Below are 115,343 nucleotides of genomic sequence, written 5' to 3'. Positions count from 1 at the left end.
CGGCGGCGACGACGGCACCCCCGCCACCCGGGCACCGAACGGTTCGGTGAGCCCGGGGCGTTGTAGCAGGCACGGTAGACGTAGGTGCGACAGCCGAGCGCGGTGACGTCGAGGTCGCGGCGGACCACAGAGACCGGTTGCGACTCATCGCCGACGCGTCACAAGCTACGGTGCTACAGCCGGTTCGGCCGTCGACACCCGTACATAGCACACGAAACGTGACGTCTTCGGGTATCACCGGGACCGTCGCCACGAGTTCAGCCGCCGCCGCCACGGCGTCGCCGCGTAGGCTCCCAACCCGATGGCGAGTATGGCCGCGCTGAGTAGGAGCGATGCAAGGTCATCTCCTGGGCGTGCGGTGAACTCCCACCAGATGTACTCGCCCTGCCGGGAGGTGCCCCAGTAGAAGAGGATTACGGCTACCAGCGCCGGCCCTGTCCATGCCAACCGCCAGCCGAGCCACAAGCCGGATAGAAGGGCCAGGCCGGTCCAGGCGAGCCAGGACCGTGCGATCATCAGTAGAACGACTGGGCTTGTCGTCAGTGCTGAGATCCCAAGATAGGCAATTGCGCATGTGATCGTGGTGCCGCAGAGATATCCGCGCTGCCAGCGCCGAAAGCGTCTGGTCGCGACCGCTTCTAGCGTGGAGAGGTGGCTATGCAGGCCGAGAACGGGAAGTGTCGCGGCTGCCATGGCCAAGAAACGCCAAATCGGTACGGTGATGCTTCCATCCCGCGTGGCCGTTGGTAGCGCTGTCTCGTAGTCGCCGAAAGTAGCAGCAAGTGCGGCTAGTATCGTCGTAGCTGTAAGGACATGGCTGAGACGTCGAGCGGCGAGGAAAGCGCGTTCAGGTGCTGCGGTCGTGAATTTCTCACGAACTCTTGTCGCAGTATCCTTCATGGATTTCACCTACCTCCCGCCGAGCCCAGTCGAACTGCTGATCCTGTCTGAGATCGTTAGCGATCGCGCGTCCGGCCGCGAATGCCTCCTGCATGTGGTCAGGGGCGTTGGTTTGATAATCGGGCTGTCCGTTTCCTGCTAGGTAGGTTTCCAGCCAGGCGTTCAGAGTGGAGAGGCGGGCCTGGTCTGCGGAGGTCATTGAGTCCCAGATGCAGGCTGCCCCGGAGTGGCCCGGGAAAGTGGCCGTGACGATGGCATTTGCGATGTCGCTTGCATATGACCACGGGCTGCCTTCGAGTATGTAGAAGTGGGGCGAAGCCTCCTCGATTTCGTATATCACTCCGTCGTCGATGCGGACTGTGCGCTCCACCCCGAATTGGATGATACGTTCCGGTCGCTCAAACTCCGCCGGCAACTGATCGATTCGAGCGCTGATATTAGTAATCGATGATAAATACTTCTTGTGTTCGGGCCAGATGCATATCGTGACCGTTCCGTTGGTGCAGAGGGCGTTCCTCCCTATCGGCTCGCGGTCGATAACCAACGGTCTTGCTACTGCCACGCCGATGACCATAAGAATTGTGGTGAGTAGTGCTGCGGCGACGGGAAGGCGAGTGCGGGAAGGCTTGGTTGGAATCCAGGCCAACCCAACAATGAGTGCTGCTATGGTCAGCATTCGAAATGTGATACCGAGGGGGTCGATCATGGTATTCGGATGCCCGCTTACCACGATGAAGCCGCCCGCTCGATCCAACAGGGCGAGAAGGAACAGGAAACCAACAGAGGCGGTCATGGCTGCGAAGACGGGGGTGAAGAGCTTGCCGATCAGCCAGCCTATCGCTGTGGCAAACAGGGTGACGAAAACGCCAAGAAGGAAGTATCCGGCCCAGACTTGTACGCCAGGTGGAAATGATCGGGCGGTTATTGTAAATGCAACTGCCTGCCCGGTTAAATAGGGGGTTAGCAGGATGATCGTTGTCGATCAAAGTCGGTATGCCTCCAGCCTATGGGTGCGAACTGAAGCGGTCGAGATTTGTTCGTCCAGCCCGTGCCTGTTCGTTGCGCTCGCTGCCCATGCTGCGGCACCTGCGCCAAGTATGCCGACGAGATAAGCGGGCACCTGTGCTGCGGCGCCGGTCTCCGGCCAGGAGCCAATCCAGAAGTTGCTACGCAGAAACAGCACCGCCAGGTCTAGTGCAATCAGAATGGGCACAGCCACCCGGATCGGTGAGTTGCGAATATGGAGCCACAGGATTCTCATATCCGCTGCTCTCCCTCTGGCAGCAGGTGTATGTATGCGCGTTCAAGCGCGGTATGTCCTGGGAGATCCGCGCGGTCCATACGTTCGAGTTCGGCAACTGTGCCATCGAACCTGGCTGTCCCGGCATAGAGCACGACAACTCGGTCGGCGGTTGCGGCAACGTCATCAATCAGGTGAGTGCTCAGTAGCACGATGGTATTGCTAAGTCCGGTGATGATCTTTCTGAAGTGCAACCGTTGGCGTGGGTCGAGTCCGACGGTGGGCTCGTCGAGCAAAACAAGGCGTGGTTGCCCGACGATTGCCCATGCGATGCCGGCCCGCTGTCGCATCCCACCCGACAGTTTTCGCATCCGGCTCCGCCGCTGGTCGGTCAGGTCAACCTGTGCTAGCGCTTGATCAACATGTCGGCTTAGATCAGTTGTGGAAACACCGCGAAGCCACGCAGCATAGGTCACAAAATCAGTGACGGTCATCTGAGGATCGAAACCAAAGTGCTGAGGCAGGTACCCAATTCGATCACGGACGGTGCGGGCCGTTCGTTCGGAGTCGATCAGGACTTCGTCGATGCGGATGGTTCCCGAGCGCGGTGGCATGATGGTCGCGAGGGTCCGGAGCAAGGTCGTCTTTCCGGCGCCGTTCGGGCCGAGTAGGGCTGTTATGCCCGGACGTAGTGTCAGGTCAAGCCTGTCGATGACGGTCTTCCTGTCATACCCCTGCACCAGTGAATCGAGAACCGTAGTCACAATATGTAGATCCTTAACCACACTGAGGCGGGGAGTGCGAATCAACGCACTCCCCGCCATTGATCTGGTTTGTCAGTGAACGTTGATCGTTCCCCTGACTGCGCTGAAAGTGCAGTCAGCGCCGCTGTGAGTCGTCGTGTTGCCCTGTGTGCGGTAGACGGGAAGTGACCTGAGGCCCTGTGGACTACATTCCATCACCGACTGATAGGTCGTGCTGTAGGAGGCTCCGGACGGGGGATCGCACTTCTGTGCCCACGCGGTGTTCCACCACTGGGTGTAGCAGTTTCCGGCCTTGCTGGACGTACCCGCTGCTGATGCGGGACCGACAGTGAGGCCGACCGCTCCGGCGGCGAGCACTCCCAAACACCGCTGCTTGCGCGAGCTGTACGCGTAGGCGTGACTTGGGCCGACTCGTGGTTGGGCGCACGACATCCTCTCAGGTCGGGGAGTGCGCGGCCTCGGCAAGCGCTGAGGCCACCTTGGACTTTAGATGTCGGCGGTCTGTCGAGTCAACGTCGAGGGAACTTCGTAATTGATATGTCGGACACAGGATGGGCGAGTGCGCAGATTTTTGGATGTTCCGCCTGCTCAGGCGTGCCTACCCGCACTTTTTCCGGCGATTGATCGTTGGGCACTGACCACCTCATGAAGCTGACGTAGAGACGCCGACCGGCTGACAGTCGAGAGTGCACCTTGCCGGCGCGGGCCGTACGCGGTTGGATCAGGCTGCCGCCCCAGCTGGCCTGCTCGTCGATGACGACCACGCCAGCGGGCGCGCCTGGTACCGCTTCGACTCCGGCGGCGGCTCACCGTGGGTGGCGCGGGACGCGCCCGGTTCGTACGCGGTGGAGCTGCCCGCCTCGGCCGCCCCGACGCAGACCACGTTCTACCAGATCACCGCCTACACGTCGGCGACTGTGAAGTGCAAGGTGGACTCGTACCTGGCGGGCGGGATCGCCCGGGTACGGTGCCGGGACGCTTCCGGGGCCTTCGTCGACTCCCGGTTCACTATCACCTGGACCGTGCACAACCTGCTGCAGCAGATTGCGCCGACGGCGCTGGCGACGGTCGGCGACACGTACCCGTCGGGTGGGTCGGCGCCGGCGATCACCTGGACCAACGACAGCTCGGTGAGCGGCGACTACGCCGTGACCCGGACGGGCACCGGGCGGTACGAGATGCACTTCCCGCAGATCATCGACTACTCCGGGCACGCCGTGGCGTACGCGACCGGCTACCAGGACGCGCACTGCCACGTGCAGTCCTGGTATCCGGTCGGCACCACCGACATGACGGTCGGCGTGACCTGCGTGAACAGCGCCGGCAGCCCGGTCAACACCCCGTTCATGGTCGGCTTCACCTGGTAGCGCAGACCTGGCACGGAGTCACCTACTGCTGGTTCTTCGACTTCGCGCCCCTGCACCCTGCCGTGCGCCGGGGTGTACGCGCGTCCGCTGGAATCCGGCGTCATCCGCTCCGGCGACCCGGTCGAGTTTTGCTGACCGTACCCGTACCCGGTGGTTCAGCGCGCGCGGCGGTAGTGCATGGCCACCGCGCCGTTGCGCAGCGGCTCCGCTGAGAGCAGTTCGAGCTGGCGGGTGTCGGGCAGCCCGCCCTGGTACAGCGTCGGCCCGTGGCCGGCGATCCTGGGATGGACGAGCAGCTGGTACTCGTCGATCAGGTCCAGCCGGTCGAGTTCGGTCGCGAGCATGCCGCTGCCGAGGAGGACCCCGGCCGGGTTCGCGTCCTTGAGCTTCTGCACGCCTTTACGCAGATCGCCGGCGATGTGGTGACTGTTGGTCCACGGGAAGTCGGTGCGGGTCGACGACACCACGTACTTGGGTTTGGCTTCCAACTTGACCGCCCACTCGCGTACGGCCGGCGGTGCCTCCTGGTCACCGCGGGCGACGGCCGGCCAGTAGCTCTCCATCATTTCGTAGGTGACGCGGCCCCACAGCATCGCCCCGGCCTCGTCCATGAGACGGGTGAAGAGGGCATGCGTCTCATCGTCAGCGATTCCCTCCTGGTGGTCGACGCAGCCGTCCAGGGTGACGTTGAGGCTGAAGGTGAGAAGGCCCATGGCCGGCGAGTCTAACGCCGCTACAGTGTCGCGCCCTGCGACTCTGACCTCGGGATGTTTCTGGAGGAGGCTGGGATCATGCTCGTGCGACGGGACGTGCCCCATATCGAGGGCTGCGGACGGTTGCAGTTGATCCGACAGACACCCAGGCGGGCGTCAGGACTTCCGGAGTCGGCGTAGCCACTCGACACCGAGCCGGTGGCCGTCGGGGAACTGGTCGTCGCGATCCCAGCGCCACGTCGTGATCATCGCCAGCACGAGCGTCCGGCAACCTCGGAGCACGTGTTGATCGACGCCCGGGTACAGGTCGCCGACCTCGTCGGGTGCGTGGGCCAGGTCGAACTCGATTGGCCCCCGGCAGCACGTCTCGAAGTCGATGAAGAGCAGGCCGGTCGGGGTCGAGAGCAGGTTGCCCGGGTGCGGTTCGCCGTGCAGGAGTTGTTCGGGCCGGCCGCTGTCGCTGACCGCTCGGCGCAGGCGATCCAAGGTGTCCGCCAGGAAGATCCGGTCCGCGTCGGCCAGCCTCGGGGTCCGGTCGTGGTCCGCCACGATCGTTCGGGCCTCGGAAACCCGGTCGGTGAAGTGCGGGGTGGGCAGGTCGACCCGGCGCATTCCGGCGTGCAGACGTCCGAGCGCGTTGGCGTAGTCCGCAGGTGGGATCGCTTGAGCCACCGGCTCGTAGTAGGTCCACAGCGTGACCACGTAGTCGTCCCAGGCGAAGATCTCGGGCGTTTTCAGCGCGGCCACCGGGCTGCCGACCTCGAACAGTCGCTGAGCGATATCCACTTCACGCTGGGCGCACCGGTGCGCCGCCGGTGCCACCTGTGCCAGCACGTCGCAGGGCTGCAGACGCAGGGTGAGCTTGTTCGAGTTGTGCAGGACGGCGGCGTCGTGGGCGGTCAAGCCGAGTGATGAGGCGATCCACATGGCCGCCTGCGTCGCCCGCTGGGCCGCCTCCGCCTGCATCGGACCACCGTAACTCAGCGTTCTCGGTGCAGCAGCCGCGCGAGCGAGCTGTAACCATGGCGTGGTGGTGCCGGTCGAGGAGAGTGTGCCGTTCCGGTGGGACCTGGTCACGCCGGACCAACTCGGAACTTTGCTCGACGGTGCCGTACCGCCGGACCCATCGGCGTACAGCGACTTCGTCGGCTGCCGCTGTCGTTCCAGCGTCCGGCGGTCACGCGCACCCGACAGGCCCTCGCCGAGGCCGCCGCGCTGGTGGCGTACGGCCGCAGTCGGGCCGGCCGGCACGCCGTCGCCCGCGCCGTCGGACGAGGCCACGCACTCGCGCAGCCCTGGCTACGCACCCTCGTCACGAATCTCACGAGGAGCTGACCGACAGCGTCAGATCCTTCGGCTAGGGTTCCTGGGCATGGGCCACGATCGTCAGGTGGGCAGGGTTCGGCAGCTGTCGCGCTACCCGGTCAAGTCGATGCTCGGGGAAGATCTGGACCAGGCGTACGTGGACGAGACGGGCATCGCCGGCGACCGGGCCTTCGCCGTGCTCGACTGTCTCACCGGCAAGGTGGCCAGCGCCAAGAACCCGCGCCTGTGGCGGGACATGCTGACCGTACGGTCCACGTTGCTGCCTTCCGACGCCACCGGTGCCCCGGCGGTCCGGCTGACCATGGCGGACGGTACGACCGAGACCGTGACGGTGACCGGCCACCGCGACCCGGCGCTGTCCACGATGCTGGGCCGGGACGTGCGCCTGCTCGACCGGGCCGCGCCGGGCGCGACCATCGAACGGATGGACCCGGCCCAGGTACGTACGGAGGACGATCTTTCAAGCGCGCAGACCGGCAGCTCCGTGCTGGCTGCCGGCTCCCCACCCGGTACGTTCTTCGACTTCGCGCCCCTGCACCTGATGACGACCGCGACGCTGGCCGGCCTCGCGGCCCACTCGGGTCGGCCGGTCGACGCCGGCCGTTTCCGGCCCAACATCGTTGTCGAGGTGCCCGACCCGGGCGCCGGCTTCGTCGAGAACCTCTGGCCGGGGCGTCGGCTGCGGATCGGCTCCGACGTGGTTGCCGAGGTCGTCGTCGCGACCCCACGGTGTGTGGTTCCGGCGCTGCGGCATGGTGAAGGCGAGCCGGATGTCGCGCTGTTGCAGGTGCTGAGCCGACACAACCGCCTGCGTCTGGCAGGCGTCGGCGTTCTGCCGTGCGCCGGGGTGTACGCGCGCCCGCTGGAGTTCGGCGTCATCCGCTCCGGTGACCCGGTCGAGTTTTGCTGACCGTTCCCGTAGTGACCTGCGTGGACAGCGCCGGCAGCGCGATCAACACCGTTCATGGTCGGCTTCACCTGGTAGGACCAGGGCTACGGGCTCGCTGGTCCAAGATTCGCCAGGTACACCTTGATGATCTATAGGGGACTGTGACTGCTGTCACAAGTATGGGACTTTAAGTTGGCGCCTCACAAGGGTGCCACCTGCGCGTCCACAGCTGGCTCCAACATCATCCGGTAGCGGTCCGGTGACCCAGGGTTGACGAACCCAAATAGGTCGTTGACTATGGCAATGGCGGTTCAACAAGCAGGGTGTAGGCCACCGGCCGCGCCGAGCCGCTGTTGTCAATGCTGCTGTTCTCGCAGCACCAGCCTCCGTCCTCGCTATTCCAGAAGTCTGGAAATGACGCGTGGATTCGAAAGCAACCGGAATGGTTGCTCGACAAAGAGGAGTTTGCCGCATGGGTGTGCCTGGTAGAACCCGTATTCCCCGGGGTGCTCGGCGCCTCGGTGTCATCGCGCTGGCCGTGGCTGTCGCGCCCGTCCTGTCCGCCACCGGGGCCACTGCGGGTCCGGCCGAGGTGGAGACCAAGCCGACCCGGGTCGCCGGCTCAGATCTGGGCACCAGCAGCTCGCTCGCGCCGGTGCAGCTGCCGGGTGACAAGACCGCCCGCACCTACTCGCCCGCGCAGCTCAAGGCGTTCGAGCGCACCGGCGGAGACCCCGACGTGCTGGCGTACTGGACACCGGAGCGGATGAAGGCGGCCAAGCCGTTGGACGCGCCCGGCGACGCCGTGTGGGTCGAGAACACCGCGCGGGCCATCGCCAGCAAGACGCCCACGGTCGCGACCAAGCCGGTGGCCGCCACCATCGCGACGAAAGAGATCGCCGCCCCGGATCCGGTGACGAACTTCTCGGTCACCAACGGCAAACTGTTCATCGGTGGCTACGAGAGCGGCTCGTGGTGCTCGGCGTCGGCGGTCGCCACCTCGTCCAAGCGGGTGTTGATAACTGCCGGCCACTGTGTCCACAGCGGCCAGGGTGGTGACTGGCTGAGCAACCTCGTCTTCGTGCCGAAGTACAACGCCTTCAACGCCGACCACGACCCGGTCGGTCGGTTCCAGGCGTACCGGTTGCGGACGTTCAACGAATGGATGAACAACAGCAACCTCAACCGGGACGTCGGCTGGGTGACCACGTTCTCCGGTGGCGACTGGAACACGACGGTCGTCGCCACCGTCGGCGGGCACGGCCTCGCCTACAACGGCGGCACCGAGTTCGACGTGTCGATTTTCGGTTACCCGAGCAACCGCGACGGCGGGGACAAGATGTGGGCCTGCTGGGGCACCGCCGTCGACAACAGCATTTTCGACGACCGGTCGAAGATCACCTGCAACTTCGGCGGCGGTTCCTCGGGTGGTCCGTGGATCTGGAACTACAGCAACGCCAACGGCCTCGGCTATGTCCGATCGGTCATGTCCACCGTTGACGGCAGCGGAGTGAACCGGGGGCCGTACTTCGATACGGCGGTCCTCGACGGCACGAACGCCGCCAACGGCGACTGGTAATCTGAGTCGATGCTGACGCGACGACCGCCTCGACTGACAGCCGTACTGCTGGTCGGGGCGGTCGTCGCGCTGAGCGCCTGCGGCCCGGCGGCCGAGCCCGGCGACGACGGCGACGGCGACGGCACCACCGCCACCCAGGCGCCGGACGCCGCAACGAGCCCGGGGGCGCTGCCGGTCCGCGACGACCTGATCGCGCCGCAGGTCGTCGCCTGGCGCACCTGGCGCGCCGTTGACGACCGTACGCTCGAATTCACCGTGACCGCCGGTCCCGTCGACTGCTACGGCGCCGAGCCGCAGGTGCAGGAGAGCGAGACGGCGGTGCGCGTCCAGATCCGGGTGGGCCGGCTGCCTGAAGCGGCCGACCAGGAGTGCCCGGCGATCGCCCTGGAATCGGCCGTCCTGGTACGCCTGGCCGCCCCACTTGGCGACCGCGAGGTCGAGCAGCTGGACTGACACCCGCTCCCGTGCCCCGGGTCGTCGCGCGTGGCGGCCGGGTCGAAGGCCGGGCCTACCATCGGGGCCATGGCACTGACGGGGGACGACGTCGACCGGTTCGAGGCGGCCCGGCCGCGCCTGGCGGCGATCGCCTACCGCCTGCTCGGCTCCGCCAGTGAGGCCGAGGACGCCGTACAGGAGACCTTCCTGCGCTGGCAGGCCGCCGACGTCGACCGGATCGACGTCCCCGAGGCGTGGCTGACCAAGGTCCTCACCAACCTGTGCCTCAACCAGCTGACCTCCGCGCGGGCCCGCCGCGAGACGTACGTCGGTCAGTGGCTGCCGGAGCCGCTGCTCGCCGGCGACCCGCTGCTCGGCCCGGCCGACACCGCCGAGCAGCGCGAATCCGTCTCGTACGCCGTCCTCACCCTGATGGAGCGCCTGACCCCGCAGGAGCGGGCCGTGTACGTCCTGCGGGAGGCGTTCGACTACCCGCACCGCGACATCGCCGGCATCCTCGGCGTCTCCGAGGCCGCCAGCCAGCAGCTCCTGCACCGGGCCCGGCGGCACCTTGCCGACGGCCGGGCCCGCACCGAGGTCGACCGGGTCGCCGCCCGGCGGGTCGTCGAAGAGTTCCTGGCCGCCGCCACCAGCGGTCGGATCGAGCCACTGGTACGCCTGCTCACCGGCGACGCCGTCTCGATCGGCGACGGCGGCGGACACGTCCCGGCCCGCGCTGTGCCGGTTGTCGGAGCCGTCGCGGTCGCGAAGTTCCTGCGCGGCCTGTTCACCCCGGGTGCGGCAAAACGCGCCCTGCTCGGCGGTTCACCTGAGGTGTACGCCTGGACTGCCAACGGTGACCCGGCGGTCGTGGTCGTCATCGACGGCCGGGTCATCGGCGTCATGTGCCTGCAGGTCACCGCCGACGGTGTGGCCGTGGTCCACAGCCAGGTCAACCCCGACAAGCTGCACCGGGCCACCGCGTCCTGGACCGCCGCCGATCACGGGGAACCGCTGTTCACCGCCTTCTGACCACCGTGTGAGGTGCTTCACGCCGCTGTCGCGTCAGCAACCGCGGGGCTGCCCGGTTCAGGTGGTGTCACACCCCGTGCAGACAGACAGGAGCAGGACATGCGGCACCGCATCGTCGTCCTCGGCGCCGGATACGCCGGCGCCATCGCCGCCGGCCGCCTCGCCCGGCGGCTCGACCCCGCAGACGTCGCCATCACCGTCGTCAACGCCGAGACTGACTTCGTCGAACGCGTCCGGATGCACCAGCTGGCGACCGGCCAGGACCTCAAGCCCCGACCGCTGCGGGAGATGTTCGCCGGCACCGGCGTCGAGCTGCGGATCGCGAAGGTCACCGGTGTCGACGTCGACACCAGGACGGTCACGGTCGCCGCCGGCGGCAGCACCGGTGGCACCGACGAGATCGGCTACGACACCCTTGTCTACGCCCTCGGTAGCGGCTGGAACCCCGGCGACGTCCCCGGCGTCGCCGAGCACGCCGCCGAGATCGCCAGCCGGCCCGGCGCGCTGCGGCTGCGGGACCGGCTGGCGCGGCTTGCCGCCGGTCAGTCGGTCGTCGTGGTCGGCGGTGGCCTGACCGGGCTGGAGGCCGCGACCGAGATCGCCGAGGCCCGCCCGGATCTCGATGTCGCCCTCGCCGTGCGCGGCGGCCTCGGCGACACCCTGTCGCCGAAGGGCCGCGCGCATCTGCGCAAGGTCCTCGCCGGGCTCAACATCACCGTGTACGAGCACACCGCCGTCACCGGCGTCGCCGCCGACCGGGTCACCACCACCACCGACGGCACCATCGCGGCCGCCGTCACCGTCTGGACCGCCGGCTTCGCCGTCCACCCGATCACCCGTACGACCGGATTGCAGCTTGCCGACAGCGGCCAGATCGTCGTCGATGGCACCATGCGCTCGGTGTCGCATCCGGACGTGTACGCCGTCGGCGACGCGGCCTGGGCGACCGGATCCGGCGGCAAGCCGCTGCGGATGTCGTGCGCCTCGGGCACCCCGATGGCGTGGCAGGCCGCCGACTCGATCGCAGCCCGGATGACCGGCGGGAAACTGCCGAACGCGCCCCTGCGCTACTTCAACCAGTGCATCTCGCTGGGCCGCCGGGAGGGCCTGATCCAGTACGTCACCGCCGACGACCGCGCCAGGCCGGCGGTGCTGACCGGACGCCTCGCCGCCGGCTACAAGGAGCTGGTCTGCAGGGGCGCCGCGTGGGGCGTCGCCAACCCGACGCTCGGGCTGCCGACCCGTCGCCGCCCCACCACCCACCGCGCCACCCACCCCGGTGCCGCCGCCGGCTCCGTGGTCGACACCTCGGCGTGACGCCACACGCCCCCGGGACGCTCACCGGGTAGCGGTGCTGTCCGGCCGCCCGGCGTAGTGAGTCGGCGCGGCCGGGCGGGCCAGGCGGGCGCGCACGGCGGCGGCGTCCGGATGACCGGCCTGCTCCATCAGCACCAGCGCCGCCGTCCAGCTTTCCCGGGCCGGGTCGACCTCGCCGCAGGCGTACCGGACGTCGCCGAGGTCGACCAGGGTCTCCGCCTCACCGCCCCGGTCACCGATCGCGCGGAACAGCCGCAACGCCCGCTCGTGGCAGTCGACCGCCGGGCGATGCGCACCCGCCGCCGCCTCGGCGCAACCGGCGGTACGCCAGTTGGTCGCCGCCCCGTGCCGGTTGCCGAGCTCGGTGTTGATCGCGAGCGCCTGCCGGCACAGCTCGCGGGCCTGGTCGGGCTCGCCGAGCCGGATCCAGGTCCAAGCGATGTTGTTCATCGCCCGCGCCTGACCGGTCAGGTGCCCGGCCTGCCGGTACAGCTCCAGCGAGCGCAGGTCATACTCGAGGGCCTGCGCGTCGTGGCCCTGCCGCTCCCGCAGCCGAGCGAAGTTGACGTTGGTCTGTGCCTGGTTCGCCCGGTCCCCGACGGCCATGAACCCGGCCAGCGCCTGCGCCAGATGCTGGGCCGCCTCGTCGGTGCGGTTCAGCTGGGTCAACGCCCGACCCAGGTTGCGGTGCAGGTGCGCCTGCGCAGCCGGGTCGCCCAGCCGCACCGCCGACGGCAAGGCGGCACCCTGCACGGTCAACTGGTCGTGCCAGAGTGCCCGCAGGTTGACGTAGCTGGTCAGGCTCCAGGCCAGCTCCCAGGCGTGCCGGTCCCAGCCGTCGCGGGCCGCCAAGTCGACCGCGCCGACCAGCACCCGGTGTTCGGCCACCAACCAGCGCATCGCCGCGGCGCCGTCGGCCAGCGCCGGCACCACCACCCCGTCAGCCGGGCAGTCCAGCAGGATCGGGTCCCGGTGCGGGTACAGCAACCGGTCGGCGGCGTACGCGGTGTGCAGCAGGTGGTCGAGCAGCCGCCCGGTCGCGGCCCGCCGCCGCGCCGCCGGTTCCCGCGCATCGGCCAGCTCGGCGGCGTACGCCCGCAGCAGGTCGTGCAGCACGTACCGGCCGGGGGAGTGCTCGGTGACCAGGCTGGCGCGGGTCAGCTCGGCCAGCAGCCGCCGGGCGGCGGGCACCGGGACACCGGCCAGGCTCGCCACCGCCGGCACCGTCAGCTCCGGTCCGGGATGCAGCCCGATCAGCCGGAACAGCCCGGCGGCAGCCGGGTGGAGCGCCCGGTACGACCAGGAGAACACCGCCCGTACGTCGGCGGCCGGGTCGCCGCCGTCGAACGCGTCGAGGCCGGGACCGGCCTCGGTCAGCTCGCCGGCCAGGTCGGTGAGGGTGACCGCCGGATTCACCATCACCCGAGCCGACGCGACGGCCAGCGCCAGCGGCAGCCGGGCACACCGGGTGACGATCTCGTCGGCGGCGGACGGCTCCGCCCGTACCCGGGCCTGCCCCAGCCGGGTCGCCAGGAACCGCCGCGCCTCGGCGGCGGTGAACAGGTCGAGAGCGACCGGCCGGGCCCCGTCGACGGCGACCAGCCCGGTCAGCTGGCCCCGGCTGGTCACCACGGTGACGCAGCCCGGCGCGCCGGGCAGCAGCGGGCGGACCTGTTCGGCGTCGCGCGCGTTGTCCAGCACGATCAGCATCCGCCGGCCGGCGACCAGGCTGCGGTAGCGGGCGGCCTGCGCGGCCAGCCCGATCGGCATCCGCTGCGGTGCGACACCGAGCGCGGCCAGGAATCCGCGTACCACCTCGGCCGGGTCCAGCGCCGCGCCGGCCGGGTCGAAGCCGTGCAGGTTCGCGTACAGCTGTCCATCGGGGAACCGGGCGGCGGCCCGGTGCGCCCAGTGCAGCACCAGGCTGCTCTTGCCGACCCCGGCGGTGCCGGCGACCACCGCCAGCGGCGTCCGATCCTGGTCGTCGATCGGCAGCGCGTCCAGCTCGGCGAGGGCGGCGACCCGGCCGGTGAAGCAGGCCGGGGCGGCCGGCAGCTGGCACGGCACGTCGGCCGCCGGCTCCTTCGCCGCCGCCGGCTCTCTTACCGCCCCCTGCCCCGGCGCGGCGCGTGGGGCCGGAGGCAGGGCCGCCGGGGGTGCGGTCGCCGTCCCCAGCGCCGGGTCCGCGGTCAGGATCCGGTGGTACGTCTGCCGCAGCGCCGCCGCCGGGTCGGTGCCCAATTCATCGGCGAGCCGGGTACGGACCACCTGGTAGTGCCGCAACGCCTCGGCCTGCCGGCCCGCCCCGTACAGCGCCCGCATCAACTGACCGGCGATCCGCTCGTCGAGGGGATGCTCGGCGGCCAGCGCGGTCAGCTCGCCGAGCAGGTCGGCGTGCCGACCTGCCGCCAACCGCAGGTCGATCAGGTCCAGCTGGGCGGCGAGCCGGTCGGCGGCCAGCGCGGTGCGTACCGTGTCGAGCCAGGCCGACTCCAGGGTGCCGAACGGGGTACCGCGCCACAGCGACAACGCCCGGGCCAGCAACGCCGCCGGATCTTCGACGGTAACCGACGTCCCGCCGGTCCGCGCGGCGCTCGTGCCGGCCCTGGCCCGTCTGACCAGCTGGCCGAACAGGTGCAGGTCGACCAGGGCCGGATCGACCCGCAGCAGGTAGCCGCCGGACCGGCGGACGATACGTACCGGTTCGGCCGGGGCCAGCACCTGCCGCAGCCGGGACAGGTAGCCGGCGAGCGCGTTGCGGGCCCGCTGCGGTTGCCGGTGCCCCCAGACCCGGTCCAGCAGCCGGTCGGTGGGGACCAGCCGGTTCGCGTCGACCAGCAGTGCGGTCAGGACGCAGCGTTGCCGGGCGTGCCCCAGGTCGATGTCCCGGCCGCCGACCCGCACCGTCACCTCACCGAGGACCCGCAGCTCGACGTCGGTCTGTGCAGTGTCCACCTCGGCAGGATGCTCCGTGTTTCGTGGCTGAGCAGCCTATTTAACGACTACCGAAACAGTTCCGAAGGTCCATCGGTCACTGTCTGGATCGACGGCACACGCCAGTCATCTCGATCAATCCGAAAAGAGGAGCGATGAACACGAAACACCGTCGCACCGGTCTGCGCGTGGCGGCGCTGCTCGCCACCCTGACCGTCGGTGCGGCCGCCCAAGTCGTCGCGACCGCGCCAGCCGCTGCGGTCAGCGGCCTGTTCCGGACCACCCACCTGGCCACCGCGACGGACTCACAGTCACCGAAGTTCCGGGCCGCCGAATGCCCGGACGACACCCGGGTGATCGGTGGCGGGGCCCGGGTGAGCGGGCCGGCCGCCGGATCGATCCGAATCAGCGCCCTGCAGCCGGTCAGCGGCCCCGGCCAGACCGACCGGTACGAGGTCTGGGCGGACGAACCGCCGGGCGGCGTCAGCGGCAACTGGGCACTGGAGGGGTACGCCATCTGCGCACCGGCGGACTCGGTGCCCGGCTACACCATCGTCCCCGGCAACTCCACCTACTCCTCGTCGCCGACCCGCAGCACCGCCGCGGGCTGCTCGGGCAACTGGCGGGTCACCGCGTACGCCATCTGCGCGAGCCCGGTGGGAGCGGCGGCCGAAGGGTCGGTGCAGACCGGGGTCGCCTCGGCGAACCACACCTGCTCGTCCAGCACCGAGGACGTGCATTCGGTCGGCGCGGCCACCGGACCCGGTGCCTCCGGGCAGACGTTCCTGAGCTCGCTCTACCCGAACGCCGGTCTCAGCACCGTCAACCTCACCCTGACCGGTGTGCCGACCGATGGTCTGGCGATTCAGGCGATCTGCGCCTGACCCGACGGCCACGGTGACCCCGGGCCGGCGGAGCCGACCAATCTCACCGGACGAACCGAACCGATGGGCCGCAGGAGGCATCCGCCGCCTGCGGCCCACCAGGGATCCCTCGTATTTTCCTCAGCGCCACCTCAGACGTCATTGGGAATCTACGGAGGTATCACCCAAGCGAAGTGACGGTCGCGGTCGCGGTCGAGCGACGGAGTAGGCTGCCGGCCCGTGAGCCTCTTGCGCAAGTCGGGAGTCCTCGACCGGGATGTCCCCGTCACCTCGGATGACCATCCGAGCACGGTGACGGAGAAACCGGATCGGCCCGGCTGGCTGCGACGGCACCGACGTTGGTGGTATCCGCTGGTCGTGGCGCTGCTGCTGGGGCAGATGGCGGTCGCGATGGTCACCACCGCGGTGGCGCAGGCGCCGACCATCGACGAGCCGGTGTACGTGGGTGCGGCGGCGCTCTACCTGCAGGGCGGCGGTCTGCAGGTCAACCCGGAACATCCGCCGCTGGGCAAACTTGTCATCGGGGCCGGCCTGGCGTTCGCCGACCCGTACATCGAGCCGTCCTTCCAGGGCAACCAGACGGACCTCGGGCGGCACGTGCTGTACGAAGCGGGCAACGACGCCGACCGGCTGCTGCTACTGGCCCGGCTGCCGATGATCGGGCTGACCCTCGCGTTCGGGCTGGTGGTCCTCGCGTTCGCCCGCGACATCACCGGCCGGGCCGGTGCCCTGATCGCCCTGGCGGTGTACGCGTTCACGCCCGACGTGATCGCGCACGGCTCGCTGGCCACCCTCGACGTACCCACCGCCGGGTTCCTGCTGACCTCGGCCTGGCTGCTGTGGCGGGCCCGGCGCCGACCGTGGCTCTACCTGCCGTTGGCCGGCCTGGCGCTCGGCGCGGCGCTGGCCACCAAGATGAGCGCGTTGGCGGCGGTGCCGGTGCTGCTGGCGCTGGCCGCCTGGTCGGTCCGGCACGCCCGGCCGGTCTGGCCGCCCCGTCCGTCCTCGCCCCGGACCCGGCGGTTCGTCGTCGCCGGCGCGGCCGCGACCGCGATCGGACTCCTCGCGTTGCTGACCGTGTGGGTGAGCTACCTCGTCGTCGACCCGCGGCTGCAGACGGTGCCACCTGGCTCGGTGCCGACGATCGGCGGGCTGCGCGGAACAGTGGTCGACTGGCTGCCGTTTCCGGAGTCGTTCCGCGACGGCATGCGGATCCAGTTCGGCTTCGAGGACTGGAAATGGGGCGGGTACCTGTTCGGTGAGACGTACTCCGGCCACCGGTGGTACTACCTGCCGGCCGCGCTGCTGGTGAAGACGCCGCTCGGAGCACTGGCGCTGTGGCTGGTCGGCGCGGCCGCGATGCTCTCGGTGCCCCGGCTGCGCCCGGCCGCCGGCTACCTGCTGGCACCAGCGGCCGTACTGCTGGCCGTCGCGATGACCGGCTCCCGCGACCTCGGCGTCCGATACGCGATCGTCGTCCCGGTCTTCCTGGCCGTGGCAGCGGCGGCCGTGACCGCCGTGCGGTGGCCGGCCGCCGCCGCTCGGTACGCCCGGCCGGCCGCGGTGGCGCTGGTCGCGCTGGTCGCGGTCAGCTCGGCCCGCGCGTTCCCGTTCTACCTGCCGTACGCCAACGAGGCGTTCGGTGGCCCGGCCCGCACCTACCACCACCTGCACGACTCGAACGTGGACTGGGGGCAGGACCTGGCGCGGCTGGCCGACCGGCTGCGGCAGCGGTACCCGGACGAGCGGGTGTGGCTGGCCTACAAGGGTGCCGGCGTGCCGGAGTACTACGGCATCACCGCCACTGATCCGCGCGAGGTGCCGCCCGAGGAGGTACACGGTCTGCTGGTGGTGTCGAACACCTGGGTGGCGACCACCGGCGGTGAGTTGCGTGAGCTGATCGACAGCAGCGAGCCGATCGACCAGGTCGGTCACTCAATCACCATCTTCCGCCGCTGACCCGGCGACCACCTGTCCCGATTCCACATCACCGATTGGCGAACGTCACTGCATCTGGCGCTGATCGTCCGTACGGCCTCGGAACCAGCGCCGAACGGCGGAGGTGTGGCGCCGGTGTTCTTTCCTCTATGTTCGATCGGGTGGTCCAGCGTCGAAAGGAAACCGTATCTTGACGTCCTCTGCGGCGAACCGCCTCGATCGGGCGGTGCGACTCTTCGAGTTCCTGGCGCGGGCACAGCAGTCGGTCGTCTCGGCGCCCCGCACGGTCGACAGTTACGAGGAGGTTGCCTGGACGCGGAGGATGCCACGACACTCCGCCGTGCACTTCGCGCACTGGGACGCCACGCCAGAGCCTGGTGACGAGGTCGGCCACATCGATCGGATCGATGTGGTCCGGCCGCCCGCCGTCGGCGAGGCGCTGCGCCGCTGGTTGACCCCGGGCATCGACGATCCGCAGATCACCCCGCAGCTCAGGGCGGAGATCCCGGATCCAGGCGGGGAGCCGGACGAAGACGGCAACCCTGCGGTGTCTCGTCTGGCTGAGCACCCCGACATCGAGGACGCCTACCGGTCATGGCTGATCCGCTGGGAGACTTGGTCGGAGCGGGAACGTGTCGATCAGCCGGTGCGTGAGGCGTACGGCACGCTCTTCTCGATGCAAGCAGCGGCGGCGAGCAATCCCGAAGAGAAGGAGCTGGTCCTCGCCGTCGGATGCCTCACCTGGAAGCCAGCCGACCATCCGGCCGTACGGCGGCACCTGCTCACCGTACCGGTCACGATCGACCTCGACCCGGTGACCGGCACACTGCACGTCAACGCCGCCGAAACGGCCGACCCGCTGCGCCTCGAACTCGACATGCTGGATTCGCACCTGACGCGATCACGGCACATCGGCGAGGTCCGGGAATCTACCCGGACCTTCGCCGACCATCCGCTGAACGTGGCGACGATCGGCGAGCTGTTGCAACGCGTGGCGCACAGCCTCGACCCGGACGGCGGCTACCTCGAGACGGAATTGCCCGGCAGCGGCGGTCCCGCGCGGCCCGAGGTGACCCTGGCGCCCGCGATCGTCCTGCGTCGGCGCAGCCACGGGCTGGTCGAGGTGCTGGAGCGCATCCGCAAGCAGTTGATCGACGCGGCTTCCGTGCCGGAGGGGATCCTGCCGCTGGTGGATCCGGATCACCGTCCGGCGACCGAGACCGACCCGACGCCCGGCGCGGTGGTCGCCGTCGACGACGAGTTCTACCTGCCGCTGCCAGTGAACGACAAGCAACTGAAGATCCTTCAGCAGGTGGATCGGCACGCGCAGACCCTGGTGCAGGGCCCGCCCGGCACGGGCAAGACACACACCGCCGCCGCGTTGCTCAGCCATCTGCTCGCCCAGGGCAAGCGGGTCCTGGTCACCGCGCAGACCGATCGTGCGCTCAAGGAGGTACGCACGAAGCTGCCGGAGGCGATCCGGCCGCTGTCGGTCGCGGTCGTCGGCGCGTCGAGGGAGGACATGGCGGACCTGAAGGTCGCGGTCAACACGATCTCGCAGCACGCCATCGACTTCGACGCCGACGAGTCCGACCGGACCATCGCCCGGCACCTCGACGCGATCGACCAGCTCCGGCGTCAGCGTGCCCAACTGCACCAGCGGCTGGTCGACGTGCGGGCCGCCGAAGTCGCCCGGCACGAGCAGGGACCGTACCGGGGCACGCTGGCCGCGATCGCCGAGGCGCACCGTCACGCCGGAGAACGGTACGGGTGGATCCACCCGTGGGCACCGGCAGCACCCGGGGACGAGCCCCCGCTGACCCGGACCGAGATCACCGAGTGGTTGCGGCTGCTGCGCGACCAGCAGTTGATCGCGGACGAAGCGTCGTCGCGGGCCACGCTGGCCGACCCCGCGCGGTTGGCCCCGCCGGCGGACTTCGCCGCTGCCGTCACCGCCGAACAACAGGCCCGCGCCGCCCACGACGCGCGGCACGACAGCCGGCAACATCCGGCGTACGTGGTGGTCAGAGCGCTGCCTCCGGCGGCCCGGACCGCGCTGCAGCAGGATCTGCACCGCCTCGCCGACACCGCCGACGACCTGGCGCGACGACGCGAACCGTGGATGGCCGACGCGTTGGCCGATATGACCTGCGGCCGGGGACAGCTGTGGCACAACCGGGCCGCGCACCTGCAGCAACTGGTGGCACAGGCCGAACCGCAGGTGCGTTACCTCGGCATCACCGACGTGCAGGTTATCGGCGTGCAGGACGGCGGCGTGCCCCAGGCCGGGCCGGACGTCGCCCAGCTCGTGTCGCTCGCCCACCACCTGCGCGAGCACCTCGCGGCCGGCGGCAGGGTCAAGCTCGCAGCCGACGGCACGCCGGTGCTGAACCTGCTCGCCGCCAAGCCGGTCAAGGCGGCTCGGGAGCTGTTCAGCCGGGTCCGCGTGGACGGTCGCCCGCCGACGACGGCCGAGGCCGTCGACGCGTTCCTCGCCTGGGCACAGGCCACCCGGCTGCTGACCGCTGCCGACCGCGCCTGGCCGGCCACCGTCGTCGTCCCGCCCGAGGACACCTTCCAGGAACGGCTGACCTGGCACCAGACCGAGCTGAGTCAACTGCAGCGAGTTCTCGCGCTCGGTGCCGGGCTGACCGACCAGGAGCACCGGCTGGCGGCCGCACAGCTACCCCGCCCACAGTGGTCGGATCTTTCGGCGGTACGGGCCTACGCCGCGTTGGTGGACTCGGCCGCCGCCGACGACCACCTGGCGCGGACCCGGACCGCCGTGGACGCCATCGGGGAGCCGGTCGTCGCACTGAGCCATCAGCCGACCGCCGCTGCACCGCTGCGCGAGCTGGTGGAGGCGGTCGCCGCCCGGGACGTGGGCAGGTACGCCGCCGCTGTCGCTCGGCTCACCCGACTGACCCAGGTGCGTGAGCTCGTCGACCGTCGGGACGCGCTCGGTTCCCGGCTGCGGGCGGTGGCGCCCCGCCTGCACGACGCCGTCGTCACCGACTGCGCCGACGACAGATGGGACGAGCGCCTCGACGGCTGGGACGACGCCTGGGCCTGGGCGGTCGTCGGCGCGTGGCTCGCCGACCGGCAGATCACCGATCTCAACCGGCTGCAGTCCGAGATCGGTGAGCTCGAGGGCCGGATCCGGGGCCACGTCGAGGAGCTGGCCGCCGCCCGCGCCTGGCGACATGCCGCCTCGCCGGACCGGATCAGCGGCTCCGCCCGGGCCAACCTGCAGCAGTACGGCCAGCTCGTGCGAGGGCTCGGCAAGGGTACCGGCAAGTACGCCCATCAGCGTCGCGCCGAGATCCGCCAGGCCATGGACCGCTGCCGCCCGTCGGTACCGGTCTGGATCATGCCGATCTACCGGATCGCGGAACAGCTGCAGGTGCAGCCGGACATGTTCGACGTCGTCGTCGTGGACGAGGCGTCACAGGCCGGGCTGGCCGCAACGTTCCTGCAGTACCTGGCGCCGAAAATCGTGGTGATCGGCGACGACAAGCAGGTCTCACCGAGCGGGGTCGGCGTCGACCAGCAACATCTGCGCGACCTCGCGGACCAGTACCTCGGCGACGACCCGTACCGGGCGTCGTGGCAGGACCCGAAGCGGAGCCTGTTCGACGAGGCCAAGATGCGGTTCAGCGGCCTGATTCCGTTGACCGAACACCGCCGCTGCGTTCCGGAGATCATCAACTTCTCCAACCGGATCGCGTACGAGCCGGAGAACATCCGGCTGATCCCCGTCCGTCAGTACGGGGCCGACCGCCTCGAACCGATCCGGCCGGTGCACGTCGGGAACGGTTATGTCAGCGGCACCAGCAACAAGGTCAACCCGCCGGAGGCCGAGGCGGTCGTCGCGCAGATCGTGGCCTGTGCGCAGGACCCCCGCTACGACGGTCTCACCTTCGGCGTGATCTCGCTGCAGGGAGTCCATCAGGCCAAGCGGATTGAACGGCTGCTGCTGGAACAGCTCGATCCGGCGGAATGGGAGCGCCGGGAGCTGCGGTGCGGCGACTCCGCCGATTTCCAGGGATCCGAACGCGACGTCGTGTTCCTCAGCATGGTCGCGGCGATGGAGGACGGCGTACGGATCGGCGCCGCCACGGCCGAGATGTACGTGCAGCGCTACAACGTCGCCGCCTCCCGCGCCAAGGACCAGATGTGGGTCTTCCACTCGGTCCGACTCAGCGACCTTGGTAATCCCGAGGACATGCGTTACCAACTGCTTGACTATTGCTACGGCGTGACTGCCCGCCCGAGCGAGCACGACGGCACCCCACTGCCGACCGAGGTGCCCGAGGACCGGCCGGTCGCACCCTTCGACTCACTGTTCGAGCAGCGTGTCTACAATCGGCTCGTCGCCGCTGGCTTCACCGTCGTGCCGCAGTTCGAGGCGATCGGCTATCTCATCGACCTGGTGGTGATCGGTCCGAACGGACGGCTCGCGGTCGAGTGCGACGGCGACGCCTGGCACGGGCCCGACCGCTACGAGGCCGACATGGCCCGGCAGCGGGAACTGGAGCGCTGCGGCTGGGAGTTCTTCCGTATCCCGCAGTCGTCGTTCGTCGTCGACGAAGCGGCGGTGTTGCAGGATCTGCGGGCGGCGCTGGACCAGCGGGGTATCCGCCCGTCCGGCTGGGCGGCGGCAGCCGAACCGGCGCGCGAACCAGTCAGCCAGGCGGGACCGGACGAGCGGGCGGAACCGGTCGGACTGGCGGAACCGGTCGGACTGGCGGAACGGGTCGAGCGGGCGGAACCGGTCGAGCGGGATCTGGACCCGGCGCCTGGACTCAAGCCGTACGAGATCTTCCAGGGCGCCGCCCCGCGCGCCGAGACTCCGCCGCCGCCGGGGATGCAGGAGGCCATACTCGCCATCGTCGCCTGCGAAGGCCCGGTGACCGGCGGGCGGTTACAGATCGCGTACGTCCATGCAGCCGGTGGTCAGCGCGTCAGTCGGGCCTCGGCAAGTGCGATCAACAAGGCGGTCACTGCAGCGGTACGCAGAGGTCTGCTCGTCCGGGACAGCCCCCTCGGCGAGACCGGAGTCCAGCCGAGCACGTATCGGCTCGCCCATCAACCGCCGGCACTGCCCCGGGCGCTCGGTCCACGCACCTTGGAGGAGGTGCCGCCCGCCGAACTCGCGCAGGTCATGACCGGGCACGCCAGCGTCCTCGGCTGGCACCAGCCGGAGGCCGTCTACCGGGCCACCCTGCAGACCTACGGCGGTAAGGCGCTGACCGCCACCGCCTCGGCCCGGTTGACGAAGGTTTCGCCGCTGGCCCGCTTGGTCACCCGTCGCTCGTCGGACAGCTGAGCAGCCCCGTTCGATGATCAATGAAGGTCGTGAGCGACCCGGGCGACCGCCAGCCCGGCCGGTGACGTCGCGTCCCGCCGCCACACCAGCTCCAGATCGGGGGCGGGCAGCTCGTCGGTCAGCCGGAGCACCACCCCATCCACTGTGGGTAGCTCGGCGAGTGATCGGGGCACCAGGGCGAAACCGTCAAGGTCCGCCAGCCCGATCCGGCGCCACCCCAGCTGCTCGCAGTCGACCACCTCGACGGCCACACCGGCGCGGGCGCAGGCGGCCAGGATCGCCGACCAGTAGCGGGCGTCAGCTCCTCCGGTGGCAGACTCAGCTGGCCGTCGGCCAAGTCGGCCAACCTGACGGTGTCCGTCCCGACCGCGTCCGACCCCACCGTGGTACGCCCGGCCAGCGGATGCCCGGCGTCGACCACCGCTACCGGAATGCGGGCCAGTGCTCCGGCCTTCAGACCGGGGGTGAAGGCCCGCGCTGGGAGGGCCGCCAGGGCCCGAGCAGTGCCCTGAGCCAGACGGTTCTGCCGCTCAATGTACTGCTTCACGATGCTTGGTGGCGCGCCGCCGACGGAGCCGGCGAAGTACGAGCCCGACCAGAACTTGTTGGCCCGGTGGTAGTGGCGTGCGAGGTCGGGGAACTCCTGCCGGAGGCGGCGCGACGAGACGCCCTTGAGCGAGTTGGTCACCCCGGACCAGCGGTATCTGATCGTCGCGGCCCCCGGCTGCACGGCCCGTCGACGGCCACGACCTGCTGTTGGTCAACTTCCAGTACGGGGCGACCGATCCGGTGCTGCCGTACACGGTGGTCCGGATAACCGCTCGCTGGTGACGATCCGCCGCCCGGCCCCACTCCCGTACCACCCGGCGTGGGACCGGGCGGTCCGTCGGGTCCACGCACCAGGTCAATAGATAGACGTCCATATATTCTGCCGGGTATCGGGCGAGGCTGACTCCGCGCGTCGCTCCGCCTGATCACGAGGGCGGCTTCACGGCAGGTCCGGTCCGGGAGGTAACGCGGCGGCGACCTGTTCGGCGTACCGCCGGGCCTCGACGTCGTCGGCGTAGCGGCGGCGCGGCCAGAAGAAGCCGCGCAGCCCGTCGCCCCTGGTCCGGGGCACCACGTGGGTGTGCAGGTGCGGCACCGACTGGGACACCCGGTTGTTGATCGCGACGAAGGTGCCGCCCGCGTCCAGGCCAGCCTCGACCGCCGCCGCGACCCGCTGCACCAGTGAGAAGTACCCGGCCAGATCGGCCGGCGGCAGGTCGGTCAGGGTGACCACGTGCGGGCGCGGGCTGACCAGCACGTGGCCCGGGAACACCGGCCGGGTGTCCAGGAACGCCACCCCGGCGGGGGAGTCGGCGACCCGCCACGCGGGGGACTCCCCGGCGATGATCCGGCAGAACACGCACCCGTTCACCGGCGCAGCCTAGCCCGGCTGGTGCTCGACCAGCAGGTTCCACCGCACGTCCGCGCCGGCCTCGACCCGGATGGTGGCCGGGCCGCCCGGGTGGTCCTGGTCGACGTTGCGGATCTTCGTCACCTCGTCGGCGGGGCACTGCAGCTCGAACCGCATCCCCGGGTCGAGGAACACCGCGAGGTCGGCAGCTCCGCTGGCGGCGGCGGCATCCCCACGGCCGCCGCTGACGCAGTCGAGGCTGACCGACAGCAGGCCCGGCGGGATCTCGACCGTGCCGACCGAGACCGGGCCGCTGGTGGCGGCCACCGAGGCGACGGGCCGGGCGTCGGCCATTGGGTCGGGCAGCGGCGCGATCGGCGGTGCGGGCGCGACCGGCGGCGGCTGTGCCGCTGACCGCTGATCGACCGGGTCGGCGCTGGTGGCGGACGGGCCGGTGTCGGCTTCCGACGGATCGGCGGTGCAGGCTGCGGTGCCTGCCCCGATGGCGACGACGGTGAGTACGACGCCGAGCGCCGCGCGGACATGACTCATTCGTACCGTTGCAGAATCTGTTTCATCTGATCGATCTCCTCCTGCTGCGTCTCGACAATCTGTCCACACAGCTCGATGATTTCCGGGTCGGTGATGTCCGACCGCTCGCAGACCAGGATCGCCCGCGAGTGGTGCGGGATCATCGACTTGAGGAACTGCTCGTCACCGATGAAGCTCTCCTGCCGGCCGAAGTAGAACGCCACCCCGAACAGGACGACGAACCCGACCGCCAGGATCACGTTCAGCGTCAACGCGACGCCCAGCCGCAGGTAGCTCCGGTTCATCATCGCCAACTTCCACCTCGTCGGGCAAGATTGCGGCGATCCGCGTGATTCGCCGCTACCTTCGCCTACCCGCCCTGACGGTGCGGTAACACCCGGGACGGCGTCCTTCGTCGGACGCCGACGGTCAGCAGGTAGCCGATCATCCAGAGCTCGCCGACGGTGGCCGGCACCACGAGCAGGTCGGCGACGACCTGGGCGTCGGGTGTGAGGTAGAGCAGGAACCCGCTCGCGAGGTAGCAGAGGCCACCGATGACGAGCACCCAGCCGAGTGGTCGGGGCATCCAACGTGACCGGATCACACACCTGCCCATCGGGATGAGCCACAGCCCGAAGAACAGGTTGCCCACCCCCCACAGGTTGCCGCTGACCAGATAGAGAGCCTGGACGATCGGCGCGGCGTCGCCGATCGGCTCGCCCGCGACCTCGACGGCCGTGGCGAGCATCGCCGCACTGCCCATGATCGCCACCGCGTTGACCAGCCCGAACGCGCCGATGCTGCCGGCGGCGAGCGGGTCGGCGATGCGGAAGAGACGGTAGAACCAGACGGCGGCGAGCGCCTGGGTGACAACGACGCCCAGCTCGAGCGCGACGCCGGCGCGGGCGAGCGTCTCGTGCCCTACCAGGTTGCCCAGTGTCGCTGCGGGGTCGCCGGCGATGACCAGCTGGGGTCGGACGATCAGAAAGCCGAGCATGGCGGTGATGCCGAGGCCTAGATAGAACACGCCGGTCAGCCGCGCCGTGCGGACCAGATCGCTCATGGGTGTTTCCCTTCTCGTCCGCCGGGCGTCCGTCGACGCGACCGGCTGTCTTACGCTGTAAGGCAGCCTAACTTACGGTGTAAGGCATGGGCAAGCGGAGACCCCCGAGGGGACCGGGCCTTGTGCTGGCACGCGACCTTGTGACGGCTCACTACCCTGAGGCCCGGCGACGCGACGGAGAATGTGATGTCTCTGCTGGAACACCTGCCGACCATCCTCGCGGTGGTCGTCGGCGGGGTGCTCACCTACGTCGGCACCGGGATCACCGAGCGCAACCGGTGGCGCCGGGAACAATCCGTGCGGTGGGACGCCCTGCGGCTCGCCGGGTACGTCGAATTCGCCGCCACCGCCAAGCAGATCGCCTTGCTCGCCTCACGGGTGCTGGCCAGCCGCGGTCTGGTCACCGCGATCAGCCCGATCGGCCGTGAGGAAGGGCTGGCCCGGCTCGGACAGGCCGAGTCGGACCGGTCCGTGTGCTTCGAGTCGATCCTGCTGCTCGCCGACGGGCCGACCATCGCCGCCGCGCAGGCCCTCACCGAGACGTTGTGGAGGCTGGAGGCATTTGCCACCGGTGACGAACCAGTCGACGAACAGACCTGGCGGGCCGGGTTCGTCGACTACCGCCGTGCCCGGGCGCAGTTCTACCAGGTGGCCCGGCTCGACATGGGGGTGCGGGCAGTGCAGATCCCGATGAACGCGATCGCCTCCCGCGACGCCCGCCCACCGGGATCGCTCGCCGCCACCGGCACCGACTGACCGCTTGGAACTGCCGCTCAGCAGCGCAGGTCGAGCCAGACGAGCCGGTGGTCCGAGGTCGGGAACCCGCCGGGCAGCGCCGGGTCGTAATCGCCGACCAGCCGGAACAGTGGATCGTCCGGCGTCGGCCAGAAAACCCCGCTGCCCGCCGTCTGCAGGCGGCGGCTCGGCAGCAGGTAGTCGACCCGAAGGTTGCCCGGCGTACCGTCGGCGAAGTCGGCGGTGTCGTAGCGGGAGTCGCCCTCGTGGGTCAGGTTCGCCCCGCCCTGGCGCTGGCTGGCAGCCGGCCCACCCGCACTCGTCGGCGGCCGTCGGTCGTCGACCAGTGGATGCCCGGTGACCTGTCGAGCCGCTCCCGGGATGCCGTCGCCGTCGTACGGGTCGGAGTTGAGGTCACCGGCGATGACGAACCGGGCACCGGGGCGCAGCCCGCCGCGTCGGCCCCGGTCGTCGTAGATGTAACCGGACCGGGCCGGGACGACGTAGTCGGCCCAGAACCGGATCTCGTCGTGGTTACGCCGGCCGTTGCGGTCCTCCGGGCCGTCGAAGACCGGCGGCGTGGGGTGGCTGGCCAGCAGATGCACGGTCTGCCGGCCGATCCGTACCGGTACGTCCCAGTGGCTCTTCGACGGCAGCCGCACGTCCGCGAGGACCTCGGGGGAGTACCAGTCGGCGGGCTCCGGGGTGTCCGGGTCGTCCGGCAGCAGCGCTCCCGGCATGTCGCGCCAGCGGAACGTCTGGAAGGTGCGCAGCGACCGCCGGTCGATCGGGTGACGCGAGTAGACCGCCATGCCGTACTGGCCGGGGAACAGTCCGAAGCCGTACGCGTCGTCCGGGCCGCCGACCGTACCGTCGCGGTTGAGGTCGTGCCCGGACGGCACGCCGGTGTTCGACGGGGCGCTGAACCGGTACGGGTAGTGAATTGGCCTGGCCCCGCCCTGGCCGCGGGACAGGTAGTTGCGCTGGAACAGCTCGACGGCCCGCCCCTCGCCGTCGTGGTCGAACTCGTTGATCAGCAGCACGTCGGGGCGGACCCGCTGGATGATCTCGGCGACGTTGGCGGCCTGCGTATCACCCAGAGTGGACAAATCGGCCACCAGTCCGCCGTCGACGCCCCGGTTGAGTGAGGCGTTGAAGGTGGCGAACCGGACGCCGCCGTGCCCACCGGCCGGTGTACCGCCTGCCGTCGCCGTCCCGGGCGCCAGCCCTGCCGCCAGACCGGTGGCGATCATCGCCATCAGAGCGGTCACCGTTCGTGTCCGTACTCGCTGTGTCACCGTGCCACCCTCCGGTCGTGTGGTGACCAGTTAACCGGATCTATGTGACGGTTCGGCGAATGATCTCCGAACGTCCGGGCGTCGGCCGTCCGGCCGTACCGCGATGGTCAACTACCGCGCTACCCTGAGAGCGCGGTCGTCGATGCCCGCCGGTCCACCATCGCGGTTCCACCCACCAGTACGATGTCTCGCGGAGCGCCGAGCGCTGGTGGGCACTTCCGTTCGGACATCAGACAGGGCCGGCCGGTCGGCCGGTTCAGGGGAGAGACTAGCCTCATGGGCGTGACACGCCGCGCAAAGATCGTTTGTACGCTTGGCCCCGCGACCGCGTCCCCGGAGCGTATCCGTGGGCTCGTCGAAGCGGGCATGGACGTGGCCCGGCTGAACTTCAGCCACGGCAGCCACGAGGACCACCAGCAGGTGTACCAGCTGGTCCGGGAGGCGGCCCAGGTCGCCGGCCGGGCGGTCGCCGTGCTGGCCGACCTGCAGGGCCCCAAGATCCGCCTCGGCCGGTTCGCCGACGGGCCGCATGAGTGGCGCACCGGCGACTCGGTCGTCATCACCAGCGACGACATAATCGGCAGCCGGGAGCGGGTCTCCTGCACCTACCGCAGGCTGCCCCAGGAGGTTCGCCCCGGGGACCGGCTGCTGATCGACGACGGCAAGGTGGCCGTCGAGGTCAGCGCGGTGGACGGCAACGACATCCGGGTGCTGGTCGTCGAGGGCGGGCCGGTCTCCAACAACAAGGGCATCTCGCTGCCGAACGTCGCGGTCAGCGTGCCGGCCCTGTCGGACAAGGACACCGACGACCTGCGGTTCGCGCTCGGCCTGGGCGCCGACTTCATCGCCCTGTCATTCGTCCGGTCGCCCGAGGACATCAAGCTGGTCCACGCGATCATGGACGAGGAGGGGGTTCGCCGACCCGTCCTGGCCAAGGTCGAGAAGCCGGAGGCGGTCACCCACCTGGAGGCGATCGTCGACGCCTTCGACGGGGTGATGGTGGCCCGGGGTGACCTCGGCGTCGAGTTGCCGCTCGACGAGGTGCCGCTGGTGCAGAAGCGCGCGGTGCAGCTGTGCCGGGAGAACGCCAAGCCGGTCATCGTCGCCACCCAGATGCTCGACTCGATGATCGAGAATGCGCGGCCGACCCGCGCGGAAGCCTCCGACGTCGCCAACGCGGTGCTCGACGGCACCGACGCGGTGATGCTCTCCGGCGAGACCAGCGTCGGCAAGTACCCGGTGCTCACGGTCAGCACCATGGCCAAGATCGTCACGACGACCGAGCACGGCTCGATCTCGGTGCCCCGGCTGCAGCACGACCCCCGTACCCACGGCGGTGCGCTCACCTCGGCCGCGTCGCAGATCGCCCGAGCGATCGGCGCCAAGGCGATGGTCGCCTTCACCCAGACGGGTGACACCGTGCGTCGGCTCTCCCGGCTGCAGTGCGAGCTGCCGCTGCTGGCTTTCACCCCGGTCGCCGAGGTGCGCGACCAGCTTGCCCTCTCCTGGGGGGTGGAGACCTTCCTGATGCCGTTCGTGCAGCACACCGACGACATGTTCCGCCAGGTCGACCAGGCACTGCTCGGCCTCGGGCGGGCCAATCCCGGCGAGTACGTGGTGATCGTCGCCGGCAGCCCGGTCGGCACCCCTGGCTCCACCAACACGCTGCGGGTGCACCAGCTTGGTAGCCTCGTCGACGCCGCGGCGGCCCGGGCGTTGCAGTGACCGGTGATCCGGTCGGCGGGCAGGCCGCCGTCGACCAGTTGCTCGAGGTGCTCGACCTGACCCGGACCGGGCCGTCAGCGTTCCGTGGGACGAGCCCCAAGGTTGGGCCGCAGCGAATCTTCGGCGGCCAGGTCGCTGGTCAGGCGCTGGTAGCCGCCGGGCGAACCGTCGACCCGCAGCGGCTGGTGCACTCGCTGCACGGCTACTTCGTCCGTCCCGGCGACGGTGCCGAGCCAATCGACTACGAGGTGGAGAACATCCGCGACGGCCGGTCCTTCTCGGTCCGCCGCTCGGTGGCGTACCAGCACGGCAAACCGATTTTCTTCATGTCGGCGTCCTTTCACCGGCCCGAGGACGGGCTGGACCACCAGGCGCCGCAGCCACCGGACGTCCCGCCGCCGGAGGCGGTGCCGACCATGGTGGAGCGGCTGGCTCGCTATCCGGAGCGGCTCGGTGTCTGGGCGGTGATCCCCCGGCCGATGGACGTGCGGTACGTCGGCGAACCGGGTCTGGTCGCCCCCGGGGACCGGCCGGCCGACCCGTACCAGCGGGTCTGGATCCGCGCCGCCGGCAAGCTGCCCGACGATCCGCTGTTGCACGCCTGCGTACTCACCTACGCCTCCGACCTGACCCTGCTCGACTCGGTGCTGTCCGTGCACGGCGAGGTCTGGGGTCCGGGCGGGGTGATCGGGGCCAGCCTGGACCACGCCTTGTGGTTCCACCGGCCGTTCCGGGCCGACGAATGGTTCCTCTATGACTGCTGGAGTCCGTCGGCCGCCGGCGGGCGCGGGCTGGCCACCGGTCGGATGTTCACCCGCGACGGCCGGCACATCGCCAGCGCTGTGCAGGAAGGACTGGTCCGGCGGGTCGGCGGGTGACCGGGCCGCCTGCCTGACCGGCGCTCGGACGGCGGTGACCAGGGTAGATGACTGACGACGCGGTCGGCCGGTCTGATAATGGAAACAGTGCCGTAACCTGAGAGGTATGCGTCTCTCTGCCCGGGTCGACTACGCGCTGCGGGCCGCCGTCGAGCTGGCGGTCGCGGCTGCGGCGTCGGCGCGGGTCGTGCTGACCGCCGAGCAGGTCGCCCGGGCCCAGGGCATCCCGCCGAAGTTCCTCGAGGGAATTCTGCTGCAGTTGCGCCGGGCCGGTGTGGTGCAGGCCCAGCGCGGCCCGGACGGCGGCTACTGGCTGGCTCGCCCCGCCGAGCAGATCAGCCTCGCGGAGCTCATCCGGGTCATCGACGGCCCGCTCGCCCACGTGCGGGGGCACCGGCCGGAGGAGCTCGGCTACCAGGGTGCGGCGGTCGCGCTGCAGGACGTCTGGATCGCGTTGCGGGCCAGCGAGCGGGAGATCCTCGAGTCGGTCACCGTCGCCGACGTCGCCACCGGCAAACTTCCTGAGCGGATCCGGGATCTCGCGGCCAACCCGCGCGCCTGGACCTGACCGCCGCACGGCCGTCCGTGATCTGCTCCCGGCCCGACATCCGGCCCCTCCGGCCGCGGCCGGCTTCGTCGGCGTGCTTGACAACAGCACCGGCCCCCGCATTCGAAGCCGATAGGTTCGATCTCTCAAGTAGGTGTGCTGTGCGAAAGCTGCCGGTATTCGCCCTCGTCGGACTGCTCGCCGGAGTCGGATGGGCCGGGATCCTGCTGGCCCTCGGGGGGTACCTGCTGATCCGATTCGCCCGGCCGATCCCGTCCCGGCGGGTCAGCCGGCCCTTGCGCAGCCGGTTCCTCACCCCGCTCGGGCTGACCGCCGGCTTCCTGATCGGGCTCGGCGGCCAGGGTTTCGTCCTACCCGTCGTCGCGGCGTTGCTGGTCGGCGAGCAGCCCGGTGGCGGTGTCCGCGATCAGCTCCCAGGCGGCGGCGACGTGCCGTCGCTCGGTACGCGGCGCGCCGACCGCCAGTCGCAAGGTGAACCGGCCCGCCACCCGGGTGTGGGTCAGCAGCACCGAGCCGCTGGCGTTCACCCCGGCCAGCAGGGCGGAGTTGACCTCGTCGGACTGGCCGCGCAACCGGAAACAGACCAGTGAGAACGGCCCCGGCGTGACGATCTCGAACCGGTCGTCGGCGCGTACCTGGTCGGCGAACCAGGCCGCGTGCGCCACCGCCGAACGGATGTGCGCCCGCAGCCCCTGTGCGCCGTACCAGCGCAGCACGAACCACAGCTTCACCGCCCGGAAGCGACGACCGAGCGGTACCTGCCAGTCCCGGTAGTCGATCACCGCGCCCGCGTCGCTGAGCGCGTTGCGCAGGTACTCCGGCATCACCGTCAACGCCTCGACCAGCTCGGCCCGGTCCGCCACCCAGAACGCGTCGCAGTCGAACCCGGTCAGCAGCCACTTGTGCGGGTCGAAGCAGTACGAGTCGGCCCGCTCCAGCCCGGCGTGCGTCCAGCGCAGCTCCGGGCAGACCGCCGCCGCGCCGGCGTACGCGGCGTCCACGTGCAGCCACACCCCGTACTCGGTGCAGATCGCGCCGATCTCTTCGACCGGGTCGATAGCGGTGGTCGAGGTGGTGCCGACGGTGGCGACCACGATCGCCGGTCGCCGCCCGGCGGCCAGGTCGGCATCGAGGGCGCGGCGCAACGCGTCCGGCCGCATCGCCAGCGTCACCGGATCGACGTCGATCAGCCGTACGCCCTGATCGCCGACCCCGGCGATCCGGGCCGCCTTCTCGATCGACGAATGGCCCTCGGTCGAGGTGTAGACGGCGTAGCCGGCAGCGGTGCCCGCCGTGCGCCAGGTGCCGCCGCTGGCCCGGTGCAGCGCCACCAGGGTGGCCACCAGCGTGGCCGACGACGCCGAGTCCTGGATGACGCCACCACCGGTGGAGCCCGACCGGAACCGTTGCGGCAGCTCGAGTAGCTGGGCCAGCCAGTCGAGCATCACGGTCTCCACCTCGGTGCAGGCCGGACTGGTGGCCCAGAGCATGCCCTGGACGCCGAGCCCGGCACTGACCAGGTCACCGAGCACGCTCGGCGCCGAGGTGTTGGCCGGGAAGTAGCCGAAGAAACCGGGGTGCTGCCAGTGGGTGAGCCCACCGACGACCACCCGGTCCAGGTCGGTGAGGATCCGGTCGAACGGCTCGCCGTGCTCCGGCGGCGTCACCGGCAGCGCCCGGGCCACCGTACCGGGCGGATCCGACGGCCGTACCGGATGTTTCTCCAGGGTCTGCCAGTAGTCGGCGATCCAGTCGACCACCGCGTGCCCGGCCCGGCGGAACTCGTCCGCCGACATGTGCCCGCCGGCCGTGGTGTCTGCGCCGGGTGTGATGCCCCGCGCGGATGCGTCGCCTGCCATGCAGTCGAGTTGATCAGGAATCGGAACGGTGGGCAAGTGCCACCATCGTCTCCGGCCCGGTGCCTGCGACGGCGGCATCTCCGGCCTCGGCGCCCGGCAGCGCGGCGGCGGGGCCGGTGCTGGCCCGGACGGTCAACCGTGGGTCGAGCAGCGTGGCGGCCGGCACCGCGTCGCCCCGGACCTTGCGCATCAGCAGGCTGACCGCCTGCCGGCCGACCTCCTCGGCCGGAATCAGCACCGAGGTCAGTGCCGGACCGGACCGCTCGGCGACCTCGTCCGGGCAGATCGCCACCACCGAGATGTCGTCGGGGACCCGTCGACCCAGGGTCGGCAACGCGGCCAGGACGTGCCCGACCGCCGCCTCGTTGTGCACCACCAGCGCGGTGAGCCCCGGGTGCCGGTGCAGCAGCCCGGCCAGTTCGCGGCGCACCGCGTCGTAGTTCTCCTCGCACGGCTGGGCGACCGCCGTGACGCCGCAGCGGGTCGCCGTCTCGGTGAAGCCGGCCCTGGTCCGGTGGGCGAAGCCGGTCTCCCGTTCGTAGACCACCGCAGGGGCTCCGAGCAGGGCGAGCTGCCGGTGGCCGAGCGTGACGAGATGTTCGACGCAGGCCTCGCCGGCCCGATAAAAGTCCAGGTCGACGCAGGTCAGACCGGCGGACTCGGCCGGGAAACCGATCAGCACGCTGGGCCGTTCGAGTTCACGCAGCAGTGGCACGCGTGGGTCGTGCATCTCCACGTCCATGACCACGATGCCGTCGACCATGGCGCTGACCGCGATCCGGCGCAGCCCGGCCGGGCCTTCGTCGGCGGTGACCAGCAGTACGTCGTGGTCGAACTGCCGGGCGGTGGTGACCACGCTGGTGGCGAACTGCATCAGCACCGGCAGATGCATCCCGGAGCGCAGCGGCAGCACCAGCGCGATCACGTTCGCCCGGCGGCTGGCCAGCGCTCGGGCGCCGGCGTGCGGGTGGTAGCCGAGGGCGTGGATGCTGGCCAGTACGCGTTCCCGGGTGGTCGCCGAGATCGCCCGCTTGCCGCTGAGCACATAGGACACCGTGCTGACCGCGACGCCGGCGTGCCGGGCCACGTCGGCGATCGTCACCATGTCGGCCCGCTTGCCGGCCCGGTCCCGCGCCGGGTCCGGCCCGGCGGGGTCCGGCCCGGCGCCGGTCGGCTGTGACGGAGTTGACACTAGGCTCCTCCATCCAGGTCCCTGGCCGGACCGCCAGTGGCGGTCCCGGCGAAATTCAGGTAGCTCACCGTAGCGCCTGCCGTACTGAAGAGCAGATACAGGTCTCGAATTCCGGACAGTCCGTGCAGCTCCGTCCGTACCTCGGCCCAGTCGTCGCGGCCGCTGGTCGCCGGTACCGGAAGCGTACCGGCAACCGGGCCGGCCAGCGGATCGTCCAGCCGCAGGGTGACCGTCGACCCGTCCGCCGCCCGGCCGGCGGCGCCGGGGTCCGCTCCGGCCCCCTCCCGGGGCGGCCGGTGCGCGACGCGGGCGGTGACCGCGGTGGGCCCGGAGTCGAAGTCGACGTCGGTGAACGCAATCCAACCGCCGTCCTCCGCCGCGCCCACCGCGTCCCGCCCCTCGGGATGGTCGGCCGGTGCCGTGCCGGCGTAGTCGTCGTTGTCAGCGGCCCACAACGGTCCGGCCAGCGGATCGCGGGGCCCGATCCGTTCACCCCGTACGGTCAGGGTGGTGGTCGCCACCAGGTCGGCGCTGGACCGGCCGACCGACACGGTGTGCCGGGCGCTCTCCACCACTGGTCGGTCCCGGGTGACGTCCCAGGTCGCCAGGTCGGCGGCGGCGAGGCGGAACCGGAGCGTGGTCCGCGCCCCCGCCGCGAGGCTGATCTTGCGGAAGGCACGCAGCTGGCGCAGCGGCTGCTTGACCCGGGAGTGCCGCTGGCGGGTGTATAGCTGCACCACCTCGGTCCCGGCCCGCGCCCCGCTGTTGCACACCGTGACGCTGACCTCGACCGTGCCGTCGGCACCTACCTCGGTGGCCGACAACCGCAGGCCGCGGTAGTCGAAGGAGGTGTAGCTCAGACCGTGGCCGAACGGGTACAGCGGTTCCCCCCGGAAGTAGAGGTAGGTCGCATCCGAGGCGATCACGTCGTAGTCGAACAGGTCGGGCAGGTCTGCGGTACGTCGGTACCAGGTCTGGGTGAGCCGGCCGCCCGGATCCGCGTCCCCGCAGAGCACCTCGGCCAGCCCGGTGCCGTACTCCTGGCCGCCGTGCGCGGACCAGATGATCGCCGGGACGTGCCGGTCGGCCCACTCCACCGCGTACGGGTAGCTGCTGGCCAGCACCAGCACGGTACGCGGATTCGCGGCCCGGACCGCCCGCAGCAGCGCCGCCTGGGCACCGGGTAGCGCCAGGTCGACCCGGTCCTCGGTCTCCCGCCCGCACACCATCGGATGGTTGCCGAGCACCACCACTGCCACGTCGGCGTCGTGGGCCAGTGCTGCCGCCTCCCGGGCGCCATCGGTGACCAGCTCGACGGTGAACCTGGTGGCGGTGTCGACGCTGGCGGCCTCGGCCCGCAGCAGCCCGTCCGGGCCGACCGTGACGTAGCGGTCCCGGGCCAGGTGGTGCAGTGCCATGCGGCCGTCGGCGGCGCGGACCAGCCGGAAGGTCTCGTTGACCACCCACCCGCCCGGTCCGGACCGGTCGTTGACCAGCACCCCGTCGTCGCCGGCGGCCAGGTAGCGGCCGTTGGCGACGCTGCGCAACGCGACCACCCCGTCGCCCCAGTCGAACACGTCGAAGCAGCACTGCGGCGCCGCCTCCGGCGCGACCGCGCGCAGCGGTCCGCGCGCCGTGCTGTCGGCCCGCAGCGGTCCACCGGCGGCCGCGCCGCTGGCCTGCAGGTAGGTAGCCGAAGTGCCGAGTCGCAACGCGATCCGGTCCACGCCCTCGTGGTGGGTCACGGTTGCCATCGGCAGCCGCGCGGTCAGCCCGGCGCAGGCGGTGACCGCATACGGCATCGATCCGGCGTACCAGTCGGTGTGGAGGGTGTCGGCGAGCGGGCCGACCACCGCGACCCGCCGGATCCGGTCCGGGTCCAACGGCAGCACCGGGTCGGATCCGGACTCTGTCGGTACGTTGCGCAGCAGGACCACCGACTCGCGTACCGCGATCCGGGCCAGGTCCTGGTGGGCCGGGCAGTTGATCACATCGGTGCCGGTCGTCGCGAACGGGTTGCGTTCGGGTGGATCCAGCTCACCGAGCCGGATCCGGACGGAGAGGATCCGGCGGACCGCGCGGTCGATGTCCGGTTCGGCGAGCAGCCCGCGCGCCACCGCCTCGGTGATCCGCGCGACGGTCGGCAGCGAGTCGGTGTCGTCCTCGGTGAAGCTGTCGATCCCGGCACGCAGCGCCGCCGCGTAGCCGGTGACGTGGTCCGGGTGGTAGCCCTGGGCGCCGGCGATGTTCGTGGCCGCTCCCGCGTCGCCGACGACCAGGACGTCGTCGTCGGTCCACCGGCGCAGCTGCTCGTCGATCAGCGGGCTCAGGTGTGCCGGCCGGCCGTTGACCAGGTTGTACGCGGCCATCACCGCGACCGCGGCACCGGCGGCGATCGGGGCGCGGAACGCCGGTAGTTCGTACTCGTGCAGCACCCGGGGCGGCAGGTTGCTGCTGGTGGTGGCCCGGTCGGTCTCGTTGTTGTAACCGAGGAAGTGTTTCAGGGTCGGCGCGGTACGCAGGTAGTAGGGATGGTCGCCACGCAGTCCGCTGGCGTACCCGGTGGCCAGCACCCCGGTCAGCCACGGGTCCTCGGCGTAGCCCTCCTCGTTGCGGCCCCACCGTGGATCCCGCAGCGGGTTGACCACCGGCGCCCACACGTTCAGTCCGACGCCGACGGGGTCTTTGTGGTGGAACGCGCGTACCTCGTCGCCGACCGCTTCGCCGATCCGCCGCAGCAGGTCGGGGTCCCAGCTGGAACCCAGCCCGAGTGCCTGTGGGAAGACGGTCGCCGGGCCGAGCCACGCCACCCCGTGCAGCGCCTCGGTCCCGGTGCGGAAGCCGGGCAGGCCGAGTCGGGGCACCGGGGGCTGATGCTGGTGCAGCAGGGCGATCTTCTCGTCGAGGGTGAGCCGGCGGAGCAGGTCGGTGACCCGGGCGGCCACGGGTTGGTCGGGGTCGCGGAACGTGCTGTCGCTCATAACGTGGATCGCCTTCCGGGATCGGCAAGGGCACCCGTGTGGGTCGCTGCGGCGGTGCGGGCACCGCCGCGGTCACCGGATCACGGGCAGGCGTCGGTACGCGGTGGAGGTTGGCCGCCAGCCCGGGAAGCGCTGGCTCGAAGCGCTTCGATGACCGTCCCAAAAACGCTCCACTGTCGACACGATTTCAGCCGTGTTAACCGTGGAGCCCTTTGAGGTTGACATCCATCAGTACGGACGGTCAAGGGGCTGCCCGGCACAAAATTGATGTCAGCCGCCGCCGACCCGGGTCGCCGCAGTGGGCCGTTGGTCAGCCGGGCGGCGGCCGCCGGTGCGGTCAGTCGGTCGGGCGGGCCGGCATACGGCCGTTGTCGATCGCGGCGATCGCCCGGGCCGCGCCGCCGATCGCCGCCGCGCCGCCGGCCAGATCGGAGGCTGCCAGCTCGGTGCCACCGGCCGCCGGAGCCACCGTACGGTCGGCGAGCTGCTGCCGGGCCGCCGGCAGCAGCCACTGGGCGAGCGGGACGTAGTAGCCGCCGAGCAGCACCACTTCGGGGTTGATCAGGTTGGCCAGGATGGACACCCCGGTGCCGAGGTTGCGGCCGACCTCGTCGAGCGCGTTGAGCGCCGCCGGATCCCCGGCGCGGGCCGCCGCCCGTACCCGGTCGATCTCCGGCGCGAAGTCGGCGACCGGCCCGTCGACCTCGGCGTCCGGCAGCACCCGGCGGATCAGCGCCGGGACGGCGGCCAACGCCTCCAGACAGCCGTTCGCCCCGCAGCGGCACGGCGGACCCTGCGGATCCAGTTGGATGTGACCGACCTCGCCGGTGAACCCCCGCGCGCCGTGCAGCAGCCGTCCGTCCACCACCAGCCCCGCGCCGATGCCGGCACCGCCGGTCAGGTGCACCAGGTTCGCGGTGCCGGCGTACGGCCCGTGCCGGTGCTCGGCGAGCGCGGCCAGTTGGGCGTCGTTGTCCACCACCACCTCGTACGCCGGCCCGCGCAGCGCGCGAACCAGATCGGCGTGCAGGTCGACGTCGCGCCAGCCCAGCTCGGGGGAGAGGCTGACCCGGCCCTGCTGGTCGACCAGGCCGGGTACCCCGACGGTGAGCCCAAGGACCTGCCGCCCCTGCCGGGTCACCCGGTTCACCGCCCGGCCGGCCAGTGCGGCCACCGTGCTGGCTGCCTTGCCCGGGGTGGCGGCCAGCCCGGTGAAGGCGCGTCGCCAGGACAGCAGCTCACCGCCGGCCAGGTCGAGCGCGACCGCGGTCAGGTGGTCGGCGCTGATCTCGATGCCGATCGCGGCGTACGCGTCGCCATCGACGACGAGCATGGTGGCCGGGCGTCCGATGCGGTGTTCGGTGAGGCCGATCTCCCGGACCAGGCGGCGGTCGATCAGATCGGCGACCAGGCTGGAGACGGTGGCCTTGTTGAGCCCGGTGGCACCGGCGATGTCCGCCCGGGAGCAGGGCGCGTTGGTTCGGACGTAGCGCAGCACGACCGCGAGGTTGGTGGCGCGTACGTCGGTCAGGTCCGCTGGCTGCGGGCCGCTCCGCATGGTGATCACGTTACGCCCCGGGTCCCGGCCGGGTGGCTCGGGCCGGATGCCCGGCGGGCCGGCGTGTCGCGGCGGTCACCGCGGGGTTGGCCGCCACCGGCGGTTCGCGTCATGTCGGCCTCCCTTGTGGCGCCTGTCACCGTCGGCTACTTTGTTTAGTCAGCAGACGAACTAACTCTAGCGTGCAAACCGTACCCCCACACCCCCATCTCGAGCTGGTTCGTCCCATCGTCGCCGGGATGCCTGGCTCGCCGATACGAAGGGAGCGCGCCGTGGATCGATCCCTCGCGGGCGCGGCCACCAATCGACGTCGATTCCTGGGCCTGGTCGGCCTGGGTGCCACCGCGATGGCCGGTGGCGGCTTTCTCTCCGGCTGCAGCCGGCCGGCCGGCACCCAGGGCACGGCGACCGACGTCGACGCGGTCAGCGCGGTTCTGCCCAGGTACCAGCCGGTCGAGCTGCTCACCCCGGACATCGCCGGGGTACGCCCGATCGCCGACGGCTACCTGACGTATCCGACCGACCTGGTCCGGGCGGTCACCGAGACGCCCGGCAGCAGCGGTGAACCGCTCACCGCGATGACTCCCTGGTGGGGGCCAACCCCGCCCGGCATCGACCGCAACGCCTACCTGCAGGCGGTCAACGAGCGGCTCGGCGTGCCGATCGACTTCAGCGTCCAGGACGGCAACACCTACGCCGACAAGCTGAGCGCCATTCTCGGTGCCCGCGACGTGCCGGACCTGCTCTGCGCCCCGAACTGGGAGATCGACAAGATTCCGCGGTTCTCCGACGCGGTCTCGGCGCTGTTCGAGGACCTGACCGACCACCTGGCCGGTGACGCCGCGCTGGCCTACCCCCACCTGGCCAGCTTCCCGACCGGGGCCTGGCAGTACGCGGTCTGGGGCGGTCGGCTGGCCGCCGTCCCGTGGCCGACCGACGGCCCGTTCCCGTACGCGCTGTTCTACCGCAGGGACCTCACCGACGCCGCCGGCGTGCAGGCCCCAAAGAACATTGAGGAGCTGCACGAGTTCGGCAAGGCGATGACCGATCCGGCCAACGGCGTCTGGGCCTTCGGCTCGATCTTCAACATGGTGCAGATGTTCTACGGTGTGCCCGGCTCGCAGGGCGGCTGGCGGCGCACCGACGGCGGCGGCCTGGAATTCAAGTACGAGACCGAGGAGTACCGCGAGGCCCTGGAGTTCACCACCAGACTGTTCGCCGAAGGGCTGGTGCACCCGGACATCGTGGAGAGCAGCGGCGCCGCCGACGCCAAGCAGCTGTTCAACAGCGGCAAGATGGTCTGCTACGAGGACGGCGTCGGCGCCTGGCGCGGCATGTACTCGGAGCAGCGACAGATCACCCCGACGTTCGACATGCGGCCGGTGCCGATCTTCTCCGCCGACGGGCAGAGCGCCCCGGTCGCCTGGGGCGGGGAGACGCCGATCTTCTACACCTTCATCAAGAAAGGGCTGGGCAAGGAGCGCGTCGAGGAGATCCTGCGGGTGCTCAACTGGTGCGCCGCGCCGTTCGGTACCGAGGAGTACCACCTGCGCCAGTACGGGGTCGCCGACCAGCACCACACGGTCAGCGCCGACGGCAGTCCGGAGTTGACCGAGCTGGGCCGGCAGGAGATCGCCGACCAGTACACCTTCATTGTCGGGCGTTACCCGACCATCGTGCAGACCGCCGACGTCCCCGGCTTCGTCGAGGCCCTGCTGGACTACTCCAACGAGACGGTGAAGTACCTGGAGCCGAACCCGTGGGCCGGGATCAAGTTCGAGCTGCCGGCCAACCTGTCGCGGGTGCTGCAGCCGACCGAGGACAAGATCCTCGACGTGCTGCGTGGTCGCCGACCGACCAGCGACCTGGACCAGATCATCGACGAGTGGCGCAGCGGCGGCGGTGACGAGGGCCGCGACTTCTTCCGCAAGGCGCTCGAAGACAACGATCGATGACCTCGGTCGAAACGTCCGTGACCGCCGGATCCGGCGACGGCCGGAGCCGGCGGTCGCCGGACCAGCCCACCCCGGACGGCAACCGCCGGTCACGCCGTACCCCGGATGGTCGGCGCACCCGCCGACGGACCGTGCCGCTGCGGGCCCGGCTGCGCCGCGACTGGCCGCTGCTGGTGATGGCCGCGCCGGCCGCGCTGCTGCTGCTGGTCTTCCACTACCTGCCCACCCTGGGCAACGTGATCGCCTTCCAGGACTACAACCCCTGGGTCGGCGACAACGCGTTCGAGGCGTTCGTCTACAGCGAGTGGATCGGGTTCGGCAACTTCGAGACCCTGTTCCGTGACCCGGCGTTCTGGGACGCGGTGATCAACACCCTGACCATCACCGCGTTCCAGCTGGTCTTCTTCTTCCCGCTGCCGATCCTGCTGGCGATCCTGCTGCACAGCATCCTGTCGACCCGGGTGCGTGGGTTCATTCAGAGCGTCGTCTATTTGCCGCACTTCTTCAGCTGGGTGCTGGTGGTCACCTTCTTCATGCAGATGCTCGGTGGGGCCGGCCTGGTCGCCCAGCGGATGCGCGACGCCGGGCTCAACCCGCTCAACGTGATGGGCAACCCGGACACGTTCATCGTGCTGGTCACCGCGGAGGCCGTGTGGAAGGACGTCGGCTGGGGGGCGATCATCTTCCTGGCCGCGCTCAGTGCCATCGACCAGAATCTTTACGAGGCGGCGGCGGCCGACGGTGCCGGGCGCTGGCGACGGCTGTGGCACATCACCCTGCCCGGGCTACGTCCGGTCGTCATCCTGCTGCTGATCCTGCGGCTCGGTGACGCGCTCACCGTCGGGTTCGAGCAGTTCATCCTGCAGCGTGAGGCGGTCGGCCGGCAGGCCGCCGAAGTGCTCGACACCTACGTCTACTACCAGGCGATCATCCCGCAGCAGTGGGGGATGGGTGCCGCCGCCGGCCTGTTCAAGGGCGTCATCGGGCTGGTGCTGATCATCGCCGCGAACAAGTTCGCCCACCGCCTCGGCGAGCAGGGAGTGTATTCCAGGTGAGCATCGCACGTACGCTGGCCGCCGGGCGCCGACCCAGGCTCGACCCGGTGAACCAGCCGCCCCGACGGCGGCGCCCCGGCGTCGGCCGGCCGGTCTGGGAGGAGCCGCCGAGCCCGGTCGGCCAGGGCGTCAAAGGGCTCGTCCTCGCCACGATGGTGCTGGCCGTGATCTTCCCGATGTGGTCGGTCCTGGTGACCAGCCTCGCGTCGCGGGAGACCATCAACGCCACCGGCGGCATGGTGGTGATCCCCCGGGAGATCGACCTGTCGGCGTACGTGAACATCCTTTCCGGCGGTCAGATCAGCCGGGCGGTGTGGGTCAGCACCCTGGTCACCGTCGTCGGCACGACGTTCAGCCTGGTGCTGACGGTGCTGGCGGCGTACGGGCTGTCCCGCAAGGACTCGGTCGCGCACCGTCCGTTGCTGTTCCTGTTCCTGCTCACCTTCCTGATCTATCCCGGCATGGTGCCGAGCTATCTGGTGGTGACCGGGCTGGGCCTGAAGAACAACCTGTGGGCGCTGATCCTGCCCACCGCGATCAGCGTGTTCAACCTGGTGGTGATCCGGGCGTTCTTCATGAACGTGCCGGCCGAGCTGATCGACGCGGCACGCATCGACGGTGCCGGGGAGTTCCGGATCTTGTGGCGGATCATGTTGCCGCTGTCCCGGGCGGTGATCGCCGTCGTCGGGCTGTTCTACGCCGTCGGCTACTGGAACGCGTACTTCAACGCGGTGCTCTACATTGACGACAACGACAAGTGGCCGATCCAGCGGGTGCTGCAGAGCTACATCCTGGCCGGCCAGTCGCCGTCGGTCACCGGCGCGCCGGTGAACATCCCCGGGGTCACCGCGTACCCGCCGACCCTGGCGGTCAAGATGGCCGTGGTGGTGATCACCGTACTGCCGGCGGTGGTGATCTTCCCGTTCGTACAGCGGCACTTCACCAAGGGCGTCATCACCGGCGCGATCAAGGGTTGACCGGCCGGCACCGCTGGTCAGAGCGGTACGCCGTCGAGCAGCACCGTGGCCGGCGGCTCGGTGCCGGTCACCGCGACGACCTCGACCCGGCGGACCGGCAGCGGCCCGTCGAGGTTGACCCGCAACGTGTCGCCGTCGCGTACCGCCCGGACCGTGGTGTCGCCGTCGACGTCGCAGACGACCGTCTCGGCGCTGACGCCGCCCCAACTGACCAGGGTCACGTCGGCGAACGGACCGTCGCCGACGGTGTCTCCCGGTCCGGTCGTCGGGATCAGCGCGCCGTGCCGGACGAACAACGGGATCCGCTCCAGCGGAGTCTCGACCGGCAGGTGGCGTCCGCCGGGTTGGGTCCGCCCGGTCCAGTGGTCGACCCAGTCACCGGCCGGCAGGTAGACGTGCCGCCGCCCGTCCGGATTGATCATCGGCGCGACCAGCAGGTCGGAGCCGAGCCGGTACTCCAGTTCGGCACCCCACGCGGCCGGGTCGTCCGGCGAGTCGACCAGCAGCGCCCGCATCATCGGGGCACCGGTGCGGGCGGCCGTGACCGCCGCCGAGTAGAGGTAGGGCATCAACCGGTAGCGCAGCCGGATCGCCTCGACCGCGTCCCGCGCGGCGTCGTCGGGGAAGTCCCACGGCAGCCGGCTGGTGGTGCCGTGGAAGCGCACCAGCGGCGAGAACGCCCCGAACTGCGCCCACCGCACGTACAGGTCGGGGGTCGGGGTGCCGTGGAAGCCGCCGGCGTCGTGACTCCAGAACGGTACGCCGGACAGGCCGTGCGACAGCCCGCCGCGCAACGTGCTGGCCATCCCCGGGTACGTGGCGTTGACGTCGCCGCTCCACTGGGCCGGATGCCGCTGCCCGCCGAGGAACGACGACCGGGCCCACACCATGCCGTGCCCGGCGACCTCCTGGGTGACCGCCGCGACCGCGTCGTTGAACAGCAGCGTGTAAACGTTGTGTAGCTCGACGCCGGTCATCCCGTTGTGCGCCACCGCGTCGGCCGGCACCCCTTCGGCGAAGTCGGTCTTGAACACCATCGCGCCCTGCCGCAGCAGGTCGCGTAGCAGGCCGGTGAACCACTCGGTGGCCGCCGGGTTGGTAAAGTCGACGATCCCGCAGACCGGGTAGGATCCGTGCCAGACGTCGGCGATGTAGGTGGAGCCGTCCGGGCGGCGCAGGAAGTAGCCAGCCGCGTCGGCCTGCCCGAAGACCGGGCTGCCGGTCATGATGTACGGGTTCATCCAGAGGCTCACCTTGAACCCCTGCTCGGCGAGGGTGGCCAGCATGCCGGCCGGGTCGGGGAAGTTGGTGACGTCCCAGGCCAGGTCGGACCAGGCGCCGTCGGCCTGCCAGTAGCAGTCCAGGTGCAGCACGTCGCACGGGATGCGGTCGGCTCGGATCCGTCGGGCCCGCTCCAGGACCTTCTCCTGGCTGTCCACGAAAAAGCCGGACGAGATCCAGGTGCCGAACGCCCACTTCGGTGGCAGCACCGGTCGGCCGGTCAGCCGGTCGTAGCGGTCCAGGATCTCGGCGGGGGTGGGGCCGGCGATCACGTAGTAGTCGATCAGGTCGTCCGGCACCAGGATCTGCACGCAGCTGTGCGTGGAGGAGCAGATGTCGAACTCCACCGGCATGCCGCTGTCGACCAGCACCCCGTAGCCGCGGTCGGACAGGTACAGCGGGACGTTCTTGTGCGACCGGTCCGACTCGCTGCCGAAGGCGTCGAAGTTCCACATCAGCGCCCGCTGGCCGCGCTTGTCCAGCCGGGTGAACTTCTCGCCGAGCCCGACGAAGCGTTCGTCGCCGGGCGCGTCGAAGCTCTCGTGGTACGCGGCGACGGAGCCGTCGACCAGGGACCGGCCGAACGGCAGGGTGCGCAGCCGGCCGCTGATGTCGCGCTCGCCCCGGTTCTGGTTGAGCAGCACCCGACCCTGCCGGTCGAGGAACCGCAGATGCCACGGGTCGAGCCGCAGCTCGGCGACGACCTTTCCGGCGTCGACGCGTACCGTGCCGCCGGCCACGGTGACCGTGGCCGGGTACGGGCGTGGATCGACCAGCGGCAGCGCCCGGGCCGACCGGCTGCGGGCGTCGGGTGTCGCGCTCAGCCGGACCCGGATCACCCCCTCTCCGGCGGCGCTGACCGCGACCGTCAGCGTCTCACCGTCGGCGGTGCTGCCCTTGCAGGTGATCCCGGCAGCATCGGTGCCCAGCAACTCGGCGCGGACCAGCGCGGACAAGCCCTCCTCGCCGGGCGCGCGGACCGGCAGGTCGGGCGGGTCGGCCACGAATGTTTCATGGGGGACCAGGGGCGGACGGTACGGCATGGGCTCTCCTCGTCGGTCCGGGGCTCGACGCTCCCTGGTGGAACCAGCGGCCTGGGGGCGACTAAATTAGTTTCTTTGCTAATCCAACAAACTGTCAACGTCGGAGGGAGCGCCGATGCGCTGGCCAAAAGGACTCGACGGGCTCTGCTACGGCGGGGACTACAACCCCGAGCAGTGGCCGGAGACGACCTGGGTCGAGGACGTCGAGCTGATGCGTCGCGCCCGGGTCAACCTGGTCACCGTCGGGGTGTTCGCCTGGTCCCGGCTGGAACCGCACCCCGGCGAGTACACCGTCGACTGGCTCGACCGGGCACTCGACCTGCTGCAGCAGGGCGGGATCCGGGTCGTCCTGGCCACCCCGACCGCCTCGCCGCCGCCGTGGTTCTCCCTCACCCACCCCGACGCGCTGCCGGTCACCGCCGACGGGGTACGGCTGCGGCACGGCAGCCGGGACACGTACTGCGCGGCCGCCCCCGCGTACCGCGTCGCGGCCCGGCGCATCGCCGCGATGCTCGCCGAACGCTACCGCGACCACCCGGCGCTGGCGATGTGGCACGTGCACAATGAGTACGGCACAGTCTGCCACTGCCCGCACGCGGCCGACGCGTTCCGGCGGTGGCTGCAGCAGCGCTACGGTGACCTGGACCGGCTCAACGAGGCGTGGACCGGTGCCTTCTGGAGCCAGTGCTACTCCGAATGGACGCAGATCGACCCGCCGCGCGCCACCCAGTACCTGACCAACCCGACGCAGGTGCTGGACTTCCGCCGGTTCTGGTCCGACGAACTGCTCGCCGCCTATCGCGACCAGCGCGACCTGCTCCGCGAACACACGCCGGACGTGCCGGTCACCACCAACTATGTGTTCGGCGACTGGGTCCCGGTGGACCACGCCCGGTGGGCGCGGGAGATCGACCTGATCGCCGTCGACCACTATCCGACCGAGACCGACGGCCGGGCCGAGGAACAGACCGCGCTCGCCGCCGACCTCGCCCGGTCCTGGTCACGCCCGGTCACCGGGGACGGATCACCGCCATCGGCCGGCCGGCACCGGCCCTGGCTGCTGATGGAGAGCGCCCCCAACCTGATCTACCGGTACGCCGAGGGGACCGCCTACGCCAAGGAACCCGGCCGGATGCTGCGGCACAGCATCGCCCACGTCGCACGCGGCTCCCGGGGCGCGATGTTCTTCCAGTGGCGGGCGCCGCGCGGCGGTGCCGAGGCGTTCCACTCGGCGATGGTGCCGCACGCCGGTGCCGACTCCCGGACCTTCCGGTCGGCGGTACAGCTCGGCGAGGCGCTGCGGCTGCTCGCCGCGACCGACACCGCCGCGGTGGCGGCCCGGGCCGCGATCGGCTGGGACGCCGCCAGCGGGTGGGCGCTGCAGCATCCCGGGCTGCCGTCGGGGCACATCTCGTACGCCGACGAGGTGGCCGCCGCGCACCGGGCGCTGTGGCGGTGCGGGATCACCACCGACTTCGTCTGCCCGGCGACCGGACCACTGGACCTGACCGGCTACCGGATGCTGGTGCTGCCCGCGCTGTACCTGATGGACGACGCCGTCGCGGACACCCTCGCCGACTGGGTGCGGACCGGCGGTTATCTGGTGGTCAGCTACCTGTCCGGGGTCGCCGACCCCGACGCCCGGGTCCGGCTGGGCGGATATCCAGGTGCCCTGCGTGAGCTGCTCGGCGTCCGCAGTGAGGAGTTCCTGCCGCTCGGTCCGGACGGCACGGTGCGACTGTCCGGCGGGCGTACCGGCCGGCTGTGGCGGGAACGCTTCGAGGCCGGTGCCGCCGAGCCGGTGCTCGACTACGTCGATGGTGTGCTGGCCGGTCAGCCGGCGGTGACCCGCCGCTCGGTCGGTGCCGGCGCCGCCTGGTACCTGTCCACCAGACTGGACGACGACGGCTACCGGGAGCTGCTGGCGGTGGTCGCCGCCGAGGCCGGGGTGGCACCGGTACTGCCCGCCGCGCCCGCCGGGGTGGAGGCGGTACGCCGGGTGGACGGCACCACCCGGTGGCTGTTCCTGTTCAACCATGGCCGGGAGGAAGCGGTGGTGGCGGCCACCGGTGACGTGCTGGTCTCCGGTGGCGTCCTGCCGTCCGGGGAGATCATGGTGGCCGGCGAGTTCCTGCCCGCCAGTGACGTGCTGCTGACCGTGGGCGGCGGTCCGGGCCGGTGGCCGGGCGCCCCGGCCGGTGTCACCGGCATCTTGGGACGCGGCCGGGGCAGCCGGCGGGTCCGGGTCCCGCCCGGTGGGCTCCTGGTGCTGCGGGAGCCGGACCAGCCGGTGGGCAACCGGAACCATCGGCACCCAACCCCGTCAGGTGCCGACGGACATCGACATTGAGCGAGGAAAGCGATTGCCCTAGCATTGGCCTGCACGGGAGCCGACCGACGACCGCCGTACTGCGGTCGACCGATCCAGCGCAGCGCCACCGGGCGTACGCCCCCCGGCCGGGCAGCCGGGACGTCCGTCAGGTGCCGTCCGCCCTCTGCTCCCTGGAGACTTCCATGCGCAACGTCCCTCTCAGCAACCCCCGGTCCCAGCCCGGGAACCCCCGCCGAGCCCTGCTCGCGGTCGCGACTGCGGCGGCCACCGCGATCGGTGCCGGCGTGGCCACCACGATCCTCGCGCCGTCGGCCGCCGCGGCCGCCGGTTGCGCGGTCGACTACCGCGTCACCAGCCAATGGCCCGGTGGCTTCGGCGCCAGCGTGTCCGTGACCAACCTCGGTGACCCCGTCACATCCTGGCAGCTGACCTGGTCGTTCGGCGCCGGGCAGACGATCACCCAGGCGTGGAACGCGGCGGTGACGCAGAGCGGTGCCCAGGTCACCGCAGACAACGTCGGCTACAACGGGAACCTGGCCACCAACGCCAGCACCGAGTTCGGCTTCAACGGATCCTGGAACAACAGCAGCAATCCGGTGCCGACGACCTTCGCGTTCAACGGGACCACCTGCACCGGCGGCGTCGCGCCGACCACCGCACCACCCCCGACGACGGCACCCCCGACGACCGCCCCACCGACCACGACGCCTCCGCCCACCACCTCGCCGCCGACGCCGGGGCCCGGCGCCAAGCAGATGGAGGACCTCGACCGTGGGCTGATCAGCGTCCGGTCCGGATCCGGCAACCTGGTCTCCTGGCGGCTGCTCGGCACCGAGGCCGCCGGTACCGGGTTCCACGTCTACCGTGGCTCCTCCCGGATCACCTCGTCGCCGGTCACCGCGTCGACCAACTACTACGACGCGGGTGCCGCGTCCAATGCCAGCTACACCGTCCGGGCGGTCGTCGCTGGCACCGAGCAGCCCGCGTCGCCAGCCTCGTTGATCTTCGCCAACGGTTACCTGGACGTGCCGCTGCAGGTGCCGCCGGGCGGCACCACCCCGTCCGGGGAGAGCTACAGTTACTCGGCTAACGACGCCAGCGTCGGCGACCTCGACGGTGACGGACAGTACGAGATCGTCCTGAAGTGGGACCCGTCCAACGCCAAGGACAACGCGCACTCCGGCTACACCGGCAACGTCTACGTCGACGGGTACCGGCTCGATGGGACTCGGCTGTGGCGCGTCGACCTGGGCCGCAACATCCGGGCAGGTGCCCACTACACCCAGTTCCAGGTGTACGACTACGACGGCGACGGCCGGGCCGAGGTGGCGATGAAGACCGCCGACGGCACCCGCGACGGCCGGGGCAATGTCATCGGCAACTCCGGCGCCGACTACCGCAACTCGTCGGGCTACGTGCTATCTGGTCCGGAGTTTCTAACCATGTTCGACGGTCGGACCGGTGCCGCCCTGTCCACCGTCAACTACGTGCCGGCCCGGGGCAACGTGTCGTCCTGGGGCGACTCGTACGGTAACCGGGTGGACCGGTTCCTCGCCGGCACCGCCTACCTGGACGGCCGGCGGCCGTCCCTGATCATGTCACGCGGCTACTACACCCGCACCGTCATCGCCGCCTGGGACTTCCGCAACGGAAGCCTCACTCAACGGTGGGTCTTCGACTCCAACTCGTCAGGCAACGGCAGCTACGCCGGGCAGGGCAACCATTCGCTGTCCATCGCGGACGTCGACCGCGACGGCCGCGACGAGATCGTTTTCGGCGGTGCCACCATCGACGACAACGGTCGCGGGCTGTGGAACACCAGCCTGAACCACGGCGACGCCGGACACCTCGGTGACCTCGACCCGGGGCGGTCCGGGCTGGAGTACTTCAAGGTCCAGGAGGACGGCTCGAAGCCGTCGTCGGCGCTGATCGACGCCCGCACCGGGCAGATCATCTGGCAGACACCGACCGGCGGGGACAACGGCCGGGGCGTGTCGGCGGACATCTGGGCAGGCAGCGCCGGTGCCGAATCCTGGTCGTCGGCCGTGTCCGAGCTGCGGTCGCCGACCGGTGGCAACGTCGGACGCAAGCCGTCGTCGGCCAACTTCGTGATTTGGTGGGACGGCGACCCCGTCCGGGAACTGCTCGACCGGACCCGGATCGACAAGTACGGCACCTCCGGCGACACCCGGCTGCTGACCGGCTCCGGGGTGGCGTCGAACAACGGCACCAAGGCGACCCCCGCTTTGTCGGCCGACCTGTTCGGCGACTGGCGGGAGGAGGTCATCTGGCGGACCAGCGACTCCCGCGCGTTGCGGATCTACGCCACACCGCACACCACTGACCGACGGATCCACACCCTGATGCACGACCCGCAGTACCGGGTGGCGGTCGCCTGGCAGAACACCGCCTACAACCAGCCGCCACACCCGTCGTTCTTCATTGGCGCCAACATGCCGGCACCACCGACGCCGAACGTCTACTTGCGGTGAATGTCTACCTTCTAGTGAGTCCGGCGGCCGGCTGAGTGAGCCGGCGGCCGTAGACGCGCCGACGGGGGACCGGAACCCGGTCCCCCGTCGGCGGACGCGACGACATCCACCCCACGCGTGATCTCGTGCGTCGAACCATCACCTGCCAGAGACGATAGCCAGCGGACCGTCGCGCGGCGGTGACCAGCTGATGAAGCTCCTGTTTCCGGCTATTGATCGCCGTCCGTGGGGTGGCCCGGGTCACCGGCCACCAGCTCGAACGAGCGCACCCGGTCGGCGACGTCGTACACCATCGTGGTCAACATCAGCTCGTCGGCACCGGTGCGCTCGCGCAACTCGTGCAGCGCCCGCCGGACCGTGTCGGGGGAGCCGACCGCCTGCTCCTCGTTGCGTTGGCGGATGAATTGCAGCTCGAGATCCGTGTACGGATAGGCGGCCGCTTCCTCCGGGCTGACCAGTGCCTCCGGCCGCCCGGCGCGCAGCCGCAGGAACGCCAGGGCGGCCGGGCCGGACAGCCACTCGGCCCGCTCGTCCGACTCGGCGCAGACGACGTTGACCGCGACCATCGCGTACGGCCGGTCCAACCACGCCGATGGGCGGAAATGCTGCCGGTACAGCGCGAGCGCCGGCAGCGTGTTGGCCGCACTGAAATGGTGTGCGAAGGAGAACGGCAGGCCCAGGGTGCCGGCGAGTTGGGCGCTGAATCCGCTGGAACCGAGCAGCCAGATCGCCGGTGACTGCCCGGCGTGTGGGGTCGCGGCGATCGGCCCGGCGTCACCGCGCAGATAGCCGATCAGGGTCGCCAGCTCCTGCGGGAACGTCTCAGCGCCCAGCCCGGCCACGGTGCGCCGCAGCGCCAGTGCGGTGGCCTGGTCGGTGCCCGGGGCCCGGCCGATGCCGAGATCGACCCGGCCCGGGTGCAGCGCCTCCAACGTGCCGAACTGCTCGGCGACCACCAACGGCGGATGGTTGGGCAGCATCACCCCGCCCGAGCCGACTCGGATCGTTGAGGTGGCCGCGGCCAGGTGGGCGAGCAGCACCGCCGGGGCCGAGCTGGCGATGGCGGGCATGTTGTGGTGCTCGGCCACCCACAACCGGTGGTAGCCGAGCTGCTCGACTCGGCGGGCCAGCTCGGTGGTGTGCCGCAGCGCTTCACCGACGGATCTGCCGGTGGCGACTGGGGCCACATCGAGGACGGAGAGCGGTACGTCGATCACACCTGTGCCCAACCCGGTGCCGCGCCCGGATCTTCCCGCCGCCCGGATTTCCCGGCATCGTCGGTTCGGCTAACCTCGGCGGCGAGCGGCAGCCGGCCGCCGCACAGACGAGGAGACTGGTCGATGCGGATCGTGGACGCCCGGGTTATTGTGACCTGCCCGGGCCGCAACTTCGTTACCTTGAAGATTGTCACCTCGGACGGTGTGACCGGCGTCGGCGACGCCACCCTCAACGGCCGCGAACTGGCCGTCGCCAGCTACCTGCGTGATCACGTGGTGCCGACGCTGATCGGTCGGGACGCGAGCCGGATCGAGGACACCTGGCAGTACCTGTACCGGGGTGCCTACTGGCGGCGCGGCCCGGTCACGATGAGCGCCATCGCGGCAGTCGACACCGCGCTGTGGGACATCAAGGGAAAAGTCGCCGGGCTACCGGTCTACCAGCTGCTCGGCGGTCGCTGCCGCGACGGGGTCACCGTCTACGGCCACGCCAACGCCGAGACGGTCCCCGAGGTGCTCGCCGAGGTGGCCCGCTACGTCGACCTCGGCTACCGGGCGGTACGCGTACAGACCGCCGTGCCCGGCCTGCCGGCGACGTACGGGGTCGGCAAGGACCGGATGTTCTACGAGCCGGCCGACGCCGCGATCCCTACCGAGACCACCTGGTCCACCGAGCGCTACCTGGTGCACACCCCGCAGGTCTTCGCGGCAGTACGCGACGAGTTCGGCCCGCACCTGAAGCTGCTGCACGACGCCCATCACCGGCTTACCCCGATCGAGGCGGCCCGGCTCGGCAAGGACCTCGAACCGTACCGGCTGACCTGGCTGGAGGACCCGGTCCCGGCCGAACTGCAGGAGGGCTTCCGGCTGATCCGCCAGCACACCACCACGCCGATCGCCGTCGGCGAGGTCTTCAACACCATCTTCGACTGCCAGCAGTTGATCACCGAGCAGCTGATCGACTACGTCCGGACCACGGTGGTCCGCGCCGGTGGGATCAGCCACCTGCGGCGGATCTTCGACCTGGCGGCGCTGCACCACGTCCGCAGCGGCTCGCACGGCGCCACCGACCTGTCGCCGGTCTGCATGGCCGCCGCGCTGCACGTCGACCTGAGCATCCCCAACTTCGGCCTGCAGGAGTACATGCGGCACACCGAGGCCACCGACGAGGTCTTCCCGCACTCGTACCACTACGCCGACGGCTACCTGCAGCCCGGTGAGGAACCCGGGCTCGGCGTCGACATCGACGAGTCCGCGGCGGCGCGCTACCCGTACGCGCCGGCGTCGCTGCCGGTCAACCGGCTCACCGACGGCAGCATGCACAACTGGTGACCCGACCAGGCCGGTCGGTTCCTCGCCGGCACGCATCGATGTGAGGCTGAGATACTCTACGACGCAGATGTAAGGTATCTCAGCCTCATATCAATGAAGCGGTGCGGCTCTTCTGGCTCAGCCGACGCACAGTGCTGCGGCCATGGGCGGTTGGTCGACCGGGTCACCGGATCGGCGCATCGCCCACAGCGGTGGGCCGCCGGCCGGCAGGTGCGCCACCCGGACGATCCGGTAGCCATGGCGTTCGTGAAACACCCGCTGTCGCTGGCTGCTCGCCTCCACCACGGCCGGCATCCCGATCCGGTCCAGCAGGGCATGATGCGCGGCGAGTAGCGCCGACCCGATGCCTCGCCGTCTCAGCCAGGGTGCCGCCGCCAGGAACGCCAGATGATGGTGTCGGCCTGTCGGCTCCACTCGGCCGGCGGTGCACGTGTAGTGCGCGTACGGTCCGTGCCGGTCGCCGCAGGCCCGCAACCGCCGCCGCTGGTGCTCTGCACCGAGGAGCCGGTCGAACGGGTGTGGGTACCAGATTGCCACCCCGTCGCAGTGCCCGGCCACATCGACGATGCCGTGCCGTACGCCGAACTCCAGCTCGGCGGTGAAGAACTGATGCATCGTCAGGTACCGCAGCGCATGGTCGTTGATCAGCCAGGACACCACCGGGTCCAGCACGCATGCCTGCGCCAGCAACTCAGCCAACGGATCAACATCAGCGGCTGTGGCGGTCCGTACGGTCAGCATGGCCGCCACGTCCACACCAGGAACCGGTCGAACAGCTCGGCCGCGGTGACGTCGGGCAGGTCGAACGCTGCCTCGGTCATCCGTTCAACCATGTACGTCGCCAACGAGACCGGCCCAGGGCCAGCGGTGGGCGGCGGTCAGGCCGGCACCGGCAGTGGTGGCAGTGGGCTGTGCAGGATCAGGCAGATGGTCCGCAGCAGCTCGACCTCCGGCACGGTCATCACCCCGTCGTGTCCGATCACCGCGACCGCCGCCGCCACCAGCCGGGCCTTCTCCACCGGGCGCAGTTCGTCGAGGAGCGGCCAGACCGATTCCAGCTCCAGTACGCCGCCCGCAGGCGGGGCGAACCGGGCGGCTGCCTGGGGCAGGGCGTGCGCCGCACCGGCGGCGAAGGCCCGCTGCGCGGCGGTCGGATCCGGGTGCCCGGCCTGGGCGAGCACGCTGAGCAGTGTCTGCACGGCCGGTTGGCTGGCGCGCAGCGTACGGCGGCCGTGGCCCGGCTGCGACGATGGCCGCAGCGATTCGCGCAGCTCATCGCCGACGAGCCGGGACAGGCAGTATTCGAAGACGCTGATCCGCCCGTCGGCCCGGACCAGGGTGGCCATCGCGTCGGCGAGCGTGTCGCGTTCGGCCGGTGACCGCTGCGCCAACGCGGGGAAGGCGATCTCGGCCAGCGGCAGCCGTAGCATCGGGTGCAGGCTGGCGGTCCGCGCACCGGCCTGCCAGGCGGCGTCAGCTAACGGGGTGCCGTACCGCTGGGTGATGGCGGCATGCTGGCCGGCGCGGACCTGCGGGTCGGCCGACAGCAGCAGGCCGAGGATCAACGGTGCCACTGTGTCCGGTCGACGGGCCTGCTCCGTCAGCTCCTGCGGGATCCGGGAGAGCAGGTCGGCGGCGTGTTGGTAGGCGCTCGCCGGCGGCGCGCCGATCCGGTCGACGACCTGGGCCGGGTCCATCGGCACCTGGGTGTCGTCGGCGGGCAACGCGGCGTCGGCGGGCAACGCGGCGCCGCCCGGGGTGCCGCCGGTCAGCCCGAGCGCGCGGTCCTCGGCCAGCCCGGACGGCGGGGCCGCCGCCCACCGCCGGGACAGCGTGGTCAGCTCGTCCGCGTCGAAGCTGGAATCGAGTGCCTTGATCCGGTCGGTGATCGGCGGATGCGTCGAGAACAGCGCGGTCAGCCTGCCACCCGGCCCGAACAGCATGTGGCCGACCTCTTCGGACTTCGGACTCTTCAGCTGTGACCCGGCGGGCAGCCCGGCGATCTTCTTGAGCGCGCCGGCCAGCCCGGCGGTCTGCCGGGTGAACTGCACGGCCGACGCGTCGGCCAGGTACTCGCGTTGCCGGGACACCGACGCTTTGATCAGTCGGCCGACCAGCACACCGACGTACCCGGCGGCGACCATCGCCAGCCCGATCAGTGGTAGCGGGTTGCCGCCCCGGTTGTCGCTGCGGGAGCGGCCACCGCTGACGAATCCGGTGCGCAGTAGGCCACGGCCGATCACCGCCAGGAACAGGATGCCGAACAGCAGCCCCATCAACCGGATGTTGAGCCGCATGTCGCCGTTGACCACGTGGCTGAACTCGTGGGCGATGACGCCCTGCAGTTCGTCGCGGTTGAGCCGCTCCAGCGTGCCACGGGTGACCGCGATCGCCGCGTCCGAGGTCGACCAGCCGGCGGCGAACGCATTGATCCCCTCCTCGCGCGGCAGCAGGTAGATCTCCGGCACCGGCACGCTGGAGGCGATGGCGATCTCCTCGACCACGTTGCGCAGCCGGCGCAGCTGCGGGTCGGTGGTGTCCGGCGGCACCGGTACGCCGCCGAGCTCCCGGGCCACCCGTCCGCCGCCACCGCGCAGCGTGACTGTGCGGACCAGCGCCGCCAGGCCGATCACCGCGACGGTCGCCAGGCTGGTCACCACCAGCATGCCGAGGAGCGCGGCCGGTTGCCGGGACGCGCCGTCGAAGACGACGAACACGGCGAGGTCGACCACGGCCACGATGCCGACCACGGCGAGCACGAACAGGGCGACCAGCCGGGCGGAGACCCGCCGGACCTGACGTTGCCGTTCGAAGAAGTTCATGCCGGTCAGAAGGTCACCCGGGGGGCCTGCCGCTGCTGCGGATCGTCGACCTCGAACAGGGCGGCCGGGCTGAATGAGAACATGTTCGCCACGATGCTGCCGGGGAAGCGCTCCCGCTTGTTGTTGTAGCCCATCACCGCGTCGTTGTAGGCCTGCCGGGCGAACGCGACCCGGTTCTCGGTCGAGGTCAGCTCCTCGGTCAGCTGCATCATGTTCTGGTTGGCCTTGAGGTCCGGGTACGCCTCGGAGAGCGCGAACAGCCGGCCCAGGCTCTGGGTCAGCATGTTCTCGGCCCCGGCGAGCTGCTGCATCGCCGCCGGGTCACCCGGCTTGCCGGTCGCGGCGGCCTGCGCGTCGACCGCGCCGCCGCGGGCGGCGATCACCGCTTCGAGCGCCTCACGTTCGTGTCTCATGTACCCCTTGGCAACCTCGACGAGGTTGGGGATGAGGTCGTGGCGTCGGGTCAGCTGTACGTCGATCTGGGCGAACGCGTTCCGGAACGCGTTACGGGCAGTGACCAGTCCGTTGTACACTGCGACGCCGTACCCGGCGAAGACTGCCACAACTATACAAATCAGGCAGAAGAGCCCGATGGCCAGTTCCATGTCCTCCTGCTCCCTGCTTCGCCAGCGGTGGCGCAGCGACCCCGGCGGCCTGCACTGATAGCTCGCCCGAGCGTACGCCACCTGCACCGCAGCCGGGCCGAACCAGAGCGGCCGGTCAGGGCACCGGAGCGCGGGTGAGGTCGACCGGCCGTCCGTGCCGCCAGAGGTGTTCGAACTCGTCACGGAAGTGTCGGTACCACTGCAGACTGGCGGTGGTCAGCGTCATCATCGGTTCGGCTGCCGACGGGCGGTGTGAGTAGAGGTCGACGTGGATGCGTCCGGTCTCCTCGTCGGCGTCCAGCAGGATCATCCCCGACGCCGGCACGAGCGGCAGTAACCGTACCTCCAGGGAGCCGGTGCCGGGACGGGCGGTACGGGCCAGCTCGCGTAGCAGGTCGAGAGTAGGCCGGGCCCGGTTGACGAAGATGTCCCGGTCGTCCGGCAGGGTGGCCCGCCGGGCGGCCTCGGCCGGTACGGAGGTCGCCGGGTCGATGAGCGCGACCCTGATCCGGGCACCTGCGGCAAGCCGGCTGGCGATCTGGTCGACCTGGTTACGCAGGGTCCGGCCGAGGGTCACCCCGATGAGGGCGATGTCCTCGACGTCGGTGAGGTCGACGTCTGCACCAGAGGTCGAGGCCCGTAGCGACATCGCGCCGGAGGGCTGGACCGGCAGGTGCCGGATCAGCCGTACCGCGCCGTCCAGCCGGCGCACCACCTGGTCCAGCTGCCGGCGCTCCCCGGCCACCGTCGTGGTGAGCAGGGCCAGTGTTCCCAGCGTCGCGGCAGCCACGGTGGCGGTGTCGACCACGTCAAGGACGCCGAGCAGACCGAGTGCCAGGGCGAGCAGGACGGTGATCACGGTGTCCAGCCGGTGGCTGAACAGACCGCGCCTGCGCGGTGGCCAGGCGCGCGTCGGACCTGGCATCGCATCCTCCTGGTACGGCTGGTGCTGTCCGGACCGGGTCCGGACAGCACCAGTCAGCGGCGTGCGTCCCACAGGTAGGGCAGTACGCGGTGGAACGCCCGGGCGGCGTTTCGGGCCGCCAGGTCGTGGTCGCGGTGACCCTTCGCTGCGTCGGCATGGTCGGAAATGCCGCGGAGCACGAGCCAGCCGGTGAGCCCGGTACCGTCGGCGAACTCCTCCCGGAAGCCCTGCACGAGGCCACCGGATTCGGTCTCCACAGCGAGGCACTTCTCCTGGAAGTCATGCAAGAACGTACGGATCCGGGAATTTTCGTCGGTGATCACCGCGCTGCCGGAACCCAGCGGCCCGCGTCGTACGCGGAAGTCGCCGCCGTGGTCCGGTGAGGGAATCCGCAATGGCTCACCCTCGGTGCTGAACAGGTCGTTGACCGCGATGGTCAGCGCCGCCGTCAGCGCCGTCGACTCGCCCCGCCGGCGGGGACCGTCCGCGGTGTCCCGATGGTTGTCGTAGAAAATGATCTGATCGGCGAGTACCACGTCGCCGACGTCGAGTTGGGCGCCGATGCCACCGGCGATGCCGACGAGGGCGATGATCGGCGGTGCGTACCAGTGCCGTAGCCGGGTGTAGGCGGCGGTGGCGGACAGTTGCCCTCGGTCCAGGGTCTGCATCAGCACCGCCGTGCGCGGCCCGTGCGGAGTCTCGAAGATGGCCTCATGCACCCGGGTTCCATCGGGGAGTACCCTCCGGCGGTACTCCCAGGCCTGCTGAAAGATATCGACGACCGCGCGCGTCTCCTGTGGCAGTACGGTCAGCACACCCAGATCGGCCCGCTGCTGCGCGGGGTCGGCCTCGGTTGACCGTTGTGCGGCGACGGGTTTGGTCTGCGCTGCGGTGCCGGAGACCGGGTTGAACGAGTCGGAGATGTCGCCGGTGTGCACATCCCCGCCGGCGTGGATACCGCTGTTGTGGCTGCTGGATGGCTGGTTCATCGCGCACTCACTTCCGGCCCGGGTTGAACGAGCTGGAGACGTCGCCGGTCTGCACGTCGCCACCGGCGTAGATGCCGCTGTTGATCAGGACGTTCGCGCGTTGGCGGAACTCAGTGACGTCCACCCCCTGATCGACGAGGAAGTCGAGGGTGGCGGCGACCAGGCGGCGGGTGACGATCTCCTGGTACTTCGCGACGTCCTGGTTCTGGAAGTCGTTCCGGACCTCGTCGAAGGTGGCCAGCTCGCGAATTCCGACCCGGGCGCCCCGGTCGATGCCGTACGGCAGGGCCGACCGACTCGTCGCGACGCGCCGGATCAGCGACCGTACGACGGTCCGGGCCAGGTTGGCCGGAGCCATAGCCACCACCTGCGGTGATTCGGCCAGACCGGACAGGGCGGCCCTGGCGTAGGGCAGTAGTCCGATGCTGCTGACGTCGTCGACGATCCGGTACTCGTCGCGGCACGGGGCCAGCGCGCAGGTGGCGATCTCGAGGTAGAGCGTGCGGCCCTGCAGCGCGAAGTGCGCGTACACGGTGGTGACCAGCTCGCCCCGCCAGGAGGTGACCTGGCAGGCAAGGTAGTGCCGGCGGGCGTCGCGCGGCTGCCGGATTATGTCCACCATCGCCGGTCCCCAGGTCATTTGGGCTAGTTCGGTGGTCTCGGTGCCCGCCGTAAAGACTTTGTCCACCACTGTCAGACCCGGCAACAGGTGCTCCGGCGAGTCCGTCTGACTGAGCGTCGCGAGCCGGTCCCGGACGTATCCGACGAGCTGCTCCGCAGCGAAAGGAAGTTCGTCGATTTCCCGCTGCGACTCGGAGGACTGGTCATCGAAGCCCTGTTGCGGGCGGATCATCCGGACGGCCAGGTCCGAGATTCCCAGGACCTTTCCCGATCCGACGAAGGGAGAGTAGCCGGAGTAGACAATGGTGTTCCCGCCCTGCTGCCGCAGGATCTCCTGGATCCGGCCGTCCGACGGCGGGGCCGGCGGACGGCTAGCGGGCCCATGCTGCGCGGCCTCGTGCCACCGGACGATGTTGGCGACAACGGTGGGCCCGAACGCACCGCACAGAGCCGTCACGGCTCCGATATGGACGACTACCAGTACGCTCGTGACGGGGTCTTCGCCTTGGAACGCCTGACTGGTCACCAGGAGACTGGCGGAGCCGAAAAGCAGCGCCAGGAACAGCCAGAACGCGCCGATGCTGACCAGACTCGTGACGGCGGAGCCAACGATCCGGCTCAGCCGTCGCGACTCGTTGACGGCTGTCCGGTGCAGAGAGTCGCGGACCAACCGGACTATCGAGACAACCGACTGCACGGCGCCGAGCAGCATGCCGGTCGCTAGGATGCCGAACCCTCCGATGCAGAAACTGAGGAACAGCGTTCCGACGATGACGGAGTCCCGGATCGTGAGGATGCGCCCGGCCTGGCGGCAGTGCCCGAGCACGGTGCCGAGGTCGAACCCGTAGGACGGTGCCACCGCCCGGGTCGGCTGGTCGTACACCTCCCGTAGCGCGGCTCGGCAGAACCGCTCGTCAAGGTACGCACCGACGACGAGGTGTCGGGTAGCCGCAGCGGGCGCCACTGCCACCGCCGGTTGCGGCGGCGTTGCCGGTTGCGGCGTAGGCGGCCGCTGCGGTGGCACGGGGGAGAACTGATCGGTCATGGGGGTGACCTCCAGGGAGGGTGCTGACATCGGTTGGCGGGTTGGACGAACGATCGGGCGGTGCTCGGGCCGCCACGGTTAGGCGATAGATCTCGTCAAGATGACGAGATTAGTTACCAAGCGTAAGTGGGCAATCGGTTATCGTCAAGGTGACGATTGGATACACTCAGGCCGTGAACGGTCGAGGAGTAGTGACCCTAGTGTCACTGACGGTTGACCTGGTCGTGTTGACCGTGCGAGACGAGCGGTTGCACGTGCTGCTGATCGAACGAGGCATGCCACCCTTCCTGGGCAGGACCGCCCTACCTGGAGGGTTCGTTGGCGCCACTGAGGACGCCGGCGCCGCCGCCCTGCGGGAGCTCGCCGAGGAGACCGGGATCGATGGCCGCGCCCTCCACCTCGAACAGCTGTACAGCTACACCGAGCCCGGGCGTGATCCGCGTGGCCGGGTGGTCAGCATCGCGTACCTCGCGCTCGCTCCGGACCTGCCGCTGCCGGCGGCCGGCACCGACGCGCGACACGCCAGGTGGACGCCGGTCGACGAGCTCGGCCCGGACGACCTCGCCTTCGACCACGCCGCGATCCTGGCCGACGGAGTCGAGCGGGCCCGCGCCAAACTGGAGTACACGACGCTGGCGACGGCGTTCTGCCCGCCAACCTTCACCATCACCGAGCTGCGGCGGGTGTACGAGGTGGTGTGGGGGATGAGCATCGATCCCCGCAACTTCCACCGGAAGGTGGTCAACGCCGACGACTTTCTGGTCCCTACCGGCCACCGCCGGGTGACCGACGTGGGCCGACCCGCCGCGCTCTACCGTGCCGGTGGGGCGACCGAGCTCTACCCGCCGATGCTGCGAAGCGGAAGCGGGGAGACAGCGGCAGGACAGCGCTGACATCGAGTCCGGCCCGCCGGACCGGAAGGGTCGCGTCCTGCTGGGTGGTGCCCCCGGTGGGATTCGAACCCACACTGTCGGAGGTTTGAGCTCCGTCTCTCTACCGGTTGGAGTACGGGGACCTTTGTCGGGTCTGGGGCCCGGCTATGCCAAGCCTACCTACTACGCTGAAGGCGGCGACACCCAACCCGGTGGGTGTCGGGTGGCAAGCGTTGGGGGTAGGGGTACGTGGCCGACACGCAGGCGGGTGCCGAGCGCAGGCGGGTGCTGATCGCGGAGGACGAGGCGCTGATCCGCCTCGATCTGGCGGAGATGCTCCTGGAGGAGGGCTACGACGTGGTTGGCGAGGCCGGGGACGGCGAGACGGCCGTCCGGCTCGCCGAGGAGCTCAAGCCCGACCTGGTCATCCTTGACATCAAGATGCCGATCATGGACGGGTTGGCGGCGGCCGAGCGGATCGCCGGTGGCCGGATCGCCCCGGTGGTCATCCTCACCGCCTTCAGCCAGCGGGACCTGGTGGAGCGGGCCCGGGCGGCGGGTGCGATGGCGTACCTGGTGAAGCCGTTCCAGAAGAGTGACCTGGTGCCGGCGATCGAGATCGCGCTGTCCCGCTACTCCGAGGTGGCCGCGCTGGAGTCCGAGGTCGCCGGGCTGACCGACCGGCTGGAGACCCGCAAGGTCGTCGAGCGGGCCAAGGGCATGTTGATGACCTCCTACGGCATGACCGAGCCGCAGGCGTTCAAGTGGATCCAGCGGATGGCGATGGACCACCGGATGACCATGCGGGACGTCGCCGACCGGATCCTGGCCGAGACGCCCGGTGAGGCCGCCAGCCAGCAGCAGCAGCAGTAGTGAGACGAGCCCGGGATCGACGTCGGGGGATGACAGCCGACGCGTGTTACAGCCATACGGGCAGTCAGGCCACGCTACGTAACGTTTTTGTCAACGGCCCTTCCTGGACCTTACGGCGTGCCAGGCAGGTGGGATAGCGTCCCGCCCCAAGGCCGGGATAGCGGCCGGGTGCGTGCTTCCCGCAAGAGCCAATCGGCAGTGGGTGGTTCGGGCCAATTGGATCTAGGAGGGTTTCGAGCCTTGAAGCGTAATCTTGTCCGCGTGCTCGGCGGCGTCGCCATGATGGCGCTCGTCGCGGGCGGCGCCGCCTGCGGCAGCGGCGATGGCGACACCACGGAAGCTGGCGGCGATGCGTGTGGTTACAAGATCGCCTTTTTCGGGGCGCTGACCGGCCCCTCGGCGGCGCTCGGCATCAACGAGAACAACGGCGCGGCGCTCGCGGTCGAGCAGTACAACGAGGCGAACCCGGACTGCAAGGTCGAGCTGGTTGGGCTGGACTCGCAGGGCAGCCCGGACCAGGCGCCGGGCCTGGCCCAGCGGGCCATCGACGACGACAAGATGCTCGGCATCGTCGGTCCGGCGTACTCCGGTGAGTCGGAAGCGGCCGGTCCGCTGTTCGCCGAAGCCGGGCTGGTCACCATCACCCCGTCGGCGACCCGGCCCAGCCTGGCCGACCAGGGCTGGCCGACCTTCTTCCGGGGCGTCGGCAACGACCTGAGCCAGGGTCCGGCCGCCGGTGTCTACATCCGTGACGTGCTGAACGCGGAGAAGGTCTTCGTCATCGACGACCAGTCGGCGTACGGCGCCGGGCTGGCCGACGAGGTCAAGAACGTCCTCGGTGACCTGGTTGTCGACTCCGACAAGGTCCAGGGCGAGGGCAAGCAGGTCGACTTCTCCGCGACCGTCACCAAGGTGCGTTCCTCGGAGGCGGACGCAATCTTCTTCGGTGGCTACTACCAGGAGGCCGGCCTGATCCGTAAGCAGCTCACCGACGCGGGCGTCACCGCGACGATGGTTGCCGGTGACGGCGTCAACGACCCGGCGTTCATCGAGTCGGCCGGAGCGGCTGCGGCCGAGGGCACCATTCTCACCTGCCCCTGCCAGCCGGCAACCGAGGCGCGGGGTAGCTTCGCCGCCGACTACGAGGCGCTGCACGGCAGCCAGCCGGGCACCTACAGCGACACCGCCTACGACGCGGCGAACATCATGCTCGAGGGCATCAAGGAGGGCAACACCACCCGCGAGGCACTGCTCGAGTGGGTGCGTGGCTACGAGGGCGAAGGCGTCGCGGCCAGCTACAAGTTCGACGAGAAGGGCGAGATGGACGTCAACCAGGTTGTCGTCTGGGCGTTCAAGGTCGTCGACGGCGAGGTCGTGGCGGACCAGGAGATCCCCAAGCCCTGATCCGCCCGATCGGCGAGATCAGCTGTCTAGCGGGTGCGGCCGGGAGCACGCTCCCGGCCGCACCCGACTCTTTTCCCAGCCCTCGATGGAGCACCCTCCTTGGACGTCAACGGACTGCTCTCGAACTTCGGAGAGCTCACCACGACCGGCTTGACACAGGGCGCCATCTATGCCCTGGTCGCGCTGGGCTACACGCTGGTCTACGGCGTGCTCAGACTCATCAACTTCGCCCACTCCGAGGTCTTCATCGCCGGCGCGTTCGCCGCGCTGTGGACCTGGGGCGCGCTCGGCCTGACCCAGGACTCGGTGGTCAGCGGAGTGGGCCAGATCGTCTTCTACTTCCTGATCGCGATGGTCGCCGCGGCGCTGGCGTCGGCAGCGACCGCGACCCTGGTCGAACGGGTCGCGTACCGGCCGTTGCGCAAGCGCAACGCGCCGCCGCTGGCCTTCCTGATCACCGCGATCGGCGCATCCATCGTGATGGCCGAGGCGTTCGGGATCTACACCCGGCGGTTGCCGCAGGGCCTGCCGACCATCGTCAGCAACGAGACGTGGTTCACCGTCGCCGGCGTGCCGGTCAGCATCGTGCAGGTGCTGACCGTCGTCGCGGCGCTGGGCATGATGATCGGCCTTGACTTCTTCATCAACCGCAGCCGAATGGGCCGGGGCGTGCGGGCGGTCGCCCAGGACCCGAACACAGCCGCGCTGATGGGGGTCAACAAGGACCGGATCATCATGATCATCTTCGTGATGGGCGGCCTGATGGCCGGTGTCGCCGGCCTGCTCTACAACGTCCGCATCGGGGTGCTCACCTACAGTGTCGGTTTCCTGCTCGGGCTCAAGGCGTTCACCGCCGCCGTGCTCGGCGGGATCGGCAACCTGCGCGGTGCGCTGCTTGGCGGCTTCCTGCTCGGCGTGGTCGAGAACTACGCCTCCGGCCTGTTCGGTACGCAGTGGAAGGACTTCGTGGCCTTCGCCGTGCTGGTCGTCCTGCTGATGTTCCGGCCGACCGGCCTGCTCGGCGAATCCCTGGGGAGGGCGCGGGTATGACCAGTCTGCGGACCAAGCTGCACGACGCACGCGGCCAGCTCGCCGACCGCTGGCACCAGATGCCCAAGTGGACCCGCTGGGTGCTGATCGCCGCCGTGGTGGTGTTCTTCTACGCCCTGCCCAACGAAGGCTTCTATCAGCACCTCGGGCCGATCCCGACCACCGAGTCCAACTTCGGTCAGGTGCTGTTCACCGTCTCCATCTACGTGCTGCTGGCGGTCGGGCTGAACATCGTGATCGGTTTCGCCGGCCTGCTCGACCTCGGGTACTTCGGCTTCTTTGCCGTCGGGGCGTACACGGTCGCGGTGCTCACCTCACCCAGCAGCGACCTCCAGACGCTCTGGCAGTGGGAGATGGCGCTGCCACTGGCGATCGGCATCACGATGATCTCCGGTCTGATGCTCGGCACCCCGACCCTGCGGCTGCGCGGCGACTACCTGGCGATCGTCACCCTCGGCTTCGCCGAGATGATCCGGATCGCCGCGGTCAGCTCCGAGTTCCTCAAGGGCCAGCGCGGGCTCAACCAGATCCCGCACCCGCCCGGCGAGTACGCCGACGGCAAACCGGTCTTCGGCGTACTCGATGCCCGCCCGTACTACTGGCTGGTGCTCACCCTGATCATCGTGGTGGTGATCCTGGTCAGCAACCTCAACCGCAGCCGGGTCGGCCGGGCCTGGGTCTCGATCCGGGAGGACGAGGACGCCGCCCAGCTGATGGGGGTGCCCACCTTCAAGTTCAAGCTGTGGGCGTTCGCCATGGGCGCGGCGATCGGTGGCCTGGCCGGCGCGTTGTTCGCCGGCAAGCAGAACTTCGTCAGCTCGCAGAACTTCGAGCTGCTCAACTCGATCATCATCCTGGCGGCGGTGATCCTCGGTGGCTCCGGCAACATCGTCGGCGCGATCGTCGGCGGCGGCCTGGTGGCGTACCTGATCGAACGCTTCCGGGGCATCGAGATGTTCGGCATCGAACTCTACGAGTACCGGTTCCTGGTCTTCGGCCTGACTCTCGTGGTCATGATGATCTTCCGGCCGCAGGGCCTGATCGCCAACCGGCGACGATCCGCCGAGTTCAAGGACCGCCGTAAGGAGGTGGCCGTCGGTGGCTGACACCGAAGCGACCGGGACCGGCCCGACCGCCGCGACCCGCGAACCCCTGCTCGAGGTCGACCACGTCACGCTGCGCTTCGGCGGCGTGGTCGCCCTGGACGACGTGAACTTCACCCTCTACAAGGGCGAGATCCTCGGTCTGATCGGACCGAACGGGGCCGGCAAGACGACCTGCTTCAACGCGATGACCGGCATCTACCGGCCGACCGAGGGCGAGATCCGGTTCCGCGGTCAGCGGATCACCGGCAAGAAGCGCCACCAGATCACCAAGATGGGCATGGCCCGGACGTTCCAGAACATCCGGCTCTTCCCCGAGATGACCGCCCTGGAGAACGTTCAGGTCGGCGCGGACGCCCACCACAAGACCAGCGTCGTCTCGGCGATGCTACGGCTGCCGAGGCACTGGCGCGAGGAACGTGACGGCCGGGAGAAGGCCCGCGAGCTGCTGGACTTCGTCGGCATCGGCCACCGGATCAACGAGATGGCCCGCAACCTGTCGTACGGCGAACAGCGGCGGCTGGAGATCGCCCGGGCGCTGGCCACCAGCCCGGCGCTGCTCTGCCTCGACGAGCCGGCGGCCGGGTTCAACCCGGCGGAGAAGGAGGAGCTGCTCCAGCTGATTCGGCAGATCCGCGACCGGGGCGTCACCGTGCTGCTGATCGAGCACGACATGCGTCTGGTCATGGGGGTCACCGACCGGATCGTGGTGCTGGAGTTCGGAAAGAAGATCGCCGAAGGCCTGCCCGCCGAGGTGCGGGACGACCACCGGGTGATCGCCGCCTATCTGGGAGTGCCCGACGATGTTGCTTGAGATCGACGACGTCAGCCTGCTGTACGGGCGGATCCAGGCGCTGCACGGCATCAGCCTGACGGTGAACGAGGGCGAGATCGTCGCCCTGATCGGTGCCAACGGCGCCGGCAAGTCCACCACCATGCGGGCGATCTCCGGCATCCGGCCGATCGCCGCCGGGCGGATCACCTTCGACGGCGAGGACATCTCCAAGCTCCGGGCCGACCTGCGGGTCCGGCGCGGACTGTGCCAGGCACCGGAGGGCCGGGGCATCTTCCCCGGCATGACGGTGCTGGAGAACCTCGACATGGGGGCGTACACCCGGCGCGACCGCGCCGGTATCGCCGCCGATCTGGACCGGGTGCTGGGCCTGTTCCCCCGGCTGGCCGAGCGCCGCAGGCAGCACGGCGGCACGCTGTCCGGCGGCGAGCAGCAGATGCTCGCCGTGGGCCGCGCGCTGATGAGCCGCCCGAAGCTGCTGCTGCTCGACGAGCCGTCGATGGGGCTCGCCCCGATGCTGATCCAGCAGATCTTCGACATCATCGTGGAGATCAACCAGCAGGGCACCACGGTCCTGCTGGTCGAGCAGAACGCCCAACAGGCGTTGTCCCGGGCGCACCGCGCGTACGTGCTGGAGACCGGTCGGATCGTCAAGTCCGGCACCGGCGCCGACCTGCTGCACGACCCGGCCGTCAAGGAGGCGTACCTCGGTGTCGCCTGACCCGGCACCGGTACGACCCGACCACCCCCTCGGAGGAAACGTGACCACCTCACATCACCGGATCCGGCGGGCCGCCGCCGGCTTCGCCGGGGCGCTCGCTCTCCTGCTGGCCGTCGCCGGCTGCGGTGAGCAGGACAGCGTCGAACAGCCCGGCGGCGACGCGCCGAGCGCGTCGGCCGACGACGAACTGGCCGCGCTCGTCCCCGACGAGATCAAGGCCGACGGCAAGATCCTGGTCGGCGTCGACGCGACCTACGCTCCGGCGGAGTTCCTCGACACCGACGGAAGCACCGTCATCGGGTTCGACGTCGACCTGTTCAACACCGTCGCGGGCAAGCTCGGCCTGACCACTGAGTACGTGCCCAGTCAGTTCGACGACATCATCCCCGGGGTGATGTCCGGCAAGTACGAGATCGGGGTCTCCTCGTTCACCATCAACGACGAGCGCAAGGCCCAGGTCGACATGGTGTCGTACTTCTCGGCCGGCACCCAGTGGGCGTCGCGGGCCGGGGAACCGGTCGACCCGGACGACGCCTGCGGCAAGCGGGTGGCGGTCCAGGCCGGCACCGTGCAGGTGGAGGACATCGAGGCCCGCTCGGCGGCGTGCGTTGACGCCGGTGACCCGGAGATCGTCATCGAACAGTTCCAGGGGCAGGACCAGGCGACCACCTCGGTGGTCTCCGGAAAGAACGACGCCATGCTGGCCGACTCGCCGGTCTGCGCGTACGCGGTTCAGCAAACCAACGGCGAGCTGGAACTGTCCGGCGACATCTACGACTCGGCGCCGTACGGCTACGTGGTGGCCCAGGACCAGACCGGGTTCGCCGAGGCGTTGGCCGAGGCGCTTGACGCGATCATCGCCGACGGCGGCTACGAGCAGGCGCTGAGCAACTGGGGCGTCGAGGCGGGCGGGATCACCGACCCGGCCGTCAACCCCTGAGCCCCGGCTGCCGATGTCCGCGGCCAACCCTTCCTCCCCGGACGGCGTGACGCCGTCCGGGGAGGCACCCCCACCCGGGCCGCCCTCGCCCGAGTCCGGGCCGCCTCCGCGTGGGTCCGGGTCGCCGGAGCCGGCCCGTGACCGACCCGAGCCGATCCGGGCGGTGCCGGTGCGCCGGCCGGGCCGCTGGTTGGCGGTCGGCGTGCTCGCCGTACTCGCCGCGATGTTCGTCCACCTGCTGGTCACCAACGACCGGTTCCAGTGGACGTTCATGGTCGACAACATGTTCCGGCCGCCGATCGTCGAAGGCGTGCGGACCACCATCACGATGACCCTGCTCGCGATGGTGATCGGCGTCGCGCTCGGGGTGCTGGTCGCGGTGCTGCGGCTGTCCGGCAACCCGGTCCTGGCCGGCGTCGCCTGGCTCTACACCTGGTTCTTCCGGGCGGTACCCCGGGTGGTGCTGCTGGTGCTCTTCGGCAACCTCGGCATCCTCTGGGAACGGCTGGAGTTCGGGCTGCCGTTCGACCGGCAACTCGGCGCGCTGTTCGGCGTCACCGACTTCGAGGCCCGGATCTGGGGCTTCGACGCCCGGACCGCGATCAGTGGTTTCGTCGCCGGCCTGCTCGGGCTGGCGCTGTCCGAGGCCGCCTACATGGCGGAGATCGTCCGCGCCGGCATTGGCTCGGTCGACCCCGGCCAGGCCGAGGCGTGCGCCGCGCTCGGCATGAGCCAGGGTCTGACCCTGCGTCGGGTGGTGCTGCCCCAGGCGATGCGGGTGATCGTGCCGCCGACCGGAAACGAGACCATCGCGATGCTCAAGGACACCTCGCTGCTGGCCTTCGTACCGGTCACCAACGAGCTGTTCTTCCAACTGTCGGCGGTCGGCTCGCGGACCTTCCAGGTCTTTCCGATGCTGGTCGCCGCCTGCCTGTGGTATCTGGCGCTGACCAGCGTGCTGATGGTCGGCCAGTCCTTCGTCGAACGGCGGTTCTCCCGCGGCTTCGGCACCGTTGCTGCGAAGGGGACCTGATGACCGCGCCGCCCGTCGGGTCGGACACCCTGATGGTGCACGCCGAGAACGTGCACAAGTCGTTCGGCTCGGTCGACGTGCTCACCGGGGTGGACCTGGCGGTCCGGCCCGGTGAGGTGTGCTGCGTGATCGGGCCGTCCGGCTCCGGCAAGTCGACCTTCCTACGCTGCATCAACCACCTGGAGAAGATCGACGCCGGGCGGATCCGGGTGGACGGGGAACTGGTCGGCTACCGGCAGCGGCGCGGCAGACTGCACGAGCTGCCCGCCCGGGAGGTGGCCGCGCAGCGCCAGCAAATCGGCATGGTGTTCCAGCGGTTCAACCTGTTTCCGCACATGACCGCGCTGGACAACGTGATGGAGGCGCCGCTGCGGGTCCGCCGCCAGCCCCGGCCGGCGGTCCGTGAGCTGGCGGCGGCGCTGCTGGACCGGGTTGGTCTGGCGGACCGGGCGGACGCCTACCCGGGGCAGCTGTCCGGCGGGCAGCAGCAGCGGGTGGCGATCGCCCGCGCGCTGGCCATGCGGCCCAAGCTGATGCTGTTCGACGAGCCGACCAGCGCGCTGGACCCGGAACTCGTCGGCGAGGTGCTGGACGTGATGCGGGACCTGGCCCGGGACGGGATGACGATGATCGTGGTGACCCACGAAATCGGTTTCGCCCGGGAGGTCGGTGACTCGCTGGCCTTCATGGACGGCGGGGTGGTGGTCGAGTCGGGCGTACCCCGGCAGGTCCTGGCCGACCCGCGGCACGACCGGACCCGAGCCTTCCTCAGCAAGGTGCTGTGACCCCGCCGAGCCGCCCGGTGCGGGGTCACCGCGCCTGGCGCGAGCCGCCCGGCACGGTGTCGTACCCCACGACTAGAGTCGCTTGACGTGACCGACGATGCGCCCCGCCTGCTGCTGCTCGACGGCCATTCGCTGGCCTACCGGGCGTTCTTCGCGCTGCCCGTGGAGAATTTCTCCACCAGCACCGGCCAGCCGACCAACGCGGTCTACGGCTTCACCTCGATGCTGATCAACGTGCTGCGTGACGAGCGGCCGACCCACATCGTGGTCGCCTTCGACGTGTCCCGCCGGTCGTTTCGCACCGAGCGGTACGCCGAGTACAAGGCCGGCCGATCGGAGAGCCCGACCGACTTCGCCGGCCAGGTCAGCCTGGTCCAGGAGGTCCTCGACGCGCTGCGGATCCCGTTCGTCAGCAAGGAGAACTACGAGGCCGACGACATCATCGCCACGCTGGCCTGCGAGGGCCGCGACGCCGGGATGGACGTGCTGATCTGCACCGGCGACCGGGACGCCTTCCAGCTGATCGACGACCGGATCACCGTGCTGTACCCGCGTAAGGGCGTCTCCGACCTGGCCCGGATGGATCCGGCGGCGGTCACCGCCCGGTACGGGGTCGGCCCGCAGCACTACCGCGACCTGGCCGCCCTGGTCGGCGAGTCCAGCGACAACCTGCCCGGGGTGCCCGGGGTCGGTCCGAAGACCGCCGCCAAGTGGATCAGCCAGTACGGTGGGTTGGACGGCGTCGTCGCCCAGGTCGACAAGATCAAGGGCAAGGCGGGGCAGAGCCTGCGTGAGCGCCTTGCCGACGTGCTGCGCAACTACGAGCTCAACCGGTTGATCGCCGACCTGGAGCTACCGGTGGCAACCGCCGACGCCAAGTGGACCGGGTGGGACCGGGAAGCCGTCCACCAGGTCTTCGACAGCCTGCAGTTCCGGATCCTGCGGGACCGGCTCTACCAGTACCTCGACGCCGTCGAGCCGGAGGCCGAAGCCGGCTTCGACCTGGCCGGCGAGGTGCTCGGCGCTGGGGCGGTCGCCCCCTGGCTGGCCGAGCACGCCCCGGCCGGCGCCAGCGTCGGCGTCGCGGTCGCCGGCAGCTTCGGCCGGGGCACCGGCACCCTGACCGCGATCGCGGTGGCCACCGCAGTCGGGGCCGCCGCCTGGTTCGACCCGGCCGCGTTGGACGCCGCCGACGAGGCGGCGGTCGCCGGCTGGCTCGCCGACGACCGGCGGCGCAAGGTGCTGCACGACAGCAAACCGGCCCGGCTGGCGTTCGCCGCGCACGGCTGGTCGCTGGACGGCATCGACCGGGACACCGCGCTTGCCGCCTACCTGGCCCGGCCGGACCAGCGCTCCTACGACCTAATCGACCTGGCGCTGCGCTACCTGCACCGGGAGCTGCGGGTCGACGCCCCGGACGACGGCCAGCTCACCCTCGACGGGCTCGGCCCGCAGAGCGAGGTCGAGCAGAACCTGATGCTGCGCGCCCGGGCCACCCTCGACCTGGCGGCGGCGATCGACGCCGAGCTGGCCCGCGACGGGGACGCCTCCACCCGGCTGCTCGCCGACGTCGAGCTGCCGCTGGTCGAGGTCCTCGCCGGCATGGAGCAGGCCGGCATCGCCGCCGACACCGAGTACCTGACCGAGCTGGAAGCGCAGTTCGCCGCCGAGGTCAAGGCCGCCGCCCAGGCCGCGTACGGGGTGATCGGGCGCGAGTTCAACCTCGGCTCGCCCAAGCAGCTGCAGGAGATCCTCTTCACCGACCTGGGGCTGCCCAAGACGAAGAAGATCAAGACCGGTTACACCACCGACGCCGACGCGCTGCAGTGGCTGTTCGCCCAGACCGAGCATCCCCTGCTGGCCCACCTGCTGCGCCACCGCGACGTGGCCCGGCTCAAGTCGACCGTCGACGGGCTGCTCAAGTCGATCTCCGACGACGGCCGGATCCACACCACCTTCAACCAGACGGTGGCCGCCACCGGTCGGCTCTCCTCCACCGACCCCAACCTGCAGAACATCCCGATCCGCACCGAGGAGGGCCGCCGGATCCGGCGGGCGTTCGTGGTCGGGGCCGGCTACGAATCGTTGCTGACCGCCGACTACAGCCAGATCGAGATGCGGATCATGGCGCACCTGTCCGGCGACGAGGCACTGATCGACGCATTCAACTCTGGCGAGGACTTCCACGCCGTCACCGCCGCGTCGGTGTTCCAGGCGCCGTTGGAGTCGGTCGACGCCGAGCAGCGTCGGCGGATCAAGGCGATGAACTACGGGCTGGCGTACGGGCTGAGCGCCTTCGGCCTGTCCCAGCAGCTCGGCATCGCCACCGACGAGGCGAAGGCGCTGATGGAGGAGTACTTCCGCCGGTTCGGTGGGGTCCGTGACTACCTGCAGGCGTTGGTCGGCCAAGCCCGTCAGGACGGCTACACCTCCACCATCCTCGGCCGCCGTCGTTACCTTCCTGACCTGGTCAGCGACAACCGGCAGCGTCGGGAGATGGCCGAGCGGATGGCGCTCAACGCCCCGATCCAGGGCTCCGCCGCCGACCTGATCAAGGTAGCGATGCTGCACGTCGACACCGCACTGCGCACCTCGTCGTTGCGGTCGCGGATGTTGCTGCAGGTGCACGACGAACTGGTTTTCGAGGTGGCGCCGGGGGAGCGGGCCGAGCTGGAGAGCCTGGTCCGCCGCGAAATGGGCGGCGCCCACCCGCTGTCGGTGCCGCTGGAGGTCTCCGTCGGGGTCGGCACCGACTGGCACACCGCAGGGCACTGACCGCCCGGTGACCCGACTCCGAACGGGCCGGCCCGCACCGACCGCGGCCAGCCTCCGGTCACGCCTTCAGCGGGTCGTGGCCCCAGTTCATCAGCGAGTGCCGCCACCGGGTGTCGCTGACGTCGCCGGACGGGCGCTGGGCCAGGTGCCGGTGCACGTACCCGACCACCTTGCGCATGTGGGCGTAGTCGTCGTCGGACAGCGCCTCCCGCTTGGTCCGCAGCAGGTCGACGATTCGGCGGCCGGAGGCGTGCCCGACCGACTCGCCGCCGTCGTGGTGCTGCCCGGCGGCGGTCGACTCCGGGGTCCGCAGCCACTTCTCCAACTCACCCGGGCTCATGTTGACCGCTTCGACGAACTCCCGGTACGCGGCGGCGCCGTCGGAGGTGTCGGTCCGGGTCGGCCGGTGCCCGGCGGTGCGGGTGCGGTCACTCGGCACGGCGCAACGCCTCCGGCTTGTGTACCGCGTCGCGGCCGGACTTGTCGCTACGGACCCGGTACTGCGGATGTTCCGGATCGGCGACCACGGTACGTCCGGCGGACTTCCGCCGGGTGGTGATCTCCTCTTCGACGGTGCCCGGCACGGTCACCCCGTGGCTGCGCCAGTTGACCCGGTCACCGGGTCGGGGGTGCTCGACCGGTCGGCCGGGCCGTTGGTCGGGTCGGTCGCCCTCGCGGGGGCGTTTGTTCCTCGCCATGGCGGCCGGGTACCCGCTGGCCGGGCCGGCAATCCCGTCAGGGCAGGGTCTACGGGGTGATCTCGGAGATCGGCAGCTTCACCGGGAACGGGGCGTCGAGTTCGAGCAGGTCGGCGGACTCGGCGACGAGGGCGTACTCCCGCTCGCCGCTGGCGCCCGGCCGGTCGCCGAGCTGGTAGGCGTAGATCCGCACCGGGTCCTGCTCGACCCGCCAGTAGTGGCCGATGCCGACGGCGGCGTACCCGGCGGGCTTGTCGAACCGGTCCCGGCGGCGGGTCGCCGGGGAAACCACCTCGACGACCAGCAGCACCTCGTCGGGGGTCAGGTAGTGCCGGTCGCGGCTGCCCTCGGCGCGGTGCAGCAGCACGTCGGGCTCGTAGGTGTTGCGTGGCCCGACGGCGACCCCGACCGCCTGGGTGGCCCGGTAGCCGTCCGGCGCGTGCCGACGCAGCCAGGCGCAGAGCAGGAACGAGATGTCCTGGTGGTCGAGAGTGGGGGAGGGAACCACGGTGAGGACTCCGTCGAGGAGTTCGACGCGGGGGGCGTCGGCGGGCAGGGCGAGGACGTCTTCGATGCTGTAGTCAGCCAGCTGCTGCCGGACCGGGTCCGGCTGCCACGGTGCGGTCCACGCCCCGCCGGCCGCTGCGGCAGGACGGATCGGCTCGGCGCTCACCCGGTCAGCGTACCGCCGTCGGGGTGTCGGCGAGGGCCGGCGGCGCGCGGCGGGTCGGCGCGGTGCACGGTGGCCGTCTCAGCCAGCCGTGGGCGGCCGGTCGGCGACGAAGATCGCGGTGCCGGGGAAGAGCCGGCCGCGCAGCGGACTCCACTGCCCCCAGATCTGTTCGTGCCCGTCCGGCCACGGTGGCTCGACGACGTCCAGCAGCCGGAACCCGGCGGCGACGAGCTCCCGGACCCGGTCGCCGAGCGTACGGTGCTGCTCGACGTAGCTGGGCGTGCCGTCGTCGTCGGTCTCCACGTACGGTCGCCGGTCGAAGTAGGAGTGCACCGCGACCAGGCCGCGCTCGCCCGGGTCGTCGAGGAAGATCCAGCGCATCGGGTGGGTGACGGCGAAGACCCAGCGCCCGCCGGGGCGCAGCACCCGGTGCACCTCGCGCATCACGGCGGCCGAGTCGGCGACGAACGGCACCGCGCCGAACGCGGTCCAGACGGTGTCGAACGCGGCGTCGACGAACGGCAGCGTCAGTGCGTCGGCCTGGACCAGCGGCACCCGTACGCCGGTGCGGTCGGCCCCGGCGACGGCCTGGCGCAGCATGCCCGCCGACAGGTCCAGGGCGACGGTACGGGCACCCTGCCGGGCGAGCCACCGGCTGCCGGCGGCGGCCCCGCAGCCCAGTTCGAGCACCCGCCGCCCGGCGACGGCGCCGAGCAGCCCGGCATCGGCCTCCCGCAGCCCTTCCGGGCACCAGCGCAGCTCGGCGTCGCCGAGGAACCCGCCGTGCTCGGCCTGGTAGGCGTCGGCGTCGGAGTCCCACCAGCGTCGGTTGGCCTGCCGGGCCTGCTGATCGGTGACCTCGTTCCTGGTCACTCTGAGTTGGTCGGAATCCGGGAGGAGGTCGGAGTCCGGCCCGCCGTCGGGTCCGCCGCCGGGCGTGGGCGTCGCGGTGGTCACGGCGCAGACAGTACGGGCAGCGCCGCGTGGGAGCGTTACCGGCCCGGCGTGCTAGGCTTGGCGGCCCGCGAAACAGCTGTGATCTCCGTCACGGCGTGCCTCTGAAAGCGCGGGAATCCCCGCCTGTGGGTCCGATTTTTCCCAACCACCGACATGCGCGCCCCGATAGCTCCCGGGACGGCTTGCACGCTGTGGTAATGCAACCGGTAGGCTAGTCGATGCGCTCGCGGATCGTGTGCCTCGGCAGGGAGCAGGTCCGCGGTCGGCGGTTACATCCGATGATGGCAGCGGCGGTCGATGATCCCCTCGGTCACGGTCGGTGACGAAGACGTCATCGTCGCGGTGTGCCCGCCGGCGGATCCGTGAGCCACGCCAGGTCACCGCAACGACAAGCCAGCAGTGACACCCATCCGATCCGGAGCAACCGCCCACATGACGAGCAGCATCGAGGCCACCTCGAGCGCCCCCAAGGTCACCGTCGACGACCTCGGCACCGAGGAAGCCTTCCTCGCGGCGATCGACGAGACCATCAAGTACTTCAACGACGGCGACATCGTGGAAGGTACCGTCGTCAAGGTCGACCGGGACGAGGTCCTGCTCGACATCGGCTACAAGACCGAGGGCGTCATCCCCTCGCGCGAGTTGTCGATCAAGCACGACGTGGACCCAGCCGACGTTGTCTCGGTGGGCGACCACATCGAAGCCCTTGTCCTGCAGAAGGAGGACAAGGAAGGCCGGCTGATCCTGTCGAAGAAGCGCGCCCAGTACGAGCGCGCGTGGGGCACGATCGAGAAGATCAAGGACGAGGACGGGGTCGTCCGCGGCTCGGTCATCGAGGTGGTCAAGGGCGGTCTGATCCTGGACATCGGGCTGCGTGGCTTCCTGCCCGCATCGCTGGTGGAGATGCGCCGGGTCCGTGACCTGCAGCCGTACGTCGGCCGCGAGCTCGAAGCCAAGATCATCGAGCTGGACAAGAACCGTAACAACGTGGTCCTGTCCCGCCGGGCCTGGCTGGAGCAGACGCAGTCCGAGGTGCGCACCGAGTTCCTCAACAAGCTGCAGAAGGGCCAGGTCCGCAAGGGCGTCGTCTCCTCGATCGTCAACTTCGGTGCCTTCGTCGACCTCGGCGGGGTGGACGGTCTGGTGCACGTCTCCGAGCTGTCCTGGAAGCACATCGACCACCCGTCCGAGGTGGTCGAGGTCGGCCAGGAGGTTGAGGTCGAGGTGCTCGACGTCGACCTGGACCGCGAGCGGGTCTCGCTGTCGCTCAAGGCCACCCAGGAAGACCCGTGGCGTCAGTTCGCCCGGACCCACGCGATCCAGCAGATCGTGCCCGGCAAGGTGACCAAGCTGGTGCCGTTCGGTGCGTTCGTCCGCGTCGACGACGGCATCGAGGGTCTGGTGCACATCTCCGAGCTCGCCGAGCGGCACGTCGAGATCCCCGAGCAGGTCGTCCAGGTCGGCTCGGACGTCATGGTCAAGGTCATCGACATCGACCTGGAGCGTCGCCGGATCTCGCTGTCGCTCAAGCAGGCCAACGAGGGCTTCGTCGAGGGCGAGGAGCACTTCGACCCGACGCTGTACGGCATGGCCGCCACGTACGACAACGAGGGCAACTACATCTACCCCGAAGGCTTCGACCCGGAGACCGGGGAGTGGCTGGAAGGCTTCGACAAGCAGCGGGAGACTTGGGAGCAGCAGTACGCCGAGGCCCGCAACCGCTGGGAAGCGCACACCCGGCAGGTGCAGACCGCCCGGGCCGCCGACGCGGACGCCGCAGCCAACCCGGCTCCGCCGGTCGCCGCCCCCGCGGGCGGTGGCGGTGGCGGCGGTGGTGGGGCCACCTCCAGCTCGACCCCGTCGCGGGCCAGCGAGGAGCCGGCCGGCACCCTCGCCACCGACGAGGCGCTCGCCGCGCTGCGGGAGAAGCTGGCCGGCGGCAAGAGCTGAGGCCTCATAGCAACACCGGTTGACACAGACAGCGGTCCCGCCGGGCGTAATGCCCGGCGGGACCGCTGTCTGTCGTGGCGTACCACTGTCTGCCGCGCCCACTGTGCGGCCCGCCCCTGTGGGACCACCCACTGACCCGAACTGGCGGACACGAGCCCCCCGGCGGACCGGCCGGGCAGCCGATCCGGTTCACTGGGCGGCATGCTGAGGGTAGGTCTCACCGGCGGCATCGGCGCTGGCAAGAGCGCCGTCGCCAACCGGCTCGCCACACACGGCGCGGTGATCGTCGACGCCGACCGGCTCGCCCGGGAGGTGGTGGCGCCCGGCACCGACGGACTGGCCCGGGTCGTCGCGGCCTTCGGGCCGGACGTCGTCGCCAACGACGGTGCCCTGGACCGGCCCGCCCTAAGCGCCCGGGTCTTCGCCGACCCGGCCGCCCGGCGCCGGCTGGAGGAGATCGTGCACCCGCTGGTCCGGGCCCGTACCGCCGAACTCACCGCCGCCGCCCCGACCGACGCGGTCGTGGTCAACGACGTGCCGCTGCTGGTGGAGACCGGGCTGGCCGCCACGTACCACCTGGTGGTCGTGGTGTCGGCGGCCGAGACGCTGCGCGTCGAACGGCTGACCCGCGACCGGGGGATGGCACCCGACGACGCGCGGGCCCGGATCCGCGCCCAGGCCGACGACGCGCAACGCCGCGCCGCCGCCGACGTGCTGCTGGCCAACGACGGCCGCCGCGACGACCTCACCGCCGCCGTCGACCGGCTCTGGCGCGACCGGCTGGTGCCGTACGAGGCGAACCTGCGGGCCGGCCGGCCCGCGCCGCGCCCGCCGCGGGCGGTCCTCGCTGAGCCCGACCCGACCTGGCCGGAGCAGTTCGACCGGCTGGCGGCCCGGGTGCGGCGGGCGGTCGGCGCCGACCGAAGGGTCGACCACATCGGCTCCACCTCGGTGCCCGGTCTGCCGGCCAAGGACGTCATCGACATTCAGCTCACCGTTGAGTCGCTGGACGATGCCGACGGCTGCGCCGCCGCCCTCGCCGCCGCCGGGTTCCCCCGGTTTCCCGGCGACTGGTGGGACAACCCGCGCCGTGACCCGGGCACCGGCCAGCCGGGTGAACGCTGGCCGAAGCGGCTGCACGGCAACGCCGACCCGGGCCGGCCGGTCAACCTGCACGTGCGGGTCGCCGACTCGCCGGGCTGGCGCTACGCGTTGGCGTTCCGCGACCACCTGCGCGCCGACCCGGCAACCCGGGCCGACTACCTGGCGACCAAGCGCCGGCTGACCACCGACCGGCCGACCACCCGGGAGTACGCCGAAGCCAAGGAGCCGTGGTTCGACCAGGCGTGGCCGCACCTGCTGCGGTGGATCGAGGAGACCGGCTGGCAGCCGTGACAGGACCAACCGGCGGGGATGAGTAGGTGGGGCGCTCGCGGCGGCCGGGTCACGCGGGGCGTGACAACTCCGGGTGCGCTCACCGGCTGGCGCCAGGGCAGCTACCCGAACATCCGGACCCGTGGCGCGCCGCGATGGGCGCTGCCGGTGGTCCGCGCGGCCGCCGCGAGCGGCCTACCCTGCAACGGTATCGCGGGTGAGGCAACCCACACAATGACAATATCGATGCCGATCGGCGACCGGCGGCACTCTGTCGGACCCACGGCGTAGGTTGGGGCCATGGCGCTCGACATTCCGCGACTCGACGGCCGCTTCCAGGTCGTCAGCGACTACTCGCCGGCCGGCGACCAGCCGGCAGCCATCGACGAGCTTGAGCGCCGGGTGCGTCGCGGCGACCGGCATTCGGTGCTGCTCGGCGCGACCGGCACCGGCAAGAGCGCCACCACCGCCTGGCTGGTCGAGCGGCTGCAGCGGCCCACCCTGGTGATGGCCCCCAACAAGACGCTCTGCGCCCAGCTGGCCAAGGAGTTCCGCGAGCTGATGCCGCACAACGCGGTGGAGTACTTTGTCTCCTACTACGACTACTACCAGCCCGAGGCGTACATCCCACAGACCGACACCTACATCGAGAAGGACTCCTCGATCAACGAGGAGGTGGAGCGGCTGCGCCACTCGGCGACCATGTCCCTGCTGACCCGCCGCGACGTGATCGTGGTCGCCACCGTCTCGGCGATCTACGGCCTCGGCACCCCGCAGGAATACCTCGAACGCGCGGTCAAGGTCACCGCCGGCGCCGAGCAGGACCGCGACTCGCTGCTGCGCCGCCTGGTCGACATCCAGTACGCCCGCAACGACCTGTCGTTCAGCCGGGGCACGTTCCGGGTCCGCGGCGACACCCTGGAGATCATTCCGGCGTACGAGGAGCTGGCGGTCCGCATCGAGTTCTTCGGTGACGAGATCGAGCGGCTCTACTACCTGCACCCGTTGACCGGTGACGTGGTGCGCGAGGTCGACCAGCTGCTGATCTTCCCGGCCACGCACTACGCCGCCGGGCCGGCGCGGATGGAGCGGGCGATCCGCGACATCGAGGCCGAGTTGACCCTGCGGCTCGCCGAGCTGGAGCGGCAGGGCAAGCTCCTCGAGGCGCAGCGGCTGCGGATGCGCACCACGTACGACATCGAGATGATGCGCCAGGTCGGCTTCTGCTCCGGCATCGAGAACTACTCGATGCACATCGACGGCCGCGACTACGGCAGTCCGCCGCACACCCTGCTCGACTACTTTCCGGACGACTTCGTCACCGTCGTCGACGAGTCGCACGTGACGATCCCGCAGATCGGCGGCATGTTCGAGGGCGACGCCTCGCGCAAGCGGATGCTGATCGACCACGGGTTCCGGCTGCCCAGCGCGGCCGACAACCGGCCGCTGCGCTTCGACGAGTTCCTGGAACGGGTCGGTCAGATGGTGTTCCTGTCCGCCACCCCCGGGCCGTGGGAGCTGGAGCAGGCGGCCGGCGAGTTCGTCGAGCAGGTGATCCGCCCCACCGGCCTGGTCGACCCGCAGGTCAAGGTCAAGCCAACCAAGGGCCAGATCGACGACCTGATGCACGAGATCCGGCTGCGCACCGACCGCGACGAACGGGTGCTGGTCACCACGCTGACCAAGAAGATGGCCGAGGACCTCACCGACTACCTGCTGGAGCACGGCATCCGGGTGCGCTACCTGCACTCCGAGGTCGACACGCTGCGCCGGGTGGAGCTGTTGCGCGAGCTGCGCAAGGGCGACTACGACCTACTGGTCGGCATCAACCTGCTCCGCGAAGGTTTGGACCTGCCCGAGGTGTCGCTCGTCGCGATCCTCGACGCCGACAAGGAGGGCTTCCTGCGCAGCGGCCGGTCGCTGATCCAGACCATCGGCCGGGCCGCCCGTAACGTCTCCGGCGAGGTCCACATGTACGCCGACAAGATGACCCCGTCGATGGCGGACGCGATCGACGAGACCAACCGGCGTCGGGCCAAGCAGGTGGCGTACAACGAGGCCAACGGCATCTCGCCGGAGCCGCTGCGCAAGAAGATCCACGACATCCTGGACGACATCTACCGGGAGGCCGACGACACCGACGGCGCGCTCGCCGGTCGGTCGGTCGGCGGCTCCGGCCGGCAGATGTCGCGCGGCAAGGGCCCGGTGCCGGAGACCCGCAGCAGGGGCCGGGGCACCGCCACCCCGTCGAGTGCCGGGATGGCCCGCGCCGACCTGGCCCAACTGATCCAGGAGCTGAACGACCAGATGCTGAACGCCGCCCGCGAACTGCAGTTCGAGCTGGCCGCCCGGATCCGCGACGAGATCTCCGAGCTGAAGAAGGAGCTGCGGGCGATGGACGTCGCCGGCGTCAGCTGAGCCGATTACCGGGGATGAGCTGGGCCAGCTCCGCGCCGGGGCGCTGGTAGGCCCGCCAGAGCAGCCCCCAGGTGTCGTCGAGTCCTGCCTCGTCGTCGCGCTGCTGCTCGGCGGGATCGTTGTCGGGAGCTGCCTGCCTGAGCGGTGGTGTCGCCTGGGCAGGTGGGGAAGGCCAGCCCGGCTCGCCGGGGCGGATCAGCTCCAGCTCACCCCATTGCAGGTAGAACGTCCAGGCGTCCTCGACCGTGCGGAAGATGCCGACCTCGCGGATCTCCCGCTGCGGGTGCCGGAAGTAGACCAGTGCCTCGTCGGCGTACTCCAGACCCCACCCGACGGCTGGAAACTCAGGCGCCCCGTCCACCGGGTCGACCGGCTCGATCAGCAGGAACTGCGTGGGCGGTGAGGTTCCGTTCATGACTTCCTCCAGGTTGTCTTCGCTGAGAATCACAGTCGCGGTGCGTTCGGCAGACACGCCGTGAGTCTCGGTTGGGGGAGCTTGACCTGCCGGTGTCGGTGCCGGCTACCGGCCTTACGCCGGGCCGGGCTGACCGCGCCGCCGAGTCGCGGGATGTCGAGCCTCATGTATGTCAGTCAACACCAACAGACCCTAAACCGCAATACTGCGAAACAAGGGGTGCGGACCATGGTGTGTGGATCAGGTCATCGTGACAAGGGATTTGATGCTCGTATACCGTGATCAACGGACTGTGGCGAACGCCGTCTAGGTCGGACCGTGATGATCCACGCGGAACGACTAGGCTGCAGGGTGGGAGGGACGAATGACCACAAGGAGGGGCACCGCTGGGCCCGACGGCTCGGGCTCGATGGCCGCGCGCAGGAGGCTCGGACGGCTGTTGACCGAACTGCGCGAAGCCAAGGCCATCACGCAGGGCGCGGCGGCCGAGTACATCGAGCGCGTGCCCTCCACCCTCTATCGGATAGAGACCGGCAAGCCAGGGGTCCGCATCCGGATCAAGCAGGACATCCATGGCCTGTGCGAGCTGTACGAGGCCGACGCCGCCACCCGCGAGGCGCTCGTGCAGCTCGCCGAGACGACCAAGGTCAAGGGCTGGTATCAGCCCTACCACGAGCTTTTGGCGCAGACGAACTTCGACTCGTACATCGGTCTGGAACAGGACGCGAGCGAGATCGACACCTTTGAGTCGCAGCTTGTGCCCGGCCTGTTGCAGACCGAAGGGTACGCTCGCGCGCTGGTCAGCGTCCCAGACAACAGGGAACGAGACGGTGACGAGATCGAGCAACGGGTCCAGATGCGGCTGCGCCGGCAGGAGATCCTGACCCGGCCGAATCCCGTTCGGCTGGACGCCGTGCTGGGTGAGTCGGTGCTCCGGCAGGTGGTCGGAGGCCCTGCGGTGATGACCGAACAGCTTCGGCACCTTGCGACCATGAGTGAGCGGCCGAATATCACGGTGCGTGTGCTACCCTTCACGGCTGGACTCCACGACGGGTTGGTGTCCGGCAGCTTCGTGATCCTGCGGTTCCCCGACGGCGTCGAGCCACCGGTGGTGTACTCGGACGTTCTTCTGGGAGGACTCTGGTTCGAGGAGCCGAGCGAGGTCACCCGGTTCGACCGTGCGATGACCAGTATCAGCGACAGCGCCCTGGATCAACCTGCCTCCAAGGACATGATTCACCAGGCAGTTAAGGAGCTATCCCGAGATGTATGACCTGACCGGAGCGGTGTGGCGCAAGTCCAGCCGCAGCAACAACAGCAACAACTGCGTCGAGGTTGCGACCGGCGTGCCGAGCTGCGATGGGATTGTCGCCGTACGTGACAGCAAGGAGAAGGGCGGCCCAGCGCTGGCCTTCTCCCGCGACGATTGGAAGGCGTTCCTCGCCAGCGCCCATGCGGGCCACTTCGACCTGAAGGAGTGACGATGGCGTGTCCACTGACATCTTCCACCTCAACTACGTCTGGTTCCTCGGCCGGGCCGACCCCAGATGAGCCGATGCGTTGGCACAAGAGCAGCCGCAGCAACGCCAATGGAAACTGTGTCGAGGTCGGCGCAGCTGGGCGGACGGGCTGGCGCAAGAGCAGCCGCAGCAACGCCAACGGTGACTGTGTCGAGGTCGCCCCGGCTGATGGGGTCGTCGCGGTCCGCGACTCCACCGATCCGACCGGTCCGCAGCTCGCCTTCCCCGCTACCGCCTGGCGCTCCTTCGTGGACAGCCTGCGCGGCTGAGGTCGTGCGGGCGAAGCCCTACTACCGTAAGGGGCGGCAGCGTGGCGCCGCCAACCGATCGCCTGGCTCGCCGACCGGGTAGACGGTCGAGTGCCCGGTCACGACTCAGGGGCGCCGCCGAGCCCTTCGATCAGCCGCACGATCTGCGCCACCCCGGCCTTGATCTCCGCCGCGTCAGCCTTGTGCTCGGCGTAGTGGTCGAGCTGTGTCGCCCGCAACGCGGACAGAACCCTGGTGTGCCTGCACAACTCCGCCCGGCTCATGACGTCGATTCTCCCAGATCCGGCGAGCCTCACACCCCAACGGGGCCAGGGTCAGCTTGACCTCGGCCCGGGCGTTGCACGGGAGGCCGGTGTTGAGGCGTCGACACGGGCAGCGCGGCGTCGCACCGGGTTGCTATCGTGCCGGGTCCGCAGCCCCACGCCCTCCCCGGAGCACCGTCGATGACCATCAACGAGCACATCACCCACTTCGCCGGACTGCCGGTGGTCGACTTCGACCCGCAGACGGCGGCGCAGCACACCGGCACCCCGGTCGCCTGGCGGCTCAGCACGTCGGAGGAGGACGAGGTCGAATTCGCCCAGCTCTTCGCCACCTGGCTGGACACCGTCGACCCGGCGAGCGTCGAGACGCTGGTGACCGGCGACTGGGGCGAACCGTGGGACGTCGCGTTCCCGCTGGAGCTGCTGGTCGACGCCGCGCCCCGGCTGACCAACCTGCGGGCCGTCTTCCTCGGCGAGATGACCTTCGACGAGTGCGAGATCTCCTGGATCCTGCAGCCCGACGTCACCCCGCTGCTGGCCGCCTACCCGGCGCTGCAGGTGCTGCGGGTACGCGGCGCGATGTCCCTGCAGTTGCAGCCCGTGCGCCACACCGGGCTGCGGGAGTTCGCCATCGAGTCCGGCGGGCTGCCGGCCACCCTCACCCGCGCCGTCGCCGCCAGCGACCTGCCGGCCTGCACCCACCTGGAACTGTGGCTGGGCACCCCCGACTACGAAGGTGACACCTCAGTGGACGACCTGGCGCCGATCCTCGACGGCACCCGGCTGCCCGCGCTGCGTACCCTCGGGTTGCGCAACGCCGAGATCGCCGACGCGGTCGCCGCCGCGCTTACCGCGGCGGCGGTGGTGCCCCGCCTGGAAACCATCGACCTGTCGTTGGGCACTCTCGGCGACGACGGTGCCACCGCCCTGCTCGCCGGGCAGCCGCTGACCCACCTGCGCCGACTCGACCTGCACCGGCACTACCTGTCCGACGCGATGATGGTCCGACTGCCGGCCGCGCTGCCCGGCGTCGACATCGACCTGAGCGACCAGCAGGAGGTCGACGCGCACCGGGGGCGGTACGTCTCGGTCGGCGAATGACCGGTTGTTAACCTCACCCGATGAGCCACACCACGCCGCTGGTCGTGGTCGGCAACCCGGGCAACCGGCGGGTCGGGGCGTTCCGTGCCGCCGCGCACGCCGCTGGCCTGCGGGTTCGGGTGCTGTCCTGGCGGGAGCTCGCAGCCGGGGGCGAGGTCGCCCTGCCCGGCGGGGCGACGGTGCGGATCGACTCGCCCGGCGAGGACTCCGAGGCGGACCGGCTGCTGCGCGGCGCCGACCGGCCGCTCGACCACGGCGAGATCAGCGGCGGTGCCGCCTGGTACGCCGGGCTGCGCGCCGCCCTGGGCCGGCTCACCGACGCCGCCCGGCGGGCCGGCGCGACCCTGCTCAACGACCCGGCCGACATCGCCGTGCTGTTCGACAAACGGGCCGGGCATCGGCGGCTGGCCGCCGCCGGGGTGGCGCAACCGGTCATCCTGGACACCGCACCCAGCGACTGGGCGCAGCTGCGTACCGCCCTGTCCGACGTCGGCTGGGCCCGGGTCTTCGTCAAACCGGTGCACGGGTCGTCGGCGTCCGGGGTGCTCGCCCTGCACGTGCACGGCCGGCGGGTGCAGGCGGTCACCTCGGTCGAGCTGGCTGACGACGGGCGGCTGTTTAACTCGCTGCGGGTGCGGACCTACCGCACCGAGCGGGAGGTCGCCTCTATCGTGGACCAGCTGGCACCGGACGGGTTGCTGGTGCAGCGCTGGTTTTCGAAGGCCGGCCTGCACGGCCGGGTCGTCGACCTGCGGGTGCTGGTGATCGCCGGGGAGCCGGGCCACCTCGTGGTACGCAGCAGCGACGGCCCGCTGACCAACCTGCACCTGGGCAACCGGCGCGGTGACCCGGCGGCGGTGCGGGCGGCGCTCGGCCCGCGCCGGTGGGCGGCGGCGCTGGCCGACTGTGTACGCACGGCCCGCTGCTTCACCGGCAGCCTGCACGTCGGAGTGGACCTGATGATCGGCAGTGACTGGCGGCGGCACGCCGTGGCGGAGGTGAACGCCTTCGGGGATCTGCTCCCCGGTGTGCGCGACGCCGCCGGGCGGGACAGCTACGCTGCCCAACTGCATGCCATACGTACCGGCCAATTCGCCGCCTGGCGGACCACGGCCGCGATGGGGAGGTCGGCATGAAGGACCTGATCGGCAGCCACGACCTGCTGTTCGTCACGCTTGACACGTTGCGCTACGACGTGGCGGTCGAGCTGCTCGCCGCCGGTCGGACACCGCAGCTGGCCCGCGCGCTGCCCGACGGGCAGTGGCAGCGCCGGCACAGCCCGGCCAGCTTCACCTACGCCGCACATCAGGCGTTCTTCACCGGTTTCCTGCCCACCCCGGCCGAACCGGGCAGCCACCCCCGGATGTTCGCCGCGGCCTTCCCCGGCAGCGCCACCACCGACGAGCACACCTGGGTGTTCGACGCACCCGACCTGGTCACCGCGCTGCGCAAGGAGGGCTACCACACGGTGTGCGTGGGCGGTGTCGGGTTCTTCAACCGGTCCTCGCCGCTGGGCGCGACCCTGCCGGGACTGTTCGCCGAGGCGCACTGGGAGTCGGCGTTCGGGGTGACCGCGCCCGGCTGCTTCGAGGCCCAGCTGGACCGGATCGCCGAGGTCGTCCCGGCCGTCCCCGCCGACCAGCCGCTGTTCCTGTTCGTCAACGTGGCCGCCATGCACCAGCCGAACCGGCACTACCTGCCGGGCACCGAACGCGACAACCGGGACAGCCACGCCGCCGCCCTGGAATACGTCGACCGGCACATCGGGCGGTTGTTCGCGCTGGCCAGCTCCCGGGGCCGGCCCTGCCTGACGATCATCTGCGCCGACCACGGCACCGCGTACGGCGAGGACGGACACAGCGGGCACCGGGTCGGCCACGAGGTGGTGTGGACGGTGCCGTACGCCGATTTCGTGATCGCCCCCGGCGACTGGTCCGACGCCGCGACGCCGGACCCGACGTGACCGTCGCGGACCTGGACGCCTCGCCGTACCAGGGCTACCTGTACGGGTATCCGCACAAGACGGCGTACCGGCCGCTGCGGCCGCGTCCCGCGCTGGCCGACGTCTGGTCCGGGCAGCGCCGCACGAAGCTGTTCTGCTACCTGCACCTGCCGTTCTGCGAGATGCGCTGCGGCTTCTGCAACCTGTTCACCCGGGCCAACCCGCCGGCCGGGCAGGTGGCCGCCTACCTCGACCAGCTGCGCTGCCAGGCGGTACGGGTGTCCGCCGCGCTCGGCGACGACGCCCGGTTCGCCCGGGTCGCCGTCGGCGGCGGTACGCCGACCTACCTGGACGCCGACGAGCTGTCCACGATGTTCGACCTGGTCGACAGGTTCCGGCCGGCGGGCGTACCGACGGCGGTGGAGACCTCACCGGCCACCGCCACCCCGGACCGGCTCGCGGTGCTCGCCGCCCGCGGCACCACCCGGATCAGCATCGGGGTGCAGAGCTTCCTCGACGCCGAGGCGCGGGCCGCCGGCCGGCCGCAGCGTCGCGTCGAGGTCGAGCGCGCCCTGGCCGCCATCCGGGACCAGCCGATCCCGGAGCTGAACATCGACCTGATCTACGGCATCCCCGGCCAGACCGATGCCACCTGGGCGCAGTCGCTCGACGCGGCGCTGCGCTGGGAGCCGGAGGAGATCTACCTTTACCCGCTCTACGTCCGCCCACTGACTGGCCTGGCCCGCCGCGCCCCGGCCGACCTGCCTGATCCACAGTGGGACGCGCAACGGCAGGCGCTGTACCGGCACGGCGTCGACCGGCTGCGCGCCGCCGGCTACCGGCAACTGTCGATGCGGCACTTCCGTCGCGCGTCGCTGCCGGCCGTCGACGCCCCGGCGTACTCCTGCCAGGAGGACGGGATGGTCGGACTCGGCTGTGGCGCCCGGTCCTATACCAGCGACCTGCACTACTCGTTCGACTATGCGGTCTCCGTCGGGCAGGTGCGGGCGATCATCGACGACTATCTGCGCCGGCCGGAGTCCGACTTCGACGTCGCCGAGGTGGGTTTCCGGCTGGACCGCGACGAGCAGCGCCGCCGCTGGCTGATCACCTCGCTGCTGCGCGCCGACGGGTGCGACCAGGCGGCGTACGCGGCGCGGTTCGCCACCCGGGCCGTCGACGATTTCCCGCAGCTGGCGACGCTGGTCGACCGGGGCTGGTTGACGGTCACCCCGGATCGGCTGGCGTTGACCGGGGCCGGCCTGGCCCGCAGCGACGCGATCGGCCCGTGGCTGGTCTCGACCGGGGTCCGGGCGGCGATGGTCGGCCTGCCGGCCCGGTGAGCCGGATGGACCTGAGCATCCTCTACCGGGGTCCGCTGGCCAGCTGCAACTACGACTGCCCGTACTGTCCGTTCGCCAAGCGCCGCGACGACCCGGCAACGCTGCGCACCGACCGGGTGGCGCTCGACCGGTTCGTCGACTGGGCCGTGCGTAATCCGCACGGCGACCGGATCTCGGTGCTGTTCACCCCGTGGGGCGAGGCGTTGACCCGATCCTGGTACCGGCGGGCGCTGCTGCGGCTGGCCGGGCTGCCGCAGGTGGGCCGGGTGGCGATCCAGACCAACCTGGCCGCCCGGCTGGACTTCCTGGCCGACGCCGACACCGACCAGCGTCGCCGGCTGGCGTTCTGGGCCACGTACCACCCGGGCCAGGTCGACCGGGAGGTCTTCCTGCGCCGCTGCGGCACGCTGCGTACCGCCGGGGTGCGGTTCTCGGTGGGGGTCGTCGGTCTGCCCGAGCACCTGGCGGCCGCCCGGTCGCTGCGGGCGGCGCTGCCGGCCGAGGTCTACCTCTGGGTCAACGCCGCCGACGGGCACCGCTACGACGCCGCCCAGCAGCGGGCGTGGACCGAGCTCGACCCGCTGTTCGGCTACAGCGTGCACCCGCACCCGTCGGCCGGCCGGTCGTGCCGCACCGGGGAGTCGGTGGTCTCGGTCGACGGGTCCGGCACGGTACGCCGGTGCCACTTCGTCGCCGAACCGCTGGGCAACCTGTACGACGGCTCCTACCGGGCCGCACTGCGCCCGCGCCCCTGCCCACTGGTCTCGTGCGACTGCCACATCGGCTACGTACATCTGCGGGAGCTGCCGCTGTACGACGTCTTCGCCGGCGGCGTCCTGGAACGCATCCCGCACGCCTTCCCCGAAACGGTGTCGGAGGTCGCAGGCGCGGCCGGTCCGGCCGCCGCTGCGGATCCGGTCAGCGGCGGGTGACCCGGTCGACGGCGCGCAGCACCGCGGCGTGCCCGTCCTCGGCGGCGATCCGGCCCGCGAGGTGCCGGGCCCGTTGCGCGTACGTCGGCCGGTCGAGCACCGTGCGGATGGCGTCGGCCAGCCGGTCGGCGGTGAGCCGTCGGGCCGGCAGCGGCTCGGCGGCGACCCCGAGCCGCGTCAGCCGGGCGGCCCAGAACGGCTGGTCGGCGATGAGCGGCACGGTCACCGCCGGCACCCCGGCCCGCAGTCCGGCGGCGGTGGTGCCGGCTCCCGCGTGGTGGACCACCGCCGCCACCCGGGGCAGCAGCCAGTCGTGCGGTACGTCGCCGACGGCGAGGACGCCGTGGTTGCTGACTGGGCGGACGCCGTCGCCGCCGACCCGCAGCCCACCCCAACCGGCCTGCACGATCGCCCGTACGCCGGCCCGGCGCAGCGCGGTGCCGACCAGTGCCGGGAGTTCGGCGTCGAGGACCGCCATGCTGCCGAAGGTGATCAGCACCGGCGGCGGACCGTCGCGCAGGAATCCGGTCAGCTCCGGCGGGGGAGTCCAGTGCGGATCGTCGGCCGGCCACCAGTAGCCGACGACCTCCAGCCCGGGGCGCCAGTCGGCTGGTCGGGGCAGCACGCTCGGACTGAACCCGTGCAGCACCGGCCAGCCCGACCGCCGGGCCTGTTTCAGCAGGCTGGCCAGCGGGACCGGCGGCAGGCCGAGCTGGTGGCGCAGCCGCCGGGAGGAGCGGTCATACGCCCGCGCGCTGACCGCCTCGGCGCCGCGCCCCAGGGCCCGGTTGCCGACCGGCCCGAAGGACCGGTCGCCGAGCAACACCGGCGGGAAGTCGCCGGTCGGTGCGACCGGTTGCAGGAAGACCCCGATGCTCGGAATCCCGTGTCGTTGCGCCACCGAGTAGCCCAGCGGCGCGGTCGTGGTGGCCAGCAGCAGCACGTCGGCGTCGGCACCGACGTCGACCAGTCCGGTTGCGAGATCGTCGAGGTAGCGCCGACCCTGCCGGACGAACTCGGCGGTGCCGCGCAGCCCGCCGCCGAGCCGGTGCAGCCGCCGCCCGCCGGGGGTGAGTTGGGCGGCGTACGGGTCACCGGGTAGCGGACGGAAGGCGAGACCGCTGCCGGTCACCAACCCGTGGAAGGTGCCGTGGGTCGCCACAGTGACCCGGTGGCCGGCAGCGCGTAGGGCTTGTCCCAGCCCGGTGTACGGTGCGACGTCGCCGCGGCTGCCGGCGGTCACAATCTCTATCCGCACTGCGGGCTCCGGATTGGTCCGGACCGCCCGGACGCCGGCAGGGTCCGGGTCACGCCGGCAGGTCGACGAAGTGTTCGACCACCGGCGGCGCGGCGAAGTAGGGACCGATCAGTTCCCGCCACCGCAGGTACCGGTCGGTGGCGCGGAAGTTCTGCTCGTGTGCGTCGACGGAGTCCCACTCGACCAGCAGCACGAACCGGCTGGGGCTTTCCACCCCCCGGGTCATCCGCACCGACCGGCAGCCGTCAGTCGCAGCCAGTAGGTGGCGGCCGGCGGCGTACGCTGCGACGAAGTCGGCTTCCCGGCCGGCCTGGACATCGACCAGCGCGATCTCAAGCACCATGGCGGCAGCCTGCCACATGGCTGCGTTCGGACCGGCCCGAGGGGCCGTTTCTGGGCGGCTCTGACGGGCATGCCCACGGTCGTCCGATGCCTATCTAGCCTCCTAGGACGGCAGAGGAGTTGTGCTTGTCATCACCGGTAAGCCGCCCCGGTGTGTCGTTTGCCCGGTAGTTGCGCAACAATGACGCAGGAGGAGGGGAGTATTCCCCCGCGTTGGTGTCGTCAGCACGGTTGGCCCGCATGGTGGACCGACCCGGCACCAGCGGTCGTCGTCACCAAGGTAGACAGAGTTCGGTGGACGGCGGCGGAAGAGACCTCCGTCAGTCACTGCTGTGCGCACCTCCACGAAGACCGGGGCATCCCGCCCCGGTTCCGGTCGGCGGTGCCCTGTGCCTGCCGGAGGTCCGAGTGAACATCCCTGCCTGGGTTTGGCTGGTCAGCCTGGTAGTACTGACCGCGGTGCTGATCGCCGACCTGTTGATCATCGTCCGGCGGCCGCACGAACCGAGCATGCGCGAGTCAGCCGGCTGGACCGTCTTCTACGTAGCGCTCGCGGTGATCTTCGGCCTCGGGGTGTGGGCCACGTCCGGTGGGCGGTACGCCGGCGAGTTCTTCGCCGGCTACGTCACGGAGAAGAGCCTCTCCGTCGACAACCTCTTCGTGTTCGTGATCATCATGGGTCGGTTCGTGGTGCCCCGGAAGTACCAGCAGAAGGTGCTTCTGGTCGGCGTCGTGCTGGCGCTGGTGCTGCGCGGCGGGTTCATCGCGGCGGGTGCCGTGCTGATCTCCCAGTTCTCCTGGGTGTTCTACATTTTCGGCGCTTTCCTCATCTACACCGCGATCGGCCAGCTACGCCAGCCTGAGACGACCGACGAGTTCTCCGAGAACGCGCTGATCCGGTGGAGCCGGCGGGTGCTGCCGGTCTCCGGCGACTACGACAGTGGGCGGCTGACCACGGTGACCGAGGCTGGCCGGCGGATGTTCACGCCGATGCTGATCGTCATGATCGCGATCGGCGTCACCGACCTGATCTTCGCGCTGGACTCGATCCCGGCGATCTTCGGCATCACCCAGGAGCCGTACCTGGTCTTCACCGCCAACGTCTTCGCGTTGATGGGGCTGCGGCAGCTCTACTTCCTGCTGGGCGGCCTGCTGGACCGGCTGGTCTACCTCAGCTTCGGCCTGGCGGTGGTGCTGGGCTTCATCGGCGTCAAGCTGGTGCTGGAGGCGTTGGCCGACAACAGCCTGTTCTTCGTCAACGGTGGCGATCCGGTCGGCTGGGCACCGCACATCCCGATCTGGCTGTCGCTGACCGTCATCTTCGTGACCCTGCTGGTCACCACGGTGGCCAGCCTGGTCAAGTCGTCCCGGGACCGTAAGCGGGAGCTCGCCGACCTCGTCAAGTGACCGGCCGCTGGGGTCGCCGGCAGCCGGCGACCCCAGCGGCGGTGCGTTCAGCTCTGGTGCTTGCGGCGGGCCGCCGCCCGGGCCCGTGCGGTCTGGTCGAGGATCACCTTGCGCAGCCGTACCGCCTCGGGGGTGACCTCGACGCACTCGTCCTCGCGGCAGAACTCCAGCGCCTGCTCCAGGGAGAGCTTGCGGGGCGGCACCAGCCGCTCCAACTCGTCGGCGGTCGACGAACGCATGTTCGTCAGCTTCTTCTCTTTGGTGATGTTGACGTCCATGTCGTCCGCGCGGGAGTTCTCGCCGACCAGCATGCCCTCGTACACCGGGGTACCCGGCTCGACGAAGAGCGAGCCGCGTTCCTGCAGGTTGAACATGGCGAAGCTGGTCGCCACGCCGGTCCGGTCGGCGACCAGCGACCCGGTGGGCCGGGTCCGCAGCTCGCCGAACCACGGCTCGTAGGACTCGAAGACGTGGTGCAGGATGCCGGTGCCGCGGGTCTCGGTGAGGAACTCGGTCCGGAACCCGATCAGCGCGCGGGCCGGTACCAGCCACTCCATCCGGATCCAGCCGGTGCCGTGGTTGACCAGCTGCTCCATCCGGCCCTTGCGGGTGGCCAGCAGCTGGGTGATCGCGCCCAGGTACTCGTCGGGGGCGTCGATGGTCAACCGCTCCACCGGCTCGCAGACCCGTCCGTCGATCTCCCGGGTGACCACCTGCGGCTTGCCGACGGTCAGCTCGTACTGCTCGCGGCGCATCTGCTCGACCAGGATGGCCAAGGCGAGTTCACCACGGCCCTGCACCTCCCAGGCGTCCGGGCGTTCGGTGGGCAGCACCCGCAGCGACACGTTGCCGATCAGTTCGCGGTCCAGCCGGTCCTTGACCAGCCGGGCGGTCACCTTCGACCCCTTGACCTTGCCGGCCAACGGTGAGGTGTTGGTGCCCAGGGTCATCGAGATCGCCGGCTCGTCGACGGTGATCAACGGCAGCGGGCGGGGGTCGTCCGCGTCGGCCAGGGTCTCGCCGATCATGATGTCCGGGATGCCGGCCACCGCCATGATGTCGCCCGGTCCGGCGGCCTCGGCGGGCTTGCGTTCCAGTCCCTCGGTCATCAGCAGCTCGGAGATGCGGACCTTCTGCAGGCTGCCGTCGGTGCGGCACCAGGCGACGGTCTGGCCCTTGCGGATGGTGCCCTGCCGGACCCGGCACAGCGCCAGCCGGCCCAGGAACGGCGAGGCGTCGAGGTTGGTCACGTGCGCCTGCAGCGGCGCGTCCGGGTCGAAGGCCGGTGCCGGGATCGTCTCCAGCAGGGTGCGGAACAGCGGTTCCAGGTTGTCGCTGTCATCCGGCACCGCGCCGCCGGCCGGCTGGGTCAGCGAGGCGACGCCGTCGCGGGCGCAGGCGTACACGATCGGGAAGTCGATCTGAGTCTCGTCGGCGTCGAGGTCGAGGAAGAGTTCGTAGGTGTCGTCGACGACCTCTTTGATCCGCGCGTCCGGCCGGTCCACCTTGTTGATTACCAGGATGATCGGCAGCCGGGCCTGCAGCGCCTTGCGCAGCACGAACCGGGTCTGTGGCAGCGGCCCCTCGCTGGCGTCGACCAGCAGCACCACGCCGTCGACCATGGTGAGGCCGCGTTCCACCTCGCCGCCGAAGTCGGCGTGCCCCGGAGTGTCGATGATGTTGATGACGACCGGGTCGCCCTGGCCGGGCACGTAGCTGATCGCGGTGTTCTTGGCCAGGATGGTAATGCCCTTTTCGCGCTCCAGATCCATGGAGTCCAGCGCCCGGTCGGGCAGTTCGGCGCGGGCGTGCAGCTGGCCGCCTTGGCGCAGCATCGCGTCAACCAGCGTGGTCTTGCCGTGGTCGACATGCGCGATGATGGCCACGTTACGGAGATCGGAGCGGGTCTGCATGCTCCTATCCTCCGGCATCGACGCGCCGGCCCGGCATCGGGTCGGCCCCGACGGGCACCTGCAGAGGGGTGCTGCGGCGGGCGAGCGCGCTCGGCCACCAGAACCGTCGGCCGAGCACCATCGCGATCGCCGGCACCAGCAGGGTCCGGACCAGCAACGTGTCGAGCAGTACGCCGAACCCGACGATCACCCCGATCTCGGTCAGGGGGACCAGCGGCAGCACGCCGAGGACGGTGAAGACCGCAGCGAGCAGGACACCCGCGCTGGTGATTACTCCGCCGGTGACGGCGAGCGCGGTCCGCATGCCCTGCCGGGTGCCGTCGACCGCCGCCTCCTCCCGGGCCCGGGAGGTGAGGAAGATGTTGTAGTCGACGCCGAGGGCGACCAGGAACAGGAACGCCAGCAGCGGCACGCTGGTGTCCAACGCCGGGTAGCCGAGCACCTGGGTGAACAGGGTGGTGGCCGCGCCAAGGGCGGCGAAGAAGGTGGCGACGACCGTACCGACCAGGATCAGTGGCGCGACGATGGAGCGCAGCAGCACGATCAGCACCACCAGCACCACCACGAGCACCAGTGGGACGACGACCCGCAGGTCACGCAGGGCGGCGTCGCGGGTGTCCAGGTTCGCGGCGACGGAGCCGCCGACGAGGGCGTCGGCGGCCGGTACCGAGTCGAGCGTGGCCCGCAGGTCCCGGATGGCGCGGTAGCTTTCCGCGCTGTCCGGTTCTGCGCGTAGCACCACCTCGACGACGGCGAGGTCGTCGGTGCCGCCGGCGGGTCGGGCGCTGGCGACCCCGTCGACCGTTTCGATGGCGGCGAGCACCGCCGGCGTCTGGGCGGCGTCGGCGACGACGATCACCGGGTCGGCGGCGCCGGGTGGGAAGGACCGGGACAGGGTGGCCAGCCCGTCGATGGATTCGGCGCTGACCCGGAACTGTTCGGTCTTGCTCAGCCCGATCCGGGCGTCGAACAGGCCGGTGGCCAGCACGGCGAGCAGCAGCAGGGAGCCGGCGAGCACGGTGCGGGGTCGGCGGCTGACCAGCGCGCCGGCCCGGGCCCAGATGCCGCTGCGGGTGGGGTCGGGCTGGCCGGTGCGGGGGACGAATGGCCAGAACAGGCCGCGTCCGCAGACGGACAACGCGGCGGGCAGCACGATCAGGCCGTACAGCATGGCGGTGGTGATGCCGACGGCGCCGGCGACGCCGATGGCGCGGTCGTTGGCGAGTACGGCGGCGAGCAGGGTGAGCAGGCTCAGCACAACGGTCAGGGCGCTGGCGGCGATTGCTGGGCCGGCGGAGCTCAGCGCCCGGCGCAAGGCTCGGCGGCGGTCGGGTTCGCGGCGCAGTTCCTCGCGGTAGCGGGCGATCAGCAGCAGGGCGTAGTTGGTGCCGGCACCGAAGACGAGCACGTCGACGATGCCGGTGGTGGAAGGGTCGATCCGCAGGTCGACGGCGCGGCTGACGATGGCGATGAGGCCGTTGCTGACCACATCGGCGGTGCCGACCACGGCGAGCGGCACCAGCCACAGCCAGGGGCTGCGGTAGGTGATCAGCAGCAGCGCGGCGACGACGGCGACGGTGGCGGCGAGCAGGGTGACGTTGGCGCCGTCGAAGGCGGCGGCGACGTCGGCGGTGAAGCCGGCACCGCCGGTGAGTTCCGCTTCGGCGCCGGCGGGAAGTCCAGCGCGGGCCTCGGCGCGGAGCCGGTCGACGATCTCGCCGAGACGTTCGATGTCGATTTCGGCGGGGAGTGGGACGGCGACCAGGGCGGCGGTGCGGTCGGGGGCGTACACCGGTGGGCCGACCTCGCCGGCGGCGTCGCGGGCGAAGGCCTCGCGGTCGGCGGTGATCGCGGCGTCGTCGTCGGCGGTCAGCGGGGCGCCGTCGCGGGAGTAGACGACGAGGGCCGGGTTGACCTGCCCGCCGGGCAGTTGCCGGCGCAGTTCGGCGACCTGGACCGACTCGGCGGAGTCGGGCAGCGCCCCGGTGGGGTTGTCGCCGGTGCGGGGGTCGCCGGCGAAGCCGATCACCAGCGCGGAGAAGGCCGCGGCGGCGAGCAGAACCAGCCAGGCGGTCCACCGGCCGCAGATGATCGCGGTCAGCCGGGTGCCGAGCGGTGTGGGCATGTGTGCACCTCGTTCGTCGCCGGTTGGGCGGGGGCAAAATCCCACGGTTATCCAGTATCTCGTTCATCAAGATTATATCCAGGCTGGGATAGGGTCAGGCCAGGGCACGGATCGGAGGGCACACGGTGGGCGCCGGTGTATGGGGGACCCGGCCGAGCGGTCGGTCAGCGGTGGTGGCGGAGATCATCCGCCGGTTGCGCAGCTACACCGTCGACGCCGGCCACGTCGGTCACGCCTTCGCCGCACTGCACGACCTGCACGCCACCGATCTGCAGGCGCTGATCGCGGTGATGGACGCCGAGCAGACCGGGGTTCCGATCACCCCGGGCGGCCTGGGCGTGCACCTCAACCTGACCTCCGGCTCGGTCACCGCCCTGGTGGACCGGCTGGAGCGGGCCGGACACCTGTACCGCGACCGGGACCCGGACGACCGGCGCAAGGTGCGGCTGCGGTACGCGGCCGAGGGCGCCGCCCTGGCCCGCGAGTTCTTCGCCCCGCTGGGCCGGCGTACCGACGCCGTGATGGCCGACTTTACCGACGATGAGTTGGAGACGGTCCGCCGGTTCCTTGCGGCGATGGGCGAGTCCACCCGGGCGCACCGCGACGAGGTGCGCGCCGCCGTTCGGGACGGCGGCCGTGGGCGCTGACGGCGTACCCGGCGGCCGGCCCGAACGCCGGCACGGTGTCGCGGGCCTGCGGCGGTTCGGGGCCGGGGGTCCGTGGCGGGTCCGGATCCGACGCGACCTTGCCGTGCGGACCCGCGACGGGCTGCGGCTGCGGACTGACCACTATCGGCCGGTGGGCGCGGGCGCCGCGCCGACCGTGCTGGTCCGGACCCCGTACGGTCGGGGCGGTCCGGTCCGGCTGCTCGGTCTGCTGTTCGCCCGCCGTGGCTGGCACTGCGTCGTCCAGTCGTGCCGGGGCACGTTCGGGTCCGACGGCCTGTTCGAGCCGTTGCTGCACGAGCGGGCCGACGGGCTGGACACCCTGGAGTGGCTGCGCCGGCAACCCTGGTACGACGGACGGCTCGGCACCTTCGGCATCTCCTACCAGGGCTTCGGGCAGTGGGCCACGGCCGCCCATGCCGGCGACGACCTACGGGCGATGGTCGCGGTGGTCACCGCCGCGCAGACCCGCGACTCCACGTACGCCGGCGGCGGGTTTTCGCTGGACACGGTGCTGACCTGGGCGGAGCTGATGTCGGCCCAGCAGGTGCCGTGGCTGACCCGCCAGCGTGAGCTACGTCGTGGCCTGCCCCGGCTGACCGCCGGTCTGGCGCACCTGCCCCTGGCCGAGGCGGACCGGGTCGCGACCGGCTCCACCGTGCCGTTCTTCCAGGAGTGGCTCACCCAGCACTCTCCGGCGGCACCATACTGGCTGCCCCGCACCTTCCACCGGGAGGTCGCCCAGGTCCGGGCCCCGGTGTCGATGGTGACCGGTTGGCACGACATCTTCCTGCCGGCCCAGCTGGCCGATTACGCGGCGTTGCGGGCGGCGGGTCGGCGGCCCAAGCTCACCGTCGGGCCGTGGACGCATGGCAGCCCCGGGCTGTTTGTCACGGCGTACCGGGAAGCGGCGGCGTTCTTCGCGACCCGTTTCGGTGAAGTGCCCGGCGCGTCCGGGCGCCGGCCGGTACGGGTACACGTCGCCGGGGCCGGGTGGCGCGACCTCGCCGACTGGCCACCGCCGGCGACGACCACCGGGTGGTACCTGTGGCCCGGTGGTCGGCTGGGCCGGGCGATGCCGCCCCGGTCGGCGCCGGACCGGCACCGCTACGACCCGGCGGCACCGACTCCGGCGGTGGGTGGGCCGATGCTGATCGCCCAGCACGCCGGGGTGCGCGACAACCGGCAGTTGGAGGCCCGCCCGGACGTGCTGACCTACACGAGCGGGCCGCTGGACGGGCCGGTGGAGCTGATCGGCCCGGTGACGGCCGAGGTGTACGTCCGCTGTACCGTCGCGTACTTCGACGTGTTCGTACGGCTGTGCCGGGTCGACCGGCGCGGCAGGTCATGGAACATCTGTGATGGACTGTCCCGGGTGGACGGGCCGGCGGGCGGCGAGGCGGTCCGGGTGCCGGTGACCCTCTGGCCGACCGCCTGCCGACTGTCGGCGGGGGAACGGTTACGGGTGCAGGTCAGCGGTGGCGCGCATCCGCGGTGGGCGAGGAACCCGGGCTCCGGTGAGCCGCTGGGTACGGCCGCCCGGCTGCTGAGCAGCCAACGGTGGATCTTCCATGACCCGCAGCGGCCGTCGGTGGTCTGGTTGCCGGTCACACAGGACTGACGATCCCTGCCGCCGGCCGCCACCCGGCCTCCGGCGGCGGGCCGTGCCAACCGATCCGAACCAGCAGCGGTCCACGACTTTACCCCTTGCCTGCCAATACTCAGAGTTATTTGCCCTGGTCAGAAGCTTGTGGGGCACGCTACTCTCGATACATGGCACCGTCGGGATGGCGTCGGTCACCAAGACTGACGACACCGGAAGGGCCGGGATCGAGCCGTCGCCGGACGTGCCAGTCGAAGTGAGTCACCGGCCTGGCCAGCCGGTGCGCACAGTGGACCTCATGGCGCGGCGGCGCACGCACCGGTGAGCGGAACCGCACCGGTGAGCGGGGCCACCCGGCAGGTGGCGGCCGAGCCGGTCCATGGTCCTACGTTCCTCCGACGTCGACCGGAATCGATCCACCCACCCATCCGCCGGCTGGGAAAGGAGGCACCACCACATGGGAATCTGGACCGATCTCGCTACCTGGCGGGGTCCCACCGTGAACAGCGGCAACGGCGCCGGTGCGTTCAACGAGCCGGAGGACCGCCTCGACGCGCACCACGGCATCGTGGTGCACATTGCCGACGGATACTTCGAGGGCACTATCGCCTGGCAGCGTAATCCCGCGTCGCGGGTGTCGTCGCACTTCGTCGTGGCCAAGGACGGGCGCATCGCGCAGATGGTCGACACCGAGATCCGGGCGTGGACACAGCGGGCCGGCAACCGCACCTGGCTCAGCATCGAGAACGAAGGGTTCCTGCCGGACCGGCTCACCGCCCCGCAGCTGGAGGCGAACGCCCAACTGCTGGCCCGATCACACCTCGAACACGGCGTGCCGGTGCGTAACGCGAACAGCCCGCGCGAACGCGGACTCGGCCATCACAGCATGGGTGCCGAGAACGGATTCGACTGGGGACACAGCCAGTGTCCCGGTCCCGCGATCGTCGCTCAGAAACCGACGATCGTCGCCCGCGCGGCGCAGATCGTCACCGCGATCCGACCGCCGGTACCACCCCGACCGAGATGGATCATCGACGACCTCGACGACCCGGGAGACACCGTCATGTATCTCGTGCAGTGCACCATCCAGACCCCGAACCCGATCTACGTCGTGCACGACAGCGGCAAGGTCCGGCACATCGGGCCCGCCGAACTCGCGTACCTGCGTGGGCTCGGTGGCGAGGACGAGGTGCCCACCATCACCGAGTCCGATCCGGCCGCCTGCTCGCGGTTGCTGGCCGAGGCCCGGGTCGCCCAGGGCTTCCTGCAGGACTGAACGGTCCGGTGCGGCCCGGACCTCATCCGGCTGGTGTCGAGGACTCCCAGCCGACGCCCGGGTATCCGCCGGACTGCCGCCAGAAGTCGTCGCCCGGCTCGCGCCGGCGGTGTCCGCAGCGTCCCGTGTACCCATCCGGTCGCGCCGCCCGTCCTGACCCGGCTGGCCGTGGAGAGCCGGGTCTGGTGATTCCGAATCGACGGCTGCCCGCCAACGGGTGGCTCCAACCTGCCGGGGGGTGGATGTCGGTGCCGGGGGATCAGCCGACGGTTTCGGTCCGGGGTGGTGTGGGTACGGCTGCGGTGTTCACACCTGTTGCGCCCGTACCGTGAGGAGCGAACGATCATGGCCGACCAGCACATCCGGCAGGATCCGACGGAGCAGTACGGTCAGCAGCGGGGTCAGCCGGTGCAGAAACAGCCACCGCCGGGCACCGGCGCCAGGATGGATCCGCCGCCGGACCATGGCGAGGAGAGTTACCGGGGCTCCGGCAGGTTGGCCGACCGGCGGGCGGTGATCACCGGCGGGGACTCGGGGATCGGTCGCGCGGTGGCGCTCGCGTTCGCCCGGGAAGGCGCCGACCTCGTGCTGTCGTACCTGCCGCAGGAGGAGCGCGACGCCCGGGAGACGGTCCGGCTGGTCGAGTCGGCCGGCCGGCGGGCGGTGCCGGTGCCCGGCGACATCACCACCGAGCATCAGTGCGTCGAACTGGTGCGACGCGCCGTCGAGGAGCTCGGCGGCATCGACATTCTGGTCAACAACGCCGGGTACCAGATGGCGCAGGAGAAGGGGATCGCCGAGATCTCCACCGAGCAGTTCGACCGGGTGCTGAAGACCAACCTGTACGCGTTGTTCTGGATCTGCAAGGCGGCCGTGCCGCACATGCCGCCGGGGTCCAGCATCATCAACACGTCGTCGATCCAGGCGTTCGATCCGTCGCCGTCGTTGTTGGACTACGCGACCACGAAGGCGGGCATCGTGAACTTCACCAAGGGGCTGGCGACGAACCTGGTCGACCAGGGGATCCGGGTGAACTCGGTGGCACCCGGGCCAGTCTGGACGCCGTTGATCCCGGCGACCATGCCGCCGGAGGCGGTGGGTAAGTTCGGCACCACCTCGCCGATCGGTCGGCCGGCGCAGCCTGCGGAGCTGGCCCCGTCGTTCGTCTTCTTCGCCTCACAGGAGTCCAGCTACACGACCGGCGAGGTGCTCGCCGTGACCGGCGGTCGCCGCACGATCTGACCGTCGCCGCGTCGCTGTGACAAGTCACCAGCCCCGCGCCCGCCACTGCGGCAGCGCCGGACGCTCGGCACCGAGCGTGGAGTCCTTTCCGTGACCGGGGTAGAACCAGGTGTCGTCGGGCAGCCGGTCGAACAGCTTGCGCTCGACGTCGTCGATCAGCGATAGGAAGTTGCGCCGGTCGCCGCGGGTGTTGCCGACCCCGCCGGGGAACAACGCGTCGCCGGTGAACAGGTGCGCCACCCCGCGCGGATCCCGGTAGAGCAGGGCGACCGAGCCGGGCGTATGTCCGACCAGGTGGACGACCTCCAGTTCGCAGTCGCCGACCGCGACCCGGTCGCCGTCGGCGATGGTGGCGGTGACCAGGGGCAGCCCGTCGGCGTCGGCCGGGTGGGCGAGCGAGGCGGCCCCGGTCGCGGCGGCCACCTCCTCCAGTGCCACCCAATGGTCCATGTGCTGGTGGGTGGTGACCACGGCGGCGAGCCCGGCCGGACCGATCAGCTCCAGCAGCCGGGGTGCCTCGTTCGCCGCGTCGATCAGCACCTGCTCGCCGGAGCTGGTGCAGCGCAGCAGGTAGGAGTTGTTGTCCATCGGCCCGACCGCGATCTTGGTGATGGTGAGCCCGGTCAGCTCCCGGACGTCCGGCGCGCCGCCTACGGTGACGTCTCCCTGGTAGGGCACCGGAACCTCCTGCTGGTTGTGGCTGGGCGGAATTGGCTTTCCCCGGCTGCCGTCAGAAGGCTACCGTTGCCGTGACGCGTCAGGCAGAGCTCTCCGGAGGGAGGTGGTGGTGACCGTGACTGTCCCCTGCGGTCCGTCCGCCTCTCCTTCCCACCGGGGTCGTCCGGCCGGTCCGGCCGGCGGGCACCCCACGACCTGACAAGGGTTCTCATGACGTTCGATCTCGCGTCCCTCGGCTGGGACGCCTTCCACGACCGTGCCCTGCCGGCTCCCGACACCGACCACCAGCCCGGCCGGGTGGCCCGGGTGGACCGCGGGGTGTGCACCGTACTGGTGGCCGACGGACCGATGCGGGCCAGTGTCGCCGGCGCGGTCCTCACCGCCGCCGCGTCCGACCCGGTGGCCCTGCCCTGCGCCGGCGACTGGGTGCTGGTGCGGACCTGGCCGGACGAGCGGACCACCGTCGAGCAGGTGCTGCCCCGGCGGACCGCGCTGGTGCGCCGTACCGCCGACAAGGACTCCACCGGGCAGGTGCTCGCCGCCAACGTCGACACGGCCGCCGTCGTCGAACCGATGCACCCGGCACCCGATCTGGGCCGCATCGAACGCTTCCTGGCGTTGGCCTGGGAGTCCGGCGCCGAGCCGGTGGTCCTGCTGACCAAGTGTGATGCTGCGGTCGACCCAGCGGCGGTGGGCGACCAGGTGTCCGCCGTGGCACCGGGCGTACCGGTGATCACGGTCAGCGCGCAACGCGGTGACGGCATCGACGAGGTGTCCCGGCTCGTGGCGCCCGGTCGCACTCTGGGACTGTTGGGGCCGTCCGGGGCGGGCAAGTCGACGCTGGTCAACGCCCTGGCCGGCACCGAGGTGATGGGGGTGCAGGCCATCCGCCGGGTTGACGGCAAGGGCCGGCACACCACCACCTACCGGGCGCTGATCCCGATCCCCGGCGGCGGGGCGGTGCTGGACACCCCGGGCGTACGGGCGGTGGGTCTGCTGGACTCCGCCGACGGCCTGGACGAGGCGTTCTCCGACGTGGCCGAGCTCGCCGCCGCCTGCCGGTTCGCCGACTGCGCGCACAGCGGTGAGCCGGGCTGCGCGGTGCGTGCCGCGATCGAGTCGGGCGACCTGCCGGTGCGCCGCTGGGAGAGTTGGCAGCGCCTGCAGCGGGAGGTCGCGCACGAGATGCGTCGCCGGGACGCGCGGCTGGCCGCCGCCGAGCGGGCCAAGTGGAAGCGGATCTCGAAGGACAACCGGGCACGTTACCGGCAGCGGTGACGGGCCGGGTCAGCGGCCGGTCGGGTGCTCGCGCAGCCAGTCGTCGACGGTGTCGCCACGGACCGCCGCGTACAGGTCTGCTGCGGCCGCCTCGTCGGGGAAGACGACACTCTGCCCGGCCTGCTGGCCGGTGCCCGCCGACGGCGAGGTGAGCATGGTCAGGTCGGTGCTGCGCAGCTGCCGCAGCGCCCACACCGTGTCGAACACCGAGGTGCCCTCGTCCACGGTGACCGCGTCGGCGGTGGCGCGCAGGAAGTCGTCCAGCTGGCCCGGGCTGGTGAGCAGCCCGCTGCCGCTGGCCTGGTCCAGCACCGCCGCGATGATTTCCTGCTGGTGCCGTACCCGGGTGAAGTCGCCGTCGGCGAACTGCTTGCGCTGCCGGGCGTAGTCCAGCGCGGTGTCGCCGTCCATCTGCTGCAGCCCGGCGGTGAACTGCCGGTACGGCGGGTGGACCGAGGTGAACGACTCGTCGACGGCGAGTTCGATTCCGCCGACGGCGTCGATGATCTCGGCGAAGCCGGCGAAGTCGATGAGCACCACGTGGTCGATCCGGACTCCGGTGAACGCCTCCACGGTCTGCACCAGCAGCGGCGTCCCGCCGGTTGCGTACGCGGAATTGATCTTGTCCTGGCGGCCGCCGCCGTCCGGGTCCGGAACCTGGACCCAGGTGTCCCGGGGGATGGAGATCATCTGTACGCCGCTGCGGTCGGCCGGCAGGTGCGCCAGGATGATCGTGTCGGTGCGGGAACCGGAGGTGTCCGGATCCCGGGAGTCGCTGCCGACGATCAGGAAGTTCTTCGCCTGCTCGACGGCCTTGACCGGGCGTTGCGCCTCGGGCAGTGCGGTGAAGATCTCCACCTTGTCGACGTGCGACTCGACGGATCGGGCGTACAGCCATCCGGCGGTGGCGGTACCACCGGCCACCAGGAGTAGCGACAGCCCCGCGATGAGCAGGGCGAGACGCAGCCAGCGGCCACCACGGCGGCGGGAGGACTGCTGCCCCGTCGCGCCGGGCGGCGACCCGTCGCCGTATACGGACGCGTCGGGCTTGGGTTTCGCATCGAGCATGACTCTCGCATCGGGCGTAGCTTTCGCGTCGACCGTGGCGTCGGAGACCGCGTCGGACATGGGATCAGAGAATACGGTGCCGCCGACCGGCCCGACATTGCCGGCTTGGCCGGTCAGTGCTGGCCGGACGGCAGCGGGGGCCGACCCGTCCCACCCCCCGATCGGACGGGCCGGCCCGCTGACACGTGGAGGAACCCCTGCTCCACGCCAGGTCAATGGGTGACTTGACCAGTATGTGCAGTATGCCGGGAGTTCCGGATCGCCCGGGCGGTATTGGCGGGACCGGTACCGGGATACCCCGATCGGGTGACGACGTGGTCGGGCAGAGTTGTCGGAGCCCGGGGCTACAGTTGCCGAGGCATCGGCCGGGTCGGCGCAGACCTACTGACCCGGCGCCGTCAAATGTGACGATTCAGACACCTGACAGAAAACGCACCTTTGTGCGCCTCTACGGGAGCAGGCGGACCGTGGCCGACCGATTGATCATCCGTGGCGCGCGTGAGCACAACCTCCGCGACGTCAGCCTCGACCTGCCGCGTGACGCGCTCATCGTGTTCACCGGGCTGTCCGGCTCGGGCAAGTCGAGCCTCGCGTTCGACACCATCTTCGCCGAGGGGCAGCGGCGGTACGTCGAGTCGCTGTCGTCGTACGCCCGGCAGTTCCTCGGCCAGATGGACAAACCGGACGTCGACTTCATCGAAGGGCTCTCCCCGGCGGTCTCCATCGACCAGAAGTCCACCTCGCGCAACCCGCGGTCCACCGTCGGCACGATCACCGAGGTCTACGACTACCTGCGGCTGCTCTTCGCCCGGGTCGGCGAGCCGCACTGCCCGGTCTGCGGCGAACGGATCTCCCGGCAGACCCCGCAGCAGATCGTCGACCGGGTGCTGGCCATGTCCGAGGGCACCCGGTTCATGGTGCTCGCCCCGGTGGTGCGCGGACGCAAGGGCGAGTACCTCGACCTCTTCGCCGACCTGCAGGCCAAGGGGTACGCCCGGGCCCGGGTCGACGGGGTGGTGCACCCGTTGACCGAGCCGCCGAAGCTCAAGAAGCAGGAAAAACACACCATCGAGGTGGTCGTCGACCGGCTGACCGTCAAGGCGAGCGCCCGGCGCCGGCTGACCGACTCGGTGGAGTCGGCGCTCGGCCTCACCGGCGGCATCGTGCTGCTCGACTTCGTCGACCTCGCCGAGGACGACCCGGCCCGCGAGCGGCGGTTCTCCGAGCACCTGGCCTGCCCGAACGACCATCCGTTGGCGATCGAGGATCTGGAGCCGCGGGTCTTCTCGTTCAACGCGCCGTACGGTGCCTGCCCGGAGTGCGTCGGTCTGGGGACCAAGAAGGAGGTCGACGCGGAGCTGGTCGTTCCGGACGTGGAGCGCTCGCTGCGCGACGGCGCCATCCAGCCCTGGTCCGGCGGGCAGACCCAGGAGTACTTCGCCCGGCTGCTCGCCGCGCTCGGCGAGGCGGAGCACTTCGACCTGGACACCCCGTGGCGCAAACTGCCCAGCCGGGCGCAGAAGACCATCCTGTACGGCGCCGACGACCAGGTGCACGTCCGCTACCGCAACAAGTACGGCCGGGAGCGGTCCTACTACACCGGCTTCGAGGGCGTGGTGCAGTGGATCGAGCGGCGGCATACCGACACCGAGTCGGAGTGGTCGCGGGAGAAGTACGAAGGCTACATGCGGGACGTGCCGTGCGGGTCGTGCGGCGGCGCCCGGCTCAAGCCCGAGGTGCTCGCGGTCACCGTGGCCGGACGCAACATCGCCGAGGTGACCGGGCTGTCCGTCGGCGAGTGCGCCGACCTGCTGGGCGGGCTGGTGCTCACCGACCGGCAGAAGATGATCGCCGAGCGGGTGCTCAAGGAGATCAACGCCCGGCTACGGTTCCTGGTCGACGTCGGCCTGGACTACCTGTCGCTGGACCGCCCGGCCGGCACCCTGTCCGGCGGCGAGGCGCAGCGGATCCGGCTCGCCACCCAGATCGGCTCCGGCCTGGTCGGGGTGCTGTACGTGCTGGACGAGCCGTCGATCGGGCTGCACCAGCGGGACAACCACCGGCTGATCGAGACTCTGGTGCGGCTGCGTGGCCTGGGCAACACGCTGATCGTCGTCGAGCACGACGAGGACACCATCCGGACCGCCGACTGGATCGTCGACATCGGGCCCGGCGCCGGTGAGCACGGCGGCCGGATCGTGCACAGCGGGCCGGTTGACGAGCTGCTGACCAGCGAGGAGTCGCTGACCGGGGCGTACCTGTCCGGTCGCAAGGTCATCCCGGTGCCGGCCACCCGGCGGCCGGCGACGCCCGGCCGGGAACTGGTGGTGCACGGTGCCCGCGAGCACAACCTGCGCAACCTGACCGTCACGTTCCCGCTCGGCCAGCTGATCGCCGTCACCGGGGTCAGCGGCTCCGGCAAGTCGACGCTGGTCAACGACATCCTCTACACCGTGCTGGCCAACCAGATCAACAACGCCCGACTGGTGCCCGGCCGGCACACCCGGATCACCGGGCTGGACCACGTCGACAAGGTCGTCGGCGTCGACCAGTCGCCGATCGGCCGTACCCCACGGTCGAACCCGGCGACCTACACCGGGGTGTTCGACCACGTCCGCCGGTTGTTCGCCGAGACGACCGAGGCCAAGGTGCGCGGCTACGGTCCGGGGCGGTTCTCGTTCAACGTCAAGGGCGGCCGGTGCGAGGCGTGCTCGGGCGACGGCACCATCAAGATCGAGATGAACTTCCTGCCGGACGTCTACGTGCCATGCGAGGTCTGCAAGGGCGACCGGTACAACCGGGAGACCCTCGAGGTCCACTACAAGGGCCGCACCATCGCCGAGATCCTGCAGATGCCGATCGAGGAGGCGGCCGACTTCTTCGAGGCCATCCCGGCGATCCACCGGCACCTGAAGACCCTGGTCGACGTGGGGCTGGGCTACGTGCGGCTGGGGCAGCCGGCGCCGACCCTGTCCGGCGGCGAGGCGCAGCGCGTCAAGCTCGCCTCCGAGCTGCAGAAACGCTCCACGGGCCGGACCGTCTACGTGCTCGACGAGCCGACCACCGGGTTGCACTTCGAGGACATCCGCAAGCTGCTGACCGTGCTGGCTGGCCTGGTCGACAAGGGCAATACGGTGGTGGTCATCGAGCACAACCTCGACGTGATCAAGACCGCCGACTGGCTGATCGACATGGGACCGGAGGGCGGGCACCGGGGCGGCACCGTGGTGGCCGCCGGCACGCCGGAGGAGGTCGCCGAGGTCGCCGAGAGCCACACCGGGGCGTTCCTGCGCCCGGTCCTCGGGCTTACCGGCTCCGCCGCCGGATCGGCCGCCGCCTCCGCCCGCGCGGCAAAGGCCAACGGCGCGGCCGGCCGCACGACCGGGACGTCGACCAGGGCGAAGCGTGGCTCCTCCGGTGCACGGCGCGCCGCCGAAGCGGTCGCACAGCATTGACACAGCGACCGTACAGCGGCGTCTACGGCTGCGCATGGATCATGGTCCTGCCGTCATTCCGGGATGAACCGTTCGTGACGCCTCGCCGTTTCTACTGGCGTGGCCATGGACGACCAGCCGTGGCAACTGACAGGAGGCAAGCTGAATGACTGAGCACCAGACGACGACCGACACCGGTCCGACCAGCCGCCGGGCGCTGCTGATCGGCGCAAGCGGGGTCGGAGCGACCGTGGCGCTCGCTTCGTGCGGCACCGGCGACGACGACATTCTGGGTGCCGGCGCCACCGACACTCCGGCCGGCAACGACCCCACCGGCGGCACGGAGACCGGCGGCGACACCGGTTCCGGCGGCGACGGCCTGACCACCAGCCAGGTCCCGGTCGGCGGTGGCGTGATCCTCGCTGCTCAGGGGGCCGTGGTCACCCAGCCCGTCGAGGGTGAGTTCAAGGCGTTCAGCAACATCTGCACCCACCGGGGCTGCCCGGTCGCAAACCTCGACGACGGCACCATCAACTGCACCTGCCACTTCAGTAGCTTCTCCATCTCCGACGGCTCGGTGCTCTCCGGCCCGGCACCGTCGCCGTTGGAGGAGAAGACCGTCACCGTCGACGGCGAGACCATCTCGGTGGCCTGACGGGTCCGGTCGTCCGCGTCCGCCGGGTGCGTGCCGCCCACGCGGACGCGGACGACCGGAGCTGTCACAGCCCTGGACTACGCTGACGGCGATGCCAGATCCGTCCAGCTACCGCCCTGCCCCCGGCACCATCCCGGACTCGCCGGGGGTCTACCGGTTCCGTGATCCCACCGGGCGGGTCATCTACGTCGGCAAGGCCAAGAGCCTGCGCAGCCGGCTCAACTCCTACTTCGGCGACCTGTGGCAGCTGCACCAGCGCACCCAGCAGATGGTCACCACCGCCGCGTCGGTCGACTGGGTGACCGTCGGCAGCGAGGTCGAGGCGCTGCAGCTGGAGTACCTCTGGATCAAGGAGTACGACCCCCGGTTCAACGTCCGCTACCGGGACGACAAGTCCTATCCGTACCTGGCGGTGACGCTGGACGAGGAGTTTCCCCGGCTGCAGGTGATGCGCGGGGCGAAACGAAAAGGGGTGCGCTACTTCGGGCCGTACTCGCATGCCTGGGCGATCCGCGAGACCCTCGACCTGCTGCTGCGGGTCTTCCCGGCCCGGACCTGCTCGGCCGGGGTGTTCCGGCAGGCCGGACAGGTCGGGCGGCCGTGTCTGCTCGGCGACATCGGCAAGTGCTCGGCGCCGTGCGTCGGCCGGGTCGACACCGCCGGGCACCGGGCGATCGTCGACGAGTTCTGCGACTTCATGGCTGGGCGCACCGACACCATGGTGCGCCGGTTGGAGCGGGACATGCACGACGCCGCCGAGGCGTTGGAGTTCGAACGGGCCGCCCGGCTGCGTGACGACGTCGCAGCGCTGCGTAAGGCGATGGAGAGGCAGACCGTCGTGCTCGGTGACGGCACCGACGCCGACGTGGTCGCCTTCGCCGAGGACCCGCTCGAGGCCGCGGTGCAGGTCTTCCACGTCCGCGGCGGCCGGGTGCGCGGTCAGCGCGGCTGGGTGGTGGAGAAGGTCGAGCAGCTGACCACCGCCGACCTGGTGCACCACTTCTGCACCCAGGTGTACGGCCCCGAGCAGGGCGAGACCGACGTGCCGCGCGAGCTGCTGGTGCCCGAGCTGCCGGCGGACGCGCCGGCGCTCGCCGACTGGCTGACCGCCCGCCGGGGCAGCCGGGTGACCCTGCGGGTGCCGCAGCGCGGCGACAAACGTGCCCTGATGGAGACCGTGGCGCGCAACGCCGGCGAGGCGTTGACCCGGCACAAGCTGCGCCGGGCCAGTGACCTGACCACCCGCAGCCAGGCGTTGGAGGAGATCGCCGAGGCACTGGGTCTGGCCGCCGCGCCGCTGCGCATCGAGTGTTTCGACGTGTCGCAGATCCAGGGCACCGACGTGGTGGCCAGCCTGGTGGTGTTCGAGGACGGGCTGCCCCGCAAGGCCGAGTACCGCCGGTTCGCGGTCCGGGGCGCGACCGACGACCTGTCCGCGATGAGCGAGGTGCTGCGTAGACGCTTCGCCCGCCACCGCCAGCCCTCCGACGAACCGCCGCCGCAGGGGCCCGCGGCCGACGTGCCGCCGCAGGCGACCCCGGACGGGGCATCGCCGCAGCCGACCGTCGACGTGGGGCAGCCTCCGGCGGGTGTCGACCCGCAGACCGGGCGGCCGCGCCGGTTCGCGTACCCGCCGCAGTTGGTCGTCGTCGACGGCGGTGCGCCGCAGGTGCAGGCCGCCGCGACGGTGCTGGCCGAGCTCGGCGTCGACGACGTGGCGCTGTGCGGGCTGGCCAAGCGGCTGGAGGAGGTGTGGCTGCCCGGCGACGACTACCCGGTGATCCTGCCGCGCACCTCCGAAGGGCTCTACCTGCTGCAACGCATCCGCGACGAGGCGCACCGGTTCGCGATCACCTACCACCGGCAGCGCCGGTCGAAGCGGATGACCGCCTCCGGGCTGGACCAGGTGCCCGGGCTCGGCGAGACCCGCCGCAAAGCGCTGCTGCGGCACTTCGGCTCGATCCGGCGGATCGCCTCGGCGACCGTCGACGAGATCACCGAGGTGCCCGGCATCGGGCGGCGGACCGCGGAGACGATCGTCGCTGCGCTCGCCGGGTCGCCGGATGGCGGCGCGGATCGCACCTAGAATCCCATCTGTGGTGCCGACCTGCGCGCACCTGGCGCGCCGCGTACCCGAGGCAGGAGGACCGTGAGGCAGGACAGCCTGAACCCGGGCGACGACATCACCCGGCCGGCCGACGACACACCGGACGGCGTCGCGGCGGTCGACGACCTGGCCAGCAGCGCCGTGCACGACGGCGAACCGGCCGGCACCGCGGCCGACCAGAACGAGGCCCGGCTGGTCGTGGTCACCGGGGTGTCCGGAGGTGGACGCAGCACGGTGGCCCGGGCCCTGGAGAACGTCGGCTACTACGTGGTGGACAACCTGCCGCAGGCGTTGCTGCTCGACATGGCCGAGCTGGCGATGCGGGCCGGTGGGGCGGCCCGGCGGACCGCGATGGTGCTGGACGTACGCAGCCGCGCCTTCTCCACCGACCTGGTCGGCGCGATCCGCGCGCTCAAGGAGCGCGGCTACCAGCCCCGGGTGGTCTTCGTCGACGCCGCCGCCGACGTGCTGATCCGCCGGTTCGAAAGCGTCCGGCGCTCGCATCCGCTGCAGGGCGACGGCCGGCTGGCCGACGGCATCGCCGCCGAGCGGGACCTGCTCGCCGAGGCCCGCGACCAGGCCGATGTGATCATCGACACCAGTCATCTGAACGAGAACCAGCTCCGGCGCCGGGTCGAGGAGCTGTTCGGCGGCGAGGACGCCCGCCGGCTGCGGATCACCGTGCTGTCGTTCGGCTTCAAGTACGGGCTGCCGCCGGACGCCGACTTCGTGATCGACGCGCGGTTCCTGCCCAACCCGTACTGGGTCCCGGACCTGCGCGAGTACACCGGCCGGGAGACGTCGGTCAGCGGGTACGTGCTCAGCCAGGAAGGCGCCGACGACTTCGTCCGCAACTACGCCGAGCTGGTCAACGCCACCACCGCCGGGTTCGAGCGGGAGGGCAAACGCTATCTGACCGTGGCGGTCGGCTGCACCGGCGGCAAGCACCGCAGCGTGGCGATCGCCGAGGAGCTCGCCGTACGGCTGCGTCAGGCCCGGCTGTCGGTCAACGCCCAGCACCGCGACCTGGGGCGCGAGTGAGCGTACTGCGGGTGGTGGCCTTCGGCGGCGGGCACGGGCTGGCCGCCTCGCTGCGTGGCCTGCGCCATGCCGGTACCGACCTGGCGCTGGACCTCACTGCGGTGGTTACGGTCGGTGACGACGGCGGGTCGAGCGGTCGGCTGCGGGCCGACCGGGGCGCGCTGCCCCCCGGCGACCTGCGCCAGGCGCTCGCCGCGCTCGCCGGGCCGGCGCCGGCCGACCAGCTGACCGCCGAGCTGTTCCAGCACCGGTTCGTGCCGGTGCCGGGGGAGGCACCGGCCACCGACCGACCCGATCCGCTCACCGGGCACGCGGTCGGCAACCTGGTGCTCTGCGGGCTGATGGAGCTGCTCGGCGACCCGGTCGCCGCGCTCGACCACGTCGGCCGGCTGCTCGGTGCGACCGGCCGGGTGCTGCCGATGTCCTGCGAGCCGGTGTCGATCGAAGCCGACGTGCGCGGCGGCGACCCGCGCCGGCCGACCGACGTGGTCACCGTCCGGGGCCAGCACGCGGTGGCGGTCACCCGGGGCCGGGTCGAGTCGGTACGGCTGCAACCGAAGGCGCCGGCCGCCTGCCAGCCGGTGCTGGCGGCGGTGCGCGACGCCGACTGGCTGATCTTCGGGCCGGGCAGCTGGTACACCAGCGTCATCCCGCATCTGCTGGTGCCGGACCTGGCCGCCGCGATCGTGGCCAGCCCGGCCCGGCGGCTGGTCACCCTGAACCTGGCGGCGGAGAAGGAGACCCTCGGGCTGTCGGTCGCCGACCACCTCGCCGCGCTCAGCTGGTACCTGCCGCAGCTGCAGGTCGACACAGTGCTCGCCGACGGCACGGCGGTCGGCGATCCCGGCCCGGCGGCCCGTGCGGCAGAATCGCTGGGTGCGCGTTTGACGCTCGCCCCGTTGGCGGTCGCCGACGGCAGCCCCCGGCACGATCCGGTCGCGTTGGGTGCCGCCCTGGTGCCTGTCCTGGGGTCCGCTCGTTAAGCACGTACGTATCGGTACCCGCCGTCTAACCGGCCCCCGTGAGGTGAATGACTATGGCGATGACCGCTGCCGTCAAGGACGAGCTGAGCCGGGTCGATGTGCCCAAGCCGTGCTGCCGTCGTGCCGAGATGGCCGCGTTGCTGCGCTTTTCCGGCGGGCTGCACATCGTCGCCGGCCGGGTCGTCGTCGAGGCCGAGCTGGACACCAACGCGGTGGCCCGGCGGCTGCGCCGGGAGGTGGCCGACGTCTACGGCTACTCGAGTGAGATCCACGTGCTGAGCCCGAGCGGGCTGCGCAAGGGCAACCACTTCATCATCCGGGTGGTCAAGGACGGCGAGGCGTTGGCCCGGCAGACCGGGCTGCTGGACGTGCGGGGGCGGCCGGTGCGTGGCCTGCCGCCGCACCTGGTGTCGGCGAACGTCTGTTGCGCCGTGTCGGCCTGGCGGGGCGCGTTCATGTCGCACGGGTCGCTGACCGAACCGGGCCGGTCCAGCGCGTTGGAGATCACCTGCCCGGGGCCGGAGTCGGCGCTGGCGCTCGTCGGGGCCGCCCGGCGGCTGGGGATCGCCGCCAAGGCACGCGAGGTGCGCGGCGTCGACCGGGTGGTGGTCAAGGACGGTGACGCGATCGCCGCGCTGCTCACCCGGATCGGCGCGCACTCCAGCGTGCTGACCTGGGAGGAGCGGCGGGTACGCCGGGAGGTGCGGGCCACCGCGAACCGGTTGGCCAACTTCGACGACGCCAACCTGCGCCGTTCGGCCCGTGCGGCGGTGGCCGCCGCCGCACGGGTGACCCGGGCGTTGGAGATCCTCGCCGACGACGCCCCGCGGCATCTGACGTCGGCGGGCCGGCTGCGGCTGGAGCACCGCCAGGCGTCGCTGGAGGAGCTGGGCGCGTTGGCCGACCCGCCGCTGACCAAGGACGCGATCGCCGGGCGGATCCGGCGGCTGCTGGCGCTGGCCGACAAGCGGGCCCGCGATCTCGGCATTCCGGACACCGAGGACGCGGTGACGGCGGAGATGCTCGTCGGGTGAACACCAGTTGTGAACCAGGGTGACCGGACGCCCCGGCGCAACACGGCACGGGCTTCTCGGATAGGGTCGCAGGGTACGGCGACGGGGCCGGCACCCGGCTCTCCCGCCGCGACCACCGCCTCGGGTGTCCCGCCCGAGCCACGTACGGCTGCGGCGTGACCAGCCGGATCATCTGATCGGCGCCCGGCCCGCCACGCGGTCGGCGCACACCAATCCGTCCGGCTCCGGCCCGGACGGGCGAGAAGCAAGGAGATGGGACCTGTGACCATCCGGGTTGGCATCAACGGCTTCGGCCGTATCGGCCGTAACTTCACGCGGGCGGTGCTCGCCTCCGGCGCGGACATCCAGATCGTCGCCTTCAACGACCTGGGCGACACCGCGACCACCGCGCACCTGCTCAAGTACGACAGCATCCTGGGCCGGCTGCCGCACGAGGTGAAGGCCAGCGGCGACGAGATCACCGTCGGCGGGCAGACCATCAAGGCGCTCGCCGAGCGCGACCCGGCCAAGCTGCCGTGGGGCGAGCTCGGCGCCGACGTGGTGATCGAGTCGACCGGCTTCTTCACCGACGCCACCAAGGCCAAGGCGCACGTCGACGGCGGCGCCAAGAAGGTGATCATTTCGGCCCCGGCCAAGAACGAGGACTTCACCGTCGTGCTCGGCGTCAACGACGGCCAGTACGACCCGGCGAAGCACACGATCATCTCGAACGCCTCCTGCACCACCAACTGCCTCGCCCCGATGGCGAAGGTGCTGCAGGACACGTTCGGCATCGAGCGTGGCCTGATGACCACCATCCACGCGTACACCCAGGACCAGAACCTGCAGGACGGCCCGCACAAGGATCTGCGTCGGGCCCGCGCCGCCGCGCTGAACATCGTGCCGACCTCGACCGGCGCCGCCAAGGCGATCGGCCTGGTGCTGCCGGAGCTCAAGGGCAAGCTGGACGGCTACGCGCTGCGGGTGCCAATCCCGACCGGCTCGGCCACCGACCTGACCGTCACCGTCGGCCGGGAGACCACCGTCGAAGAGGTCAACGCCGCGGTCAAGACCGCCGCGCAGGGCCCGCTCGCCGGCATCCTCACCTACACCGAGGACCCGATCGTGTCGGCCGACATCGTCACCGACCCGGCGTCGTGCATCTTCGACGCCGGCCTGACCAAGGTGATCGGCGACCAGGTCAAGGTCGTCGGCTGGTACGACAACGAGTGGGGCTACTCCAACCGCCTGGTGGACCTGGTCAAGCTGGTGGGCGCGTCCCTGTGAGCCAGGTAACCACTCTCGACGACCTTCTCGCCGAGGGTGTGTCGGGTCGGCGCGTGCTGCTGCGCGCCGACCTGAACGTCCCGTTCGAGAAGGACAACCTGGGGGTCATCGCCGACGACGGCCGGATCCGGGCGGTGCTGCCCACCCTGACCGCGCTGCGCGACGCCGGCGCGGCCGTGGTGGTCTGCTCCCACCTGGGTCGGCCCAAGGGCGCCCCGGACCCGAAGTACACCCTGGCCCCGGTCGCCGCCCGGCTCGGTGAGCTGCTCGGTGCGCCGGTCGCGTTCGCCACCGACACCGTCGGTGCCTCGGCGCAGGCCACCGTCGCCGCCCTGACCGGCGGGCAGGTCGCGCTGCTGGAGAACCTGCGGTTCAACCCGGGGGAGACCAGCAAGGACGCCGACGAGCGGGGTGCCTTCGCCGACCAGCTGGCGGCGTTCGCCGACGCGTACGTCGACGACGCGTTCGGCGCCGTGCACCGCAAGCACGCCAGCGTGTACGACGTACCGGCGCGGCTGCCGCACGTCGCCGGCCTGCTGGTGCACCGCGAGGTCGAGGTGCTCGGCAAGCTGACCGGCGCGCCGGAGCGGCCGTACGTCGTGGTGCTCGGCGGGTCGAAGGTCTCCGACAAGCTCGCCGTCATCGAGGCGCTGCTGCCGACCGTCGACAAGCTGCTGGTCGGCGGCGGCATGTGCTTCACCTTCCTCAAGGCCCAGGGCCACGAGGTCGGCAAGTCGCTGCTGGAGGCCGAGATGGTCGACACCTGCCGTGACCTGCTGGAGCGGGCCGCCGGCAAGATCGTGCTGCCGGTGGACGTGGTGGCCGCCACCGCGTTCGCCGCCGACGCCGACCACGACGTGGTCGACGCCGCGGCGATCCCGGCCGACCGGCTCGGCCTGGACATCGGCCCGCGCAGCGTCGCCGCGTTCGCCGAGGCCCTCGCCGGGGCCCGGACGGTGTTCTGGAACGGCCCGATGGGCGTGTTCGAGCTGGCGCCGTTCGCCGCCGGTACCCGGGGTGTCGCCGAGGCGATCACCAAGGTCGACGGCTTCACCGTCGTCGGCGGCGGTGACTCGGCGGCTGCGGTGCGCACCCTCGGCCTCGACGAGTCCGCCTTCGGGCACATCTCGACCGGCGGGGGCGCCTCGCTGGAGTACCTGGAGGGCAAGACCCTGCCCGGCATCGCCGCCCTGGAGAAGTGAGAGCAGTGCCTGAGACCGTTGCCCGCCGGCCGCTGATGGCCGGCAACTGGAAGATGAACCTCAACCACCTGGAAGCCATCGCGCTGGTCCAGAAGCTGGCGTTCAGCCTGAACGAGCAGCAGCTCACCGACGTCGAGGTGGCGGTGCTGCCGCCGTTCACCGCGCTGCGCAGCGTGCAGACGCTGATCGACGGGGACAAGCTGGCCATTGGCTACGGCGCTCAGGACCTGTCGCCGCACGCCTCCGGCGCCTACACCGGTGACATCTCCGGGGCGATGCTGGCGAAGCTGGGCTGCCAGTACGTCACCGTCGGCCACTCGGAGCGGCGGGCGTACCACAACGAGGACGACGCGGTGGTCAAGGCCAAGGTGGCCGCCGCGCTGGCCAACGGGATCACCCCGATCCTGTGCGTCGGCGAAGGCCTGGAGGTGCGGGAGGCCGGCGGTCACGTCGCGCACTGCCGCGACCAGGTCGACGCCGCACTGGCCGGGCTGACCGCCGAGCAGGTGGTCAAGGTCGTCATCGCGTACGAGCCGGTCTGGGCGATCGGCACCGGCAAGACCGCCACCCCGGCCGACGCACAGGAGGTGTGCGGGGCGGTCCGGGCCCGGCTGGCCGAGTCGTACGACCAGGCCACCGCCGACCAGACCCGGATCCTGTATGGCGGCTCGGTCAAGGCGGCGAACATCGCCGCGATCATGGCCGAGGTCGACGTCGACGGCGCGTTGATCGGCGGCGCCAGCCTGGACGCCGACGAGTTCGCCCAGATCGCCCGGTTTCCGGAGCACGTCAAGCGCTGACCTGCGAGGACGCTGACCTGCCGAAATCAGCCCACCACAGCCCGGATGTCCGGGCTGTGGTGGGCTGATTCCTGTCCACTTGCCCACCTAGCTCAGCTGAGGGTTTCGGGCCGAAGCCAGCGTCCCGCCGGCGATTCTGCCTTCGCGAGGCGTGCGGGTGCGGTCCGCGAGCCGATCGTTGGCCCGGTAGAGGTCGCCGTGGACCAGATCGGGATCGAGGAACGGGCTAGGCGACATCGGGCGCCGCCCGTCCGGTCCTGGTCAGGTCATCAACTCCTTCCGTGGATACTCCGGCGTTGCGGCCGGGGGAGGAATCGGAACTCCTGCGGAGCGGGACAGGGAAAGCCGGTCCGTCGCCGAGGTGGATCGGTGTCCACCGCACACCAACCTCACGGTTCACCACCGAATCGCTAGACTGTGGACTTCTGGGCGAGACGGGCCCGGTATCCGTCGTTCAAGTCGAGGAAGCGGTCGCGGCGGTCGGCGGAGTACACCGCCAGCGGGTTCCGGTGGCGCGCCGGCCGGCTGACCCTGGCGAAGATGTCCGAACCGTTGGACATCGTCTGGTCCCGACCGTTGCCGCAGGGCGCGGCGCCGTCGACGGTGACCGTGTCGCAGGACGCGGCGGGCCGCTGGT

The 115,343-nt window shown here is 70.7% G+C and carries 93 protein-coding genes, 1 tRNA gene and 1 pseudogene; 56 read left to right on the top strand and 39 right to left on the bottom strand.

Annotation, left to right across the window (positions count from 1 at the left end; all coding sequences use genetic code 11):
- Positions 1 to 234: 234 nt before the first annotated feature.
- The 3 genes from ACFHWU_RS00475 to ACFHWU_RS00465 all read right to left on the bottom strand — a co-directional run bounded on the left by ACFHWU_RS00475 (position 235) and on the right by ACFHWU_RS00465 (position 2,904).
- On the bottom strand, positions 235 to 516 hold the full coding sequence (locus ACFHWU_RS00475) for a hypothetical protein (protein WP_416589554.1): 282 nt from the start codon (positions 514 to 516) through the stop codon (positions 235 to 237).
- Between the two features lie 355 nt (positions 517 to 871).
- Positions 872 to 1,693: a hypothetical protein gene (locus tag ACFHWU_RS00470; RefSeq protein ID WP_416589553.1), complete on the bottom strand. Its 822-nt coding sequence runs from the start codon at positions 1,691 to 1,693 to the stop codon at positions 872 to 874.
- Between the two features lie 464 nt (positions 1,694 to 2,157).
- Entirely contained in the window at positions 2,158 to 2,904 is a 747-nt protein-coding gene (locus ACFHWU_RS00465) for an ATP-binding cassette domain-containing protein (protein WP_416589552.1), read from the bottom strand.
- Between the two features lie 716 nt (positions 2,905 to 3,620).
- Between ACFHWU_RS00465 and ACFHWU_RS00460 the strand changes: the two genes are divergently transcribed.
- On the top strand, positions 3,621 to 4,271 hold the full coding sequence (locus ACFHWU_RS00460) for a hypothetical protein (protein ID WP_416589551.1): 651 nt from the start codon (positions 3,621 to 3,623) through the stop codon (positions 4,269 to 4,271).
- Positions 4,272 to 4,426: 155 nt separating this feature from the next.
- Here ACFHWU_RS00460 and ACFHWU_RS00455 read toward each other — a convergent pair whose 3' ends face one another.
- Both ACFHWU_RS00455 and ACFHWU_RS00450 read right to left on the bottom strand, forming a co-directional pair.
- Positions 4,427 to 4,984, bottom strand: coding sequence for a dihydrofolate reductase family protein (locus ACFHWU_RS00455; RefSeq protein ID WP_416555623.1), 558 nt, complete (start codon positions 4,982 to 4,984; stop codon positions 4,427 to 4,429).
- Between the two features lie 156 nt (positions 4,985 to 5,140).
- Positions 5,141 to 5,950 (bottom strand): phosphotransferase family protein, encoded by an 810-nt coding sequence (locus tag ACFHWU_RS00450; RefSeq protein WP_416555621.1) that lies wholly within the window; start codon positions 5,948 to 5,950, stop codon positions 5,141 to 5,143.
- 424 nt (positions 5,951 to 6,374) lie between these two features.
- Here ACFHWU_RS00450 and ACFHWU_RS00445 point away from each other — a divergent pair, with 424 nt between their 5' ends.
- The 5 genes from ACFHWU_RS00445 (at position 6,375) to ACFHWU_RS00425 (ending at position 11,562) form a co-directional block, all read left to right on the top strand.
- Positions 6,375 to 7,220: an MOSC domain-containing protein gene (locus ACFHWU_RS00445; protein ID WP_416589550.1), complete on the top strand. Its 846-nt coding sequence runs from the start codon at positions 6,375 to 6,377 to the stop codon at positions 7,218 to 7,220.
- A 517-nt stretch (positions 7,221 to 7,737) separates the two neighbouring features.
- A complete protein-coding gene (locus ACFHWU_RS00440) occupies positions 7,738 to 8,778 on the top strand; it encodes a trypsin-like serine peptidase (RefSeq protein WP_416555617.1) in 1,041 nt (346 codons plus the stop codon).
- A gap of 9 nt (positions 8,779 to 8,787) precedes the next feature.
- On the top strand, positions 8,788 to 9,231 hold the full coding sequence (locus tag ACFHWU_RS00435; RefSeq protein ID WP_416589549.1) for a hypothetical protein: 444 nt from the start codon (positions 8,788 to 8,790) through the stop codon (positions 9,229 to 9,231).
- 69 nt (positions 9,232 to 9,300) lie between these two features.
- Complete coding sequence (locus tag ACFHWU_RS00430) at positions 9,301 to 10,245, top strand: RNA polymerase sigma-70 factor (protein WP_416555613.1); 945 nt, start codon at positions 9,301 to 9,303, stop codon at positions 10,243 to 10,245.
- Positions 10,246 to 10,344: 99 nt separating this feature from the next.
- The gene (locus ACFHWU_RS00425; RefSeq protein ID WP_416589548.1) at positions 10,345 to 11,562 is read left to right on the top strand and encodes an NAD(P)/FAD-dependent oxidoreductase; all 1,218 of its coding nucleotides are present in this window, start codon (positions 10,345 to 10,347) and stop codon (positions 11,560 to 11,562) included.
- Between the two features lie 21 nt (positions 11,563 to 11,583).
- Here the strand turns inward: ACFHWU_RS00425 and ACFHWU_RS00420 are convergent, their stop codons facing one another.
- Positions 11,584 to 14,517, bottom strand: coding sequence for an AfsR/SARP family transcriptional regulator (locus ACFHWU_RS00420; protein WP_416589547.1), 2,934 nt, complete (start codon positions 14,515 to 14,517; stop codon positions 11,584 to 11,586).
- A gap of 134 nt (positions 14,518 to 14,651) precedes the next feature.
- Here ACFHWU_RS00420 and ACFHWU_RS00415 point away from each other — a divergent pair, with 134 nt between their 5' ends.
- From ACFHWU_RS00415 to ACFHWU_RS00405, 3 genes are all read left to right on the top strand, one after another.
- Positions 14,652 to 15,380 carry a hypothetical protein gene (locus ACFHWU_RS00415; protein ID WP_416589546.1) on the top strand — a complete coding sequence of 243 codons (729 nt, stop codon included), beginning with the start codon at positions 14,652 to 14,654 and terminating at the stop codon, positions 15,378 to 15,380.
- A 291-nt stretch (positions 15,381 to 15,671) separates the two neighbouring features.
- Complete coding sequence (locus ACFHWU_RS00410; protein WP_416589545.1) at positions 15,672 to 17,339, top strand: ArnT family glycosyltransferase; 1,668 nt, start codon at positions 15,672 to 15,674, stop codon at positions 17,337 to 17,339.
- Positions 17,340 to 17,508: 169 nt separating this feature from the next.
- Positions 17,509 to 22,647 (top strand): AAA domain-containing protein, encoded by a 5,139-nt coding sequence (locus ACFHWU_RS00405; RefSeq protein WP_416589544.1) that lies wholly within the window; start codon positions 17,509 to 17,511, stop codon positions 22,645 to 22,647.
- Positions 22,648 to 22,664: 17 nt separating this feature from the next.
- Here the strand turns inward: ACFHWU_RS00405 and ACFHWU_RS00400 are convergent, their stop codons facing one another.
- The 6 genes and pseudogenes from ACFHWU_RS00400 to ACFHWU_RS00375 all read right to left on the bottom strand — a co-directional run bounded on the left by ACFHWU_RS00400 (position 22,665) and on the right by ACFHWU_RS00375 (position 25,640).
- The gene (locus ACFHWU_RS00400) at positions 22,665 to 22,898 is read right to left on the bottom strand and encodes a hypothetical protein (protein ID WP_416555645.1); all 234 of its coding nucleotides are present in this window, start codon (positions 22,896 to 22,898) and stop codon (positions 22,665 to 22,667) included.
- Positions 22,899 to 23,170: 272 nt separating this feature from the next.
- Positions 23,171 to 23,341, bottom strand: a pseudogene (locus tag ACFHWU_RS00395) (IS200/IS605 family transposase); the annotation flags it as partial.
- Between the two features lie 294 nt (positions 23,342 to 23,635).
- Entirely contained in the window at positions 23,636 to 24,067 is a 432-nt protein-coding gene (locus tag ACFHWU_RS00390; RefSeq protein ID WP_416555601.1) for an HIT family protein, read from the bottom strand.
- A 9-nt stretch (positions 24,068 to 24,076) separates the two neighbouring features.
- Positions 24,077 to 24,598: a hypothetical protein gene (locus tag ACFHWU_RS00385; protein WP_416568704.1), complete on the bottom strand. Its 522-nt coding sequence runs from the start codon at positions 24,596 to 24,598 to the stop codon at positions 24,077 to 24,079.
- Entirely contained in the window at positions 24,595 to 24,885 is a 291-nt protein-coding gene (locus tag ACFHWU_RS00380) for a DUF305 domain-containing protein (protein ID WP_416555598.1), read from the bottom strand. The genes ACFHWU_RS00385 and ACFHWU_RS00380 overlap by 4 nt, the downstream gene beginning before the upstream one ends.
- Before the next feature lie 62 nt (positions 24,886 to 24,947).
- Positions 24,948 to 25,640 carry a DUF4386 domain-containing protein gene (locus ACFHWU_RS00375; protein WP_416589543.1) on the bottom strand — a complete coding sequence of 231 codons (693 nt, stop codon included), beginning with the start codon at positions 25,638 to 25,640 and terminating at the stop codon, positions 24,948 to 24,950.
- 186 nt (positions 25,641 to 25,826) lie between these two features.
- Here ACFHWU_RS00375 and ACFHWU_RS00370 point away from each other — a divergent pair, with 186 nt between their 5' ends.
- Positions 25,827 to 26,396 carry a hypothetical protein gene (locus ACFHWU_RS00370; protein WP_416589542.1) on the top strand — a complete coding sequence of 190 codons (570 nt, stop codon included), beginning with the start codon at positions 25,827 to 25,829 and terminating at the stop codon, positions 26,394 to 26,396.
- 17 nt (positions 26,397 to 26,413) lie between these two features.
- On the opposite strand, the gene ACFHWU_RS00365 is transcribed toward ACFHWU_RS00370, so the two are convergent.
- Positions 26,414 to 27,646 (bottom strand): endonuclease/exonuclease/phosphatase family protein, encoded by a 1,233-nt coding sequence (locus tag ACFHWU_RS00365; RefSeq protein ID WP_416555592.1) that lies wholly within the window; start codon positions 27,644 to 27,646, stop codon positions 26,414 to 26,416.
- A 303-nt stretch (positions 27,647 to 27,949) separates the two neighbouring features.
- Between ACFHWU_RS00365 and pyk the strand changes: the two genes are divergently transcribed.
- The 3 genes from pyk (at position 27,950) to ACFHWU_RS00350 (ending at position 30,844) form a co-directional block, all read left to right on the top strand.
- Entirely contained in the window at positions 27,950 to 29,398 is a 1,449-nt protein-coding gene (pyk, locus tag ACFHWU_RS00360) for a pyruvate kinase (protein WP_416555590.1), read from the top strand.
- Positions 29,395 to 30,276 carry an acyl-CoA thioesterase gene (locus ACFHWU_RS00355; RefSeq protein WP_416555588.1) on the top strand — a complete coding sequence of 294 codons (882 nt, stop codon included), beginning with the start codon at positions 29,395 to 29,397 and terminating at the stop codon, positions 30,274 to 30,276. Before pyk ends, ACFHWU_RS00355 begins: the two co-directional genes overlap by 4 nt.
- A 106-nt stretch (positions 30,277 to 30,382) precedes the next feature.
- Positions 30,383 to 30,844 (top strand): RrF2 family transcriptional regulator, encoded by a 462-nt coding sequence (locus ACFHWU_RS00350; RefSeq protein ID WP_416555586.1) that lies wholly within the window; start codon positions 30,383 to 30,385, stop codon positions 30,842 to 30,844.
- Between the two features lie 350 nt (positions 30,845 to 31,194).
- Here the strand turns inward: ACFHWU_RS00350 and ACFHWU_RS00345 are convergent, their stop codons facing one another.
- The 4 genes from ACFHWU_RS00345 to ACFHWU_RS00330 form a co-directional block, all read right to left on the bottom strand.
- Positions 31,195 to 32,703 carry a pyridoxal-dependent decarboxylase gene (locus ACFHWU_RS00345; protein ID WP_416589541.1) on the bottom strand — a complete coding sequence of 503 codons (1,509 nt, stop codon included), beginning with the start codon at positions 32,701 to 32,703 and terminating at the stop codon, positions 31,195 to 31,197.
- Between the two features lie 13 nt (positions 32,704 to 32,716).
- A complete protein-coding gene (locus ACFHWU_RS00340; protein WP_416568717.1) occupies positions 32,717 to 33,808 on the bottom strand; it encodes a LacI family DNA-binding transcriptional regulator in 1,092 nt (363 codons plus the stop codon).
- An 86-nt stretch (positions 33,809 to 33,894) separates the two neighbouring features.
- Positions 33,895 to 36,876: a glycoside hydrolase family 3 C-terminal domain-containing protein gene (locus ACFHWU_RS00335; RefSeq protein WP_416555580.1), complete on the bottom strand. Its 2,982-nt coding sequence runs from the start codon at positions 36,874 to 36,876 to the stop codon at positions 33,895 to 33,897.
- A gap of 337 nt (positions 36,877 to 37,213) precedes the next feature.
- Positions 37,214 to 38,434 (bottom strand): ROK family transcriptional regulator, encoded by a 1,221-nt coding sequence (locus tag ACFHWU_RS00330; RefSeq protein ID WP_416589540.1) that lies wholly within the window; start codon positions 38,432 to 38,434, stop codon positions 37,214 to 37,216.
- Between the two features lie 272 nt (positions 38,435 to 38,706).
- Here ACFHWU_RS00330 and ACFHWU_RS00325 point away from each other — a divergent pair, with 272 nt between their 5' ends.
- From ACFHWU_RS00325 to ACFHWU_RS00315, 3 genes are read left to right on the top strand one after another with little or no spacing between them, the layout of a single operon-like run.
- Positions 38,707 to 40,389, top strand: a complete 1,683-nt coding sequence (locus tag ACFHWU_RS00325) for an extracellular solute-binding protein (RefSeq protein ID WP_416568708.1) — start codon at positions 38,707 to 38,709, stop codon at positions 40,387 to 40,389.
- Entirely contained in the window at positions 40,386 to 41,444 is a 1,059-nt protein-coding gene (locus ACFHWU_RS00320) for an ABC transporter permease (protein ID WP_416589539.1), read from the top strand. The genes ACFHWU_RS00325 and ACFHWU_RS00320 overlap by 4 nt, the downstream gene beginning before the upstream one ends.
- The gene (locus tag ACFHWU_RS00315) at positions 41,441 to 42,421 is read left to right on the top strand and encodes a carbohydrate ABC transporter permease (protein ID WP_416555572.1); all 981 of its coding nucleotides are present in this window, start codon (positions 41,441 to 41,443) and stop codon (positions 42,419 to 42,421) included. Before ACFHWU_RS00320 ends, ACFHWU_RS00315 begins: the two co-directional genes overlap by 4 nt.
- Positions 42,422 to 42,438: 17 nt before the next feature.
- Here ACFHWU_RS00315 and ACFHWU_RS00310 read toward each other — a convergent pair whose 3' ends face one another.
- A complete protein-coding gene (locus ACFHWU_RS00310) occupies positions 42,439 to 44,706 on the bottom strand; it encodes a TIM-barrel domain-containing protein (protein ID WP_416589538.1) in 2,268 nt (755 codons plus the stop codon).
- Between the two features lie 154 nt (positions 44,707 to 44,860).
- Between ACFHWU_RS00310 and ACFHWU_RS00305 the strand changes: the two genes are divergently transcribed.
- Positions 44,861 to 47,095, top strand: coding sequence for a beta-galactosidase (locus tag ACFHWU_RS00305; protein ID WP_416589537.1), 2,235 nt, complete (start codon positions 44,861 to 44,863; stop codon positions 47,093 to 47,095).
- 164 nt (positions 47,096 to 47,259) lie between these two features.
- Positions 47,260 to 49,569 (top strand): cellulose binding domain-containing protein, encoded by a 2,310-nt coding sequence (locus ACFHWU_RS00300; RefSeq protein WP_416589536.1) that lies wholly within the window; start codon positions 47,260 to 47,262, stop codon positions 49,567 to 49,569.
- Positions 49,570 to 49,778: 209 nt separating this feature from the next.
- Here the strand turns inward: ACFHWU_RS00300 and ACFHWU_RS00295 are convergent, their stop codons facing one another.
- Positions 49,779 to 50,786 (bottom strand): LLM class flavin-dependent oxidoreductase, encoded by a 1,008-nt coding sequence (locus ACFHWU_RS00295; RefSeq protein ID WP_416568711.1) that lies wholly within the window; start codon positions 50,784 to 50,786, stop codon positions 49,779 to 49,781.
- A gap of 123 nt (positions 50,787 to 50,909) precedes the next feature.
- On the opposite strand from ACFHWU_RS00295, the gene manD reads away from it, so the two are divergent.
- The gene (gene manD / locus ACFHWU_RS00290; protein WP_416555562.1) at positions 50,910 to 52,118 is read left to right on the top strand and encodes a D-mannonate dehydratase ManD; all 1,209 of its coding nucleotides are present in this window, start codon (positions 50,910 to 50,912) and stop codon (positions 52,116 to 52,118) included.
- A 117-nt stretch (positions 52,119 to 52,235) separates the two neighbouring features.
- Here manD and ACFHWU_RS00285 read toward each other — a convergent pair whose 3' ends face one another.
- The 6 genes from ACFHWU_RS00285 to ACFHWU_RS00260 form a co-directional block, all read right to left on the bottom strand.
- Positions 52,236 to 52,817, bottom strand: a complete 582-nt coding sequence (locus ACFHWU_RS00285) for a GNAT family N-acetyltransferase (protein WP_416589535.1) — start codon at positions 52,815 to 52,817, stop codon at positions 52,236 to 52,238.
- A 179-nt stretch (positions 52,818 to 52,996) separates the two neighbouring features.
- On the bottom strand, positions 52,997 to 54,940 hold the full coding sequence (locus tag ACFHWU_RS00280) for a M48 family metallopeptidase (protein ID WP_416589534.1): 1,944 nt from the start codon (positions 54,938 to 54,940) through the stop codon (positions 52,997 to 52,999).
- A 5-nt stretch (positions 54,941 to 54,945) separates the two neighbouring features.
- A complete protein-coding gene (locus ACFHWU_RS00275; protein WP_416589532.1) occupies positions 54,946 to 55,545 on the bottom strand; it encodes a LemA family protein in 600 nt (199 codons plus the stop codon).
- Between the two features lie 115 nt (positions 55,546 to 55,660).
- Positions 55,661 to 56,470 carry a hypothetical protein gene (locus ACFHWU_RS00270; RefSeq protein ID WP_416555553.1) on the bottom strand — a complete coding sequence of 270 codons (810 nt, stop codon included), beginning with the start codon at positions 56,468 to 56,470 and terminating at the stop codon, positions 55,661 to 55,663.
- Between the two features lie 53 nt (positions 56,471 to 56,523).
- Entirely contained in the window at positions 56,524 to 57,459 is a 936-nt protein-coding gene (locus ACFHWU_RS00265; protein WP_416589531.1) for a hypothetical protein, read from the bottom strand.
- A gap of 7 nt (positions 57,460 to 57,466) precedes the next feature.
- A complete protein-coding gene (locus tag ACFHWU_RS00260; RefSeq protein ID WP_416589530.1) occupies positions 57,467 to 59,125 on the bottom strand; it encodes a hypothetical protein in 1,659 nt (552 codons plus the stop codon).
- Between the two features lie 200 nt (positions 59,126 to 59,325).
- Here ACFHWU_RS00260 and ACFHWU_RS00255 point away from each other — a divergent pair, with 200 nt between their 5' ends.
- Positions 59,326 to 60,018: an NUDIX hydrolase gene (locus ACFHWU_RS00255; protein ID WP_416589529.1), complete on the top strand. Its 693-nt coding sequence runs from the start codon at positions 59,326 to 59,328 to the stop codon at positions 60,016 to 60,018.
- A gap of 45 nt (positions 60,019 to 60,063) precedes the next feature.
- On the opposite strand, the gene ACFHWU_RS00250 is transcribed toward ACFHWU_RS00255, so the two are convergent.
- A tRNA-Leu gene (locus ACFHWU_RS00250) sits at positions 60,064 to 60,140 on the bottom strand.
- A 106-nt stretch (positions 60,141 to 60,246) separates the two neighbouring features.
- On the opposite strand from ACFHWU_RS00250, the gene ACFHWU_RS00245 reads away from it, so the two are divergent.
- From ACFHWU_RS00245 to polA, 10 genes are all read left to right on the top strand, one after another.
- Positions 60,247 to 60,870, top strand: coding sequence for an ANTAR domain-containing response regulator (locus ACFHWU_RS00245; RefSeq protein ID WP_416589528.1), 624 nt, complete (start codon positions 60,247 to 60,249; stop codon positions 60,868 to 60,870).
- Between the two features lie 279 nt (positions 60,871 to 61,149).
- The gene (locus ACFHWU_RS00240) at positions 61,150 to 62,274 is read left to right on the top strand and encodes a branched-chain amino acid ABC transporter substrate-binding protein (protein ID WP_416589699.1); all 1,125 of its coding nucleotides are present in this window, start codon (positions 61,150 to 61,152) and stop codon (positions 62,272 to 62,274) included.
- Between the two features lie 99 nt (positions 62,275 to 62,373).
- Positions 62,374 to 63,324, top strand: a complete 951-nt coding sequence (locus tag ACFHWU_RS00235; protein ID WP_416555543.1) for a branched-chain amino acid ABC transporter permease — start codon at positions 62,374 to 62,376, stop codon at positions 63,322 to 63,324.
- A complete protein-coding gene (locus tag ACFHWU_RS00230) occupies positions 63,321 to 64,430 on the top strand; it encodes a branched-chain amino acid ABC transporter permease (RefSeq protein ID WP_416555541.1) in 1,110 nt (369 codons plus the stop codon). The genes ACFHWU_RS00235 and ACFHWU_RS00230 overlap by 4 nt, the downstream gene beginning before the upstream one ends.
- Entirely contained in the window at positions 64,423 to 65,241 is an 819-nt protein-coding gene (locus ACFHWU_RS00225; protein ID WP_416555539.1) for an ABC transporter ATP-binding protein, read from the top strand. Before ACFHWU_RS00230 ends, ACFHWU_RS00225 begins: the two co-directional genes overlap by 8 nt.
- A complete protein-coding gene (locus ACFHWU_RS00220; protein WP_281550460.1) occupies positions 65,231 to 65,941 on the top strand; it encodes an ABC transporter ATP-binding protein in 711 nt (236 codons plus the stop codon). Before ACFHWU_RS00225 ends, ACFHWU_RS00220 begins: the two co-directional genes overlap by 11 nt.
- A 40-nt stretch (positions 65,942 to 65,981) precedes the next feature.
- On the top strand, positions 65,982 to 66,881 hold the full coding sequence (locus ACFHWU_RS00215) for an ABC transporter substrate-binding protein (RefSeq protein ID WP_416555536.1): 900 nt from the start codon (positions 65,982 to 65,984) through the stop codon (positions 66,879 to 66,881).
- Between the two features lie 163 nt (positions 66,882 to 67,044).
- A complete protein-coding gene (locus tag ACFHWU_RS00210) occupies positions 67,045 to 67,914 on the top strand; it encodes an amino acid ABC transporter permease (protein WP_416555535.1) in 870 nt (289 codons plus the stop codon).
- A complete protein-coding gene (locus tag ACFHWU_RS00205; RefSeq protein ID WP_416555533.1) occupies positions 67,914 to 68,699 on the top strand; it encodes an amino acid ABC transporter ATP-binding protein in 786 nt (261 codons plus the stop codon). The genes ACFHWU_RS00210 and ACFHWU_RS00205 overlap by 1 nt, the downstream gene beginning before the upstream one ends.
- A gap of 87 nt (positions 68,700 to 68,786) precedes the next feature.
- Complete coding sequence (gene polA, locus ACFHWU_RS00200) at positions 68,787 to 71,474, top strand: DNA polymerase I (RefSeq protein WP_416555531.1); 2,688 nt, start codon at positions 68,787 to 68,789, stop codon at positions 71,472 to 71,474.
- Between the two features lie 58 nt (positions 71,475 to 71,532).
- On the opposite strand, the gene ACFHWU_RS00195 is transcribed toward polA, so the two are convergent.
- From ACFHWU_RS00195 to ACFHWU_RS00180, 4 genes are all read right to left on the bottom strand, one after another.
- Positions 71,533 to 71,913, bottom strand: coding sequence for a DUF3140 domain-containing protein (locus ACFHWU_RS00195; protein WP_416555529.1), 381 nt, complete (start codon positions 71,911 to 71,913; stop codon positions 71,533 to 71,535).
- Positions 71,903 to 72,172 (bottom strand): DUF2945 domain-containing protein, encoded by a 270-nt coding sequence (locus ACFHWU_RS00190; protein ID WP_416589527.1) that lies wholly within the window; start codon positions 72,170 to 72,172, stop codon positions 71,903 to 71,905. Before ACFHWU_RS00190 ends, ACFHWU_RS00195 begins: the two co-directional genes overlap by 11 nt.
- A 49-nt stretch (positions 72,173 to 72,221) precedes the next feature.
- Positions 72,222 to 72,845 (bottom strand): Uma2 family endonuclease, encoded by a 624-nt coding sequence (locus tag ACFHWU_RS00185; protein ID WP_416589526.1) that lies wholly within the window; start codon positions 72,843 to 72,845, stop codon positions 72,222 to 72,224.
- Between the two features lie 78 nt (positions 72,846 to 72,923).
- The gene (locus tag ACFHWU_RS00180) at positions 72,924 to 73,718 is read right to left on the bottom strand and encodes a class I SAM-dependent methyltransferase (protein ID WP_416555641.1); all 795 of its coding nucleotides are present in this window, start codon (positions 73,716 to 73,718) and stop codon (positions 72,924 to 72,926) included.
- 516 nt (positions 73,719 to 74,234) lie between these two features.
- Here ACFHWU_RS00180 and rpsA point away from each other — a divergent pair.
- The 3 genes from rpsA to uvrB all read left to right on the top strand — a co-directional run bounded on the left by rpsA (position 74,235) and on the right by uvrB (position 79,544).
- Positions 74,235 to 75,752, top strand: a complete 1,518-nt coding sequence (gene rpsA / locus ACFHWU_RS00175) for a 30S ribosomal protein S1 (protein ID WP_278170007.1) — start codon at positions 74,235 to 74,237, stop codon at positions 75,750 to 75,752.
- Positions 75,753 to 75,953: 201 nt separating this feature from the next.
- A complete protein-coding gene (coaE, locus tag ACFHWU_RS00170) occupies positions 75,954 to 77,147 on the top strand; it encodes a dephospho-CoA kinase (protein WP_416589525.1) in 1,194 nt (397 codons plus the stop codon).
- 279 nt (positions 77,148 to 77,426) lie between these two features.
- Positions 77,427 to 79,544 (top strand): excinuclease ABC subunit UvrB, encoded by a 2,118-nt coding sequence (gene uvrB, locus ACFHWU_RS00165; RefSeq protein ID WP_416589524.1) that lies wholly within the window; start codon positions 77,427 to 77,429, stop codon positions 79,542 to 79,544.
- On the opposite strand, the gene ACFHWU_RS00160 is transcribed toward uvrB, so the two are convergent.
- Entirely contained in the window at positions 79,537 to 80,016 is a 480-nt protein-coding gene (locus tag ACFHWU_RS00160; protein WP_416589523.1) for a hypothetical protein, read from the bottom strand. The genes uvrB and ACFHWU_RS00160 overlap by 8 nt on opposite strands.
- Before the next feature lie 307 nt (positions 80,017 to 80,323).
- Between ACFHWU_RS00160 and ACFHWU_RS00155 the strand changes: the two genes are divergently transcribed.
- The 3 genes from ACFHWU_RS00155 (at position 80,324) to ACFHWU_RS00145 (ending at position 81,748) form a co-directional block, all read left to right on the top strand.
- Positions 80,324 to 81,232: a helix-turn-helix domain-containing protein gene (locus ACFHWU_RS00155; RefSeq protein ID WP_416555518.1), complete on the top strand. Its 909-nt coding sequence runs from the start codon at positions 80,324 to 80,326 to the stop codon at positions 81,230 to 81,232.
- Positions 81,225 to 81,440 carry a DUF397 domain-containing protein gene (locus ACFHWU_RS00150; RefSeq protein ID WP_416555516.1) on the top strand — a complete coding sequence of 72 codons (216 nt, stop codon included), beginning with the start codon at positions 81,225 to 81,227 and terminating at the stop codon, positions 81,438 to 81,440. Before ACFHWU_RS00155 ends, ACFHWU_RS00150 begins: the two co-directional genes overlap by 8 nt.
- Positions 81,441 to 81,514: 74 nt before the next feature.
- A complete protein-coding gene (locus tag ACFHWU_RS00145; RefSeq protein WP_416555514.1) occupies positions 81,515 to 81,748 on the top strand; it encodes a DUF397 domain-containing protein in 234 nt (77 codons plus the stop codon).
- Between the two features lie 98 nt (positions 81,749 to 81,846).
- Here the strand turns inward: ACFHWU_RS00145 and ACFHWU_RS00140 are convergent, their stop codons facing one another.
- Positions 81,847 to 82,011 carry a hypothetical protein gene (locus ACFHWU_RS00140; RefSeq protein ID WP_416589522.1) on the bottom strand — a complete coding sequence of 55 codons (165 nt, stop codon included), beginning with the start codon at positions 82,009 to 82,011 and terminating at the stop codon, positions 81,847 to 81,849.
- 180 nt (positions 82,012 to 82,191) lie between these two features.
- Between ACFHWU_RS00140 and ACFHWU_RS00135 the strand changes: the two genes are divergently transcribed.
- Genes ACFHWU_RS00135 through ACFHWU_RS00115 form a run of 5 tightly spaced genes read left to right on the top strand, consistent with a single transcriptional unit; the run spans position 82,192 to position 87,329 of the window.
- Positions 82,192 to 83,112, top strand: a complete 921-nt coding sequence (locus ACFHWU_RS00135; protein WP_416589521.1) for an STM4015 family protein — start codon at positions 82,192 to 82,194, stop codon at positions 83,110 to 83,112.
- Between the two features lie 20 nt (positions 83,113 to 83,132).
- Positions 83,133 to 84,248 carry an STM4014 family protein gene (locus tag ACFHWU_RS00130; RefSeq protein WP_416589520.1) on the top strand — a complete coding sequence of 372 codons (1,116 nt, stop codon included), beginning with the start codon at positions 83,133 to 83,135 and terminating at the stop codon, positions 84,246 to 84,248.
- On the top strand, positions 84,245 to 85,075 hold the full coding sequence (locus tag ACFHWU_RS00125) for an STM4013/SEN3800 family hydrolase (RefSeq protein ID WP_416555506.1): 831 nt from the start codon (positions 84,245 to 84,247) through the stop codon (positions 85,073 to 85,075). Before ACFHWU_RS00130 ends, ACFHWU_RS00125 begins: the two co-directional genes overlap by 4 nt.
- Entirely contained in the window at positions 85,072 to 86,397 is a 1,326-nt protein-coding gene (locus tag ACFHWU_RS00120) for an STM4012 family radical SAM protein (protein ID WP_416589519.1), read from the top strand. Before ACFHWU_RS00125 ends, ACFHWU_RS00120 begins: the two co-directional genes overlap by 4 nt.
- 5 nt (positions 86,398 to 86,402) lie before the next feature.
- Positions 86,403 to 87,329, top strand: a complete 927-nt coding sequence (locus tag ACFHWU_RS00115) for an STM4011 family radical SAM protein (RefSeq protein WP_416555502.1) — start codon at positions 86,403 to 86,405, stop codon at positions 87,327 to 87,329.
- On the opposite strand, the gene ACFHWU_RS00110 is transcribed toward ACFHWU_RS00115, so the two are convergent.
- Together ACFHWU_RS00110 and ACFHWU_RS00105 are read right to left on the bottom strand one after the other, a co-directional pair.
- Positions 87,316 to 88,572 (bottom strand): glycosyltransferase, encoded by a 1,257-nt coding sequence (locus ACFHWU_RS00110; protein ID WP_416589518.1) that lies wholly within the window; start codon positions 88,570 to 88,572, stop codon positions 87,316 to 87,318. The genes ACFHWU_RS00115 and ACFHWU_RS00110 overlap by 14 nt on opposite strands.
- Before the next feature lie 64 nt (positions 88,573 to 88,636).
- On the bottom strand, positions 88,637 to 88,930 hold the full coding sequence (locus tag ACFHWU_RS00105) for an antibiotic biosynthesis monooxygenase family protein (protein ID WP_416589517.1): 294 nt from the start codon (positions 88,928 to 88,930) through the stop codon (positions 88,637 to 88,639).
- A 407-nt stretch (positions 88,931 to 89,337) separates the two neighbouring features.
- On the opposite strand from ACFHWU_RS00105, the gene ACFHWU_RS00100 reads away from it, so the two are divergent.
- Complete coding sequence (locus tag ACFHWU_RS00100) at positions 89,338 to 90,336, top strand: TerC family protein (protein WP_416589516.1); 999 nt, start codon at positions 89,338 to 89,340, stop codon at positions 90,334 to 90,336.
- Positions 90,337 to 90,383: 47 nt separating this feature from the next.
- Here ACFHWU_RS00100 and typA read toward each other — a convergent pair whose 3' ends face one another.
- Both typA and ACFHWU_RS00090 read right to left on the bottom strand, forming a co-directional pair.
- Positions 90,384 to 92,249 carry a translational GTPase TypA gene (typA, locus tag ACFHWU_RS00095; protein ID WP_416555494.1) on the bottom strand — a complete coding sequence of 622 codons (1,866 nt, stop codon included), beginning with the start codon at positions 92,247 to 92,249 and terminating at the stop codon, positions 90,384 to 90,386.
- A gap of 4 nt (positions 92,250 to 92,253) precedes the next feature.
- Positions 92,254 to 94,374 carry an MMPL family transporter gene (locus ACFHWU_RS00090; protein ID WP_416589515.1) on the bottom strand — a complete coding sequence of 707 codons (2,121 nt, stop codon included), beginning with the start codon at positions 94,372 to 94,374 and terminating at the stop codon, positions 92,254 to 92,256.
- 125 nt (positions 94,375 to 94,499) lie between these two features.
- Here ACFHWU_RS00090 and ACFHWU_RS00085 point away from each other — a divergent pair, with 125 nt between their 5' ends.
- From ACFHWU_RS00085 to ACFHWU_RS00070, 4 genes are all read left to right on the top strand, one after another.
- Positions 94,500 to 95,021, top strand: coding sequence for a MarR family winged helix-turn-helix transcriptional regulator (locus tag ACFHWU_RS00085; RefSeq protein WP_416589514.1), 522 nt, complete (start codon positions 94,500 to 94,502; stop codon positions 95,019 to 95,021).
- The gene (locus tag ACFHWU_RS00080; protein WP_416589513.1) at positions 94,915 to 96,660 is read left to right on the top strand and encodes a CocE/NonD family hydrolase; all 1,746 of its coding nucleotides are present in this window, start codon (positions 94,915 to 94,917) and stop codon (positions 96,658 to 96,660) included. The genes ACFHWU_RS00085 and ACFHWU_RS00080 overlap by 107 nt, the downstream gene beginning before the upstream one ends.
- 439 nt (positions 96,661 to 97,099) lie before the next feature.
- Positions 97,100 to 97,918 carry an N-acetylmuramoyl-L-alanine amidase gene (locus tag ACFHWU_RS00075; protein ID WP_416589512.1) on the top strand — a complete coding sequence of 273 codons (819 nt, stop codon included), beginning with the start codon at positions 97,100 to 97,102 and terminating at the stop codon, positions 97,916 to 97,918.
- 345 nt (positions 97,919 to 98,263) lie between these two features.
- Complete coding sequence (locus ACFHWU_RS00070) at positions 98,264 to 99,160, top strand: SDR family oxidoreductase (protein ID WP_416589511.1); 897 nt, start codon at positions 98,264 to 98,266, stop codon at positions 99,158 to 99,160.
- Positions 99,161 to 99,184: 24 nt separating this feature from the next.
- Here ACFHWU_RS00070 and ACFHWU_RS00065 read toward each other — a convergent pair whose 3' ends face one another.
- Positions 99,185 to 99,838, bottom strand: a complete 654-nt coding sequence (locus ACFHWU_RS00065) for an MBL fold metallo-hydrolase (RefSeq protein ID WP_416589510.1) — start codon at positions 99,836 to 99,838, stop codon at positions 99,185 to 99,187.
- A gap of 210 nt (positions 99,839 to 100,048) precedes the next feature.
- On the opposite strand from ACFHWU_RS00065, the gene rsgA reads away from it, so the two are divergent.
- Positions 100,049 to 101,116, top strand: coding sequence for a ribosome small subunit-dependent GTPase A (gene rsgA / locus ACFHWU_RS00060; protein WP_416569282.1), 1,068 nt, complete (start codon positions 100,049 to 100,051; stop codon positions 101,114 to 101,116).
- Positions 101,117 to 101,125: 9 nt separating this feature from the next.
- On the opposite strand, the gene ACFHWU_RS00055 is transcribed toward rsgA, so the two are convergent.
- The gene (locus tag ACFHWU_RS00055; protein WP_416589509.1) at positions 101,126 to 102,244 is read right to left on the bottom strand and encodes an LCP family protein; all 1,119 of its coding nucleotides are present in this window, start codon (positions 102,242 to 102,244) and stop codon (positions 101,126 to 101,128) included.
- A 407-nt stretch (positions 102,245 to 102,651) separates the two neighbouring features.
- Between ACFHWU_RS00055 and uvrA the strand changes: the two genes are divergently transcribed.
- From uvrA to tpiA, 9 genes are all read left to right on the top strand, one after another.
- Positions 102,652 to 105,639 (top strand): excinuclease ABC subunit UvrA, encoded by a 2,988-nt coding sequence (uvrA, locus tag ACFHWU_RS00050; RefSeq protein ID WP_416589508.1) that lies wholly within the window; start codon positions 102,652 to 102,654, stop codon positions 105,637 to 105,639.
- A 145-nt stretch (positions 105,640 to 105,784) separates the two neighbouring features.
- Positions 105,785 to 106,273: a Rieske (2Fe-2S) protein gene (locus ACFHWU_RS00045; RefSeq protein WP_416589507.1), complete on the top strand. Its 489-nt coding sequence runs from the start codon at positions 105,785 to 105,787 to the stop codon at positions 106,271 to 106,273.
- 91 nt (positions 106,274 to 106,364) lie between these two features.
- A complete protein-coding gene (gene uvrC, locus ACFHWU_RS00040; protein ID WP_416589506.1) occupies positions 106,365 to 108,359 on the top strand; it encodes an excinuclease ABC subunit UvrC in 1,995 nt (664 codons plus the stop codon).
- A gap of 162 nt (positions 108,360 to 108,521) precedes the next feature.
- Positions 108,522 to 109,421 carry an RNase adapter RapZ gene (rapZ, locus tag ACFHWU_RS00035; RefSeq protein WP_416555635.1) on the top strand — a complete coding sequence of 300 codons (900 nt, stop codon included), beginning with the start codon at positions 108,522 to 108,524 and terminating at the stop codon, positions 109,419 to 109,421.
- A complete protein-coding gene (locus ACFHWU_RS00030; protein WP_416589505.1) occupies positions 109,418 to 110,404 on the top strand; it encodes a gluconeogenesis factor YvcK family protein in 987 nt (328 codons plus the stop codon). Before rapZ ends, ACFHWU_RS00030 begins: the two co-directional genes overlap by 4 nt.
- A gap of 53 nt (positions 110,405 to 110,457) precedes the next feature.
- A complete protein-coding gene (gene whiA, locus ACFHWU_RS00025) occupies positions 110,458 to 111,438 on the top strand; it encodes a DNA-binding protein WhiA (RefSeq protein WP_123602428.1) in 981 nt (326 codons plus the stop codon).
- Between the two features lie 261 nt (positions 111,439 to 111,699).
- Positions 111,700 to 112,704: a type I glyceraldehyde-3-phosphate dehydrogenase gene (gene gap, locus ACFHWU_RS00020; protein ID WP_416555464.1), complete on the top strand. Its 1,005-nt coding sequence runs from the start codon at positions 111,700 to 111,702 to the stop codon at positions 112,702 to 112,704.
- Entirely contained in the window at positions 112,701 to 113,906 is a 1,206-nt protein-coding gene (locus tag ACFHWU_RS00015; RefSeq protein ID WP_416589504.1) for a phosphoglycerate kinase, read from the top strand. Before gap ends, ACFHWU_RS00015 begins: the two co-directional genes overlap by 4 nt.
- A gap of 35 nt (positions 113,907 to 113,941) precedes the next feature.
- Positions 113,942 to 114,706, top strand: a complete 765-nt coding sequence (tpiA, locus tag ACFHWU_RS00010; protein WP_416555633.1) for a triose-phosphate isomerase — start codon at positions 113,942 to 113,944, stop codon at positions 114,704 to 114,706.
- Between the two features lie 410 nt (positions 114,707 to 115,116).
- On the opposite strand, the gene ACFHWU_RS00005 is transcribed toward tpiA, so the two are convergent.
- Positions 115,117 to 115,343 (bottom strand): hypothetical protein (locus tag ACFHWU_RS00005; protein WP_416555460.1); only part of this gene is annotated, 227 nt, incomplete at its 5' end.

The organism is Micromonospora sp. LOL_015 (genome assembly GCF_048060275.1).
Lineage (GTDB): Bacteria > Actinomycetota > Actinomycetes > Mycobacteriales > Micromonosporaceae > Micromonospora_E.
The sequence above is the reverse complement of the archived record's forward strand: the minus strand, read 5'-3'. Positions and strand labels throughout refer to the sequence as shown.

Excerpts from the sequence above, each read along its gene's own strand:
- coaE (WP_416589525.1), top strand. The coding sequence starts at position 75,954 with ATGCTGAGGGTAGGTCTCACCGGCGGCATCGGCGCTGGCAAGAGCGCC.
- rpsA (WP_278170007.1), top strand. The coding sequence starts at position 74,235 with ATGACGAGCAGCATCGAGGCCACCTCGAGCGCCCCCAAGGTCACCGTC.
- ACFHWU_RS00080 (WP_416589513.1), top strand. The coding sequence starts at position 94,915 with ATGAGTTGGAGACGGTCCGCCGGTTCCTTGCGGCGATGGGCGAGTCCA.
- ACFHWU_RS00045 (WP_416589507.1), top strand. The coding sequence starts at position 105,785 with ATGACTGAGCACCAGACGACGACCGACACCGGTCCGACCAGCCGCCGG.
- ACFHWU_RS00320 (WP_416589539.1), top strand. The coding sequence starts at position 40,386 with ATGACCTCGGTCGAAACGTCCGTGACCGCCGGATCCGGCGACGGCCGG.
- ACFHWU_RS00380 (WP_416555598.1), bottom strand. The coding sequence starts at position 24,885 with ATGATGAACCGGAGCTACCTGCGGCTGGGCGTCGCGTTGACGCTGAAC.
- rsgA (WP_416569282.1), top strand. The coding sequence starts at position 100,049 with ATGACGTTCGATCTCGCGTCCCTCGGCTGGGACGCCTTCCACGACCGT.
- ACFHWU_RS00305 (WP_416589537.1), top strand. The coding sequence starts at position 44,861 with ATGCGCTGGCCAAAAGGACTCGACGGGCTCTGCTACGGCGGGGACTAC.
- ACFHWU_RS00260 (WP_416589530.1), bottom strand. The coding sequence starts at position 59,125 with ATGACCGATCAGTTCTCCCCCGTGCCACCGCAGCGGCCGCCTACGCCG.
- ACFHWU_RS00130 (WP_416589520.1), top strand. The coding sequence starts at position 83,133 with ATGAGCCACACCACGCCGCTGGTCGTGGTCGGCAACCCGGGCAACCGG.
- ACFHWU_RS00055 (WP_416589509.1), bottom strand. The coding sequence starts at position 102,244 with ATGTCCGACGCGGTCTCCGACGCCACGGTCGACGCGAAAGCTACGCCC.
- ACFHWU_RS00135 (WP_416589521.1), top strand. The coding sequence starts at position 82,192 with ATGACCATCAACGAGCACATCACCCACTTCGCCGGACTGCCGGTGGTC.
- ACFHWU_RS00370 (WP_416589542.1), top strand. The coding sequence starts at position 25,827 with ATGTCTCTGCTGGAACACCTGCCGACCATCCTCGCGGTGGTCGTCGGC.
- ACFHWU_RS00375 (WP_416589543.1), bottom strand. The coding sequence starts at position 25,640 with ATGAGCGATCTGGTCCGCACGGCGCGGCTGACCGGCGTGTTCTATCTA.
- ACFHWU_RS00190 (WP_416589527.1), bottom strand. The coding sequence starts at position 72,172 with ATGGCGAGGAACAAACGCCCCCGCGAGGGCGACCGACCCGACCAACGG.
- ACFHWU_RS00150 (WP_416555516.1), top strand. The coding sequence starts at position 81,225 with ATGTATGACCTGACCGGAGCGGTGTGGCGCAAGTCCAGCCGCAGCAAC.
- ACFHWU_RS00140 (WP_416589522.1), bottom strand. The coding sequence starts at position 82,011 with ATGAGCCGGGCGGAGTTGTGCAGGCACACCAGGGTTCTGTCCGCGTTG.
- ACFHWU_RS00275 (WP_416589532.1), bottom strand. The coding sequence starts at position 55,545 with ATGGAACTGGCCATCGGGCTCTTCTGCCTGATTTGTATAGTTGTGGCA.
- ACFHWU_RS00470 (WP_416589553.1), bottom strand. The coding sequence starts at position 1,693 with ATGACCGCCTCTGTTGGTTTCCTGTTCCTTCTCGCCCTGTTGGATCGA.
- ACFHWU_RS00385 (WP_416568704.1), bottom strand. The coding sequence starts at position 24,598 with ATGAGTCATGTCCGCGCGGCGCTCGGCGTCGTACTCACCGTCGTCGCC.
- ACFHWU_RS00105 (WP_416589517.1), bottom strand. The coding sequence starts at position 88,930 with ATGGTGCTTGAGATCGCGCTGGTCGATGTCCAGGCCGGCCGGGAAGCC.
- pyk (WP_416555590.1), top strand. The coding sequence starts at position 27,950 with ATGGGCGTGACACGCCGCGCAAAGATCGTTTGTACGCTTGGCCCCGCG.
- tpiA (WP_416555633.1), top strand. The coding sequence starts at position 113,942 with ATGGCCGGCAACTGGAAGATGAACCTCAACCACCTGGAAGCCATCGCG.
- ACFHWU_RS00270 (WP_416555553.1), bottom strand. The coding sequence starts at position 56,470 with ATGCCAGGTCCGACGCGCGCCTGGCCACCGCGCAGGCGCGGTCTGTTC.
- ACFHWU_RS00075 (WP_416589512.1), top strand. The coding sequence starts at position 97,100 with ATGGGAATCTGGACCGATCTCGCTACCTGGCGGGGTCCCACCGTGAAC.
- ACFHWU_RS00340 (WP_416568717.1), bottom strand. The coding sequence starts at position 33,808 with ATGGTGACGATCGCCGACGTGGCCCGGCACGCCGGCGTCGCGGTCAGC.
- ACFHWU_RS00350 (WP_416555586.1), top strand. The coding sequence starts at position 30,383 with ATGCGTCTCTCTGCCCGGGTCGACTACGCGCTGCGGGCCGCCGTCGAG.
- ACFHWU_RS00205 (WP_416555533.1), top strand. The coding sequence starts at position 67,914 with ATGACCGCGCCGCCCGTCGGGTCGGACACCCTGATGGTGCACGCCGAG.
- ACFHWU_RS00330 (WP_416589540.1), bottom strand. The coding sequence starts at position 38,434 with ATGCGGAGCGGCCCGCAGCCAGCGGACCTGACCGACGTACGCGCCACC.
- ACFHWU_RS00450 (WP_416555621.1), bottom strand. The coding sequence starts at position 5,950 with ATGCAGGCGGAGGCGGCCCAGCGGGCGACGCAGGCGGCCATGTGGATC.
- ACFHWU_RS00435 (WP_416589549.1), top strand. The coding sequence starts at position 8,788 with ATGCTGACGCGACGACCGCCTCGACTGACAGCCGTACTGCTGGTCGGG.
- ACFHWU_RS00335 (WP_416555580.1), bottom strand. The coding sequence starts at position 36,876 with ATGAGCGACAGCACGTTCCGCGACCCCGACCAACCCGTGGCCGCCCGG.
- ACFHWU_RS00280 (WP_416589534.1), bottom strand. The coding sequence starts at position 54,940 with ATGAACTTCTTCGAACGGCAACGTCAGGTCCGGCGGGTCTCCGCCCGG.
- uvrC (WP_416589506.1), top strand. The coding sequence starts at position 106,365 with ATGCCAGATCCGTCCAGCTACCGCCCTGCCCCCGGCACCATCCCGGAC.
- ACFHWU_RS00415 (WP_416589546.1), top strand. The coding sequence starts at position 14,652 with ATGAACACGAAACACCGTCGCACCGGTCTGCGCGTGGCGGCGCTGCTC.
- ACFHWU_RS00230 (WP_416555541.1), top strand. The coding sequence starts at position 63,321 with ATGACCAGTCTGCGGACCAAGCTGCACGACGCACGCGGCCAGCTCGCC.
- ACFHWU_RS00220 (WP_281550460.1), top strand. The coding sequence starts at position 65,231 with ATGTTGCTTGAGATCGACGACGTCAGCCTGCTGTACGGGCGGATCCAG.
- ACFHWU_RS00430 (WP_416555613.1), top strand. The coding sequence starts at position 9,301 with ATGGCACTGACGGGGGACGACGTCGACCGGTTCGAGGCGGCCCGGCCG.
- ACFHWU_RS00425 (WP_416589548.1), top strand. The coding sequence starts at position 10,345 with ATGCGGCACCGCATCGTCGTCCTCGGCGCCGGATACGCCGGCGCCATC.
- ACFHWU_RS00145 (WP_416555514.1), top strand. The coding sequence starts at position 81,515 with ATGCGTTGGCACAAGAGCAGCCGCAGCAACGCCAATGGAAACTGTGTC.
- ACFHWU_RS00240 (WP_416589699.1), top strand. The coding sequence starts at position 61,150 with ATGATGGCGCTCGTCGCGGGCGGCGCCGCCTGCGGCAGCGGCGATGGC.
- ACFHWU_RS00070 (WP_416589511.1), top strand. The coding sequence starts at position 98,264 with ATGGCCGACCAGCACATCCGGCAGGATCCGACGGAGCAGTACGGTCAG.
- ACFHWU_RS00115 (WP_416555502.1), top strand. The coding sequence starts at position 86,403 with ATGGACCTGAGCATCCTCTACCGGGGTCCGCTGGCCAGCTGCAACTAC.
- whiA (WP_123602428.1), top strand. The coding sequence starts at position 110,458 with ATGGCGATGACCGCTGCCGTCAAGGACGAGCTGAGCCGGGTCGATGTG.
- ACFHWU_RS00300 (WP_416589536.1), top strand. The coding sequence starts at position 47,260 with ATGCGCAACGTCCCTCTCAGCAACCCCCGGTCCCAGCCCGGGAACCCC.
- ACFHWU_RS00125 (WP_416555506.1), top strand. The coding sequence starts at position 84,245 with ATGAAGGACCTGATCGGCAGCCACGACCTGCTGTTCGTCACGCTTGAC.
- ACFHWU_RS00475 (WP_416589554.1), bottom strand. The coding sequence starts at position 516 with ATGATCGCACGGTCCTGGCTCGCCTGGACCGGCCTGGCCCTTCTATCC.
- manD (WP_416555562.1), top strand. The coding sequence starts at position 50,910 with ATGCGGATCGTGGACGCCCGGGTTATTGTGACCTGCCCGGGCCGCAAC.
- ACFHWU_RS00090 (WP_416589515.1), bottom strand. The coding sequence starts at position 94,374 with ATGCCCACACCGCTCGGCACCCGGCTGACCGCGATCATCTGCGGCCGG.
- ACFHWU_RS00455 (WP_416555623.1), bottom strand. The coding sequence starts at position 4,984 with ATGGGCCTTCTCACCTTCAGCCTCAACGTCACCCTGGACGGCTGCGTC.
- typA (WP_416555494.1), bottom strand. The coding sequence starts at position 92,249 with ATGCAGACCCGCTCCGATCTCCGTAACGTGGCCATCATCGCGCATGTC.
- uvrB (WP_416589524.1), top strand. The coding sequence starts at position 77,427 with ATGGCGCTCGACATTCCGCGACTCGACGGCCGCTTCCAGGTCGTCAGC.
- ACFHWU_RS00155 (WP_416555518.1), top strand. The coding sequence starts at position 80,324 with ATGACCACAAGGAGGGGCACCGCTGGGCCCGACGGCTCGGGCTCGATG.
- ACFHWU_RS00265 (WP_416589531.1), bottom strand. The coding sequence starts at position 57,459 with ATGAACCAGCCATCCAGCAGCCACAACAGCGGTATCCACGCCGGCGGG.
- ACFHWU_RS00345 (WP_416589541.1), bottom strand. The coding sequence starts at position 32,703 with ATGGCAGGCGACGCATCCGCGCGGGGCATCACACCCGGCGCAGACACC.